Origin of the sequence: Streptomyces tritici, from assembly GCF_048500665.1 — a bacterium.
Taxonomy (GTDB): domain Bacteria; phylum Actinomycetota; class Actinomycetes; order Streptomycetales; family Streptomycetaceae; genus Streptomyces; species Streptomyces tritici.
This window is the reverse complement of record NZ_CP183183.1, coordinates 3,281,939-3,393,189: the sequence shown is the minus strand read 5'-3', so window position 1 is coordinate 3,393,189 and position 111,251 is coordinate 3,281,939. Positions and strand designations below refer to the sequence as shown.

Genomic DNA, 111,251 nt, shown 5'->3' with positions numbered 1-111,251 from the left:
CCGCGGGCGGGTGCGCACCCGTCGACTCGCCTGGGGGTGACCTTGTGGCCACGGCTTTCGCTCCGCGGACGGCCGCGCCGAGCACACCTACCCTGATCGGTTCCGTGCAGCGGGCGTTGAGGCTCCTGGAGGCCGCGGGCTCGCACCAGGACGGAGCACCTGCCAAGCAGCTCGCGCGGGAGGCCGGTCTGGCCCTCCCGACCGCGTACCATCTGCTGCGCACCCTGGCCCACGAGGGCTATCTGCAGCGGGAGAACGGCCTGTTCCGCCTTGGTGAGGCGGCCGCCCGGCTGGGCGGTGGCCCGGCTGTGCAGAATCGTCGCACCAAGATCAAGGACTCCCTGGCCGTCTGGCGGGACGCGATCGGCGTCCCCGTCTACTTCGCGCTCTACCGCGAGGGTGAGATCGAGCTCGTCGCCGTCGCCGACACGCCCGCCGCCCCGGCCGTCGACGAGTGGGCCGACTTCCGCGAGACGGGTCACGCGCACGCCCTCGGGCAGTGCCTGCTCGGTCAACTGGACGAGAAGAGCCGTCAAGACCACCTCGACCGGTATCCGGTGGTCCCCCTCACTCCGTACACGGTGAGTAATCGCGGGGTGCTCCTGGAACGTTTGAGCGGTATGGGCCGAATGGAACCCGTCATCGAACGCCAGGAATATGCGCTCGGCACGGTCTGCGCCGCGATCCCGCTGATTGCAGGCTCTACAGCTGCCGCAATGGCAATTTCCCTTCCCCTCCACGAGGCAGAGCGGTTGCTGCCCGCAGTCGAACAGTTACGGAATGAGATCGGAAGGCTCTTGAGTTCCCTCGCGTTCTCTATCAGTATCTGAAAAATCACTCCTTGTGATCTGCCAGCCCTTCGAGCACGATGGCGTCAAGAGGGCCATGGGGGATCGTTCCTGGCCGTTTCCGCCACAGCTCCACTGCTTTCCACAGCTGTCTTCTCAGAACTGCTTCATCTACTGCGGGGTACACGATGCGCGAGTCGGTGCAGGCCGAGGTCCTGATGAGCTTTCTCGTCTCCGAGGAGCTCTCCTTCCGGATCCCGGTGGAGCTGCGGTACGAGACCAGGGATCCCTACGCGGTGCGGATGACCTTCCATCTCCCCGGCGACGCCCCGGTGACCTGGGCGTTCGGCCGCGAGCTGCTGCTCGACGGGATCAACCGGCCGAGCGGGGACGGCGACGTCCACATCGCGCCCACCGAACCCGAGGACCTCTCGGACGTCTCCATCCGACTCCAGGTGGGAACGGACCGGGCCCTGTTCCGGGCCAGCGCCCCGCCGCTCGTCGCCTTCCTGGACCGTACGGACAAGCTCGTCCCGCTCGGTCAGGAATGCGCCCTCGGCGACTTCGAGGACTCCCTGGAGGCGGCGCTCGGCAAGATCCTCGCCGAGGAGAACGCCGGCTGACGGCGCACTTCGCGCACCGCAGCCCGGCATCCGCTACTTCGCGCGCCGGCGCCGTCCGCCCCGAGCCGGCCGGCGCCCCGCGACCTCGTCGGAAACGGGCTCCGAGGCGGCCGGCCGGTCGGCGGAGACGACCAGGGCCGCCAGCGCGGTCGTGACCGGGACCGAGGCCACCAGTCCGATCGAGCCGACCAGCGTCCGGACGATCTCCTCCGCGACCAGCTCGCTGTTGGCCACGGTCCCCACACTGCTCTGCGCGATCGAGAACAGCAGCAGCAGCGGCAGCGCCGCACCCGCGTACGCGAGGACCAGCGTGTTGACCACGGACGCGATGTGGTCCCGGCCGATCCGGATGCCCGCCCGGTACAGCGCCCGCGGCCCCATCCGCGGATCGGCCTGGTGCAGCTCCCACACGGCCGAGGTCTGCGTCACCGTCACGTCGTCGAGCACACCCAGCGAACCGATGATCACACCGGCGAGCAGGAGGCCGGACATGTCGATGTCCGGGTAAAGCCCGTGGATCAGGCCGGTGTTGTCGTCGGTGTTCCCCGACAGCGCCGCCCAGCCGATGAACAGCGAGCCGAGCAGGCCGATCAGCAGCAGCGAGATCAGCGTGCCGAGGACCGCCACCGAGGTGCGCGCGGAGAGGCCGTGGCACATGTACAGCGCGATCAGCATGATCGCGCTCGACCCGACCACCGCCACCACCAGCGGATTCGACCCCTGCAGGATCGCCGGCAGGATGAAGAAGGTCAGCACCAGGAAGCTCACCGCCAGCGCGATCAGCGCCATCACGCCGCGCATCCGGCCCACGGCGACCACCGCCAGCGCGAAGATCCCGGCGAGCACCGCCAGCGGCACCTTCCGGTTCACGTCCGCCACGGAGTACTGCAGGTCGCGCGGGGCGTCGGGGGCGTACGCGACCACGACGCCCTGGCCCTCGTGGAGTTGTCGGGGCGCGTCCGGCTGCACGATCTCGGTGAAGGTGCGGCCCTTCTCCGGACCGGTGGTGACCTCGACGGTCGCCTTGGTGCACTGCCCCTGCTGCGCCTTGAGCGCCTCCCGGCCCTGCGGGGTCGTGGTGTCGCCGGTGGGCGGCACCTGGGCGGCGTTCACGTCCTTGCAGTCGACCTTCTGGGCCGCGACGACCCTGCCCTGCTCGGTCTGCCGGTCGAAGCCGACGCCGGTGCGCTCGTGCCCCGGCACGCCGCCCGGCCACAGCACCGCGAGACCGACCACCACGGCCGCCGCGAACGGGATCAGGACGGCGGCGATGACCTTGCGCAGATGGCGCGAGACGGGTGCGGCCGGCCCGTGGCTGTGCGAGTGGCCGTGGCCGTGGCCGTGCGGTTCGGGGCTCTGCTGCATCGAAGTCACCGACCGATCATCGCAAGAACGCCGGGGGCCCACTGTTCAGCACGCCAGGGGAAACGCTAGCGTGGTGGCACCTTTGCACACGCGGGAGCTCGGAGCACCGGGCTGAGAGGGCGCTGACGATCGCTGCGCCGACCGCCGAACCTGTTACCGGGTAATGCCGGCGTAGGGAGTAGGTCTCATGACCGTTCAGGATGCACGCACGCCTGCCGCCGACCAGGCCGAGCGGAAGCCGGGCTGGCACAAGGGGTACATCGAGGGCTCGCGCCCCGACCTCCGGGTGCCGGTCCGTCAGGTGCACCTCACCAACGGCAAGGACGTGACGCTGTACGACACGTCCGGGCCGTACACCGACCCCACCGTCGAGACCGATGTCCGGCGCGGCCTGCCGCCGCTCCGCGAGAACTGGATCATCGGCCGCGGCGACACCGAGGAGTACGCGGGCCGTCCCGTCCGTCCCGAGGACGACGGCATCAAGCACACCTCGCCGCGCGGCGGGCTGAAGAACCTCGACGCGGTCTTCCCCGGCCGTCCGCGCCAGCCCCGCCGCGGCCGCGGCGGCCAGGCGGTGACCCAGCTCGCGTACGCCCGCCGGGGTGAGGTCACCCCGGAGATGGAGTACGTCGCGATCCGGGAGAACGTCTCCCCCGAGGTCGTGCGCGAGGAGATCGCGGCCGGGCGCGCGGTGCTGCCGGCCAACGTGAACCACCCGGAGATCGAGCCGATGATCATCGGCAAGCGGTTCCTGGTGAAGGTCAACGCCAACATCGGCAACTCCGCCGTCACCTCCTCCATCGAGGAGGAGGTGGAGAAGATGACCTGGGCCACCAAGTGGGGCGCGGACACGGTGATGGACCTTTCGACCGGCCGCAACATCCACACCACCCGTGAGTGGGTTCTGCGCAACTCCCCCGTGCCGATCGGGACCGTGCCGCTGTACCAGGCCCTGGAGAAGGTCGACGGCAAGGCCGAGGAGCTGAGCTGGGAGATCTACAAGGACACGGTCATCGAGCAGGCCGAGCAGGGCGTCGACTACATGACCGTCCACGCCGGCGTGCTGCTGCGGTACGTGCCGCTGACCGCCCGCCGCAAGACGGGCATCGTCTCCCGCGGCGGCTCGATCATGGCGGCCTGGTGCCTCGCGCACCACAAGGAGAACTTCCTCTACACGCACTTCGAGGAGCTCTCCGAGATCCTCGCGCAGTACGACGTCACGTACTCGCTCGGCGACGGCCTGCGGCCCGGCTCGATCGCGGACGCCAACGACGACGCGCAGTTCGCCGAGCTCAGGACGCTGGGCGAGCTGAACACCATCGCCAAGCGGCACAACGTGCAGACCATGATCGAGGGCCCGGGCCACGTCCCGATGCACAAGATCAAGGAGAACATCGACCTCCAGCAGGAGATCTGCGAGGAGGCGCCGTTCTACACCCTCGGCCCGCTGACGACGGACGTCGCGCCCGCGTACGACCACATCACCTCCGGCATCGGCGCGGCGATGATCGCCTGGTGGGGCACCGCGATGCTCTGCTACGTCACGCCCAAGGAGCACCTGGGCCTGCCGAACCGGGACGACGTGAAGACCGGCGTGATCACGTACAAGATCGCGGCGCACGCGGCGGACCTGGCGAAGGGGCATCCGGGGGCGCAGGAGTGGGACGACGCGCTGTCGGACGCGCGGTTCGAGTTCCGCTGGGAGGACCAGTTCAACCTGGCCATGGACCCGGACACGGCCCGCGAGTTCCACGACGAGACGCTTCCGGCGGAGCCGGCGAAGACGGCGCACTTCTGCTCGATGTGCGGCCCGAAGTTCTGCTCGATGAAGATCTCGCAGGACATCCGCCGCGAGCACGGCGGTGAGCTGAAGTCGGACGAGATCGAGGCGGGCATGGCGGAGAAGTCCGCCGAGTTCGCCGCCTCCGGCAACCGCGTTTATCTGCCGCTGGCGGACTGAGGCCGGGGCGCCTGGGCGCGCTGTTCTGGGAGGGCGAGGGGGCTTCCCAGCACAGCGCGCACGGGTGCCCGACCTGTAAGGGGACGGCCTCGTTCGCTGCCGGGGCTGCCGAGATCGGCGAGAAACGGGTGTTTCGGCGGCTGTGCTCGGCAGACTGATGCCATGACAGCGAGCTCCCTCAGCAAGGGCGCCAACGTGCCCGTGGACTCTCCCGCACTGCGTGTCGAGCTCGTCTGGTCCTCCGGACCGGGCGTGCCGGACGTCGACGCGTCGGCGCTGCTCCTGACGTCGGCCGGGCGGGTGCGCGACGACGGCGACTTCGTCTTCTACAACCAGCCGCGGCACGCGTCCGGAGCCGTGGCGCACCTGGGCAAGCAGAGCGCCGCCGGCGTCACGGGCGACACCCTGACGGTGGACCTCGGCGCGCTGGAGCCCGAGGTCGAGCGCGTCGCCTTGTGCGCCTCGGCCGACGGCGGGACCTTCGGTCAGGTACCCGGGCTCACACTCAGACTGCTCGACGCGGCTTCCGGGAACGAGCTGGCGCACTTCGCCATGACGGCCGGCACCGAGACGGCGTTCATCAGCGGCGAGCTGTACCGGCGGCAGGGGCAGTGGAAGTTCCGGGCGGTGGGCCAGGGGTACGCCGCGGGGCTCGCCGGTCTGGCCACGGAGTTCGGCATCACGGTCGACGAGCCGTCCACCGGCGCCGCGCCGCAGGCACCTCCAGTACCGGCGCCGCCGGCCGCGCCGGCTCCACCCGCCGTACCGGCTGCGCCCGGCGTACCGGCTCCGAGCGCGTCGTCCGGGGGACCGCGGCTCAGCAAGGGCGAGGAACGTCTGCCGGTCGACATGCGCAAACGCCTGTCGCTGCGCAAGGAACAGGTCGCGGTCAGCCTGCGCAAGCACGGGGCGGAGGGCGTCGTCGCCCGCGTCGTGCTCGTCCTGGACGCCTCCGGGTCCATGAGCTTCCTGTACACGCGGGGCGTCGTGGCCGACGTGGTGGAGCGGATGGCCGCGGTCGCCGCGCAGCTCGACGACGACGGGGAGATGCAGGCGTGGACGTTCGCCTCGCAGCCGGCCCGTCTGCCCGACCTCCGGCTCGGGGAACTCCCGGACTGGCTGCGGTTGCACGTCCGCGTCGGGCAGGTGGGTCTCTTCCGCCGCAACAAGAGGCCGAAGGGACTGGAAGACGCGCAGATCGACATGCGGACCGTGGGCATCCAGAACGAGGAGCAGCGGGTCATCGCCGAGGTGCGGGCCTATGTGGCACAGAACCCCGTGCCCGTCCCCACCCTGGTGCTGTTCTTCTCCGACGGCGGCGTCTATCGCAACGCCGAGATCGAGCGGGAGCTGCGCGCGGCGGTGGAGGAGCCCATCTTCTGGCAGTTCGTCGGCCTGGGGCGGTCCGACTACGGCGTGCTGGAGCGGTTCGACACGCTGCCCGGACGTCGCGTCGACAACGTCGGCTTCTTCGCCGTCGACGACATCAGCACGGTCCCCGACCCGGAACTCTACGACCGGCTCCTGTCCGAGTTCCCGAGCTGGATCACCGCCGCCCGCCGGGCGGGGATCCTCTGACGCGGAATCGGGCCGGGATCCTCTGACGCGAAATAGGGCCGACGGGCACCACGGGCGTGTCCTAGAGTTGATCACGTGACTGCCGGGTCGGCCATGGGCCATGCACGAGAGAGGCACCCGGCCTCGGCGTGAGCGCGAGGCGGGCGAGAGGCCCGCCGTTGCTCCGTGTCCTTCCTTCCAGCGCCCCGCACGCGGCGCCTTCCCTCGGATCCACGACACGGAGACACGACCACGCATGTCCTACGAACCTCAGCACAAGCCGGCATCCGAACCGCCGGCCACCACCGTCCAGCTGAACCACACCGTCGTCCACGCCTCTGACCGGCAGCTGTCGGCCGAGTTCCTCGCCGCCGTGCTCGGCCTGGAGGTGGGCGCGCCCTTCGGGCCGTTCCTGCCCGTCGAGCTGGGCAACGGCGTCACTCTCGACTACTACGAGCTGCGCGACGCGCCGATCCAGTCGCAGCACTACGCGTTCCTCGTGCCCGACGAGCAGTTCGACACGATGATCGCCCGCCTGGAGAGGATCGGGGTCACCTACTACGCCGACCCCAGCCACACCGAGCCCGGCCGGATCAACCGCCTCTTCGGCGGCCGCGGCGCCTACTTCGACGACCCGGACGGCCACAACATGGAGATCATGACGCGGCCCTACGCGCGGCCGTAGCAGGCCGCCGCGGCGCCCGCCCGGACCGACGTCCGGGCGGGGCGACCCGCCCGGACCGGCTCAGTCGCGGGAGGGCTCCCGCTCGTCCGTCTCCGGATCGGTGGCGGGGGCGGTGTCCGGGGCGGTGCTGAAGTCGGGGGCCGTGAAGTCGGGGCTGGTGAAGTCCGGGCTGGTGAAGGCCGGCCGGACCTCCGACCGGCCCTCGGCGGGGCTGGTGTAGTCCGGCCCGCTGTACCCCACCTTCGGGATCCGGCGCTGCTGGTGCGGCGGGCCGGACGACGCCGGGCCGACGCTCGGGTCGGCCAGGGCGTCCCGCAGGAACGGCACGATGCCGCGCTCCCGGAGGGCGTGACGCCAGGCCTCCCTGGCCCGTGACACCTCCTCGGGCAGCTCGCCGCCCGGTTCCTGCGCCGTCACCTCGGTGGAGCTGTTGCGCAGCGCCGTCACGAGCAGTCCGATCGCCGCGGACAGCAGTCCGGCCGCGGTGACGGCCGCGAAGAACCAGCCCGCGGTGATCAGTGCCCCGGCGAACTCGTCCGCCGCGTCGACGGCCTTGAGGACCGAGCCGAACAGCAGGAAGATCACCGCCGCGAGTCCGGCGAGGATCGGCGCCAGGACGGTGACGACGGCGGCGAACCCCGCGCCGGGACCGTCCTGCGCCTCGTCGTCGTCGCCGCGCGACAGGACCGCGTCCATGACGCTCGGCCGGGCCGGCGGCGAGCGGAAGTCCTCCCGGACCTTCACGAAGTGCTCGTACTCGGCCGTCGCCGCGGCGGCGATGAGGGCCGTCGCGTTCAACGCCATGGTGCGCAACTGCTCGGCGTTGAGCCGCTTCCCGATCTCGGCCAGATCAGGACGTTCGTGCGCGGTGCGCAGTGCGTCGTCGAGGATCCGCTCGAACTCGGCGCGGTCCTCGGTCAGCAGGTGCGGAGCCACATTCATGTGCATCCCCCGATGCTCCGTAGGCCCGATGTCCCGCGTCAGAACGGGCCGTTGGGCGGAAACGGAGGAGAGCCTGCTACGGATAGGCAGATGGTAGAGCCGGGACGGCACGACGTGACAGGGGTTTCCCCAATCGCCTTCCCGGTCCCGGGGTCAGTCATGCAGCGGCAGGCGCTGCACCAGCAGCTTTCCGGCCATGGTCACGCCGCCGTCCATGGCGATCGCGAGCCCGTCCGCGTACACGTGCGGCCCCTCGACCACCGGACCGGCGCCGTCCTCGCCGTCCCCGTCCTCTCCGCCGACCTGGCCGAGGAGGTACGGGATGGGGCTGTGCCCGTGGACGATGCGGCCGCCGCCGTACGTGGCGAGCAGCTCCCGTACGGCCTGGGGACCGGCCTCGTCGCGGAAGGCGAAGCGCTTGGTGAACTTGCGGAACAGGTCCCAGCACTCGTCCGCGTCGTTGCGGTTGATGATCTCGTGGACGGTCTCGTTGACGTCCTCGATGGTGTCGCCGTACTCGAGGTACGCGGTGGTGTCGGAGTGCAGCAGGAGGTGCCCGTCCTCCTGCACCACGGCGTCGAGCCGGGACATCCACTGCAGGTGGACGTCCTGGAGGCGGTCCATGTCGTGCTTCTGGCCGCCGTTGAGCAGCCAGGCCGCCTGGAAGGTGGCGGTGCCGGCCCCGGAGTTGACGGGGGTGTCGCCGAAGCGCTTGGCGCCGATGAGCAGCAGCTCGTGGTTGCCCATGAGGGCCTTGCAGTAGCCGCCGGCGGCGGCGGCCTCGGCGGACAGCCGCATGACGAGGTCGATGACGCCGATGCCGTCCGGGCCGCGGTCGGTGAAGTCGCCGAGGAACCACAGGCGGGCGTTGCCGGCGGCCCAGTGGCCCTCGGAGTCGATGAGGCCCTGCTCGTGCAGGGAGACGAGGAGCTCGTCGAGGTAGCCGTGGACGTCGCCGACCACGTAGAGCGGGCCGCGGCCGTCGGGCCGGGGCGCGGGAGCGGCGTCGGGCGCGACGCGCACCTGGACGGTGTCGCCCCGGTTGATCACCGGGAGGTCGCGCGCGGTGGGGGTGTAGCCGTCGGGGTGCTCGTCCGCCGGGACCGCGTTGCCGGGGTGCCCGGCGGGGGCCTCGGACGGAGAGCCCGGGGCGACCGGGCCCGGGGGGACCGCCGCCGGGACGGGCGCCTGGGGCGTCCCGTCCGCGGGGATGTCCGTCGCGTACGGGTTTCCGGGGACCGGCGGCGCGGAATGGCCCTGCACCGGCACCTGCGCATACGGAGGCACACGAAAATCGCGCAACGTGGCCGTCCGCACCACGGGTTCCTGACCGGCCCCCTGAGTCATCGACCCCTCCACCACCGTCGCGACCGCCCTGCACATCGCGGACCGGCCTGGTCGGGGTGGTCCGCGATGTCGTGCGCCCATCATAGGAATGAGGCTCCCTCTGTGTGACGCACCAGGGGTGGTGAATCCGGGTCCACCCCCGGTTCACCGGTTGTTTCGCCCCAATTGGGAAGGTCTAGTCCTGCGCGGGCGACCGGGGCGGGCTGACCGTCGTCCGGGGCGAGCGCCGCTGCGACGACGTCCGGACGATCAACTCCGTCGGTATCACCTGCTCGACCGGTCCGTCCGTGTCGATCCCTTCGATGGCGTCGATGAGGAGTTGGACGACGGCGGTGCCGATGCGGCGGGGTTTGAGGGAGAGGGTGGTGATGGGGGGTTCGGTGGTGGCGTAGACGGTGGATTCGCTGCAGCAGACGAGGAGGAGGTCGTCGGGGACGCGGAGTCCGTAGCGTCTGGCGGCGGCGAGGAGGTCGGTGCCGTTGGGGTCGAAGAGTCCGTAGACGGCGTCGGGTCGGTCGGGTCGGGCGAGGAGGCGGTCGGCGGCGACGGCTCCGGCGCAGGGGTCGTGTGCGGGGTAGGCCTCGTAGACGGGGTCCTGTCCGACGCGGTTGCACCAGTGGAGGTAGGCCTGGGTGGAGAGTCGGGTGTAGGTGTCGGTGGTGGTGCCGGTGAGGAGGCCGATGCGGCGGGCGCCGGCGGCGGCGAGGTGGTCGAGGAGGTCGAGGACGGCGGCTTCGTGGTCGTTGTCGACCCAGGCGGTGACGGGGAGGGTGCCGGCGGGGCGTCCGTCGGAGACGACGGGGAGGCCTTGGCGGACGAGTTCGGTGACGACGGGGTCGTGGTCGGAGGGGTCGATGACGACGGTGCCGTCGAGGGCGACGTTGGACCAGACGTCGTGTCGGCTGGTGGCGGGGAGGATGACCAGGGCGTATCCGCGGGCGAGTGCGGCGGAGGTGGCGGCTCTGGCCATTTCGGCGAAGTAGGCGAATTCGGTGAAGGTGAAAGGTTCATCCCCGTAGGTGGTGACGGTCAGGCCGATGAGGCCGGACTTTCCGGTACGGAGGGTGCGGGCCGCTGCTGATGGGCGGTAGCCCAGTCGGTCGGCGACTTCGCGGACGTGGCGGCGGGTGGCGTCCGGGAGCCGGCCCTTGCCGTTGAGCGCGTCGGAGACAGTCGTGATGGAGACCCCGGCGGCGGCGGCCACGTCCCGGATGCCTGCCCGGCCCTGCCGGCTTCCCCGGGTCTGTGCCCGGCTCACCTGGTGCTTCCCTGCTGCTGTCATGGCGAGCCGATAGTAGGGCGAGGCGAGCGGGTAGAGCCGGTCGCATATGCAAGCGTTGACAGGCACGTTTCTGCATGGTCGAGAACCGGTAACACCCAAGAAAAGCAAGGGTGTTTGGGGTTTCGCCATGGGAGCTGCGGCTGTCACCCTGTATGTGCCTGGTAAGGGGCGCAGGTCTCGAAGAGGTCTCAACTCACCTCTACGGGGGATGCGCGCCACGGCGCTCGCCACCGGCGCTCGCCATGGTTTCGCGCGCTCCCCCCAGGTTTCCGGAGTCCCTGCCCGGCACCCGGGCGCCGGCCCCGCCGGTCCGAGGTTCCCCTCGGTCGCCCCTCCTCAGCGGAGGCGAATCCTCATAAGGTGAGGAGTATTGGCGGTACGGACGGTCGAGGAGGACCACAGTGAGCGAGACCAGCCCCAGCGGAACGAACGCGGGCGGGCCCCGGCTGCGCGCCGAGCTGGAGACCATCCCCACCTACAAGCCGGGCAAGCCGGCCGCCGCGGGTGGCCCGGTGGCCTTCAAGCTGTCCTCCAACGAGAACCCGTACCCGCCGCTGCCGGGCGTCATGGAGAGCGCCGTGGCCGCGGCCGCGAACTTCAACCGTTACCCCGACATGGCCTGCACGGGCCTGATGAACGAGCTCGCGGACCGCTTCGGCGTCCCGGTGTCGCACCTCGCCACGGGCACCGGCTCGGTCGGCGTGGCCCAGCAGCTGCTGCAGGCCACCTCCGGCCCCGGCGACGAGGTGATCTACGCCTGGCGGTCCTTCGAGGCGTACCCGATCATCACGCAGATCAGCGGCGCGACCTCGGTGCAGGTCCCGCTGACCGACGGCGATGTGCACGACCTCGACGCCATGGCCGAGGCGATCACCGACCGGACGCGGCTGATCTTCGTCTGCAACCCCAACAACCCCACCGGCACCGCGGTGCGCCGGGCGGAGCTGGAGCGCTTCCTGGACCGGGTGCCCTCCGACGTCCTGGTCGTGCTCGACGAGGCGTATCGCGAGTTCGTCCGGGACGCCGACATCCCGGACGGTGTCGAGCTCTACCGCGACCGGCCGAACGTGGCCGTGCTGCGCACCTTCTCGAAGGCGTACGGCCTGGCCGGCCTGCGGGTGGGCTTCGCGATCGCCCACGAGCCGGTGGCGGCCGCGCTGCGCAAGACGGCGGTGCCGTTCGGCGTGAGCCAGCTGGCGCAGGACGCGGCGGTGGCCTCGCTGCGGGCCGAGGACGAGCTGCTCGGCCGGGTGGGCTCGCTGGTGGCGGAGCGTGAGCGGGTCCACGCGGGGCTGGTGGCCCAGGGCTGGACCGTGCCGGACACCCAGGCGAACTTCGTCTGGCTGCGGCTCGGCGAGCGGACCGTGGACTTCGCGGCGGAGTGCGAGCGGCACGGCGTGGTCGTGCGGCCGTTCGCGGGCGAGGGCGTGCGCGTCACCATCGGCGAGTGCGAGGCGAACGACGTCTTCCTCAAGGTGGCGGAGGGTTTCCGCAAGGAGAGCTGAATTCCGTCGGGAGGGCTGAGTCCCGCGAGAGGCGCAGTTCCGCCATGAGGGCTGGCCTGCGAGGGAACCCGCTGCTCAGCGTGTGACGAGTTCCACGCGGATCGGGTCGCCGTCCCGGACGGAGGCCAGGATCCGCGGGTCGCCGTCGAGGGCGCCGAGCAGGTTGCAGGGACTGGCGAGCCGGCATTCCTCGCCGCGGGATATCGGCGTCGGGCCGTAGGGGAGGGCGAGTGCGTCGCCCTCCGTCCAGAAGGCCACCGTGCCCGGCTCGACGACCTGCCGTGCCTCGGTCTCGAGCGCGGCGGAGACCGGAGTGTCGAAGTAGACCTCCTCGCCCCAGGTGCGGGCGGTGGAGACCAGAGGGAGAGCCCCCACGAGCGCTGTGCTCGTGGGGGTTTCGTCGATGGTGGCCGTGGTGTGACCGGCGGGCCAGGAGATGCGGATCTGAAGGGTCATGCCCTCGATTCAACAATATGTTGAAGGCCCCGGGAAGGGGTGACCTTCGAGTAGGGGACCCCCGGTCTGACGTACGGATTTCGCATGAGCCATAATTGCTTGTGAATGTGAACGCGTTCACAAGCGTGTCCTGCTTCCCCCCATTTGGGAGGAACCCGCCAGGCAGACTGCCCGCTGTGACCACGTCGAGTAAGGAGCAGACGTGAACCTAGCTTTGGCGCCCGAGACATTGGCGCGTTGGCAGTTCGGCATCACGACCGTCTACCACTTCCTGTTCGTTCCCCTGACGATCTCGCTGGCCGCCCTGACGGCCGGCATCCAGACCGCCTGGGTCCGCACGGGCAAGGAGAAGTACCTCAGGGCGACCAAGTTCTGGGGCAAGCTCTTCCTGATCAACATCGCCATGGGCGTCGTCACCGGCATCGTGCAGGAGTTCCAGTTCGGCATGAACTGGTCCGACTACTCGCGCTTCGTCGGCGATGTCTTCGGCGCGCCGCTCGCCTTCGAGGCGCTGATCGCGTTCTTCTTCGAGTCCACCTTCATCGGGCTCTGGATCTTCGGCTGGGACAAGCTGCCGAAGAAGATCCACCTCGCCTGCATGTGGATGGTCTCGCTCGGCACGATCCTCTCCGCGTACTTCATCCTCGCGGCGAACTCCTGGATGCAGCACCCCGTCGGGTACCGCATCAACGAGGAGCGCGGCCGGGCCGAGCTCACCGACTTCTGGCTGGTGCTCACCCAGAACACCGCGCTCACCCAGTTCTTCCACACCATGACCGCGGCGTTCCTCGTCGGCGGGGCCTTCATGGTCGGCATCTCCGCCTTCCACCTGGCCCGCCGGAAGCACGTGCCGGTGATGCGGTCCTCGCTGCGCATCGGCCTGATCACGCTGATCATCGCCGGCATGGGCACGGCCGTCAGCGGTGACCTGCTCGGCAAGGTCATGTTCAAGCAGCAGCCGATGAAGATGGCCGCCGCCGAGGCGCTCTGGGACGGCGAGGCGCCGGCTCCGTTCTCGATCTTCGCCTACGGCGATGTCGACAAGGGCCACAACAAGGTCGCCATAGAGATCCCGGGCCTGCTGTCCTTCCTGGCCAACGACGACTTCGAGTCGTTCGTCCCCGGCATCAACGACGTCAACAAGGCCGAGCAGGAGAAGTTCGGGCCCGGCGACTACCGGCCCAACATCCCGGTCGCCTACTGGGGCTTCCGCTGGATGATCGGCTTCGGCATGGCCTCGCTCGGCATCGGCATGCTCGGTCTCTGGCTGACCCGCAAGAGGTTCCTGCTGCCGCCGCACCTGCGGACCGGCGAGGACGAGGTGCCGCACCTCGTGCTCTTCCGGAACAAGGCGCTCAGCCCGCGGTTCACGAAGTGGTACTGGCTCGTGGCGCTGTGGACCATGCTCTTCCCGCTGATCGCCAACTCCTGGGGCTGGATCTTCACCGAGATGGGCCGCCAGCCGTGGGTCGTCTACGGCGTGCTGCGCACCCGTGACGCGGTCTCCCCCGGGGTCTCCCAGGCCGAGGTGCTCACCTCGATGACCGTCTTCACCCTGCTCTACGCGATCCTCGCGGTGATCGAGGTCCGGCTGATGGTGAAGTACGTCAAGGCCGGTCCCCCGGAGCTCACGGAGGACGACCTCAACCCGCCCACCACCATCGGCGGCCACGACAAGCGCGACCCCGACCGGCCCATGGCCTTCTCGTACTGAGGCAGAGGAGAACGAGTCATGGAACTCCACGACGTCTGGTTCATCCTGATCGCCGTCCTCTGGACCGGCTACTTCTTCCTGGAGGGCTTCGACTTCGGGATCGGTGTCCTCACCAAGCTGCTCGCCCGCGACCGTCCCGAGAAGCGGGTCCTGATCAACACCATCGGACCCGTCTGGGACGGCAACGAGGTGTGGCTGCTGACGGCCGGCGGAGCGACCTTCGCCGCGTTCCCCGAGTGGTACGCGACGCTGTTCTCCGGCTTCTACCTGCCGCTGCTGCTGATCCTGGTCTGCCTGATCGTGCGCGGCGTCGCCTTCGAGTACCGCGCCAAGCGGCCCGAGCAGAACTGGCAGCGCAACTGGGAGGAGGCCATCTTCTGGACCTCGCTGCTCCCGGCCTTCCTGTGGGGCGTCGCCTTCGGCAACATCGTGCGCGGCGTGAAGCTCGACGCCCAGCACGAGTACGTCGGCGGCCTCGGGGACCTGCTCAACCCGTACGCCCTGCTCGGCGGCCTGGTCACCCTCGCCCTCTTCACCTTCCACGGCGCGGTGTTCGCCGCGCTCAAGACGGTCGGGGAGATAAGGCAGCGGGCGCGCTCCCTGGCGCTGAAGCTCGGCGTGGCGACGGCGGCGGTCGCGGTGGTCTTCCTGGGGTGGACCCAGCTCGACAAGGGCGGCCTCGGGAGCCTGGCCGCGATGCTGGTGGCGGTGATCGCGCTGGTCGGTGCGATCGGGGCGATCAAGGCCGGGCGTGAGGGATGGTCGTTCGCGCTCTCGGGTGTCACCATCGCCGCGGCGGTTGCGATGCTGTTCCTGACGCTCTTCCCGAACGTCATGCCGTCCACGCTCGACCCGGACTGGAGCCTGACGGTCACCAACGCGTCGTCGAGCCCGTACACGCTGAAGATCATGACGTGGTGTGCGGCGATCGCGACGCCGCTGGTGCTCGCCTACCAGTCCTGGACGTACTGGGTCTTCCGCAAGCGGATCGGGACCCAGCACATCGCCCACTGAGGGCACCTGTACACCGCCACCAGGTGCACCTGCGCATCGCCCACCAGGTGCACCTGCACATCGCCCACTAGCTCCACTAGCGAGGGATGTTTCACGTGAAACCGATCGACCCGCGTCTGCTCCGCTACGCCCGGGCCACCCGCTTCTTCCTGGCGGCCGTGGTGGCGCTCGGCCTGGTCGGGGCGGCGCTGGTCGTCGCCCAGGCGATGCTGATCGCCGAGGTCGTGGTGGGGGCTTTCGAGCAGGGCCTGTCGGTTTCCTCCCTCCGGACGCCGCTGCTGCTGCTCGCGGGCGTGGCTGTGGGCCGGTCGCTGGTCTCCTGGCTGACCGAACTCGCCGCCCACCGCGCCAGCGCGGCGGTCAAGTCCGAGCTGCGCGGGCGGCTGCTCGACCGGGCGGCGGCGCTCGGGCCGGGCTGGCTCAGCGGTCAGAAGGCCGGCTCGCTGGTGGCCCTGGCGACCCGCGGGGTGGACGCCCTGGACGACTACTTCGCGCGCTATCTCCCGCAGCTCGGCCTCGCCGTCGTGGTGCCGGTGGCGGTGCTCGCGCGGATCGTCACCGAGGACTGGGTGTCGGCGGCGATCATCGTCGTCACCCTGCCGCTGATCCCGGTCTTCATGGTGCTCATCGGCTGGGCGACGCAGGCTCGGATGGACCGGCAGTGGAAGCTGCTCTCCCGGCTCTCCGGGCACTTCCTCGACGTGGTCGCGGGACTGCCGACGCTCAAGGTCTTCGGCCGGGCTAAGGCCCAGGCCGAGTCGATCCGCGCGATCACCTCCGAGTACCGGCAGGCCACCGTGCGGACGCTGCGGATCGCCTTCCTCTCCTCCTTCGCGCTCGAACTGCTCTCCACGCTCTCCGTGGCCCTGGTCGCCGTCACCATCGGCATGCGCCTCGTCCACGGCGGCCTCGACCTGTACACCGGGCTCGTCATCCTCGTGCTCGCGCCCGAGGCGTACCTGCCGATCCGCCAGGTCGGCGCGCAGTACCACGCGGCGGCGGAGGGACTCGCGGCCGCGGAGGAGATCTTCGCGGTCCTGGAGACGCCGGTTCGGACGGGCGGCGGGGTGGCGGTTCCCGCCACCGGTACGGCCGTTGCCGCCTCCGGTGGGGGTGTTCCGCGGATCGAGCTGACGAACGTCACCGTGCGGCACGAGGGACGGACGGAGCCCTCGCTCGACGCGGCCTCGCTGGTTCTGGAGCCCGGCGAGACGGTGGCGCTGGTCGGGCCGAGCGGGGCCGGCAAGTCCACCCTGCTCGACGTGCTCCTGGGCTTCACGACCCCGGAGCCGGACGGCGGTTCGGTACGGGTCGGGGGCGCCGAACTCGGATCGCTGGACCTGGAGGCCTGGCGCGAGCGGATCGCCTGGGTGCCACAGCGGCCGTACTTCTTCGCAGGGACGATCGCCGAGAACGTCCGGCTCGCGCGGCCGGACGCCGACGACGCGGCGGTCGCGCAGGCCCTGGGGGAGGCGGGCGCCGGGGAGTTCGTGGCCGGGCTCCCGGCCGGCGCCGAGACGGTCCTCGGCGAGGACGGCGCGGGGCTCTCGGCGGGCCAGCGGCAGCGGCTCGCCCTGGCGCGGGCCTTCCTCGCGGACCGCCCGCTGCTGCTCCTCGACGAGCCGACGGCGGCATTGGACGGCGCGACCGAGGCGTCCGTGGTCGACTCGGTCCGCCGCCTGGCGGAGGGCCGTACGGTGCTGCTGGTCGTTCACCGCCCGGCGCTGCTGGCGGTCGCGGACCGCGTGGTCGAGCTGCGGGGTGCGCAGGCCGCCCCGGCGGACGCCCCCGCCGCTGTCCGGCCCGGGAATCAGGCGGGGGTGGAGACGGCCTGGACCGGCGTCCTGCCGTCCGGCGACGGGGCCCCGGCCGAGCCGGGCGAGGACGCTCCCGCCGGCTCGCGGCCCGCGGGCGCCCCGCACGACGGTGCCGCCGCGCAGGTGCCGTCGGCCGCCGGAGCCGTACCGGCCCTGGACGCGGGCCGCACGACCGGCGGCACCGACGTGCCGCCGCAGGGCGGGCCGCGAACCTCCCCGCTCGCCCGTGTACGGCGCATGGGTGGGGAACTGCGCGGCCGGCTCGGTCTCGCCCTGCTGCTCGGGACGCTGGCGCTCGGCTCCGCCGTGGGCCTCATGGCGGTGTCGGGCTGGCTCATCTCGCGCGCCTCCGAACAGCCGCCCGTGCTGTACCTGATGGTCGCCGTCACCGCGACGCGCGCGTTCGGCATCGGCCGGGCCGTCTTCCGGTACGCCGAGCGGCTCGTCTCGCACGACGCCGTCCTGCGGATGCTCGCCGAACTCCGCGTCTCCGTCTACCGCCGGCTGGAGCGCATCGCCCCCGCCGGACTGCGCCGCACCCGGCGCGGCGACCTGCTGTCCCGGCTCGTCCAGGACGTCGACGCGCTCCAGGACTACTGGCTCCGCTGGCTGCTCCCGGCCGGTGCCGCGCTGCTGGTCGGCGCGGGCTCCGTCGGGTTCACCGCCTGGCTGCTGCCCGAGGCCGGCGCGGTGCTCGCGGTGGGCCTGCTGGCCGCCGGTCTGGCCGTGCCGTTCCTCGGCGGGGTGCTCGCCCGGCGCGCCGAGGACCGGCTCGCGCCCGCGCGCGGTGCGCTCGCGACCGCCGTCGCCGACCTGCTGCGCGGCTGCGCCGAGCTGACCGTCGCCGGGGCGCTGCGCGACCGGCTCGACCGGGCCGCCCGCGCGGACCGCTCCCTCACCTCGATCGCCTCCCGGCAGGCCGCGGTCACGGCGCTGAGCGCCGGCCTCACCGCGCTGGCGTGCGGGCTGACCGTGGCGGCCGCGGCCGTCGTCGGCGTCCAGGGCGTCCGGGACGGGCGGCTCGACGGCGTCGCGCTCGCGGCCCTCGTCCTCACGCCGCTCGCCGCGTTCGAGGCGGTGAACGGGCTGCCGCTGGCCGTCCAGTACCGGCAGCGGGTCAAGCGGAGCGCCGAGCGCGTGCAGGAGGTCCTCGACGCACCGGTGCCGGTCCACGAGCCGACGACCCCGGCCGCCGCGCCGGACAGCCCCTTCCCGCTGGTCCTCCAGGGGCTCAGCGCCCGGTACGCCGGTCAGGAGCGGGACGCCCTCGACGACTTCGCGCTCACCCTGGAGGCCGGCCGCCGGGTCGCGGTCGTGGGCCCCTCGGGCTCCGGCAAGACCACGCTCGCGCAGGTGCTGCTGCGCTTCCTGGACGCACGCGCCGGCACGTACCGGCTCGGCGGCACCGCCGCGGACGCGCTCGACGGGGACGACGTCCGCCGTCTCGTCGGCCTCTGCGCCCAGGACGCGCACACCTTCGACAGCACCCTCAGGGAGAACCTGCGGCTCGCCCGTCCCGGCGCCGGCGACGACGAACTGCGCGCCGCGCTCGACCGGGCCCGGCTGCTCGACTGGGTCGACGGACTGCCCGAGGGCCTGGACACGCTCGTCGGGGAGCACGGCGCCCGGCTCTCCGGCGGTCAGCGGCAGCGGCTGGCGCTCGCCCGCGCCCTGCTCGCCGACTTCCCCGTCCTCGTGCTCGACGAGCCCGCCGAGCACCTGGACCTGGCCACGGCGGACGCGCTCACCGACGACCTGCTCCAGGTCACCGAGGGCCGGACGACCGTCCTCATCACCCACCGGCTGCGCGGCCTGGACGCCGTGGACGAGGTGGTGGTCCTGGACGAGGGCCGGACCGTGCAGCGCGGGCCGTACGCGGAGCTGGCCGCCGCCGAGGGGCCGCTGCGGACGATGCTGGAGCGCGAGCGGGCGACCGAACTGCTCCTGAGGCGCGGCTGACGGCCCACCCCCGACATGCCTGACAGCCGTCCCCGGCACGGCTCACAGCCCACCCGCGGCGTGGCTGACGGCCCACCCCCGGCACACCGAGACTCTGGCTTTCCCTGGCAAAACGGACTAACTACGCTCGGGGTCATGACCGTGCCCGACGCCCCGGACCCGCTCGACGCCGCCACCCAGGCCACCCGCAGCCTCCAGGGCCTGTCCACCGAACTGACGGCGCGCGTCCCGCAGCTCCTGGAGGCCATGCGGTCCGTCGGGACCGGCCTGGAGCTGCACTCCACCCTGGACCGCATCTGCGCGACCGCCGCCGAACTCACCGACGCCCGCTACGCGGCGATCGGCGTCGTCGACGAGGAGGGCGAGGGCCTCTCCGACTTCGTCACCCACGGCGTCACCGAGGAGACCGCCGACCGGATCGGCCGACGGCCCGACGGGCAGGCCGGACTGCTCGGCGCGCTGATCCGGGACCCGCAGACCATCCGCCTCGCCGATCCGGCCGCCGACCCGCGCTCCGCGGGCCTCCCGCCGGGCCACCCGCCGATGCGGGGCTTCCTCGGCGTCCCCATCCGCGTCCAGGGCGAGGTCTTCGGCACCCTCTACCTCGCCGAGAAGAAGGGCGGCGGAGAGTTCACCGACGACGACGTGGACATCGTCCGGGTGCTCGCCACCGAGGCGGGCATCGCCATCGGCAACGCCCGCCTCTACGAGGCCGCCCGGCAGCGGGAGCGCTGGATCGACGGCTCCGTCGCCGTCACCACGGCCCTGCTCTCCGGCGGCGACGCGGACGACGCGCTCACCGTCGTCGCCGAGCAGGCCCGGCGGCTCGCCGACGCGGCTGCCGGCATCGTGCTGCTGCCCGCCGAGGAGGGCGGCCTGGAGATCGTCGCCGTCGCTGCCGACCGGCCCGGCCTCGCCCTCGGCATCGTGATCCCGCCGGAGAGCCCGGTCGTGCAGCGGCTGCTCGCGGGCGAGGCGGTGTTCGTCGGCGACGCCGCCGCCGACGCGCGCATGCTGAGCCGGGTCGCCGTCGCGTACGGGCCCAGCATGCTGCTGCCGCTGCAGAGCGGCGGGCGGGTGCTCGGCGCGCTCGCCACGCCCCGGGCGCGCGGCGCCCGCCCCTTCACCGAGGCGGAGCGCACCCTCGCCACCCAGTTCGCCTCGCAGGCCGCCCTCGCGCTGATGATGGCCGAGGCGCAGCGCGACCGGGAGCGGCTCGCCGTCTACGAGGACCGCGACCGCATCGCCCGCGACCTCCACGACCTCGTCATCCAGCGGCTGTTCGCCACGGGGATGATGCTGGAGAGCGCTCAGCGCACGTCGGCCGTGCCGGCCGTGCGCCAGGGCGTCGGCAAGGCGGTCGACGCACTCGACGTCACCATCCAGGAGATCCGCACCGCGATCTTCGCGCTCCAGCAGGGGCCCGCCGAGGCCCCGGCCGGGCTGCGCACCCGGGTGCTGCGGGAGATCAACATGGCCGCGGTGCCGCTGGGCTTCAAGCCCGCCCACCGCTTCCTCGGCCCGGTCGACACGACGGTCGGCGAGCTCACCGGCAAGAACCTCGTGGCGGCGCTGCGCGAGGCGCTCTCCAACGCCTTCCGGCACGCGGAGGCGACCCGGATCGAGGTCGTCGTGGACGCGACCGCCGCCCTGGAGGACGGGACGCCCGGCGTCCGGCTGTCCGTCGCGGACGACGGGGTCGGCATCCCCGAGGGCGGCCGGCGCAGCGGGCTGCGGAACCTGGCCCGGCGAGCGGAGTCGCTCGGCGGCGCGAGCTGGTGCGGGCCGGGTCTCGGCGAGGACGGCGGCGGTACGACGGTGGTGTGGCAGGCCCCGCTGTAGCGGAGGGCGCCGTGCGGGTGCGGCGGGCCGATCGTCGGATGTTCGTAGGCCGTCCGGCCGTACGACCCCCGTGTGCTGCCGGGAATCGGGCCGGCGCGGGGTGACGATCCGACCATGCGCAACTCATACGACCGCCGGCCCCGCGCGGTGCCGCTGCTGGTCGCGCTGCTCGCGCTGTGCCTGCTCGGGGCGCGCCCGGCGGTCGCCTCCGACGGGCCGAGCATCGGTCCGGAGGTCGCCCGTCTGTACCAGGAGGCCTCGCGGGCGGTCGCCTCGTACGAGCGGGGCCGGCGGGCCGCCGAGGCCCAGCGCGTGAAGGCGGCGGCCCTGGAGCGGCGGCTGACCGGGCACCGGCGCGAACTCGCCGCGCTGCACGAGCGCGTGGGCGGCGTCGCCCGGGCGCAGTACCGCGAGGGCGGCTCGCTCACCCACACCGCCCGGCTGCTGCTCGCGCGCGACCCCGACCAGCTGATGCGCGGTCAGCAGCTCGCCGCGCAGGCCGAGGCGGCGGTGAGCCGGCTGCTCGACAGCTCCCGCCGGGCGGAGGCGCGGCTCGCCGTCGCGGAGGGCGCGGCCAACAGCGCCCGGCACGAGCTCGACCTGCGCGTCGCCCGGCTCGACCGCATCAAGCAGGGCATCGCGACCCGGCTGGAGGAGGCGCAGTGGCGGCTCCAGGCGGAGGCGAACCGCAGCGCCGCCGCGGGCAGCTGCCGGGGCGCGGTGCGGATCGAGCAGCCCGGCGGCCCGCCGCCCGGCGCCCGGTGGGTCGCGCCGGTCGCGGCGTACGCGCTCTCCGCGGGCTTCGACAGCGCGGGCGAACGCTGGGCCCGCCGGCACACCGGCCAGGACTTCGCCGTGCCCATCGGCACGCCCGTGCGGGCGGTGGGCGCCGGGCGGGTGGTGCGGGTGTCCTGCGGCGGGGGCTTCGGGATCGAGGTGGTCGTCGGCCACGACGACGGCTGGTACTCGCAGTACGCGCACCTGGCCTCGGCGGCCGTGGAGGCGGGCGAGAGGGTCCGGCCCGGGCAGTGGATCGGGCAGGCCGGCACGACCGGCAACTCCACCGGCCCCCACCTGCACTTCGAGACGCGGCTGACGCCCCACCTGGGCTCGGGCGTCGACCCGGCGCGCTGGCTCGCCGAACGCGGGGTGCGGCTCCGGGCGGTCGTTCCGCCGGGCGAGGAGCCGGAGGCCGCGGGCGGGACCGTGCCGGACGCCACGGGCGGGACTGTGCCGGACGCCGTGCGTGGGCCCCTGCCGGGTGCCCCGGGTCAGGACGGCCGGTTCCCGGCGCCGGCGCCCGCACCGGGCGCCCCGGCTCCTGTCCCGGTGCCGGACGCGCCGCCGGTGCCCGCGCCGGATGCGGTGGTCGGCGGTCCGGGCGCGGTGCCCGGTCCTTGACGCGGCGCCCCGGCCGCTGAGCAGTGCTCCCGCGCGGTCAGCGGCCGGCCAGGATCTCCTCGATGACGACGGCGACGCCGTCCTCGTTGTTCGCGACCGTCCGGCCGGAGGCGGCGGCGACGACCTCGGGGTGCGCGTTGCCCATGGCGTACGAGCGGCCCGCCCAGGTCAGCATCTCGATGTCGTTGGGCATGTCGCCGAAGGCGACGACCTCCTCGGCCGTGATGCCGCGCTCGGCGCAGCAGTGGGCGAGCGTGGACGCCTTGGAGACGCCCAGCCCGCTGACCTCCAGCAGGGCGGTCGGGCTGGACCGGGTGAACGACGCCTGGTCCCCGGCCGCCTCGCGGGCCAGGGCCAGGAAGGCGTCGGGGTCGAGTTCGGGGTGCTGGGCGAGCAGCTTCAGGACGGGGGCCGCCGCGCCCGGGGTCTCCTCGTACAGCAGCTTCTCGGCGGTGGCGACCGTGGCGCCGGGGTCGAGGAAGAACGGCGGGTACAGCGGCTCGTAGTGGATGCCGGTGGTCAGCTCGACCGCGAACGTCGTGCCGGGCGCGGCCGCCCGCAGCCGGTGGACGACCTCGAGGGCGGTGGGCCGCTCCAGGGGACGCACCTCCAGAAACGTTCCTCCAGAGTGGAGGTCGACCACGGCGGCGCCGTTCGCGCAGATGGCGAGGCCATGACCGTGGACGTGGTCGGCGACCACGTCCATCCAGCGGGCCGGGCGTCCGGTGACGAAGAAGACCTCGACCCCGGCGGCCTCCGCGGCGGCCAGTGCGGCGACGGTCCGGGGGGAGACCGACTTGTCGTCGCGCAGCAGCGTGCCGTCGAGGTCGGTGGCGATCAGTCTCGGGGTCGGCGCCGCGTCGCGCCCGGGAAGGGAGGAGGTCACGGGTCCATTCTCACGTACCGGATGCACGTGCGTGCGGATGCCCGCACATCTGAGAGGTGCACACGGCCGGGAGGCGGAGGGACGCGGGGCGCAGGGGGGCGCACACGTCCCAGGGGACTCACCGGTCCCGAGCGCCGACGCCCCGGTGCCGCGTGTCGGTGCCGCCGCGTACTGTCGGGGGTATGCGTCTGAGCACCGTGATCCTCCCGACCCGCCGCTGGCACGAGGGCGGCCGCGACCAGTGGCTGCGCGCCGAGCAGCTCGGTTTCCACGCCGCGTACACCTACGACCACCTGTCCTGGCGCACCTTCCGGGACGGTCCGTGGTTCGGGGCCGTACCGACGCTGACGGCCGCCGCCGGCGTCACCGACCGGATCCGCCTGGGCACGATGGTGACCTCGCCCAACTTCCGGCATCCGGTCACCCTCGCCAAGGAGCTGATCACGCTCGACGACGTGTCCGGCGGCCGGATCACCCTGGGCATAGGCGCGGGCGGAGTCGGCTTCGACGCGACGGCGCTGGGCCAGGTGCCGTGGTCGCCGCGGGAGCGGGCGGACCGGTTCGCCGAGTTCGTGGCGCTGCTCGACCGGCTGCTCAGCGAAGACGTCGTCTCGGACCGGGGCGAGTTCTACGCGGCGGACGAGGTGCGCAACATCCCGGGCTGCGTGCAGCGGCCGCGGCTGCCGTTCGCGGTGGCGGCGACCGGACCGCGCGGACTGCGGCTCGCGGCGCGGCACGGCCAGGCGTGGGTGACGACGGGCGACCCGAAGCTCTACGAGGAGGGCACGCCGGAGCAGTCGTACGAGGCGATACGCGGCCAGGTCGCGAAGCTCGGCGCCGCGTGCGCCGAGACCGGCCGGGACGTGACCACGATGGAGAAGATCCTGCTCACGGGCTTCACCCCGGACCGTCCGCTGGAGTCCTTCGACGCCTTCGTGGACTTCGCCGGGCGCCACTTCGAGCTGGGCTTCGACGAGCTCGTGATCCACATGCCCATCGCGGACTCGGTGTTCGAGGCCGACGAGTCGGTCTACGAGAAGATCGCCACGGAGGGTCTGGCCCAGCTGGGCTTCAGCGGACCCGCGAACTGAGCCACGGGGTGAGGGTGCCGGCGAGCACCAGCTCCTTGTACGTCTCGTCGCCGGGCAGCGGTACGACGAGCCACCAGCCCGCGGGCCAGAACCGGCCCTTCACATGGGCGAGGCCGTCGTAGACGGAGCGCAGGAAGGCGGGGACGGAATCGCGCGGCACGTCCGCGAACTCCACCCCGTCCACGGTGATCCGGGCGTCGTCCTCGGGGTAGAGCTGGACGCTCACCGCGGGGGAGCCGCCCAGTTCGACAAAGGCTTCGTGTGGCAGCGAGCCGTCCGGGTCGAGGACGGTGAAGGCGCCGGCCGCGGTGCGGCGGGAGGTCCGGTCCGCTCCGATGTCGTCGGTCACCGTCAGCTCGCGGTTCTCGGACCGGGCGATCTCGCGGATCGCGGTGACGGCCGACTCGGTCGTGGGCAGATGCGGGTGTGCCATGCCGTCGATCATGCCCGAGCGGCGCGGCGACCGTAGGGTCGTCGGCGGCTCAGCCGGGGAAGCGGAGGTACTCCGGCGGGACGGCGTCGGTGAGCCAGACGCCGTTGGCGCTGAGGCGGAAGACATGGCCGGCGCGGTGCATCGCACCGGCGTCGACGCTGAGCACCACCGGTCGGCCGCGGCGGGCGCCGACGCGGGTCGCGGTCTCCCGGTCGGCGGACAGGTGCACGTGGTGGCGGGCCATGGGGCGCAGGCCCTCGGCGCGGATCGCGTCCAGGAAGCGGGCGACGGTGCCGTGGTAGAGGTACGCGGGCGGCTCCGCCGCCGGCAGGTCCAGGTCGACCTCCACGGTGTGGCCCTGGCTGGCCCGGATGCGGGTCCCCTCGATCGCGAAGCGCTTCTTGTCGTTGGTCGCGACGACGTGGTCCAGTTCGGCGCGGGTGATCCGGAAGCCGTGCTCGGCGGCCGCGCTCAGCAGCGCGTCGATCTCCGTCCAGCCCTGTGCGTCGAGGACGAGCCCGATCCGTTCCGGCTGGTGCCGCAGATGCTTCGACAGGTACTTCGACACCTTGACGGTGCGACGTTCGTCCATGGGTCTTTCGTTCATCGGCTCAGGATGCCCGAGGTCCGACACGTCCCACCATCGAATTCGGGCGGGCAGGTTTGATCCACAACCAACTTGAGTTATCCACAAGGAAATTGACGATCCTGTGGACAACTAGCCTGGGAATCAAGCCCCTTTGAGCAAGTCATGGCTGATTTGCATGACTTGTCGTGAGGGCGTCCAATGTTCGTGCCTGCACCTCCCTTTCGGTCGCCGCAGCGACGAACGCCGCGACGTTCTCCCGGCCAACGAGCTTCTCCACGGCCCGGATCGTCTCCGGCGGCAGCGCCACCTCGCGCGGCTCGTCGTCCCTCTGCGGCAGCTCGTGCGACGTCAGGTGATACTGCAGGTGTCGGTGGGCGAACGTCCGCATGGCGCGCGCCAGTTCCGCGTCCACCGTCTGCTGCGCCAGCGGCCGCAGCCGTCGCACCATCGATGCCGCGGCGGCCGCGTCCGCGTCGGTCGGTGGCCGGTGCTCCAGGTAGCGCGCGAAGACGTGCTCGGTCGTGAACTCCAGAAAACGGGACGCTATGTGCTCCACCTGTCCGCGAAGTTCCCGCAGGTGACCGGTGATTGCGGACAGCGGGACGCCCGCCGCATACAACTCGGCCGCCACCGCGAGCTCTTGGGGGCTGGGCACGAGGAACTCGTCGGCCCGGTCCTGGATCGGTACGAGCACGCCGAGCTCTATCGCGTCGCGGATCGCGTCCTCGTCCGGCTGCCCGCCGAAGCGGGCGTCCAGCTCGGCGCGCGAGATCCGGTCCGCCTCCTCGTCCGTCCACGGGCCGTCGACCTCGGCGACCAGGCCCAGCACCCCGCCGAGCCCGCGCCCGGTGTCCCAGGCCTCCAGGAGCTCCTTGATCGAGGCCAGGGTGTAGCCGCGGTCCAGCAGGTCCGCGATCTGGCGCAGCCGGGCCAGGTGCGCGTCCCCGTACACGTTGGACCGGCCCCGGCGCTCCGGCCGCGGCAGCAGACCGCGGTCCTGGTAGGCGCGGATGGTCCGGACCGTGGCGCCGCTGTGGTGCGCCAGGTCCTCGATCCGGTACTCGGCCGACCGGTACTCGGTCCCCCGCTGCTCCGCCACCGGACCGGACCCCGTACCCGTACCCGTACCTGCGCCCGTGCCCGTAGCCGTGCCCGGCCCCGACTGCGCCCGCTCAGCCACCACTCGCTCCTCCAGCTCTTCTGCCGAAGGATGCCACGGCCGGTCCCGGGAGCCGGGCCCGGCCGTCGCCCTCCGCAGACCCCGCCGCTACGCCGGCGGCTGCCATCGGGCCAGCGCCCGCAGGGCCCGCGGCGTGAACCGGGACATGAAACGCAGCCCGTGCGCCTCCGGCGTGACCGGCACGACCGCCTCGTTGCGCAGCACCGCGCGCAGGATCGCGTCCGCCACCTTCTCCGGCGGATAGTTGCGCAGCCCGTACAGCCGCGAGGCGTGCTTCTGGAGGCGCGCCTGCTCCTCGTCGCCGGCCCCGGCGAACCGGGCCGTCGCCGTGATGCCGGTGTTGACGATGCCCGGGCATATCGCCGTGACGCCGATGCCCTGCCCGGCCAGCTCCGCGCGCAGGCACTCGCTCAGCATCAGCACCGCCGCCTTCGACGTGCTGTACGCGGGCAGCGCCCGGGACGGCTGGAACGCCGCCGCCGACGCGGTGTTGACGATGTGGCCGCCCTGTCCGCGCGCGGCCATCTGCGCCCCGAACACCTTGCAGCCGTGGATGACACCCCACAGATTGACGTCGAGGACCTTCTTCCAGTCCTCGGTTGTGGTGTCGAAGAACGAACCGCTCAGCCCGATCCCCGCGTTGTTGACCAAAACGTCCACCACGCCGTACTCGTCGGCGACGCGGGCGGCGAGCTTCTCCATCGCCTGCTCGTCGGAGACGTCGACGGTCTCGCCCCAGGCCTCCGGAGCGCCGATCAGCCGCGCCATGTCCGCCGTCCGGACCGCGCCCTCCGCGTCCCGGTCCACCGCGATCACCCGCGCCCCGGCCTCGGCGAAGGCGAACGCCGTCGCCCGGCCTATCCCGCTGGCCGCCCCGGTCACCAGCACCAGCTGGCCGCCGAACCGCTCCGCGTACGCCGGGTCCGCCCCGCTCTTCGCCGCCGGCCGCGGCGCCTTGGCCTGTGGGCTCTCGTGCGTTTCGACGAAGTCGCCGATCCAGGCGGCCAGTTGGTCCGGCCGCGTGCGCGGCACCCAGTGCTTGGCGGGCAGGGTGCGCCGCGTCAGCTCGGGCACCCAGGTCCCCAGGTCGTCGTAGAGCCGCTCCGACAGGAAGGCGTCGCCGAGCGGCGTGATCAGCTGCACCGGGGCGTGCGCGTACGCGTCGGGGCGCGGCCGGAGCAGTCGGGAGCGCACGTTGTCCCGGTACAGCCAGGCGCCGCGCGCCGCGTCCATGGGCAGCGAGGACGTCGGGTAGTCCCCGGCCGGCACCTTCTCCAGCCGCTGGAGGATCTTCGGCCACCGCTTGCCGAGCGGTCCGCGCCAGGCCAGCTCGGGCAGCACCGGCGTGTGCAGCATGTACACGTACCAGGACTTCGCGCCCTGCCCGAGGAGCTGGCCCACACGGCGCGGGGTCGGCCGGGTCATCCGCTGCTTGATCCAGTGGCCGAAGTGGTCCAGGCAGGGGCCGGACATCGAGGTGAAGGAGGCGATCCGGCCCTCGGTGCGGGGGACCGTCACGAACTCCCAGGACTGCACCGAGCCCCAGTCGTGTCCGACCAGGTGCACCGGCCGGTCCGGGCTGACGGCGTCGGCGACCGCGAGGAAGTCGTCCGTCAGCTTCTCCAGCGTGAAGCCGCCGCGCAGCGGTGTCGGCGCCGTCGACCGGCCGTGGCCGCGCACGTCGTACAGCACCACGTGGAACCGGTCGGCGAGCCGGGTCGCGACCTCCGTCCAGACCTCCTTGGAGTCCGGGTAGCCGTGCACGAGCAGGACCGTCGGCCGGCTCTCGTCGCCGAGCTCGGCGACGCACAGCTCGATCCCTCCCGTCCGGACCCAGCGCTCCCGCGCCCCCTGCAGCCCCGTCATCACGCCGCCTTTCCTTCCACGTCGGTCTCGGCCCAGCGCCGCACATGCGGCAGGTCGTCGTCCAGCCAGAACGCGCTCTCCTCCGGGTCCGCGGAGTCCGTGACGACGAGGATCTCCTCGAACTTCGCGCCCGTGCCCCGGAAGCCGAGGTGCGGCTCCACGGCCCACAGGCCCGGCTGCGGCGGATGGTCGGAGAACTTGTACGGCGACCACAGCGGCGACCAGCCGTCCCGGTGGCCGTGGATCGCGTCGCTCACCAGCCCCTTCAGGGACTGCGCGCCGAAACCGAACAGGGTCGGCGCCCAGCGCCGCTCCTTCACCCGGTCGATCTTGTGGGCGATCACGCCGAAGGGATACGCGCGGTGCCGGTTCGCGTAGCCCTGGCGGACCATGAGCCGGTCCACGTCCTCGTAGATCTCCCGCAGCGTGCGGCGCTCGCGCACCTCGCGCAGGATCAGCTCGCGGTGCTCCTTCAGGTCGGCGAGCAGCTTGTCGTGCATCGGGTTCAGACCCAGGCAGCCGGAGTAGCCGATGTCCGCCGTGTAGCCGCGGTACACCGGGGCCATGTCGAGGATGAACGGCATCCCCGCCTCCAGCCGCCGGTCGGTCGGGAAGAACTGCAGCGGGATCTTGAAGTCCACGAAGGCGGTGCGGTCCCCGAACCAGGCGAAGGGCCGGTGGAACCAGTCCTTCACCCCGCGCGCGTACAGCCACTCCCGCTGCATCCGCGCGGCCTCCCGCTCGGTCACGCCCGGCTTCAGCTGCGCCGCCACGGCCTCCGCGCACGCGTAGGAGAGTCGCTGCACCTCCCTGAACCCGCGCAGCTCTTCGGCCAGTTCGCCCCTCGTCGCTGCAGTCATGCCACCCGCCGTCCCGTCCGTCCCGCCGTGTGCGCTACGTGCGCGTAACTTGACACCGATGAATGTGACAATGGCTGGCGTCTGCGTCAAGGGGTGTGCACAAGACCTGTGGACGACACCCCGAACGGCTCGCCGCCCCCGGCGCAGGCGGTGACTTTCGTCGTCGCTCCCCTACGGGCATGTACTCCTGGAGTCGGACACGGATCGAGCCGTTGGGCTGACGACCGCTGTGGCGCACACCACTACCGTCGAAGCGTGACTGTGATCGCCACCGAAAGCCTCAGCAAGCGGTTCCCCCGGGTGACCGCTCTCGACCGGCTCTCCCTGGACATCGGGCCCGGTGTGACCGGACTGGTGGGTGCCAACGGAGCCGGCAAGTCCACGATGATCAAGATCCTGCTCGGTCTCTCCCCGGCCACGGAGGGCCGCGCCGAGGTCCTCGGCCTGGACGTCGCCACGCACGGCGCCGAGATCCGCGAGCGGGTCGGCTACATGCCTGAGCACGACTGCCTGCCGCCGGACGTGTCGGCGACCGAGCTGGTCGTCCACATGGCCCGGATGTCCGGCCTGCCCGCCGCCGCGGCGCGCGAGCGGACCGCCGACACCCTGCGCCACGTCGGCCTGTACGAGGAGCGCTACCGCCCCATCGGCGGCTACTCGACGGGCATGAAGCAGCGGGTGAAGCTCGCCCAGGCCCTCGTCCACGACCCCAAGCTCGTCCTCCTCGACGAGCCCACCAACGGCCTCGACCCGGTCGGCCGGGACGAGATGCTCGGTCTGATCCGCCGGATCTGGACCGACTTCGGCATCTCCGTGCTCGTCACCTCGCACCTCCTCGGCGAGCTGGAGCGCACCTGCGACCACGTCGTCGTCATCGACGGCGGCCGGCTGCTCCGCTCCAGCTCCACCAGCGACTTCACCCGGACCACGACCACCCTCGCGGTCGAGGTCACCGACTCGGACACCGTCCCGGACGGCACGGCGGCGCTGCGCGCGGCGCTGTCCGCCGCCGGCGTCGTCCTCCACGAGGGGACGGAGGAGGGCCTGCCCGGTGCCGGCCACATCCTCCTCCTGGAGGCCACCGGCGACGAGACGTACGACCTGGTCAGGGACACCGTGGCCGGACTCGGCCTCGGCCTGGTGCGGATGGAGCAGCGCCGCCACCACATCGCCGAGGTGTTCCGCCCCCAGGCATCCGAGCAGCAGGAGGAGGTGCCGGCGCGATGAGCTCCCAGGCCCCCGAGACCACCCGTATCCACAACATCGGCTACCGCACGTACGACGGGCCCCGGCTCGGCCGCGGCTACGCCCGGCGCGCGCTGTTCTCTCAGTCGCTGCGCGGCGCGTACGGGCTGGGTCGCAGCGCCAAGTCCAAGGTGCTGCCGATGATCCTGTTCGGCGTGATGTGCGTCCCGGCGCTGATCATCGTCGCCGTCGCGGTCGTCACCAAGGCCCCCAAGCTGGCGATCGAGTACACGCAGTACGCGCTGTACCTGCAGGTCGTCATCGGCATCTACGTCGCCGCCCAGGCGCCGCAGTCCGTCTCCCGCGACCTCAGGTTTCGCACCGTCCCGCTGTACTTCTCCCGGCCCATCGAACGGGCCGACTACGTGCTCGCCAAGTACGGCGCCATGGCGGCGGCACTGTTCCTGCTCACCGCCGTGCCGCTGGTGATCCTCTACGTCGGCGCACTGCTGGCGAAACTCGACTTCGCCGACCAGACGGCGCTGTTCGGACAGGGGCTGGTCTCCGTGGCTCTGCTCTCGCTGCTCTTCGGCGGCATCGGCCTGGTCATGGCGGCGCTCACCCCGCGCCGGGGCTTCGGCGTGGCTGCCGTGATCGCGGTGCTGACGATCTCGTACGGCGCGGTCACCACGCTCCAGGGCATCGCCTACGCCACCGACAACCTCGACCCGATCGCCTGGATGGGCCTGTTCTCGCCGATGACCCTCATCAGCGGTCTGCAGACGGCCTTCCTCGGCGCTCCGCCCGCCTTCCCCGGCGAGGTGGCCGTCGGCGCCGGCACCGGCGTGGCCTATCTGTTCGTCGTCCTCGCGCTGATCCTTGGCTCGTACGCCGTGCTGATGCGCCGCTACCGAAAGGTCGGGCTGTGACAACGCTCAACATCGACCACGCTTCCAGGTGGTTCGGCAACGTCGTCGCCGTGAACGACGTCACCATGTCGATCGGCCCCGGCGTGACCGGCCTGCTCGGCCCCAACGGCGCGGGCAAGTCCACCCTGATCAACATGATGGGCGGCTTCCTCGACCCCTCCACCGGCAGCGTCACCCTCGACGGCCGGCCCATCTGGCGCAACGAGTCCGTCTACAAGGAGATCGGCGTCGTCCCCGAGCGCGAGGCGATGTACGACTTCCTCACCGGCCGGGAGTTCGTCGTCGCCAACGCCGAGCTGCACGGCCTGGGCAAGGCGGCGGCGCAGAAGGCGCTGGCCACGGTCGAGATGGAGTACGCCCAGGACCGGAAGATCGCCACGTACAGCAAGGGCATGCGGCAGCGCGTCAAGATGGCCTCGGCCCTGGTGCACGAGCCGTCGGTGCTGCTCCTGGACGAGCCCTTCAACGGCATGGACCCGCGCCAGCGCATGCAGCTCATGGAGCTGCTGCGGCGGATGGGCGCGGAGGGCCGTACGGTCCTGTTCTCCTCGCACATCCTGGAGGAGGTCGAGCAGCTCGCCTCGCACATCGAGGTGATCGTGGCCGGCCGGCACGCCGCCTCCGGCGACTTCCGCCGGATCCGCCGCCTGATGACGGACCGCCCGCACCGCTACCTCGTCCGCTCCTCCGACGACCGGGCGCTGGCCGCCGCGCTGATCGCCGACCCGTCCACCGCGGGCATCGAGGTGGACCTGGCGGAGGGCGCGCTGCGCATCCAGGCCGTGGACTTCGGCCGCTTCACCGCGCTGCTGCCCCAGGTCGCCCGCGCCCACGGGATCCGGCTGCTGACGGTCTCGCCGTCGGACGAGTCCCTCGAATCCGTCTTCTCATACCTTGTCGCGGCCTGAAAGGAGCTCTGAACCCCGCATGTACGACCCCACCGTCGCCCGGCTCACGTACCGGGCCCTCCTCGGCCGCCGGCGCGCGCTCGTCCTGTTCGCGCTGCCCCTGCTGCTCATCGTGATCGCCGTGGCCGTCCGCTTCTTCACCGGCGCGGACGACCAGGTCGCCGCCAACGTCCTCGGCGGCTTCGCGCTCGCCACCATGGTGCCGCTCATCGGCGTCATCGCCGGCACCGGCGCGATCGGCCCGGAGATCGACGACGGCTCCATCGTGTACCTGCTGTCCAAGCCGGTGAAGCGGCCGACGATCATCCTCACCAAGCTGATCGTCGCCATCGCCGTGACCATGGCCTTCTCCGCCATCCCCACGTTCGTCGCGGGCATGATCCTCAACGGCAACGGTCAGCAGGTGGCCGTGGCGTACACCGTGGCCGCGCTGGTCGCCTCCATCGCCTACAGCGCCATGTTCCTGCTGCTCGGCACGATCAGCCGGCACGCGGTGGTCATCGGTCTGGTGTACGCCCTGATCTGGGAGGCCCTGTTCGGCTCGCTGATCTCCGGGGCCCGCACGCTGAGCGTCCAGCAGTGGGCGCTGGCCCTGGCCGAGAAGGTCAGCGGCGAGGGCCTGATCAGCTCCGACGTGGGCCTGCCGGTCGCGACGGCCCTGCTCGCCGGGGTGACCGTCGTCGCCACCTGGTACGCGGGCCAGAAGCTGCGCACACTCACCCTCGCTGGGGAGGAGTAGCCGCACACGACGCGGGGCCGGCCGGTCGGCGCGGTGGTGAGTCGCACGCGACGCCCGCCGCCCGATCGCCCCGCGGGGCTCGGGATTACTGTGGGCTGGTACGTGGACACGCACACACCAATTCGGGAGTCAGCCATGTCAGACCGCTTCGACGTCGTCGTACTCGGAGCAGGCCCCGGCGGCTACGTCGCCGCCATCCGCGCCGCACAGCTCGGCAAGCGGGTCGCGGTCGTGGAGGAGAAGTACTGGGGCGGTGTCTGCCTGAACGTCGGCTGCATCCCCACCAAGGCGCTGCTGCGCAACGCCGAGCTCGCCCACATCTTCCACCACGAGGCCAAGACCTTCGGCATCAAGGTCGACGGCACGGTCTCCTTCGACTACGGCGAGGCGTTCCGCCGCAGCCGCACGGTCGCGGACGGCCGGGTCAAGGGCGTCCACTACCTGATGAAGAAGAACGGCATCACGGAGTTCGACGGCCGCGGCACCTTCGTCGACGCGAACACCCTGCAGGTCGCCCTCTCCGACGGCACCACGCAGACGATCGCGTTCGACAACTGCATCATCGCCACCGGCGCCACCCCGAAGCTGCTGCCGGGCACCGCACGCAGCGAGCGCGTGGTCACGTACGAGGAGCAGATCCTCGCCGAGGACGTGCCGCAGTCCATCGTCATCGCGGGCGCCGGCGCCATCGGCATCGAGTTCGCCTACGTGCTGCACAACTACGGCGTGAAGGTCACCATCGTCGAGTTCCTGGACCGGATCGCCCCGCTGGAGGACGAGGAGGTCTCCAAGGAGCTGGCGAAGCAGTACCGCAAGCTCGGCATCGACGTCCTCACCTCGACCCGCGTCGACGCCATCGACGAGTCCGGCCCGCAGGTCCGCGTCACCGTCACCGGCAAGGACGGCGCGCAGAAGGTGCTGGAGGCCGACAAGGTCCTGCAGGCCATCGGCTTCGCGCCGAACGTCGCGGGCTACGGGCTGGAGAACACGGGCGTCGCGCTCACCGAGCGCGGCGCGATCGAGGTCGACGGCCGCTGCCGCACCAACGTTCCGCACATCTACGCCATCGGCGACGTGACCGCGAAGCTGATGCTCGCGCACACCGCCGAGTCCATGGGCGTCGTCGCCGCCGAGACCATCGGCGACGCCGAGACGATGGAGCTCGACTACCCGATGATCCCGCGCGCCACCTACTGCCAGCCGCAGATCGCCAGCTTCGGCTGGACCGAGGCGCAGGCCCGGGAGAAGGGGTACGACGTCAAGGTCGCCAAGTTCCCGTTCACCGCGAACGGCAAGGCGCACGGCCTGGGCGACGCCACCGGCTTCGTGAAGATCATCGCCGACGCCAAGTACGGCGAGATCATCGGCGCCCACCTGATCGGCCCGGACGTCACCGAGCTGCTGCCCGAGCTGACGTTGGCTCAGCAGTGGGACCTGACGGTCAACGAGGTCGCCCGCAACGTGCACGCGCACCCGACGCTGGGCGAGGCCGTGAAGGAAGCGATCCACGGCCTGGCCGGCCACATGATCAACTTCTGACGCGTCCCACAGCGGCCGTTCAGGAGCGGTAAGGGGCGGTGGACCATGTCCACCGCCCCTTACGCATGCCTGTGCGGTAATTCGTTGGCACCCGGAGTGCCCGCAGGAGCACACTCGACGCAGGCCGGCGCTTTCGGAACGCCGCCGGGGCGGTCGCTTCGAGCGCACGGTTCACGCTGTGCGGACCGCCCTCCCGGAGGATTGGCCGAGTGGTAAGGCAGCGGCTTGCTAAGCCGTCGTCGGGGTCACCCCCGCGCGCGTTCGATCCGCGCATCCTCCGCGCAGCGCGACTCGGCTAGAGCAGCGGCTCCAGGTACGCCGCGATGCCGTCGTCCTCGTTCGAGGACGTGACGTCGTCCGCGACGGCCTTCAAGGCGTCGTGGGCGTTGGCCATCGCCACGCCGCGCGCCGCCCAGCCGAACATGGGGATGTCGTTGGGCATGTCGCCGAAGGCGATCGTCTCCGCCGCCTTCACGCCGAGCCGGCGCGCCGCCAGCGACAGGCCCGTCGCCTTGCTCAGCCCCAGCGGCAGGATCTCCACTATCCCCGGGCCCGCCATGACGACGTCCACCAGTCCGCCGACGGTCCGGCGGGCGGCCGCGGCCAGCTCGTCGTCGGAGAGCGTGGCGTGCTGCACGTACATCTTGTTCAGCGGGGCCGCCCACAGGTCCGCCGGGTCCTCCAGCGCGACCACCGGCAGCGGTCCCTCCTGCACCCGGTAGTCGGCGCTGACCAGCACCTCGCCGTCGAGCCCGTCGCGGCTCGCGGCCAGCGCCAGCGGGCCGACCTCGGCCTCCAGCTTCGACAGCGCGAGCCCGGCGAGCTGCCGGTCGAGCGTCAGCGAGGTCAGCAGCCGGTGCTCGCCCGCGTGGTACACCTGCGCGCCCTGACCGCAGACCGCCAGGCCCTCGTAGCCGAGGTCGTCCAGGATGTGCCGCGTCCAGGGCACGTTCCGCCCGGTCACCACGATGTGGGCCGCTCCGGCCGCCGTGGCGGCGGCCAGGGCGGCACGCGTACGGTCCGAGACGGTCTCGTCGGCGCGCAGCAGCGTGCCGTCGAGGTCCGTCGCGATCAGGCGGTACGGGAAGGCGCCGGTGCTCACTTGGAGATCGGCTCCAGGACCTCACGGCCGCCGAGGTACGGCCGCAGGACCTCCGGGACGCGCACGGAACCGTCGGCGAGCTGGTGGTTCTCCAGGATCGCCACGATCGTCCGCGGCACGGCGCACAGGGTGCCGTTCAGCGTCGCCAGCGGCTGCACCTTCTTGCCGTCGCGCACACGGACCGACAGGCGGCGGGCCTGGAAGCCGTCGCAGTTCGAGGCGGAGGTCAGCTCGCGGTACTTGCCCTGGGTCGGGATCCACGCCTCGCAGTCGAACTTGCGCGAGGCGGAGGCGCCGAGGTCGCCGGTGGCCACGTCGATGACCTGGAACGGCAGCTCCAGGCTGGTGAGCCACTGCTTCTCCCAGTCCAGGAGCCGCTTGTGCTCGGCCTCGGCCTCCTCCGGCGCGACGTACGAGAACATCTCGACCTTGTCGAACTGGTGGACGCGGAAGATGCCGCGGGTGTCCTTGCCGTACGTGCCCGCCTCGCGGCGGAAGCAGGGCGAGAAGCCCGCGTAGCGCAGCGGCAGCTTGTCCGCGTCGATGATCTCGTCCATGTGGTACGCCGCGAGCGGGACCTCGGACGTGCCGACGAGGTAGTAGTCGTCCTTCTCCAGGTGGTACACGTTCTCCGCGGCCTGGCCGAGGAAGCCGGTGCCCTCCATCGCGCGGGGGCGGACCAGCGCGGGGGTGAGCATCGGGATGAAGCCGGCCTCGGTGGCCTGCGCGATCGCCGCGTTGACGAGCGCCAGCTCCAGCAGGGCGCCGACGCCGGTCAGGTAGTAGAAGCGGGAGCCGGAGACCTTCGCGCCGCGCTCCACGTCGATGGCGCCGAGCGCCTCGCCGAGCTCCAGGTGGTCCTTGGGCTCGAAGCCCTCGGCGGCGAAGTCGCGGACGGTGCCGTGGGTCTCGAGGACGACGAAGTCCTCCTCGCCGCCGACCGGGACGTCCGGGTGGACGAGGTTGCCCAGCTGCAGCAGCAGCCGGCGGGTCTCCTCGTCGGCGTCGTTCTGCTCGGCCTCTGCGGCCTTGACGTCGGTCTTGAGCTGCTCGGCCTTCTGCAGGAGCTCGGCGCGCTCCTCCGGGGTGGCCTTGGGGATCAGCTTGCCGAGCGCCTTCTGCTCGGAACGGAGCTCGTCGAAGCGGACGCCGGACGACCTGCGCCGCTCGTCGGCGGAGAGCAGGGCGTCGACGAGGCCGACGTCCTCTCCACGGGCGCGCTGGGAGGCGCGAACACGGTCGGGGTCCTCACGGAGCAGGCGAAGGTCAATCACCCCACCAGGCTACCGGTGCGCGATCGGCCGACCCCACCCGATATGGCTTTGCGTGTCGCTTTGCCCTAATTGCAACTATTGGGAAACTTTCCGTATTCACCGATGCGGCTCGGGCCGGGCGGTGATCAATTCAGTTCTCCACAGGAAGCGGTGGCCCCGGTTCCTTATCCACAGGCTGTGCGGAACTTCTGTGGATCGCGGCGAGGATCTTGAGATTCCGCGCCCGAACCCGGTAATTCGTAGATCAAACCTCATTCCGACACTCCTTCGAGTGGGAATTGCTCGCCCTAAAGAGTTGATCGGTGGAATCAGGCTGACACGGGTGGAGTGCCGCGCTGTGGGTGGGTGTGGAGTGACTGGGGCGATTTGTCGACGATGGCGGCTTCCCGTATCGACTTGTCCCCAGGTCGAGAAGCGCACCTGTGGATAACTTTGTGTCCGGTGGAAAAATATGCAGGTAGGACTAGTGGTCCGGACCTGTGGACGAACGGAGGCGCCACCGCGCCCGGCGGGGCACGATCAAGGCAGGTCGGCGCAGCGAGCGTCAGGCCCGCCCGTCCTGGGCCCGAGCCAACCAGTCGGAGGCAGCCATGAAGTCCTCGTCGGACGTCCCGGTCCGCAGCGGCCGCACATCCCCCACCGACACCCCCGCGCGGGGATACGAGCCGAGGAAGCGCACCTTCGGGCAGATCCGCTTCAGACCCATGAGCGCCTCGCCGACGCGCCGGTCCGCGATATGCCCTTCGGCGTCCACCGCGAAGCAGTAGTTGCCGATGCCCGCGCCCGTCGGGCGGGACTGGATCAGCATCAGGTTCACGCCCCGCACCGCGAACTCCTGAAGGAGTTCGAGCAGCGCGCCCGGGTGGTCGTCGCCCAGCCAGAGCACCACCGAGGTCTTGTCCGCACCCGTCGGAGCCGCCGGCCGGGCGGGCCGGCCCACCAGGACGAACCGGGTCTCGGCGTTCTCCGCGTCGTGGATCTCGGTGACCAGGGCCTCCAGGCCGTACGTCGCCGCCGCGAACTCCCCCGCGAAGGCGGCGTCGAACCGGCCCTCCTGGACCAGCCGCGCCCCGTCCGCGTTGGACGCCGCCGACTCCCACACGGCGTCCGGCAGGTTCGCCCGCAGCCACTTGCGGACCTGCGGCTGCGCCACCGGGTGCCCGGTCACGGTCTTGACCTCGGAGAGCTTGGTCCCCGGGCGGACGAGCAGGGCGAAGGCGATCGGCAGCACGACCTCGCGGTAGATCATCAGCGGCCGGCCGGAGGCCAGCTCGTCGAGGGTCGCGGTCACCCCGCCCTCCACCGAGTTCTCGATCGGTACGAGAGCGGCGGCGGCCTCCCCGTTGCGCACGGCGTCCAGCGCGGCGGGCACGGAGACCATCGGGACCAGCTCCCGGGTCGCCGCCTCGGGCAGCGTCCGCAGCGCGGCCTCCGTGAAGGTGCCTTCGGGACCGAGATACGTGTACCGGGTGGCTGACATACCGGTCACCCTAGTGGGCCCGAGGCCGCGACGGCGGCACGGGCGCTACGCCTCCAGAAGCCGCTGGCCCACGTACTCGCCCCGGTCCGGGCCGCCGGGGACCGCGAACAGACCACTCGACTCGTGACGGATGAAAGGAGACAGCGCGTCCCCCCGGTCGAGCTTGCGCTGGACCGGGACGAAACCCCGCAGCGGATCGGCCTGCCAGCAGATGAAGAGGAGCCCCGCGTCGGGCGTGCCGTCCGCGGCTATCCCGTCGTGGAAGGAGAACGGACGCCGCAGCATCGCCGCCCCGCCGTTCTGTTCGGGGGCGGAGATCCGGGCGTGGGCGTTGTCGGGGATGACCAGCTTGCCGTCGGGACCGAACTTGTCCAGATCCAGCGGGGTCGTCTCGGTGCCGCCGGTGAGCGGGGCGCCGTCCGCCTTGCGGCGGCCGATGACCTGCTCCTGCTTCTTCACAGGAAGCTGCTCCCAGTCGTCGAGCAGCATCCGGATCCGGCGGACGACCGCGTACGAGCCGCCGGCCATCCAGGGCTGGGCGCCGCCGGCGGGCACGAAGATCCGCCGGTCGAAGTCGGGCTGCTCGGGCCTGGGGTTGTTGGTGCCGTCGACCTGGCCCATGAGATTGCGCGCCGTCATGGGCCGGCCGGTGGCGCCGGGGGAGCGGTTGAAGCCGTTCATCTGCCAGCGGACCCGGGCGGCCGAGCCGGCGTCCTTCTGGAGCGCGCGCAGGGCGTGGAAGGCGACGAGGGCGTCGTTCGCGCCGATCTGCACCCACAGATCGCCCTCGGAGCGCTTGGCGTCCAGGGCGTCGGACGAGAAGGAGGGGAGCGGGTCGAGTTCCACCGGCCGGCGGGCGGTCAGGCCCGTGCGGTCGAAGAAGGTGCGGCCGAAGCCGAAGGTGACGGTCAGGGAGGAGGGCCCGGCGTCGAGAGCCACACCGGTGTCGGCGGCGGGGGCGCGGCCCGCCATCAGCTCGGCGGCGGTCGCGGACCAGCGGCGCAGCAGGGCCGCGGCCTCCTTGCGGCCCGCGCCGGGAGCGAGGTCGAAGGCGATCAGATGACCGCGGGACTGGAGAGGAGTGGTGATGCCCGCCTGATGTTTCCCGTGAAACGCGATCTCGGTCGAGCCGACCGTGGAGAGCGCGGGTGAGGAGCCGGAGTCCTGGCCGGCGACGGCCGCGTACACGCCGGTGCCGCCGGCCGCGCCGAGGGCGAGACCGGCCGCCCCGGCGGCGCCGGCGGTGCCGAGGAGCCGGCGGCGGGAGAGCTCGGGCTTGTCGCTGGGGGCCTGGGAGTTGGGGGCCTCGGACACGGGGCCGGGTTGTGCAGTCACGGGTCAGCCGATCTTCACGGTCTTGTCGATGGTCGTCTGGTCGATGTCGGAGGTGCGGACCGTCACCTGCATCAGCCACTCGCCGGGCATCGGGAGCTGGACGCCGTTCGCGCTCCAGTGCCCGGTCTGGATCCGGTCGGGGGTGACGGGCAGGGGGCCGATCTCCTTGTCCGTCAGGGTGAAGGCGACCTTGATCTCGGGGACGTCGAGCGGCCGTCCGTTGGGGCGGTCGACATAGAGATGGAGGGCGTTGGCCCCGGAGCGGCCGGGGTCGAGGGTGAGACGGACGGTGCCCTTGCCCTCGGGGCCGCCGGTGTCGAACGGCAGCCGGACGTCGAGCGGCCGGTCGGGCACGGCGGTGGAGCCCGAGGCGGCCTGGCTGCGGCCGGCCTCCTGCTCGGTGCGGGCGGGCTCGGTCGAGGTGAGCACGGTGGTGACGGCCAGGAGCACGACGGCGACGCCGGCTTCGGCGAGGACGGAGCGGCGCAGCCCGCTGCGCACGGGGTCGGCGTCCCGGAGCCGCTTCTTGGTGGCGGTGGCCACGGCCGCCCGCTGCCGGGCGAGCTGCGCGGCGCGCTCGGGATCGACGGCGGCGGGGGCGTCGGGGGCGTTGGGGGCGCCGACGGCGTCGGGGGTGGGGTCAGGGTCGGAGTCGGCGGGATCGGACTCGGACTCGGCGTCGGTGGGCTCGGCCACGGCGTCGGCTGCCGGGTCCTCGGAGTGCTCGGAGAACTCGTCGCGCTCAGGCTTCTCCGTCGGCTCCAGGTCCCCTGTCTCCCCCTCGTTCGGGGGTGTGAGGCGGGTGGTCCAGGTGCGGGAGAGCCAGGCGACGGCGACGAGGACGGCGACCAGGCCGGTCTTGAGCAGCAGGAGCCGGCCGTAGGAGGTGTCGGTGAGGCCGGACCAGGAGCCGACCTGGCGCCAGGACTGGTAGAGCCCGGTGGCGGCGAGGACGACGACGGAGCCGAACGCGACGCGGGAGAAGCGCTGGACGGAGGTGGGCTCGATGTCGGGCGAGCGGTAGAGGGCGACGAGCAGGGTGGTGAGTCCGCCGAGCCAGGCGGCGACGGCGAGGAGGTGCAGGATGTCGACGGGCATGGCGATGCCCGGCTGGAGACCGGTGGAGGCGTGTTCGGAGAGGGCCCAGGTGCCCGCGATGCCGGCGGCGACGACGGTGCCGCCGAGGGCCAGTCCGAAGGTGAGGTCCTTGCGCTCCTTCTCGTCGGTGCGCTTGGTGTACGCGCCGAACAGCACGGCGACGAAGAGGGCGGCCGCGCCCAGCAGCATGAGCCGGGAGACGAGGGCGGCGCCGGTCTTGGTCTCCAGGACGGCCTTGAGACCGCCGAGGTCGAAGGCGTCGGCGAGTGCGCCGGAGCCGGTGTACGGGTGGCGCAGCAGCAGCATCGCCAGCGTGGCCGCGGTCAGAGTCAGCCAGCCGCGGACCACGAGCCGTTGGACGGGCCGGACGCTCGCGCCGCGCGGCCAGCAGGCCAGGACGAAGGCCGCGCCGCCGGCGAGGACGACGAAGCCGGCGTACGCGAGGTAGCGGGCGACGCCGTAGAGGACGCCGACGGGGCCGCCGCCGGCCTCGCGTTCGGGAAGGGAGACGGATGTCCGGGAAGGGGCGCCGATGGAGAAGGTGAACGCGCCGGAGATGGGGTGGCTGTCGGCGGAGACGGTCTGCCAGGCGACGGTGTACGTGCCGTCGGGCAGGCCGGAACGCAGTCCGACGCCGTACCGGACGAGGGCGCCGCTGCACAGGTCGCGGATCTCGCCGGTGTCGATCCGCTTGCCGGAGGGGTCGAGGACGCGGATGGCGTCGTCGCCCATGGCGACCTGTTCGGAGAAGGTGAGGTTGACCTCCTTGGGGGCGGTGGCGACCACCGCCCCGTCCTGGGGGTCGCTGCCGGTCAGCGCGGCGTGCGCGTTCGCCGGCGCGGCGCCGGCGAGCAGCGCGCCGAGGAGGGCGGCGGCGACGAGGAGCAGCCGGGCGAGGACGGCTCCTAGGCGCGGGGCGGTGGTCGTCATGGTGTGAACCCCTCAGTCAAGCTCAGTGCTTCTGCGGGTTGTGGTTGGGCGCCTCGACGGGAAGCTCGACGGTGATCGGCTCGGACTTCTCGAAGTGGAGCTGGATGCTCACCTTGTCGCCCTGCTTCGGCTTCTGCTTGATTTTCATGAACATGATGTGGCTGCCGCCCCGTTCGAGACGCAGCTCTCCGTTGGCAGGGATGTCGAAGGACTCCACCTGCCGCATCTTCTGGTTCTTCGTCTCGTGGATCTGGACGTCGTCGGAGAGCGGGCTCGTGACGGAGGTGAGCTTGTCGGCGGCCCCGCCGGTGTTCTTGACGGTCAGGAAGCCGCCGGCCATGTCCATCACCGGCTGCGGCATGAAGGCGCCGCTGACCTCGAGCTTCGGCTCGCCCGAGGACTTCGCCTCCCCGCCGGACGAGGAGCAGCCGCTCAGGGCGAGCGCGGCGACGAGGGCGACGGCGGACAGGGCGGTGGTGCGGCGGGTCACGGGTTCTCCCCCTTGATGAGCTTCGGCAGGTCGGCGGCGTACTGGTCGGCCGTGGTGTCCTCGCCGTACAGGACGTAGCCCTGGTCGGTCTTCGGCGAGAAGGCGATGACCTGCGCTCCGTGCATGGAGACGACGGAGCCGTCCTTCTCCTTCTTCGGCGGGTCGATGCCGATGCCCAGCTGCCGGGCGCCGGCCTGGATCGTGGCGAAGTCGCCGGTGAGACCGGTGAAGGAGGGGTCGCCGGCGGCGGGCAGCCACTTGGCGAGCTCGGCGGAGGTGTCCCGCTCGGGGTCGGTGGTGACGAAGACGACCTGGAGCTTGTCCTGGTCGGCCTGGGGGAGTTTCTTCTTGGCGATGGCGATGTTGCTCATCGTCAGGGGGCAGACGTCCGGGCAGTGGGTGTAGCCGAAGTAGATGAGCGTCGGCTTGCCCTTGGTCATGGCCTTCAGGTCGTACGGCTTGCCCTTGGTGTCGGTGAGGACGAGGTCGGGCTTGGCGAACGGCCGGTCGAGGACGGTGGCCGCCTTGGCGCTGTCGGCGGTGCCGGAGACCTCGGCGACGCTGCTCTGGGCGTGGTGCTCGTCCCCGCCGCCGCAGGCGGTGAGGGTGAGCGCGGCCGCGGCGGTGAGGGCGGCGGCGGCCAGGGCGGTGCCGCGGCGGCGGGCAGGCCGGGCCGTGGCGCGGTGGTGCTGGTTCATGTGACGGGTTCTCTTTCGGATGGCTCGGCGGAGGTCCGGTCGTCAGGCGGCCGGGCGGCGGCGGGACAGCACGCCGAACGCGACGCCGGCGGCGCCGACGAGGATGCCGACGACGCCGAGCACACGGGCGGTGTTGTCCGTGGAGTCGGCGGTCTCGGCGTGGGCGGCGGCGCCCGCCTTCTCGGCGGTCTCGCCGTGGCCGGCGGCCTTGCCGTCGCTCGCGGCGGCGCCGCCGTGGTGGTCCGCCGTGGCGGCGCTCAGCTTCAGGACCGGCGCGGGGTTCTGCGGCTCGGCGGCGCCCTCCTTGGGCTCCTCGATCCAGCGCACGACCTCGTTGTTGTCGTAGGTCTGCAGGGCCTTGATCACGAGCCGGTCGGTGTTCTCGGGCAGCCGGCCGAGCGAGAGCGGGAACTGCTGGAACTGGCCGGGGCCGATCTTGGAGTCGTCGGCGGTCCAGGTGACCTTGGACACGGCCTCGGTGATCTTCTTGCCGTGCAGGTCCAGCGGCTTGGCGAGCTTGGTCCGGGTGACCTCGGCCTTCCAGCCGGGGACCGGCTGCGGCATCACGGAGGCCAGCGGGTGCTCGGCGGGGAAGTTGACCTCGACCTTCACCGTGGACGCGTTGTCCCGCTCGTTCGGGACCTTGACGTTGACGGTGGCGTAGCCGCCCTTGGCGGCCTCGCCCTGCGGCTGTACGCCGATGTGCGCGAAGGCCGTGCCGGAGAGCAGCACGGAGGAGGTGAGGACGAGACCGCCGGCGACGGCGGCGCGGGAGAGGTACGAGGAAGCCTTCATGGCGTGACACTCCACGGTTCGACAGGGGGAACGGAGGCCCGCCGCGCGCACGCGGGCGGCGCGCGGACAGGGGGCAGGCGCGGCCCCCCTCTGTCGGGTGGACCGCGTCAGGCCGCGAGGACGCACACGCCGGCGGGCGGGCCGCGCCGGATCACGGTGTGCTGGAGTGCCTCGGCCGTGGTCGGCGGCGAGGAGTCGTCGGCGGTGCGCGAGGGGCGTCGCGGCCCGGAGGCCGGCAGCCCGGGCAGGCCGGCGAGGAGGGACCGTACGAGGGTCAGCGCGCCCCGCAGCCGGCGGACGAGCGCGGCCTCGGCGAGCCCGGTCGCGCCCTCGGCGGAGAGCCGGGCCAGCCGCCCGAGCGCGAGGTCGCCGTGGCGCAGCAGCCAGCCGGTGGCCAGCGCGGCCAGCAGGTGGCCGAGCAGCATGGGCAGCGACGGCACGAGTTCGGCACTCGCGAGGCCGCCGGGGAAACCACCCGAGAGAACACCGGAGCCGGAGAAGGAGCCCGTGCCCGGGGTGCCGAGTCCGGTGTGGAGATGGCTCGTTCCGGCCGCCTCGGCCGCCACGCGCGCCGGGTCGAGTCCGGCCGCCGTGACGATGCGGGCGGCGTCGGCGGGGGTGAGGGCCGCGCCCGCGCCCGCTCCGCAGACGAGCCGGGCGGCCATGCGGATCAGCGCCGCGTCGGCCTCCGGCCCGGCCACCAGCCGCTGCTGCAGCAGCTGCCCGATCCCGAACAGGGCGTGCAGCCCGAGCTGTCCGGCCGCCAGCGCGCCGGCGACCGCGGGCAGCGACCGCTCCCGGCCGGCGAACGGCAGGATCAGCGCGAAGACGCCGAGGAAGCCGGCGGCCACGGTCCACAGCGCGATGCCCGCGCACGCGGCGAGCACATGGCCCAGCGCGGACAGCACGACGCAGACCGCGGTGAACACCGCGGCCCTCATGAGCCGCGGGGCGGCTCCGGCGTGTGCGGCCGGCGTGGAGGCAGACATGGCGGGGCTCATCATCCCACCCCCCTCTCCCGGTTCACGCGGCAGGTCCGGAAGATCACGCTTTGCGGCCCCACCCTCCCGGCCGACGCCCCGGGAACGCCTCGCGAACACCCCGGCATACACCGGTGTCCGGGCGCGTCGGTATCCGCCGTATGAGCGCTCTCACGTTCCCCCCGGGCTTACGAAGCGTGGCGAGGGGCAATACGTAGGGGTACGTCGAGCCGCGGCTGGAGGGTGGAGCATGAGCATCTGGTGGTCTCTCCATCTCCGGCGCGAGGCTGCCAGCGTGCCGCTGGCCAGGAGGCTCCTGCTCGGCACGATGGAGACGGCGGGCGTCGACCCCGACATCTCCTACGAACTGTCGGTCGCGCTCACCGAGGCCTGCGCCAACGCCGTGGAGCACGGCGGCGCCGAGGGGCGCGGCCGGGCGTCGGAGGCGTACCGGGTCACCGCGTACCTCGACGGCGAGACCTGCCGCATCGAAGTGGCCGACTCCGGCCCGGGGTTCTCCGAGGACGCGCCCGCGCCCGCGCCGGCCGACGCCGAGCACGGTAGGGGGCTCCGGCTGATCGAGGAGCTGGCCGACCACGTCCACTTCGGCCGTACGGGCCGGGGCGGGGCGCTCGTCAGCTTCGACAAGATCGTCAAATGGCGCCCGGACGCCCCCCTCGCCCTCACCTGACCCCGGCCGACGACCAAGCCCTCGCCGACGACCAAGCCCTCGCCGACGACCAAGCCTCGCCGACGACGAAGCCCCCGCCGAGAAGATCGGCAGGGGCTCCGGCGGGACAGTAACGGCAGATCAGCCCTTCAGCCGGGCCATCCACGCCTCGACCTCGTCCGCCTGACGCGGCAGCGAGGCGGACAGGTTCCGGTTGCAGTCCTCCGTCACGAGGATGTCGTCCTCGATCCGCACGCCGATGCCTCGGTACTCCTCCGGCACCGTCAGGTCGTCGGCCTGGAAGTACAGGCCCGGCTCGACGGTCAGGCACATGCCCGGCTCCAGCGTCGCGTCGACGTACGCCTCGACGCGCGCCGCGGCGCAGTCGTGGACGTCCATGCCGAGCATGTGGCCAGTGCCGTGCAGGGTCCAGCGGCGCTGCAGACCGAGCTCCAGGACGCGGTCGACCGGACCCTCGACGAGGCCCCACTCGACGAGCTTCTCGGCGAGCACGCGCTGTGCGGCGTCGTGGAAGTCGCGGTAGGCGGCGCCCGGCTTCACCGCGGCGATGCCGGCCTCCTGCGCCTCGTAGACGGCGTCGTAGATCTTGCGCTGGATCTCCGAGTACCGGCCGTTGATCGGCAGGGTGCGGGTGACGTCGGCGGTGTAGAGCTCGGTGGTCTCCACGCCGGCGTCGAGCAGCAGCAGGTCGCCGGAGCGGACCGCGCCGTCGTTGCGGACCCAGTGCAGGGTGCAGGCGTGCGGGCCGGCGGCGCAGATGGAGCCGTAGCCGACGTCGTTGCCCTCGACGCGGGCGCGCAGGAAGAACGTGCCCTCGATGTAGCGCTCGCTGGTCGCCTCGGCCCGGTCGAGGACCTTGACGACGTCCTCGAAGCCGCGGGCGGTGGAGTCGCAGGCCTTCTGCAGCTCGGCGATCTCGAACTCGTCCTTGATCAGCCGGGCCTCGGAGAGGTAGACCCGCAGTTCCTCGTCGCGCTCGGCGGTGACCTTGTCGGTCAGGGCCGCCTCGATGCCGGCGTCGTGGCCGCGCACGTTGCGGACCGGGCCGGTGGCCTCCTTGAGGGCCTCCGGCAGCTCGCGGACGTCCTTCGCCGGGATCCCGAGGAGCTGCTCGGCCTCGGCGAGGGAGTGGCGGCGGCCGACCCACAGCTCGCCCATCCCGTCGAGCCAGAACTCGCCGTTCTCGCGGTTCGAGCGGGGCAGCAGGTAGATCGTCGCCTCGTGGCCGTCGGCCGTGGGCTCCAGGACGAGGACGCCGTCGTGCGTCTGGTCGCCGGTGAGGTAGGCGTACTCGGTCGAGGCGCGGAAGCTGTACTCGGTGTCGTTCGACCGGGTCTTCAGGTTGCCCGCGGGGATCACCAGGCGCTCGCCCGGGAAGCGCGCGGAGAGCGCGGCGCGGCGGGCGGCGGTGTGCGCGGCCTGCGGGATCGGCTCCAGGCCGTGCAGCTCCGTGTCGGCCCAGCCGGACTTCATGTTCTCGGCCAGCTCGTCGGACACGCCCTGGTACAGACCGTTCTTGCGCTGCTTGATCGGCTCTTCGGCCTCGTCCGGGGTCTCCGGGGTGAGCTCATCGGCCACGGGGTCCGCCTCCTTTGGTACGACACTGGACCATCCCCATCGTACGGTCGTACGGAAGGGGGCCCAGGGCCGTTGGACCTGTTACCGACCGGTCACCGACCGGTCACCCGTCCCGTCCGGCCGGAAGGCGCCCCCGGAGCGGCCGCGGCACTCACTCGAAGCGGGCCGCGAGCAGCACCACGTCCTCGCCGTCGGCCCCCCGGTCCAGCTCCTCCGGAAGCATCGTCCGCAGCACGTGGTCGGCGACGGCGCCGGGGTCCGCGCGGTCGGCCTTCGGCACGCTCGCCGCGGCGGCGTGCAGCCGCGCGAACGCCCGGTCCATGGGGTCGCCGGTCCGGCGGAGCAGCCCGTCGGTGTACAGCAGCACCGTTTCTCCAGGCTCGGGAGTGAACTCGACGCTCGGCGCCTCCCAGCAGGAGAGCATCCCGAGCGGCGCGGACAGCGAGGTCTCCAGGTACTCGGTGCGGTGCTCCCCGACGACCAGCGGCGGGGTGTGCCCGGCCCCGGCCAGGACGAGCCGGCGCAGCCCCGGCTCGGCGTACGCGAACAGCGCGGTCGCCGTGCGGGCCGGTTCGGTGAGCCGGAGCAGCAGCTCCAGGTCGGACAGGACGGCGACCGGGTCCTCGCCCTCCATGACCGCGTACGCCCGAAGGGAGGCGCGCAGCCGGCCCATGGCGGCCAGGGCGCTGGGGCCGCCGCCGGAGACCGAGCCGACGGCCAGGCCGAGCGCGCCCTCGGGCAGCGGCAGCGCGTCGTACCAGTCGCCGCCGCCGCGCGGGTCCGTGCGGCGCCGGGCGGCCAGCTGGACGCCGGGGACGCGGGGGAGCCGGCTGGGCAGCAGTTCCTCGGCGACGGTGGCGAGCTCGGTGCGGGCCCGGCGCAGTGCGACGAGGCGGGCGAGGTGGGAGGAGGCGTAGGTGACGTAGTGGCCGATGAGGCGGCGCTGGCGTTCGCCGGGTTCGGCGGGCTCGTCGTACAGCCAGACGACCGCGCCGAGCCGTTCGGAACCCCTCTCACCGCCCTCCTGGCTCTCTTCGGCGAGCGGCAGGGCGTAGCTGGCGGCGTAGCCGAGCCGGGCGGCGACCTCGCGCTGGCGCGGGTCGAGCCCCGCCTCGGCGAGCAGATCGGGGTGGGCGCCGGGGTCCGGCAGTCCGTCGAGGATGCGCCCGTACGAGGTGGCGCTGCGGGGCACGGTCTCGATGGTGCCGAGGTCGGCGTGGGCGAGGCCGAGGCCGACGGTGGTGACGGGGCCGAGTCCGTCGGCGGGTTCGAGGACGGCCATGCCCCGGCGGGCGCCGACCAGGGCGGAGCCGGCGCGCAGCAGCTCGGCGAGGGCGTCGTCGAGCGTGGCGGTCCTGGCCAGGCGTTCGATGAGTTCGTGGAGGGTGCTGAGGTCGGAGACCCAGCCGGCCAGCCGGTCCTGGATCAGGGCGCCGGGCGGGGCGGGGGCCACGAGCTCGGGGTGAGCGCCCGCAGTGTGCGCCGGACTGGGGACGGTGGAGTCGATTCCGGCCACTTTCGGCGGGCGGGGGGCTGTCATGGTCGTCGGCTTTCCGACGGGTGTGTTTCGTGCCTGAGCATCGCAAACCCCCATGTCAATCTGCGCCGCCAGCAATGCATCCACATGTACACGCACCCGAGGAGGGATGTCCAGCATTGTCCCTGCGGGACTTGTGGTGTCCGTGAGTCGGACCGAGGTGTTGAACTGGGGGCGAACTTGGCCGAAAATTACCCCCGGTGCGCACCTTTTGCGGTCGACTGACGTCGTTTGAAAGAGCGTTGAGTCGATGCCGTGTCGGGTACGTACACGGTGATGGCCCTTACCGCCGCAGGCGACAGCGGGCGCAGAGCATGCGCCGCCTCGCCACGCGTCAGATGAACGACGAGCCCGACTCGGCCCCGGTTTCCAGGGGCGGCGAAGCGCTGATACGCACAGTGAACAGATCCACACGTGGTGTGATGTGGACCTCGGCGTTCAACGGAAAGGAACGAGCGCTCATGCGCGAGATCCTCGGAAGGCGACGCAGGCTCCGGTTCCGGCGCACGGAAAGGACCGGGCAGCTTCGGACAGCGCTGACCTGCGCTGTCGCATGGCAATGGCCGGTGGTTCCCGGAGTGGGACTCGCGGCGGCCGGCAGCCGCGGTGACCGCGGGCGCGGCTGCGCCTGCCCCGACCCCGAGTGCGTCGTCCCCGGCGCGCACCCCCTCGACCCCGGGCTGCTGGCGGCCACCACCGACGAGCGCATGGTGCGCTGGTGGTGGACCGAGCGCCCCGACGCCCCGGTGGTCCTCGCCACCGGCGGCCGCGCGCCCTGCGCGGTGAGCCTGCCGGCGGTCGCCGGCGCGCGGGCGCTGCGCGTGCTCGACGGCTGGGGCATGCGGCTCGGGCCCGTGGTGGCCACGCCGACGCGGCTGGCGCTGCTGGTCGCGCCGTACGGGATGGAGCAGCTGGGCGAGCTGCTGTACGCGAAGGACTCGGTGCCGAGCTCGCTGCGGTTCCACGGCGAGGGCGGGTACCTCGTGCTGCCGCCCTCGGTGGGCGGGGCCGGGCAGGTGCGCTGGGAGCGCGCGCCGCTGGAGGGCTCGGCGCGGCCGTGGCTGCCGGACGTGGAGGCGGTCGTGGACGCCCTCGTCGAGGCGAGCGCGAGCGCCCCGGGCGGCGGGAGCCGGCTGGCGTACTGAGCCGGCCGGGGCGGCGGCGTACGGAACCGGGAGTCGCCGGGGGCCTCGCGTCACCCGTACGGGTGTGAGCGGGGCCCAGTTGTACGGGAATCGGGCGCACGGAGGCCCGGGGGCGCGCCGGGCGTCGCTATCGTCGGGGCGGCAGCGTCGCGACGGCACAGGTGGGGCCATGAATCTGCGGGTGATCGGGCTCGGAGCCGCGGTCGTGTGCGCGGTGCTCGTACCGCTGGCCGCGTTCGCCGGCGAGGGCGGGAGCGAGCGCGGCGGACTGCTGTCCGTGGTGGGCGCACCGGCCCCGGAGCCCCCGAGCCCCGCCGCGGCCCCTCCGGCGGGATCCTCCGCGGCGCCGTCCCGGGCCCCCGCCCCGCCGCCGCCCCGCACCTCGTCCTGCGGACCCGAACTCACCTCCCCCGACGGCATCGAGGCGCAGACCTGCGTCCTGCGGCAGGGCACGCAGACCTGGGCGCGTACGTACTACCGCAACGCCTCGGGCCAGGAGCTGTCCGCGGTGCTCACTTTGATGGCCCCCGGAGGGCGCACCGTGCAGATGCATTGCGCGGTTTCCGCGGCGGACGAGCCGGGCGCCTGTGAAACTCCGCGGGAACGCACGAGAGAACCGGTTTCGGAGTACAGCGCGGTGGCGGAGTTCGCCGGTGCGGGCGAGGGGGACTCGACTCCTCTGTTGTTGCGGTCGGGAAGCAACGCGCCCGCCGCGCAAGGGAGTTGATCGTCCGGCGGCGGATGCGGCCGGCCCGGACAAAGAGAAGGCCCGATCGCTGGCGACGGGGGATGCACCAGCGACCGGGCTTCTAGAACCGTAACAAGAGATCTGCCGTTCGCAAATTCGATCTCGTGAATTCAGTCAGGTATTCGCCGGGGCGGGGCGGCGTGTTGTGGCGGAGGTCACCGACTGGTCGGTCTGTCAGCCGCCCCGCCCCGCACCCGGGCGCCCCGGGGTTCAGCTCAGGGTGACCTGACGGTTCGTGAGACCGCCGCGGGCGCGCCGCTGCTCGGGGGTGAGCGGGGCGTCCTCGGCGAGCGCCGCGGCCAGCCGCTCGGCGAACTCGGCCGCCGGCTTCTCGCAGTCGTCCGCGCGCATCTCGCTGGGCAGGTCCCACACCGGCACCATGAGGCCGTGGGCCCGGAAGGAGCCGACGAGGCGCGTGCCCTCGCCCAGCGAGGAGATCCCGGCCGCGTGCAGCCTGGCCAGCGCGTCGAGCAGCTTCTCCTCCGGGTGCGGCATGACCCAGCGCAGGTGGTTCTTCTCCGGGGTCTCGCACCAGTACGCGGCGTCCACGCCGGTCAGCCGGACCGTCGGGATCGCGGCGGCGTTGGCGCGCTCCAGGGAGGCGGTGACCTCGGGGGAGGCGTTGTCGCCGGACTCGGGGACCCAGAACTCGAAGCCCTCGTGCACCTCCGGCGCAAAATCGACGTCCGCGTCGAGCAGTTCCTGCAGGCGCGGGCCCTCGGCCGGCACGCGGCGGGCGGGCACCGGGCTGCCGGGCTCGGTCTCCAGGGCGCGCTGGAGGGTGTCGGCCAGGTCGCGCGCGAGGTCGCCCGAGGAGGACTCGTTCTGCAGCGCGAGGAGGATCGAGCCGTCGTCGCGGCGCAGCGCCGGCCAGGCCATCGGCAGCACGGTCGCCAGCGTCACCGAGGGCACGCCCTCCGGCAGTCCGCCCTTCAGCGCGAGCGGCGCGGTGGCGGCGGGCACCAGCTCGCGCAGGGCGACCCAGTCGCACTCGCCGTTCAGGCCCTCGAAGGGGCGCTGGACGTGCTGGGTGACGGCGTGCGCGGCGGCCCGCCCGTGACACGCCTTGTAGCGGCGACCCGAACCGCACGGGCAGGGCTCGCGGGCCCCGACGACCGGGATCTCTCCGTCGGTCTGCTGCGGCGTGACGGCCTTCGTCTGGGGGCGCTTCTTGGCCATGGTGTGGCTTTCTCCCGATAGCGGCGGTGCGTTCTCCGCCGCGAGCCTAGCCGCCCGGGGCCCGCGCGGGGGCGCGTCGGGGGACGGCGGTGCCGTCCGGGTGCCGCGCGCGTGTCGCCCGTACGCCTGTGCCGGGCGGGGGGCGTCCGCATCCTGTGCCGGGCGGGGGTGGCGCGTCGCAGGACGTCCGGACCCGCGACGGCAGCCGTACGCCCGGCCCGTACACCCTCGTCCCGCGCCTGCCCTCGTACGGCCGCCGGTGGCGTCAGTCCAGGTCCTCGTACGCGTCGAGGAGTTCGTACCCCGGGCCGGCGACGCTCGTCGCGAAGTCCTCGCGGCGGTGCCCGGCGGCGACCAGGACCCAGACCGTGACCTCGCCGGTCGCGCTGTCCCGTACGCCCCAGTCCTGGGCCAGGGCGCTGATGATGTTCAGCCCGCGGCCGCCGCGTGCGGTGACCGAGGGCGTGGCCGGAACCGGGCGGGTCGGACCACCGCCGTCCGTGACCTCGACCGTCAGCCCGCCCGCCGCGTCCAGCCGCCAGGCCGCGCGCACGTCGCCGTCCCCGACCTCCGCGTGCCCCAGCGGTCTGCCGTGCCGGCAGGCGTTGCTGAGCAGCTCGGAAAGGATCAGTACCGCGTCGTCGACGACCGATTCGGCCACTCCGCTGCGGTGCAACTGCTCCCGCATCCGGTGCCGCGCTTCCCCCACGCCCGCAGGGCCATGGGGTACGGCCATGCTCGACGACGTGGGCACCTCCTGTGCCACCACCAACGCCACCCCCGAGACCTCCTTCACCCCACGCCACGGTGTCAATGCCCCTGCGGCCTGTACCGGAAACCGGTGAGTAAGGCTCCGATGACGCACTTGTGACGCACGATCACGGTCCGAACGCGCCGGTGCACTCCCTGTAAAGGATGTGACGGGAGGGGCGGACGGGATGAAATCGCTTTCCTGGGGCGGGTTATCGCTCCCCTGGGACGGCGTTCAGCCGCGGCCGAGGTGGGACAGCACCTGCTTGGGCCGGTTCGTGATGATCGCCTCGACGCCGAGTCGCGCGCAGAGTTCGACGTCCTCGGGGTCGTCGACCGTCCACACGTGCACCTGGTGCCCGGCCTGCTGGAGCCGGAGCACGACGGTGGGGTGGTTGCGCACGATGCGGATGGAGGGGCCCGCGATGCGGGTGGTGCCGGGCAGCCGGCCGTCCCTGAGGCGCGGGGTGAGGAACTGGGTGAGGTGGACGGTGGGGAGGGTCGGCGCGGCGCGCTCGATGCGCTGCAGGGAGCGGGCGGAGAAGCTCATGACCCGGACGGGCGAGTCGTCCGGCTCCGGCTCGGCCAGTCCGAACCGGCGCAGGAGTTCCAGCAGGCGCGCCTCCACCTGGCCGGCGTACCGGGTGGGGTGCTTGGTCTCGATGGCCAGGTCGATGCGGCGGCCGGCGTCGGCGACGAGTTCGAGCAGCCGCTCCAGGGTGAGGACGGAGGTGTACTCGCGGTCTCCCCAGTCCGGGCCCTCGTTCGCCTCCTCGCGGCCCTTCCACGTGCCGAAGTCGAGTGCGGCGAGATCGGCGAGCTCCAGCGCGGAGACGGCGCCGCGGCCGTTGGAGGTGCGGTCGACGCGGCGGTCGTGAACGCAGACGAGGTGGCCGTCCGCGGTGAGCCGGACGTCGCATTCGAGCGCGTCGGCACCGTCCTCGATGGCCTTCACGTAGGCCGCGAGGGTGTGTTCGGGGGCGTCCTCGGAGGCGCCGCGGTGGGCGACGACCTGGATCGTGTGCTGCCGTGCGTGGGTCACCGCGACATGGTGACATCCACGGGGCGGCAGACCCATGGGTGCGTGGGGCGATGATCGCCGAATGTCCGTTATGTCCGTAATAAAGGATCCTGGGTGAACCCACAGGTCCCGCTTACAGTGGCCTGACGGCCGGTGGGAAAAGCTGACCCGTGGACAGACGACGACCTGCGCAGTGATTGAGGAGAGAGCTGTGAGCACCGAGAACGAGGGCGCCAGGACACCGGCGGAGTCGAGCGCCCCGTCCGCACCTCCTGCACCTCCCGCCCCACCGACGCCGGACGTCGCCGACCCGTCGGCGGCGGCTCCGTCGAGCGAGCCCGGGCACTCCCCCCGGTCCGAGCCCGCCACCGCGCCGCTGCCGACGGTCCCGCCCGCGCCGACGCAGGCCCCGGCCGCCGCGGAGGCACCGGCCTCCGCCCCCGCGCCGGCCCCGGCCTCCGCGCACCAGCAGGCGGGATGGCCGCCGCCTCCGCCGGCCGTCCCCGCGTACGGGGCGGGCGGCGGCGGTGGGCCGGTCTGGGGCGCGCCCGTTCCGGCGGCGCCCGGGCCGCAGTCCCCGCGCCGGCGCACCGGCGGCCTGGTGGCCGCGGTGCTCGCGGCGGCGCTCGTGGCGGGCGGCGTCGGAGGCGGCATCGGGTACTGGGCGGCCGAGCGCAACGACGACACGGTGAGTTCGACGACGGTCTCCTCGGGGAACTCCCCGGCCGACTTCAAGCGCGCGCCGGGCACGGTCGCGGCGGTGGCGGGCAAGGCGCTGCCGAGCGTCGTCACGATCCAGGCGAAGACCGGCGGCGCGGACGGCGAGGGCGGCACGGGCACGGGCTTCGTGTACGACAAGGAAGGCCACATCCTCACCAACAACCACGTGGTGGCGTCCGCGGCGGAGGGCGGCGGCACGCTGTCGGCGACCTTCTCGGACGGCAAGACGTACGACGCCGAGGTCGTCGGCCGGGCGCAGGGCTACGACGTGGCGGTGCTGAAGCTGAAGAAGGCCCCGGAGGGCCTGGAGCCGCTGCCACTGGGCAACTCCGACAAGGTCGCCGTCGGCGACTCGACGATCGCGATCGGCGCGCCGTTCGGCCTGTCGAACACGGTCACCACGGGCATCATCAGCGCCAAGAACCGCCCGGTGGCCTCGGGCGACGGCTCCGGCGGCGGCAACTCGTACATGAGCGCGCTGCAGACGGACGCGTCGATCAACCCGGGCAACTCGGGTGGCCCGCTGCTCGACGCGAGCGGCGCGGTGATCGGCATCAACTCCGCGATCCAGTCGGCGGGCAACGGGATGGGCCAGTCGCAGGCGGGCTCGATCGGGCTCGGCTTCGCGATCCCGATCAACCAGGCGAAGAACGTCGCGGAGCAGCTGATCAAGACCGGCCAGCCGGTGTACCCGGTGATCGGCGCGACGGTGAACATGACCGACAAGGGCGAGGGCGCGGCCATCGCCGAGGAGGGCGCGGGCGGCACCCCGGCGGTGACCCCGAACGGGCCCGCGGCGAAGGCGGGTCTGAAGCCGGGCGACGTGATCACCGAGTTCGGCGGCAAGCAGATCGACAGCGGCCCGACGCTGATCTCCGAGATCTGGACCCACCGCCCCGGCGACCGCGTCGAGCTCACCTACGAACGCGACGGCAAGCCGACCGAGGTCACCGTCACCCTCGGCAAGCGCACGGGCGACAACTGACGGACGGGTGTGACCCCGTGAGAAGGGCTGCCGAGCAGATCGGCAGCCCTTTCCCCTCAGCGTGATGCGCGCGCACGGCGGTCGACGCGGCCGTCACTCCCGCCACATGACTCAGTGCCAGCTCGCACCGTGGGTGCTGGCGCCGTCCTTCCCAGGCTGTGGTCGACCTGTGGCCGGGCCGACGCGCCGCCCACGCCCAGCCGGTAGGCTGTACCCGCTCCGCGGCAGGTGAGGCGGGGCGCGGGTGGGTTGCCCGAGCGGCCTAAGGGAACGGTCTTGAAAACCGTCGTGGCGCAAGCCACCGTGGGTTCAAATCCCACACCCACCGCACCAGGTCAGAGGGCGGGTCTCCGGTTGGAGGCCCGCCCTCTGCTTGTGTCGGTGGGTGATCGACGTCGTCTTCGGTACCTGAGGTGCCGGGCCGGAGGCCTGGGGCGCCCCCGTCTCGGCGAGGGCGTCAGGCAGGCGTGGTGAGGCGGGCGGCTGAGGCTACTGTGGCGCGGGCTTCTTCCGGGGTGAGGCCGGTGCGGACGGCGGCGGTGACCAGGGGCTCGGCCAGGGCGTCGCCGAGGCCGTTCTCGTAGGCGCGGCAGGCGGCCCAGAAGAGGCGGGTGTTGCGCTGGCCCTCGTGCGCCGCCAGGACGAAGTGGATCAGGCCCGCGCCGCCCGCCGGGTGGCCGCCCGGGGCCGGGCGGGTGTGGCGCGGCGGGGCGATCAGGGCCAGCAGGGCGTTCGGGCAGCGGGCCGGGGGCAGCCGGCCGGTGCCCTCGGCGAGGCGGTACGCGCCGTGGGCGGTGACCGAACCGGGGCCCACGAGGTAGCCGCCCGTGCCGCGGATGTCGATGCCCGGCGCCAGCCGGCTCGCCGAGTTCGGGACCACCACGTCCGCCGGGCCCGACAGCCACAGGTGCCGGCCGCCGCTGGGCGTGAGGACGGTGACCGTCGGCGGCAGCGTGAACAGGTGGCGCAGCGCGAGCTCGCGCAGGGCGGCCCCGGCGTCCGTCTCGCCCTTGGTGTCCAGGTCGACGCCGATCAGGTGGTACGGCGGGCGGCCGCAGGCGATGCCGTAGCCCGTCGCCCAGGGCGCCGCCGCGAACAGGGCCCGGACGCGGGCCGGGTCCGTGGTGGCGTCGTGGACGCCGTGGCCGGGCCGGCCGCACTCGCCGCGGCAGCGGGGCGTGCCCGGGACGTCGTCGTGGTGCGGCGAGCGCAGCGCGGGGAGCTTCGTGGGGGACAGCGGGATCACGGGGAGCCCGTGCTCCGCAGCGGAGAGGGCGTGGGCGAGGGCCAGGGTGGCGGTCTGCCGGGACGAGATGGCCATGGGCCTAGTTTCGTACATGCGTTCGAAGATCGGTAGTCCGTCGTCTGGGTGGGCGGGGGATTCGTCCGGGATTGGCGAAACCTTTCCTCTCTTGTGACGGCTTGGCGCCGAGCCTGTTTGAATCGCCCCTTTCCCTGTGACCTGGGGCTTCTCTGCATCAAGGACGTTTATCGACTTGTCCTCACGCTTGAGGGGGAATCGACCGGCCTGGGGCGGTTCGCCGGGGATCCGCTGGGCAACTCTGGACTCGCGACGTCGTGAACAGCGACCGAGGTGGTCGGCCAACTGCCTTGGAACCAGCCGTACTTCTGCCGAGTGCAGGCAGACAGCCCTGCACCGCTCCTGGAGGAAATGAACATGGCAAGCATCCGTACCGCCCGCGTCATCGCCGCCGTCGCCGCCCTCCCCCTCGCCGTCGCGGTCTTCGGTGGCGTGGCCCAGGCCGACAACGGCGGCTTCGCGGACGACGGATCGAACACCAGCGTGGCCTCGATCGTCGGCAGCGGCGGGGGCGGCGACAACTTCGGCAACTCGACCACTAGCCAGCAGGTCGCCAACGGCTCCGGCGCCTCCAACCAGAGCAGCATCGCCAGCGTGAACGGCTCCGCGTTCACCGCCATCGACCAGGACAACACCTCCGTGACCTTCTTCCCACTCTGGTGGTGACCGGGCCGCGGGTGACCGGCCCGCGGCCGACCGGTCCGCGTGCGACGGGGTCCGGCCCGGCCCGACGGGGGTGTGACGACGGGGGCGTGACGGCGAGGGCGTGATGACGGTGGGGGCATGACGACCCGGCATGACGAGGGGTGAACGGCGGCCCGCGCGACGGTACTTCGGTGCCGGAGCGCGGGCCGTCGCCGTTGTCCGCCGAGCCGGCGGGCGGTTCCGCGTCCGTACCGGCTCCCCCGCCCCCCGCCCTTGACATGGCCCCGGATCTGACGGACAGTCAGAAACCCTGATCGGAGAGCGCACCCCGGGAGGCCCTCGCCGTGCACCTCGCCCCCACCGAACCGCAGCTCCGGCTGCGCGCCGAGCTCCGCGCGTACTTCGCCGCGCTCATGCCCGACGGCCCCCCGGACCCCCGCGACCCCGGCGCCCCCGCCGCCCAGCGCCGGCTGCTGCGCCGCATCGGCGCCGACGGGCTGCTCGGGCTCGGCTGGCCGGAGGAGTACGGCGGCCGGGGCCGCGGGCCCGACGAGCAGTTCGTCTTCTTCGACGAGGCCCACCGCGCCGGCGCCCCCGTCTCCATGGTCACGCTCAACACCGTCGGCCCGACCCTCATGAAGTACGGCAGCGACGAGCAGAAGGCGTACTTCCTTCCCCGCATCCTGCGCGGCGAGCTCGTCTTCGCCATCGGCTACAGCGAGCCCGAGGCCGGCACCGACCTCGCCTCCCTCCGGACCAAGGCCGTGCGCCACGGCGACCATTGGGTGATCGACGGGCAGAAGATCTTCACCTCCAACGCCCAGAACGCCGACTGGATCTGGCTCGCCTGCCGCACCGACCCCGACGCCGCCCCGCACCGCGGCATCTCCCTCCTGCTCGTCCCCACCGACTCCCCCGGCTTCTCCTGGACCCCGATCGAGACCGTCGGCGGGCAGATCACCACCGCCACGTACTACGACTCCGTCCGCGTCCCCGCCGGCAACCTCGTCGGCCCGGAGCACGGAGGCTGGACGCTCATCACCGACCAGCTCAATCACGAGCGCGTCGCCCTCGCCGCCCTCGGCATGCAGGCCGAGGACCACTACGCCGCCGCCCTCGCCGCCGCCCGCACCCCCGATCCGGTCACCGGCCGCCGTCGCATCGACCAGCCCTGGGCACGGGCCCGGGCCGCCGAGGCGTACGCGCGGCTCGCCGCCACCCGGCTGCTCAACTGGCGGCTCGTCGGCGAGGTGGGCGCGGGCCGGCTGCTGCCGGGCGACGCGAGCGGGGTGAAGTTCGCCGGGACCGAGTCCGCGGTGGAGGTGTACCGGATCTGCCAGGAGCTCGCCGGTGACGCCGGGCTCGTCCGCGGCGGCTCCCCCGGCGTGTTCGGGGACGGCGGACTGGAGCGGATGAACCGCGCCGCCCAGATCAACACCTTCGGCGGCGGCGTCAGCGAGGTCCAGCGGGAGCTCGTCGCCACCATGCGGCTCGGGCTGCGGACACGGGGGCGGCGATGAGCCACGGGGACGCGACCGCTGATCCGCTGCACGAGCGGCTCAGGACTTTCGAGGGCTCGACGACTTTCGAGGGCTCGACCGCCGATCCGCTGTACGAGCGGCTCAGGACCTTCGAGGGCCGGCCCTCCACCACCTCCGGCCGCGGCAAGGACCCCGTCAACGAGCCCATGATCCGCCACTGGTGCGAGGCCATGGGCGACACGAACCCCGCCTACACCGGCCCCGGCGCCGTCGCCCCGCCCACCATGCTCCAGGCGTGGACGATGGGCGGCCTGTCCGGGCACACCGACCGCTCCGCCGCGTACGACGAGCTGAGCGCGCTGCTCGACGGCGCCGGGTACACCGCCGTCGTCGCCACCGACTGCGAGCAGGAGTACCTGCGGCCGCTGCGCCCCGGCGACGTGATCACCTTCGAGTCCGTGATCGAGTCGGTCTCGCCGCGCAAGACCACCAGGCTCGGCACCGGGCACTTCGTCACGACCCGCATGGACGTCCGCGCCGGCGGCGAACTCGCCGGAAGGCACCGCTTCCGCATCCTCAAGTACGCCCCCGCCGGGAAGAAGCCCGAGCCGCCAACGGATCCGGATCCCCAGCGGCCCCGCCGTCCCCGCCCCGTCGTCAACCGCGACAACGCCGGCTTCTGGGAGGGCGTCGCCGCGCACCGGCTGCTGATCCAGCGCTGCACCGGCTGCGCGACCCTCCGCTTCCCCTGGCTCCCCGGCTGCAACGCCTGCGCCGGCCAGGAGTGGGACACCGTCGACGCGAGCGGCGAGGGCACCGTGTACTCGTACGTCGTCATGCACCACCCGCCCTTCCCCGCCTTCACGGAGTCCGATCACGCCGCTGACGCGGCGGGGCCGTACGCGGTCGGGCTGATCGAGCTGGCGGAGGGCGTCCGGATCGTCAGCAACGTCGTCGGGGTGCCGTACGACAAGGTGCGCGTCGGGATGCCCGTACGGCTGGAATTCCGCAGGTACGACGAGGAGTTGGTGCTCCCGGTGTTCCGGGCGCTGCCGGGGAGCGAGGGCTGACCGTGGACTTCACGCCCACCGAGGAGCAGGAGGCGGCCCGCGGGCTGGCCGCGCGGATCTTCGCCGACCTCGCCGCGCCCGAGCGGCTCGCCGCCGCCGGCACCGGCACGGACGCCGAGCTGTGGAAGGCGCTGTGCGCGGCGGGCCTGCCCGCGGCCGTCGAGGAGCTGGGCCTGCTGGGCCTGGTGCTGATGCTGGAGGAGCAGGGGCGCACCACCGCGCAGACGCCGTTCGCGGCGAGCGCCGTGTACGGGATCCTCGCCGTCGCCCGGCACGGCACCGACGAGCAGCGCGCTCGACTGCTGCCCGCCCTGCGCGACGGCTCCGCGATCGCGACCGGGGCCTTCCCCGTCCCCGTGCGGCTCACCGGCGGGCGGCTCACCGGGGAGGTCGCCTGGGCGCCGTGGCTCCGGGACGCCACGCACGTCCTCGTCCCGGACGAGGAGCGGAACCTCTGGCTGATCCGCACCGCCGACGCGGTCGTCGAACCGGTCGAGCTCACCGCGCCCTGGTCGGCCGGCCGGCTGCTCCTCGACAGCGCCCCCGGCGAACGGCTCGGCCGCGGCCCCGAGGCGTACGAGGACGTGCTCGCCGTCGCCCGCATCGCCTTCGCCGGCCTCCAGGCGGGCGTCTGCGCCGGCTCCCTGGCCCGCGCGGTCGACCACGTCAACCGGCGCGAGCAGTTCGGGCGGCCGCTGGCCACCCGGCAGGCCGTCCAACTCCGCGCGGCGGACGCGTACATGGACAGGGAGGCGATCCGGGTCACCGCGTACGAGGCGGCCTGGCGGCTCGACGCCGGGCTGCCGTGCGCCGGGCAGGCGCTGACGGCCGCGTGGTGGGCGTCGGAGGCCGGCCGGCGCGTCGTCCACGCCGGCCAGCACCTGCACGGCGGCGCGGGCGCGGACCTCGACCACCCCGTCCACCGCCACTTCCTGTGGGGCCGCCAGCTCGACGCGTACCTGGGGCGCGGCGCCGAACTGCTGCAGGAGCTGGGCGACCTGCTGGCGGACGGGCCGGACACGATCGGAGAGCCCTCATGAAGCCCGGTGACGCACTGCCGCCCCTGGTCCTGCCGATCACCCGCACCCTGATCGTCGCCGGAGCGATCGCGTCGCGCGACTACCAGGACGTGCACCACGACGCCGAACTGGCCCGCGAGAAGGGGTCCCCGGACATCTTCATGAACATCCTGACCACGAACGGCCTGGTCGGCCGGTACGTCACCGACTGCCTCGGGCCCCGGGCGGTGCTGCGCAAGGTCGCGATCCGGCTCGGCGCGCCCAACCACCCCGGCGACACCATGACGCTGACCGGGACGGTCACCGCCGTCGACGGGGACACCGCGGAGGTGCGGATCGTCGGCGCCAACCGGCTCGGGAACCACGTCACCGGCACGGTCACCGTCACCGTGGAGGTCCCGCGATGAGCGTCCGGCGCGGGGACCTGCTCGGCGGGCGGGCGGCGATCGCGGGCATCGGAGCCACCGAGTTCTCCAAGGACTCCGGCCGCAGCGAGCTGAAGCTCGCCGTGGAGGCCGTGCACGCGGCCCTGGACGACGCCGGTCTGACGCCCGCCGACGTCGACGGGCTCGTCACCTTCACCATGGACACCAGCCCGGAGATCACCGTCGCGCAGGCGGCGGGCATCGGCGAGCTGTCGTTCTTCTCCCGCGTCCACTACGGCGGCGGCGCCGCCTGCGCCACCGTCCAGCAGGCCGCCCTCGCCGTGGCGACCGGGATCGCCGAGGTCGTCGTCTGCTACCGCGCCTTCAACGAGCGCTCCGGCCGCCGCTTCGGCTCCGGGGTGCAGCGGCGCGAGCCGTCCGCCGAGGGCGCGGCGCTGGGCTGGCAGCTGCCGTTCGGGCTGCTCACGCCCGCGTCCTGGGTCGCCATGATCGCCCAGCGGTATCTGCACACGTACGGGCTGACACCGGAGGCGTTCGGCCATGTCGCGGTCACCGACCGGCGGTACGCGGCGACCAACCCGGCCGCGTACTTCCACGGCCGGCCGATCACCCTCGCCGACCACGCGGCCTCCCGCTGGATCGCCGAACCGCTGCGGCTGCTCGACTGCTGCCAGGAGACGGACGGGGGGCAGGCGCTGGTCGTCACGTCCGTCGAGCGGGCCCGGGACCTGCGGCGGCCGCCCGCCGTGATCGTCGCCGCGGCGCAGGGGGCCGGGCGCGGCCAGGAGGCGATGACCAGCTTCTACCGCGACGGGCTGACCGGGCTGCCGGAGAGCGGCGTGGTGGCCCGGCAGCTGTGGCGGACCTCGGGACTCGGGCCCGGCGACGTCGACGTCGCGATCCTGTACGACCACTTCACGCCGTTCGTGCTGATGCAGCTGGAGGAGTTCGGCTTCTGCGGGCCGGGCGAGGCGGCGGACTTCGTCGCGGCGGACGCGCTGCCGCTGAACACCCACGGCGGGCAGCTGGGCGAGGCGTACCTGCACGGCATGAACGGCATCGCGGAGGCGGTCCGGCAGGTCCGGGGCACGTCCGTGAACCAGGTGCCGGGCGCGGCCCGCACCCTGGTCACGGCGGGCACGGGCGTCCCCACCTCGGGGCTCCTCCTGGGGGCGGACGGGGGGTGAGGACGCGGCTCCCCGGCGGACGGGTCGGGCCGTCGGCCCCGGCCGGCTGTACGAAGCGGCCGGCGCCCCTCGCCGTACGCGACGCCCCCGCCCCCGCCGTCGACCCCGACGACCCTGACCCGGCCCTCCACCTTCAGGAGGTCCGGCTGTCCCCACCCCTACAACCTGAGGCGGATCCGGGTTCGGGACCTGGGGCCGATCCCCGTGGACGGCCCCGCTCCTAGCGTGGAGACATGACTCCGCGACCCGGTCCCGTCTGCACCGGGGCCTCCAAGCCCGCCACCGCGCCCTCGGCCTACGCGTCGTTCTCGTCGTACGTACGGGCCCGCGGGCCCGTGCTGCTGCGCACCGCCCGCTCGCTCACCGCGAACCCGAGCGACGCCGAGGACCTGCTGCAGACCGCGCTCGCCAAGACGTTCGTCGCCTGGGAGCGCATCGAGGACCACCGCGCCCTGGACGGCTACGTCCGCCGCGCCCTCGTGAACACCCGCACCTCGCAGTGGCGCAAGCGCAAGGTCGACGAGTTCGCCTGCGAGGACCTGCCGGAGCCGCACGGGCTGCCGCTGCCGGACCCGGCCGAGCAGCAGGTCCTGCACGACGCGATGTGGCGCGCGGTGATGCGGCTCCCCGACCGGCAGCGGGCGATGGTCGTCCTGCGGTACTACGAGGATCTGAGCGAGGCGCAGACCGCCGAGGTGCTCGGCGTCTCCGTCGGCACGGTCAAGAGCGCCGTCTCGCGGGCGCTGGGCAAGCTCCGCGAGGACCCGGAGCTGGCCCCGGTCCGCTGACGCGCGACGGCGGGCCGGGCACGGCGACCGGCACTCCGAGCTGCGCCGACGCCGGGCCCGTCCGTCCCGACCGGGCCAGCGATCACTGGCACTTTCTTATTTTCCGTACTCCCGGGTAGTGACATACCGCGCGGTATGTGCGCAGAATCTGCACACCGTTTCGAGCCACGTAGCGCCCACCGGGAGGACGCCGTGCTGAGCACCATGCAGGACGTACCGCTGACCGTGACCCGCATCCTGCAGCACGGGATGACGATCCACGGGAAGTCGACGATCACCACCTGGACCGGGGACCCCGAACCGCAGCGCCGCACCTTCGCCGAGGCGGGCGCCCGCGCCGTCCAGCTGGCGAACGCGCTGCGCGACGAGCTCGGGGTGCGGGACGGCGACCGGGTGGCGACCCTGATGTGGAACAACGCCGAGCACGTGGAGGCGTACTTCGCCATCCCGTCGATGGGCGCGGTCCTGCACACCCTCAACCTCCGCCTCCCCGTCGAGCAGCTGGTCTGGATCGTCAACCACGCCGCCGACCGGGTCGTCCTCGTCAACGGCTCCCTGCTGCCGCTGCTCGCCCCGCTCCTCCCGCACCTGCCGACCGTCGAGCACGTCGTCGTCTCCGGCCCCGGCGACCGCTCCGTCCTCGACGGCGCGGCGGCCCGCGTCCACGACTACGAGGAACTGATCGCCGGCCGGCCGACCACGTACGACTGGCCGGAACTCGACGAACGCAGCGCCGCCGCCATGTGCTACACCTCCGGCACCACCGGCGACCCGAAGGGCGTCGTCTACTCCCACCGCTCGATCTACCTGCACTCGATGCAGGTGAACATGACCGAGTCGATGGGGCTGACCGACCGCGACACCACCCTCGTCGTCGTCCCCCAGTTCCACGTCAACGCCTGGGGCCTGCCGCACGCCACGTTCATGACCGGCATCAACATGCTCATGCCGGACCGCTTCCTGCAGCCCGCCCCGCTCGCCGAGATGATCGAGCGGGAGAAGCCCTGTCACGCCGCCGCCGTGCCGACCATCTGGCAGGGCCTGCTCGCCGAGGTCACCGCCCACCCGCGCGACCTCTCCAGCATGAAGCAGGTCACGATCGGCGGCGCCGCCTGCCCGCCGGCCCTCATGGAGGCGTACGACAAGCTCGGCGTCCGGCTCTGCCACGCCTGGGGCATGACGGAGACCTCCCCGCTCGGCACCATGTCCCACCCGCCGGCCGGCCTCACCGAGGAGCAGGAGTGGCCGTACCGGATCACGCAGGGCCGCTTCCCGGCCGGCGTCGAGGGCCGGCTGATCGGCCCCGGCGGCGACGTCCTGCCGTGGGACGGCGTCTCGGCGGGCGAGCTGGAGGTGCGCGGCAACTGGATCGCGGGCGCGTACTACGGCGGCTCGGACGGCGAACCGCTGCGGCCCGAGGACAAGTTCAGCCCGGACGGCTGGCTGCGCACCGGTGACGTCGGCGTGATCAGCCCGGACGGCTACCTCACGCTCACCGACCGGGCGAAGGACGTCATCAAGTCCGGCGGCGAGTGGATCTCCAGCGTCGAGCTGGAGAACGCGCTGATGGCCCACCCGGAGGTCGCCGAGGCGGCGGTCGTCGCGGTGCCGGACGACAAGTGGGGCGAGCGGCCGCTGGCGACCGTCGTCCTCAAGGACGGCGCGACGGCGGACTACGAGACGCTGCGCGCGTTCCTCGGCGAGAGCATCGCCAAGTGGCAGCTGCCGGAGCGCTGGGCGCTGGTGCCGGCGGTGCCGAAGACGAGCGTCGGCAAGTTCGACAAGAAGGTGATCCGCAAGCAGTACGCGGAGGGGGAGCTGGAGGTCACGACGCTGTAAGGCGCGGGCAGAGGAAGGGGGTTCACCGTCGGGACGGTGAACCCCCTTCTGTGTGCGGAGCGTTGCCCTCGCTCAGTTGGTGCGTGGAGCGTTGCCCTCGCTCAGTTGGTGCCGATCTTCGCCAGCAGGTCGACGATCCGCGCCTGGACCTCGGCGCTGGTGGAGCGCTCGGCGAGGAAGAGCACGGTCTCGCCCGAGGACAGCTTCGGCAGCTCCTCCTCGTCGAGCCCGGCGGACGTGTAGACGACCAGTGGCGTGCGGTTCAACTGGCCGTTGGCGCGCAGCCAGTCGATGATCCCGGCCCGGCGGCGGCGCACCTGCATCAGGTCCATCACCACGAGGTTGGGCCGGGTCTGGGTGGCCAGCGCGACCGCGTCGGTGTCCGCGGCGGCCCGCGCCACCTGCATCCCGCGCCGTTCGAGGGTCGCGGTCAGCGCGTGCGCGATGTCGTCGTGCTCCTCGATGAGCAGCACGCGGGACGGGTGCTGCTCGCTGTCGCGCGGGGCGAGCGCCTTGAGCAGGACGGCCGGGTCGGCACCGTACGCGGCCTCCCGCGTCGCCTGACCGAGCCCGGCCGCGAGCAGCACCGGGACCTCGGCGGCCACGGCCGCCTGCCGCAGCGACTGGAGCGCGGTACGGGTGATCGGCCCGGTCAGCGGGTCGACGAACAGCGCGGCCGGGAAGGCGGCGATCTGCGCGTCGACCTCCTCGCGGGAGTGCACGATCACCGGCCGGTAGCCGCGGTCGCTGAGGGCCTGCTGGGTGGCGACGTCGGGCGCGGGCCAGACGAGCAGCCGGCGCGGGTTGTCGAGCGGCTCCGGCGGCAGCTCGTCGTCGACGGGCTGCGGGGCGGGCCGGTTGGCGACCTCGACCGCGCCGCCGGGGCCGTCCAGCGGCTCCGGGCCCTCGTCGGCGTCCTCGTCGGGCGCCCCTATGGCGTACGCGCGGCCCTCCGCGGGCGGGGCCAGCCGGGACGGCGGCGGGGGCGTCGCGACGGAGGGCGCGGCGGTTGAGGCGGCCGGGGCCGGGGCCGTGGTGGTTGCGGGGGTGCCGTTGGCGGTCGGGCGGGGGGTGGCCGACGCGGCGGCCGGGGCCGGCTGCTCGGCGGCGGACGACGGCAGCGGACGGTCGTCCGCGGGCGGGGTCGCCAGCTTGCGGCGGCGGCCGGAGCCGAGCTGCTGCTGCGTGGCGAACTGCTGGGCGAACGGCACGCCCTGGCCGAGGGTGCGCACGCTGAACGCCCGCCCCTGCGTCGTCTCGCCGGCCGGCGGGGCCGGCGACTCCGCGGGGAGCGGCTGCGCCGCGGGGCGCGGGGTGGCCGGCGGCATGGGCAGCGCGGGCGGCAGCGGTACGGAGCCGGTGCCGCCGTCCTGCGTGGCGGCGCGGCGACGGCCGGTGGGCAGCGGGTGCGGCTGCGGCGGCGTGTGGTCCTCGTCGGGCTCGCCGTGCGCGGCGTCGTGCCGGTCCGCGTCGGCGGGCGGCAGGGCGAACGGCGATCGCGCCGGCTCGTCCTCGGCGACGGCCCCGCCGAGCGCCCGCCGACGGCGACCGGTGGGACGGGGGCCGTCGGTGCCGTGGGGCGGGGTGGCGTCGGGGGCGGAGGCGGCAGGGGTGACGGGGGTGGCCGGGGCCTCCTCGGGCAGCGGACCGACCGGCATCCCGGCCCCGGCAGCGGGGGCGGCCGGGGCGGGCATCGGCCCGACGGGGGGAATGGTGGTGGAGCCGGTGGGAACACCTGCGGCGGGCATGGCGGTGGGAACGGACGCGGCGGGCGCGGCCGGACCTGCGGGTACCTCGGAGGCGGGCACAGGAGCCCCCGCCCGCGGGTCGGGGTGGGGCCCCATCGGCGCAAGGCCCGGAGCCGTCCCGGCGGGATTCGGCGTCGCGGCGGCGGGCATCCCGGCGGCGGGGGTCGGCCCACCGGCAGCAGGCATCGCGCCGGGGGTCACCCCACCGGCAACGGGCATCCCAGCCGGGTTCGGCATCCCCGCAGCAGGCGTCGCACCAGGGGCAGGCGCACCGGCAACAGGCAACGCGCCAGGAACCGCCCCACCGGCAACAGGCATTCCGGCCGGGTTCGGCATCCCACCGGCTGGGGGCATCGCGGCGGGAGCCGGCCCACCGGCAACAGGCATCCCGACAGGGTTCGGCGCCCCGGGAGTCGGCGTCGCCGCACCGGCCCCAGGCACCGCCCCAGGCACCGCGCCAGGAACCGCCCCACCGGCACCGGGCAGCCCGGCAGCAGCAGCCGGAACCCCCGCCTCGGGCAGTGGCATTCCGGCAGCGGGCACGGGTCCACTCACACCCGGCACCGGCGTGGGCACGCCCGCGCCTGGCACGGGTCCACTCACACCCGGCGTGGGCACGCCCGCACCCGGCAAGGGACCACTCCCACCCGGCACCGGCGAAACCCCCGTCGCGGACGCCGCATTGGCGGCCTCGGGTGCCCCGGGGGCCGCAGCCGGAGGCAGCACGGCCGGACCGGCCACGGCCTCCTGACCGTTCATCGGGGCGGGCGTCGGAGCGGACGCGGCGGCGGGCGTCGGAGCGGACGCGGCGGCGGGCGTCGGCGCGGACGGAGCGGCGGGCGCCGGGGCCGCGGACGGCAGGGCCGGGAGGCCCTGCGGGGCCGCGCGGCGGGCGCGGCGGCCGGAACGGGGCGCGGCGGCGTCCGCCGGGACGCCCTGCGGCGGCACGGTGTCGCCGAGCGCCGGCCGCCCCTGGGCGCCCTCCGCGGCGGTGACCACGGCGCCCTCGGCCGGGGCGGGCCGGCCGCGTCGGCGCCCCGTGGGCTCGACGGCGCCCGCGTTCTGCGCGGGGATCAGCTCGGCGGCCGCGGGCGCCTCCTCCGTACGGCCGCGGCGACGCCCGCTCGGCTCGGCGGCGGCGTCGCCGCCCTCCGGGGCCATCGGGCTCTCCAGGAACGCGTCGGTGGACGACCGGCGGGCCCGCCGCCGGCCGCCGCCCGTCGTGTCCCCGCTCTGCTGCGCGGGCAGCGCCGGGGCGGCGCTCTCCTCGGCGGCCGGTTCGGACCGGGGCGCGGGCGTGACCGTGCCGCGCCCGGCGCCGATCGGCACCTCGAGCACGTACGCGCTCCCGCTCATCCCCGGTACCTCGTGCGTCTGCAGCACACCGCCGTGGGCGGCCACGATCCCGCGCACGACGGGCTGGTGCACGGCGTCGCCGCCGGCGGACGGCCCGCGCACCTCGATCCGCACGACGTCGCCGCGCTGGGCCGCCGCGACCACGATGGTCGAGTCGACGTAGCCGCCGGCGGGGGCCGGGGCGATGGTGGACTTGCCGGTCGCGTCGACGCCGGCCACGTCCGCGACGAGATGCGCGAGCGCGGTCACCAGGCGGGGCGCGTCCACCTCCGCCTCGATCGGCGGGGCGTGCACCGCGAACTGCGCCCGCCCGGGCCCGATCAGCTCGACCGCGCCGTCGATGCCGGCGGTCACGACGCCGTCGAGCATCGCCGGGGCCTTCGCCAGCACGTCGGCGCCGCTGTCGAGCCGCTGGTAGCCGAGCACGTTGTCGACGAGCGTGGTCATACGGCCGTAGCCGGCGGCGAGATGGTGCAGCAGCTGGTTGGCCTCGGGCCAGAGCTGCCCGGCGTCGTCCGCGGCGAGGCCGGAGAGCTCGGCCCGCAGCTCCTCCAGCGGCCCGCGCAGGGACCGGTCGAGCAGCGCGGTGAGCTGCTCGTGCCGGGCGGCCATCTCCGCGTACCGCTTCTCCAGCCCGTCCAGCCGCTCCTGCCGTTCGGCCAGCTCGCGGGCGGCGCGCTCCTCGTGCTCGGCGCGCTCGGCGGCGTACCGCTCCTCCCGCTCCGCGAGTTCCGCGGCGTGCCGCTCGTCGCGCTCGGCCAGTTCGGCGGCGTGCTGCTCGTCCAGCAGTTCCTGCGGGCGCCGGTCGATGAAGGTCATGACCGCGCCGACGAGCTGGTCGCCGTCGCGGACGGGCGCGGTGGTGAGGTCGACGGGGACGCGCGAGCCGTCCTTCGCCCACAGCACCTGGCCGCGGACCCGGTGCTTGCGGCCGGACCGGAGCGTGTCGGCGAGCGGCGACTCGGCGTACGGGAACGGCTCGCCGTCCGGCCGCGAGTGCAGGATCAACGGGTGCAGCTCCTTGCCGCCGAGGTCGCCGGCGCGGAAGCCCAGTATCTGGGCGGCGGCCGGGTTGACGAGGACGACGCGTCCGTCGGTGTCCGTGCCGACGACGCCCTCGGACGCGGCGCGCAGGATCATCTCGGTCTGGCGCTGCGAGCGGGCGAGTTCGGCCTCGGTGTCGACGGTGCCGGTGAGGTCGCGGACGACGAGCATGAGCAGTTCGTCGCCGGTGTAGGAGGAGTACGAGTCGTACGCCTCGCGGCCGTCCTCCAGGCTCGCGCTGGTCACCTCGACGGGGAACTCGCTGCCGTCGGTGCGGCGGGCGATCATGCGGGCCGGCTTGGTCCGGCCGCGGTCGTCGGCGGCGTCGGGGCGGCGCATGGAGCCGGGGATGAGCCGCGAGTCGAAGTCGGGCAGCAGGTCGAGCAGGCCGCGGCCGACGAGGGCGGTGCCGGGGGACTCGAAGAGACCGAGCGCGATGGTGTTGGCGTTGACGACGGTGCCGTTGCAGTTGACCAGCACGAGGCCGTCGGGGAGGGCGTCGAGTATGGCTGCGAGGCGAGCAGCGCCTCGGGATGGCCTGCTGCTCACGACGACGGTTCCTCCCTGACCACTGCCTTGCCTTGGGCGACGGGCGGGCCCCATCTTGCCCCTCGGGCCTCAGCCTGTCACTGCAGGAGTCTAAGGGCTGGGACGCCGGCCGCGGCGGCGGATGCGGGGGAGCACTTCGCAAGGTTGTGTGCGGCCGGGGCGGGCCATGGGCACATGATGTGCACGCTGACCTGCGGGTACGGGGGTGGGGCCGCGGGCGCGGCCCCGCGGGGTCAGCCCTGCAGGCGGGGGAGCACGGGCTCCAGGTTCCGCCAGCGCTCGATCTCGCAGCCGTCCGTACGGCTGAAGCGGGAGTCGACGGGGCGGCCCTGCCAGGTGCCGGTGACATGGGCGACGGCGTCGCCGCCGTGCTGCATGGTGCACATGCGGTCGGAGGCGGGCCGGGCGAAGGGGTCCTGGCCCTCGCGGGCGAGCTCGTCGAGGCGCGCGCAGGCGTCCTGGGCGGCGGGGTGGTCGCCGCCGGCCCCGGTGGCGCCGCACTCCAGCGCGAAGGTGCCGTCGGCGGTCGCGTCGGCGCTGCCGGTGACGGTGACGGTGAGGCGGTCCTCGGCGGCGGACAGCCCGGGCAGCGGCGGCAGCCAGGAGGGCACGGGGACCGCGCCGGCGGCGGGCGCGGCGGAGAGGGCGAGGGCGGCGGTGGCCGTGGTGAGGGCGAGGCGGCGCAGCATGCGGACTCCCGGAGGTGCGGAGGGTGTGCGAGGGGGTGTCCCCGACTGCTCTAACGCTCCGCACGCCCGTTCGTTGCGCAAGCGCAGGGCTTTGCCCTGCGGCCGGGCGGCCTAGTACGGTGGGAACCGATTGGTGACACCCGGCTCGCCTGTGTCATCATCTGCACGCACGACCCGCGCACGCGCGAGTGTGTGAAGGAGGCGTCGCCTAGTCCGGTCTATGGCGCCGCACTGCTAATGCGGTTTGGGCCTTAAAGCCCATCGAGGGTTCAAATCCCTCCGCCTCCGCCCCAGGAAGCCCCGGCCCCACGGCCGGGGCTTCCGCCGTTCCCGGGCCCCCGCGACAGCCCGCCCGGAGACGTTTTCGCAGGTCACAAGGGGTGCGCCTAACGGATTTCACATGGCGGCGGCAGTCATGTAATGTTCTTCCTGTCGCCGCGAGCGGGCCGAAAGGCCGGGGAGCGGAGACAACAACAGAACAAGCACTCGTAGCTTAACGGATAGAGCATCTGACTACGGATCAGAAGGTTGCAGGTTCGAATCCTGCCGAGTGCACAGAGACGAGAGGCCCGGACGAGAGTCCGGGCCTCTCGCGTTGCGTTGCGCGTGAAGACGGCTCCTGCCGTCGGGTCACTGCGGGAGGAGGGAGCCGCCGTCCGCGGGCTGCTCTTCCCGGATGCGCTCGCGGGCCTGGTTGCGCTGGACGGCCTTGTACACCTCGTAGCCCGCGATGCCGACCAGTCCTGCGGCGAGAAGCCCGCCTACTACGAACACCATGTCGTGGCTCCCCTCGTCGTTCCTGCTTCCAGCGTCTCCCCGCCGCCATGCCGCCGCACCCGCTGACGCGTCACCCGCTCGGATCGCACGCGTCGCGGACCGGGGGTGCGCTTCTTACGGTCGGGCGGGGGACTGAATCACCTCAGGCGGACCTTGGAGGCATGGTGGCCAAGAACAGCAAGCACGAGTTCACGTTCGTGCTGACCGACGTCGAACTCACCGACGAGCAACAGGAAAGGGTCAGCCGTGCCGTCGCACAGGCCGGCGCGCTGGCGCTGGGCGAGCTGCTGCCGAAGGACTCCCTGACGGTTCCGGTGCGGGCGAACGTGTGGTGGCACGGCATTCCCCGGCCGGACCTGATGACCGAACTCCAGAGGATGGGGGCCGAGCGGGCGCAGCAGTGACGACCGCGGGCGCCGCCGACGGGCAGGGCCGGCGTCGGGCCTGCCCGAGCGGCCCGTGCCACGAGGGCGGTTCGATCATCGGCGTGATGACGGAGCAGGGCCGGCTGGCGTACCTGCCGATGCCCGTCGTGGTGGACGCCGCGTACGCCTCGCGCCTGCAGGAGGTGGGGCTGCCGGAGCGGCGGTACCGCTTCAGCCAGCCCTGCGTCGAGGGCGCCTGCTCGCAGTGGACCGGCGAGGGCTGCGCCGTCATCGATCACGTACTGGACGATCCCCCCGACGACGCGCGCGCACCGGACGCGCGCGAGACGCGTCCGGGCACCCTGCCGACCTGCGCCATCCGCCGGGACTGCCGGTGGTTCGCGCAGCGCGGCGCCGCCGCGTGCGGGGCCTGCCCGACGATCGTGGCGGACATCGGCGGGACGGCCACCTACCGCCGACCGGGATGAAAAGGAGCCCTCCGGCGCCCGCTGCCTGGCAGACTGCGGGGTGTGGAGGGGGCTGATCGTCGGGGGTTGACGCCGCGTTCTGTGTCGCCGTTGCGTGGTGACGAGGCGATCGGCGGTGTTCCCGGCGCCACCGTGGTCGACTTCTGGCGGTTCGCCATGCCGGATCTGCGGATGAACAACACGAGGGGTCTGTTCGCCGAGTTTCTGGTGCACCGGGCGGTCGGCTCGCACGAGCCTCGGGTGGAGTGGGCGAGCCACGACGTCGAGACCGACGACGGGCTGCGCATCGAGGTCAAGGCCGGGGCGTATCTGCAGGCGTGGGATCAGCGAGCGCCGTCGCTCATCCGGTTCGGCGGGCTCCGGGCTCGCACCTGGACTCCTGAGGGCGGGTACTCCGAGGAGAAGTCGTACAACGCCGACGTCTACGTGTTCGCGGTCCAGACCGCGCGTGAACACGCCGTCTACGAGCCGCTCGACACCGACCAGTGGGAGTTCTACGTGCTGCCCCGCGCCGTGGTGGCCGCCTGGGACGCGGACAGCGTCGGGCTCGGTGCGGTTCGGGCGGCGGCCGGCGCGGCGGTTCCGTTCGGCGCGCTCGCGGGCTGTATTCGGGCGGCCGCTCCGTCGGCCGGTGAGGGGAGGAGGGGCGTGTGACGGTGACGGTGTGGGTCGATGACTGGCAGATGCAGTGTTGTGGGGAGAGCTTCGGGCCGGGGGATGTCGTCTCGTGGGAGTTGATCGAGGCCGACCCGGAGGACTACGCCGATCTTGTGGGGGACGAGGTGGCGGCGGGGATCGGCTTTCGGGAGGAGCATCACGGGCAGGGGGCCGGGGATGCGCCCGTCGCCCTGGAGGTGGTGGGGGTCGACGAGGTGCACTGTCGGTACGAGGTGTCCTCGCGCGGGGGCGGTGTGTCCGAGCCCGTTCCTGGAACGACCGAGTTCGTTCCCGTCGAGCGGGCCGACGGGTGGGCGAAGACGCGGGCGGGGGTGCGCTTCGCGGGGTATCTGGTGACCGCGCGGCCCGTCGGGGAGGGCCCCGGGCGGTAATGGCCCGGCGCGGGCTCCCGCGCGGTGGTTGGATCGCGGGATGGCAGAGATCAAGCAGCCCTGGGGGCTGAGCGTTCTGGGGGCGGGGCATGTGTCGGCGGAGCCGACGGTGGCCATGGTGCGGCTGGCGGTCGATCTGCTGGCCCCGACGCCCAAGGAGGCGTTCGAACGGGCCGGGGCGGCGGTGGCCCGCCTGCGCGGGGTGCTGCGGGAGCACGGGGTGCCGGACTCGGAGGTGTCCGGGTCGCGGCTCGCGCTGAAATCGGACTTCAACGGGTACGGGGCCGAGCGCACGTTCCGCGGGTACCGGTGCGAGGCGCTGTACACCGTGCAGACCCGCGCGCTCGACCGGCTCGAACTCCTCGTCGAGGAGGCCGTGCAGGCGGGCGCGAACCGGGTCGACGAGGTGCACTTCGACGTGCTCGACAAGCCCAGGCTCCGCGACGAGGCGCGGCGCCGGGCCGTCGCCGCCGCGCGGCGCAAGGCCGAGGTGTACGCGGAGGCGTGCGGGGTGCCGCTCGGGCCCGTGGTGCACATCCAGGACGTGGATCCCGAGTCGCTCGGCGTGCGGAGCCACGGGAGCCGCGTCGGCGGGGACGCCGAGCTCGAAGGAGTCTTCGCGCCCGGGAGCGTGCGGGTCGAGGCCGCCGTGCTCCTCGGTTTCGGTTTGGCGCACTGAGGTTGGACCATCGGGGGTGTGAGCTCCTCGCCTCCCCGGTCCGCCACCGGTTCCGCCGCGCCCGTCTGGCGTTGTGACGGGCTGCGGTGGGACGCGGGCGGGCCCGTGCTGCGGTGGGCCGGCGGCAGGGCGTCGCGGCTGGTGTACGGGCAGGGCGTCGGGGTGCGGGCCGTGGGGCGGCGCGCGTGCGTGGGGGCGCGGGGGAACCCGTGCCCCGTGCGGGCCGGGGTCGCCGGGACCTCCACCGGAGGGCGGTGTGCCGAGTGCGCACGCCTCGACCGGGCCCACTCCGTGGCGGCGGACTCGTTCGCCGACGATCCGCGGGTCTACCGGGTGTACCTCGCCTGGTTCGGGCCCGGCCTCGTCAAGGTGGGGATCACCGCCGAGGAGCGGGGCGACGCCCGGCTCCTGGAGCAGGGCGCGGTGGCGTTCTGCTGGCTCGGGCGCGGGGCGCTCATGGCGGCCCGACGGACCGAGGAGGTGCTGCGGCACGCGCTCGACGTGCCGGACCGGATCCCGTACGCGCGCAAGCGTGCCGTACGGCACGCGCTGCCGGACGCCGAGGAGCGGGCCGGGCAGGTCGGGGCGCTGTACCGGGCCGCCGTGGCCGTACCGGAGTGGGGCGAGACCCTGGAGCCGCTGGAGTTCGCCGCGTACGACCACGGGGACGCCTTCCGGCTCGACGGGCTGCCCGCGCCCGCCGGCGCGGTCGCCGCGTTCACGGACGGGGGCGGACTCGTCGGGTCGCTGCGCGCCGCCGCCGGGCCCGATCTGCATCTGGTGACGGCGGACGGGCGGTGCGTCGTGCTCGACACGCGGTTGATGCGGGGGTGGGGGTTGGTGGGGGTCGATGCCGGGGCGCCTGGAGGGCCCGGCGGTTCCGAGGGACCGGTCTCCGTGCCGCTGGTGGCGTGCGGGGCCGCCGGGCAGCAGGGCGGGTTGTTCTGAGCCGGCCCCCCTCCGGCAACGGTTTGGGTAAAGCCTTGGATCCCTTTCCCCCGGCTCCCTGGACACCCCCTCCCCCCGCCGCCGATCGTGATCCGCATGAGCCAGTCACCCACACTCGTCTCGGGGCTCGAACCGCCCTACTACACCGCTGTCTTCACCTCCGTCCGGCCCGATCACCCCGAGGGCTACGGCGAGACGCTCGAACGGATGCACGCGCGGGTGCAGGACGTGCCCGGGTTCCTCGGGTACGAGTCCGCGCGGACGCCCGGCGGGATCGGGATCACCGTCGCGTACTTCCGGGACCTGGAGTCCCTGCACGCCTGGCGGGACGACGCCGAGCACCGGGCCGCCAAGCAGTACGGGCGGGAGCACTGGTACGAGCGGTACAGCGTGCACATCGGGCGGGTGGAGGACAGTTACCACCATGAGCGGTGATCCCGTCGCCTTCGCCCGCGCGCTGGGGCTGCCCGGGCTCGTCGACGTGCACACGCACTTCATGCCGCAGAACGTGCTCGACAAGGTCTGGGCGTACTTCGACTCCGTCGGGCCGCTGACCGGCGTCGCGTGGCCCATCGCCTACCGCGAGGAGGAGGACCGCCGGGTCGAGATCCTGCGCGGGTTCGGCGTCCTGGCGTTCACGGCGATGCTCTACCCGCACAAGCCCGGCATGGCCCGCTGGCTGAACGAGTGGGCCGCGGGGTTCGCCGGGCGGACGGCGGACTGTCTGCACACCGCCACCTTCCATCCCGAGGACGACGCCCCGGCGTACGTCCGCCGGGCGCTCGACCAGGGGGCCCGGGTGTTCAAGGTGCATCTGCAGGTGGGGGACTTCGATCCCAACGAGCCGGTCCTCCGAGGCGTCTGGGGGATGCTCGCCGAGGCCGGTGTGCCCGTCGTCGTGCACTGCGGGTCCGGGCCGGCGCCCGGGCGGTTCACCGGGCCGGAGCCCATGCGGCGGCTGCTCGCCGCGCACCCCCGGCTGCGGGTGGTCGTCGCGCACCTGGGGATGCCGGAGTACGGGGACTTCCTCGGGCTCGCCGAGCGGTACGACGGGGTGCACCTCGACACGACCATGGCGTTCACGGACTTCGCCGAGCGGCTCGCGCCCTTCCCGGCGGGCGAGCGCAAGCGGCTGCTCGGGCTCGGGGACCGGGTCCTGCTCGGTTCCGACTTCCCGAACATCCCCTACCCGTACGGGGATCAGCTCGACGCCCTGGCCCGTCTCGACCTGGGGGACGACTGGCTGCGCGGCGTGTGCCACGCCAACGCGGCCCGGCTGTTCGGGCTTCCGCTTCCGGCCGTTTCTCAGGTAATTCACAGATAGCGCCAAGGACGCTCTCAGCACCCCCGCCGAGCGTGGTCGCATGACCACCACGACGCCCCGGGGGCGAACCGACATGCTCAGACCGGACGGCACCGCCGTACGCGTGCTCGTCGTCGACGACGAGGCGTCGCTCACCGAACTGCTCTCCATGGCCCTGCGGTACGAGGGCTGGGAGGTGCACAGCGTCGGCGACGGCGCCTCGGCGCTGCGGACCGCCCGGGAGTTCCGGCCGGACGCCGTGCTCCTCGACGTGATGCTGCCGGACATGGACGGGCTCGCCGTCCTCGGGCTGCTGCGCCGCGAACTGCCCGACGTGCCGGTGCTGTTCCTCACCGCGAAGGACGCCGTCGAGGACCGGATCGCGGGGCTCACCGCGGGCGGCGACGACTACGTGACCAAGCCGTTCGGCCTGGAGGAGGTCGTGGCCCGGCTGCGCGCCCTGATCCGCCGTTCCGGCGCGGCCGTCGCCGCCCGTGACGACTCCGTGCTCGTCGTCGGCGACCTGCGGCTCGACGAGGACAGCCACGACGTGTCCCGCGGCGGCGAGCCGATCCACCTCACCGCGACCGAGTTCGAGCTGCTGCGGTACCTGATGCGCAATCCGCGCCGGGTGCTGAGCAAGGCGCAGATCCTCGACCGCGTCTGGTCCTACGACTTCGGCGGGCAGGCCAACGTCGTCGAGCTGTACATCTCCTACCTGCGGCGGAAGATCGACGCCGGGCGGGCGCCGATGATCCACACGCGGCGCGGCGCCGGGTACCTCATCAAGCCCGCGGAGTAGCCCGTGCCGAGCGCCTCCGCCCGGCCGCGGCGCCCGTCATGCGTTTCCTGTACGGGCCCGGAGGCCGCGTCGTCCCCCGGGCACGGCACCCGGCCCCGTGACCACCCCCGGCGACCCCGGCGGCCGGCGCCCCGCCCCCGGCCCGAAACCCGGCACCCGGCGGCCCCGGCGGCGCGCCGAGAAATCGCTATACAGCGTACGAGACTCTCTTGTACGGTGTACGACACCACGTCTCGTACACCGTACAAGGGGGACCCGATGACGGCGACGACCGCCGCCGACCAACCGGCCGCCACCACCGGCGGCCACCCGCAGCGCTGGCTGATCCTCGGCGTGATCTGTCTCGCCCAGCTCACCGTGCTGCTCGACAACACCGTCCTGAGCGTCGCGATCCCTTCGCTCACCAGCGAACTGCACGCCTCCACCAGCGACATCCAGTGGATGATCAACGCGTACTCGCTGGTCCAGTCGGGTCTGCTGCTCACCGCCGGCAACGCCGCCGACCGCTACGGGCGCAAGAAGCTGCTCGCCGCCGGTCTCGCGCTCTTCGGCCTCGGCTCGCTCGCCGCCGGCCTCGCCGAGTCCACCGCCCAGCTGATCGCGGCCCGCGCGGGCATGGGCATCGGCGGTGCGCTCCTGATGACCACGACGCTCGCCGTCGTGATGCAGATCTTCGACGACTCCGAGCGGGTCAAGGCCATCGCGCTGTGGGCCACGGTCGGCTCCCTCGGCTTCGCCGCGGGCCCCCTGATCGGCGGAGCGATCCTCGACCACTTCTGGTGGGGAATGATCTTCCTCGTCAACATCCCGGTCGCCGTGATCGGCCTGGTCGCGGTGCTCAAGCTGGTCCCCGAGTCCAAGAACCCGCAGGGCGAGCGGCCCGACCTGCTCGGCGCGCTGCTCTCCACCGTCGGCATGACCGCCGCCGTCTACGCGATCATCACCGGCCCCGAGCACGGCTGGACCTCGACCGAGGTGCTGCTGCCGGCCGCGATCGGCGTCGCCGTCCTCACCGGGTTCGCCCTGTGGGAGCTGCGCATCCCGTACCCGATGCTCGACATGCACTTCTTCCGCAACCAGAAGTTCGTCGGCGCCGTGGCCGGCGCGATCCTGGTCATGTTCGGCATGGGCGGCTCGCTCTTCCTGCTCACCCAGCACCTGCAGTTCGTCCTCGGCTACGAACCGCTGGAGGCCGGACTGCGCATGGCGCCGCTCGCGCTGACCGTGGTCGCGCTCAACCTCACCGGCGTCGGCCCGCGGATCGTGATGAAGCTCGGCACCCCGCTCACCGTCACCGTCGGCATGACGCTGGTCGCGGCCGGTCTCGGCTCGATCGCCCTGATCGGCGGCGGCGCCGACGGCACGTACTGGGGGATGCTCCTCGGCCTGGTCCTCATGGGCATCGGCCTCGCCGTCTCCAACCCGGCCATGGCCAACGCCATCATGAGCGCCATCCCGCCGGAGAAGGCCGGCGTCGGCGCGGGCGTCAACGGCACCCTCGCCGAGTTCGGCAACGGCCTCGGCGTCGCCGTCCTCGGCGCGGTCCTCAACGCCCGGTTCGCCGCGCTGGTCACCGTCACCGCCACCTCGCTCCCGGCGGCCCTGGCCGCGGCCGGTTCGGACGCCGAACGGGCGCAGATCTCCGACGCCTTCGCCTCCGGACTGCAGACCAGCCAGCTGGTCGGCGCGATCGCGGTGTTCGCGGGCGGTCTGCTGGCGGCGGCGCTGCTGAAGCGGGCCGAGCGCACGGAGCGGAAGACGGCGGGGGACGAGCAGCCGGCCGTGGCCTCCTAGCATGGTCACGGACGACTGACAGACGGAGGAACGCGATGGTCAAGGCAGCCGATCGGGCCAAGAACCCGGCGCGTTCCAGCGTCTGGCTGGAGAAGCGGGCCGCCCGCAGCGGGGGCGGCCCGGCCGGCCTCGACCGGGACCGGATCGTGGCCGCCTCGGTCCGGATGCTCGACGAGGAGGGCCTGGCCAAGCTGTCCATGCGCCGGCTGGCCACCGAACTGGGCGTCACGGCGATGTCCTTGTACTGGTACGTGGACACCAAGGACGACATCATCGAGTACGCCATCGACACGGTGTACGGGGAGGTCGACCTGACCGCGGTCGACGCCGCGGGCGGCTGGCGCGAACGCATCCGGGCGCTGGCACTCGGGTACCGGCGGATGCTGGTCCGCCACCCGTGGATGTCGGCCGTCGCCGGCCAGTACCTCAACATCGGCCCGAACGCCATCGCCGTCGGCACCAAGATCCAGGAGGCGATCCGGGAGACCGGCCTGCCGATCACCCGGCAGCCGAGCGCGATGTCGGCGGTGTTCCAGTTCGTGTACGGCTACGGGACGATCGAGGGCCAGTTCAGCCGGGTCGCCCAGCAGGCCGGGATGTCGCAGGACGACTACTACACGGACTCCATCAAGGCGTTCCGCGAGGACGAGCAGTTCATGGACGCCCTGGAGGGCATGACCGACATCCTCGACGAGCGCCAGTCGCACGGCAGCGTCGACCAGATCTGGGACCGGGACTTCGACTACGCGCTGGACGTGCTGATCGCGGGCATCGAGGTCATGGTCGAGCGCAGCCGGGACGAGGACCAATGACGGAGCGGTGGGCCGTCCCCTGCCCACCGCTCCGTGACCCGGCCGCGCCTCCGCTCGGGGCGCGGCCGGGAGTCCGCTACTTCCCGCCGTTGCTCTTCAGCGCGACCTCCTTGATGAACAGCGTCACCAGGAAGGCGATCAGCGCGAACGGCGCCGAGTAGAGGAAGACGTCCGCGACGCCGTGCCCGTACGCGTCCTCCATGACCGTACGGATCGGGGCCGGCAGCTTGTCCATGTCGGGGATGCCGCCGCCCGTGCCGCCCTGGCCCAGGGCCGCCGCGGCCTTCGGGCCCAGCTCGGCGAGGCCGTCCTTCACGTAGTCGGTGACCCGGTGGGCCATGACCGCGCCGAGCGCCGAGACGCCGATCGCGCCGCCGAGGGAGCGGAAGAAGGTGACGACGGAGGAGGCGACGCCGAGGTCGGAGGGGTCGACCTGGTTCTGGGTGCAGAGCACGAGGTTCTGCATCATCATGCCGAGCCCGAGGCCCAGCACCGCCATGAACAGGGCGATGTGCCAGTACTCCGTGTCGTACCGGACGGTGCCGAGCAGGCCGAGGCCCGCGGTGGCGAGCGCGCCGCCGGCGATCAGCCAGGCCTTCCAGCGGCCGGTGCGGGTGATGATCATGCCCGAGGCGGTGGACGAGACGAACAGGCCCGCGATCATCGGGATGGTGAGCACGCCGGACATCGTCGGCGACTCGCCCCGCGCCAGCTGGAAGTACTGGCTGAAGAACACCGTGCCGGCGAACATCGCCACGCCCACGAAGAGAGAGGCCAGCGAGGCCAGGGTGATCGTGCGGTTGCGGAACAGCCGCAGCGGGATGATCGGCTCGCCCGCCCGCGCCTCGACCAGCAGGAAGACCGCGCCGAGGACCACGGAGCCGCCGACCATCACGGCCGTCTGCCACGACAGCCAGTCGTACTTGTCCCCGGCGAAGGTGACCCAGATCAGCAGCAGCGAGACGGCGGCGCTGATGAAGAACGCACCGGCCCAGTCGACCTTGACGTCGCGCTTCACGACCGGGAGCTTCAGGGTCTTCTGCAGCACGACCAGCGCGAGCAGCGCGAAGGGCACGCCGACGTAGAAGCACCAGCGCCAGCCGAGCCATTCGGTGTCGGTGATGACGCCGCCGAGCAGCGGGCCGCCGACGGTGGCGACGGCGAAGACCGCGCCGAGGTAGCCGCTGTACCGGCCGCGCTCGCGCGGGGCGATCATCGCGGCCAGGATGACCTGGGAGAGCGCGGTCAGACCGCCGACGCCGATGCCCTGGACGACGCGGCAGGCGATCAGCATGCCGGTGCTCTGGGAGAGGCCGGCCACGATCGAGCCGGCCACGTATATGAGCAGCGACAGCTGGACGAGCAGCTTCTTGGAGAAGAGGTCGGCCAGCTTTCCCCACAGGGGCGTGGTCGCCGTCATCGACAGCAGGGACGCTGTGACGACCCAGGTGTACGCGGACTGGCCGCCGCCGAGGTCGGTGATGATCTCGGGCAGCGCGTTGGAGACGATCGTCGACGACAGGATCGCGACGAACATGCCGAGCAGCAGCCCGGACAGCGCCTCCATGATCTGCCGGTGGGACATGGGCGCCCCGCCGGTGGGGTGTCCGCCCGCCCGGGTCGCGGGTGCGGGGGTGGTCGTGGCCATGAACTTCCTTCGTCGTCGGGCCTGGTGGGCCGTCGTCAGGCGTGGTGGGCGCGGCAGTCCCCGAAGGCGTCGCGGAAACGGGTGAGCAGGGAGGTGAGCAGCTCGATGTCGTCGTCGGACCAGTCCGCCAGCTTCTCCGCGAGCATCGCGGTCAGCCGGCGGTCCAGCTCGGTGAGCTTGTCGCCGCCCGCGGGGGTGAGGCGGAGGATGCGCGAGCGCCGGTCGTCCGGGTCGGGCAGGCGCTCGACCCAGCCGCGCTCCACGGCATGGGCGACGTGCCGGCTGCTGACCGACATGTCGACGCCCATCAGCTCGGAGATCCGCCCGATGCGCAGATCGCCGTGGCGGTGGACCAGGGCGAGCACCCCGGCGGTGCCGGGCGGGCAGTCGGCCGGCAGCGAGCGCGCCATGCCCCGCTTGACCGCGCCGATGGCGCTGACCTGACGGGTGAGGTTCTCGTACCGGTTCTTCGCGGGCTGGTCCACGGCTACCCCAGACATCTTGTTGCTTAGGGCAACCATAGAGATGGATGGTTGCTCCAGGCAAACTAAATCGGTCAAACGGTGCTAAAGAATCGGCAAAGGGGGAGGGGGTGTGGGGGACCGGTGCCGGGGGTTGGGGCGGCAACCCCCGGTTCGCTAGGGTCACTTTCCATGGCACACAACCCCCACGCACCGCAGGGTCAGGGCCCCGAGGGCAGCTACGACCCGGCCGGCAGCACCCAGATGTTCCGCGCGTTCGTCGACGAGGCCCCGCAGCGCCAGGCCCAGGCCGCGCCGGCCTCCGGCCCCCGGGTCGGTCTGATCGTCGGCGTCGTCGCGGCCCTCGTGATCGTCGGCGCGGTGGCCTGGCTCGCCCTCGGCTGACCGGCGCCGCTCACTTCCAGGCCGCGGTGACCCTCTGCGTCTCGATGCGCATGCCGAGGGGAACGCGCCAGGACTCCACGCACACCGTGTAGGTGTGCTTCTTCGCCGCGCCCGCGGCGATCGGCGCGGGCAGCGGCTGGGCGGACTCGACGGTCGCCCAGTCGATCCCCAGCGCGCCGATGACGTGCGTCTCGAAGGCGACCGTGCCCGAGGCGACGGCGGTGCCTCCGGTGTTGCGGAAGGTGAGGGTCACCTCCTGGCACCAGCGGCGGTCGCCCTCGGCGAGCACCGGCACCGAGAGCGTCAGCCGGGCCGGGGACGGCGCCGGGGCGGGCGTCGCCGTGCCGGACGGACGGGGCGCGGGCGGAGTGCTCGACGGGCCGCCCGGTCCTCCGGGCGTCCCGGGGGCCGGCAGCGGCGGAGCCGTCGCGCCGGGGGTCGTGGGCCCCGCGCCTCCGGCGCCCGGCAGCGTCACGGTCGCGGAGCCCGTCGGCGTACCGCCGCCCGTACCCGTGCCCGTTTCTGTACGCGCGCCCGTGTCCGGACCGGCGGGAGCGCCGTCCGGCCTCGGGGACGAGGTGCTCGACGTCGTCCCGCTCGCCGAGGGGCCGTCCAGCGGGACCAGGCGCACCGAGCCCGAGGGGGCGACCGCGCCGCCCGGCGAGCCGCCGCCGCGCGCGCCCACCGCCGCGTAGCCCTCGCCGTCGTTCCCGCCGCCGCACGCGGTCAGCGCCCCGCCGAGGCAGAGCGCCGCCGTGAGTGTTCCCAGCCGCCTCCGTCGCATCGCGCCAGTGTGGCTGACGGTTCGTCAACAAGGAAGCGGAAAAACGAACTTCCCGTGCCGGAGGAGGCCCTTGTGGTACGGGTGCGGGACTCAGTCCGCGATCAGGCCCTCGCGCAGCTGCGCCAGCGTCCGCGTGAGCAGCCGCGACACGTGCATCTGCGAGATGCCCACCTCCTCGCCGATCTGCGACTGCGTCATGTTGGCGAAGAAGCGGAGCATGATGATCTGCCGTTCCCGGGGCGGGAGTTTGGCCAGCAGCGGCTTCAGCGACTCGCGGTACTCCACGCCCTCGAGCGCCGTGTCCTCGTAGCCGAGCCGGTCCGCCAGCGAGCCCTCGCCGCCGTCGTCCTCGGGCGACGGGGAGTCGAGCGAGGAGGCGGTGTACGCGTTGCCCACGGCGAGGCCGTCGACGACGTCCTCCTCCGACACCCCGAGCACGGCGGCGAGTTCGGGCACCGTCGGGGAGCGGTCCAGCTTCTGCGACAGCTCGTCGCTGGCCTTCGTCAGCGCGAGGCGCAGCTCCTGCAGCCGGCGCGGCACCCGCACCGACCACGAGGTGTCGCGGAAGAACCGCTTGATCTCGCCGACGACCGTCGGCATCGCGAACGTCGGGAATTCCACGCCGCGTTCGCAGTCGAAACGGTCGATGGCCTTGATCAGACCGATGGTGCCGACCTGGACGATGTCCTCCATCGGCTCGTTGCGGGAGCGGAAGCGGGCCGCCGCGTACCGCACGAGCGGCAGGTTGAGCTCGATGAGGGTGTCGCGGACGTAGGTGCGCTCCGGGCTGTCGGCGGCCACGCCGTCGGCGTCGAGGGCGCGCAGCCTGAGGAACAGGGAGCGGGACAGCGTGCGGGTGTCGATGGCTTCCGAAGGTACGGGAAGAGGCTCGGTGGGCTCGCTCTTCGTGAGCGTGAGCACCTTCGAGCTGCCCTGTTCTGCGGACATGCCACCCCCTTGAGGTCGCGGGACGGTCGCGGCGGCCGCGACCATCGGAGGAACGCAGCCTCCACCTGAATACCGGAGGCGGGGCTGCGCCAAACGCGGTTCCAGCAGAATGTCACATGTCGGCAACACGCTGTAGTGACTTGTCGACACATCAGGGGTGAGTATCCGCAGGAAACAAGGGGTGTACGGCATTTGGTGAGCGTCAGAACTGCGCCGAACCGGTCTACCCGTTCCGGTTACGCCTCGATCCGATTTGCGGATCTCAGCCGGGCGAAGCTGCGGGCGAGGAGCCTTGACACGTGCATCTGCGAGACCCCGAGCTCCTGGCTGATCTGAGACTGGGTCAGATTGCTGTAGTAACGGAGCATCAGGATGCGCTGCTCGCGCTCGGGCAGCTGCACGAGCAGGTGCCGGACGAGGTCGCGGTGCTCGACGCCGGCCAGTGCCGGGTCCTCGTAGCCGAGCCGGTCCAGCAGCCCGGGCAGCCCGTCGCCCTCCTGGGCCGCCTCCAGGGAGGTGGCGTGGTACGAGCGGCCGGCCTCGATGCAGGCCAGCACCTCGTCCTCGCCGATCTTCAGCCGTTCGGCGATCTCGGCGGTGGTGGGGGAGCGGCCGTGCGCGGTCGTGAGGTCCTCGGTGGCGCCGTTGACCTGGACCCACAGCTCGTGGAGGCGGCGGGGGACGTGGACGGTGCGCACGTTGTCGCGGAAGTACCGCTTGATCTCGCCGACGACGGTCGGCATGGCGAAGGTCGGGAACTGCACGCCCCGATCCGGGTCGAACCGGTCGATGGCGTTGATCAGGCCGATGGTGCCGACCTGGACCACGTCCTCCATCGGCTCGTTGCGGGAGCGGAAGCGGGCCGCCGCGTAGCGCACCAGGGGCAGGTTGGCCTCGATCAGGGCGCCGCGGACGCGGTCGTGCTCGGGGGTGCCGGGCTCCAGGTTCTTCAGCTGGCCGAAGAGCACCTGGGTGAGCGCCCGGGTGTCGGCCCCACGGCTGCTGCGCTCGCGCGGGCGGGCGGGCGCCTCGGACTCCTGCTCGTTCGCGGGCTCGTTCTGGGGCGGCACCTGAGGCGCAGTACTGGCCGGCACGTTCACGCCACCCCTCTGGCTGGTCTTGCTGGTCAACTACGGTCAACTCATCCGTCAAAAGCGGTCATAGCATCACAAGACATGTCCACTGTGTGCAAGCACCGTATAACTACGTGTTGAGGGCAAGTTGGGCGGTCAGGGATGCACGAAGGCCCCCCGCCGCGACGGCGAGGGGCCTTGATCCGCGATCGAACTCGGGATCAGAACTCGTAGTCGGCGATCACCCACGTGGCGAACTCACGCCACTGGGCGGCGGCCGCCTGGTGGTCGGGGTGCTCGATGTACCGCTTCAGCGCGTCGGTGTCCTCGACCGCCGAATTGATGGCGAAGTCGTAGGCGATGGGCCGGTCGGTGATGTTCCAGGCGCACTCCCAGAACGTCAGCTCCGGAATGACGTCGCCGAGCGCCTTGAACGCGGCGGCGCCGGCCTGCACGCGCGGCTCGTCGCGCTCCACCCCGTCGTTGAGCTTGAACAGGACCAGATGGCGGATCACGGCAGGACTCCTCGTCGGTGCTCTAGTTGACGAGCTCGGTCATGAACTCGCCGACGCCCTGTGCGGCGGACGATATGCCCTCGAACCCTACCCCGACGAGCTCCGCGGCCCGCTTGGGAGAAACGATGATCGTGTACAGCACAAAGACGGTCACGATCCACAGTGCGACCTTCTTCGCCTCCACCATCTGCCCTGCCCTCCCCTGGTCGCGGTCGCGTGAGTCTAACCGAGCCCTTCCCCGCTCCTTAAGGGTCGAGGGCCCCGCGGCCGGACACGACGAAGGGCCCGGTGCGTGTGCACCGGACCCTTCGTACAGAAGCGGTAGCGGAGGGATTTGAACCCTCGGTGACTTGCGCCACACTCGCTTTCGAGGCGAGCTCCTTCGGCCGCTCGGACACGCTACCGAGAGAGAGCTTAGCCCACAGGTGCCCCTGCGATGAAATCCGTATCCCCGCGCAGGTCAGCGGGTCCGGAAGAAGGCCGTCAGCTGCGCCGAGCACTCCTCGGCCAGCACGCCCGCGATCACCTCGGGGCGGTGGTTGAGCCGGCGGTCGCGGACGAGGTCCCACAGCGAACCGGCCGCGCCCGCCTTCTCGTCCACCGCGCCGTAGACGACCCGGTCGACCCGGGCCTGCACCAGCGCCCCCGCGCACATGACGCACGGTTCGAGGGTGACGACGAGCGTGCAGCCGGTCAGCCGCCACTCCCCGCGCAGCGCCGCCGCCCGGCGCAGCGCCAGGACCTCCGCGTGCGCGGTCGGGTCGTGGACCGCCTCCCGCTCGTTGTGCCCGGCCGCGAGGACCGCGCCGTCCGGACCGAGCAGGACCGCGCCGACCGGCACGTCGCCGCCGCGGGCCGCCGCGTCGGCCTCCGCCAGGGCGAGCCGCATCGCGGGCCGCCACGGATCCCGCACGGGGTCGGGGGCGCCGGGGCCGGACGGGGGAACAGGCTCCCGCACGGGGTCGGGAAAGGAATCGGGACCGGCGGCGGCCGGTCCCGGTCCGGGTGGTACGGAGGGCATCACTAGCGAACGGTCTCCAGCACTTCCGCGGCTCCGAGGACGTCCGCGATCTCGCTGAGCGCCTCGCCCGGCTCCAGCGCGCGCAGTTCGCGCTCCGCCAGACCCAGGTCGTCGAGGATCAGCCGGTCGCCGACCGGGCCGGAGGGCACCGTGTCGGCGGCCGCGCCGCCGTCGTCCTCGGCCTCGTCGCCGTCCTCCGGCTCCCCGTCCTCGGTGCCGTCGAGGTCGAGCGCGTCCAGGTCGTCCGCGTCGTCCTCGTCGTCCGTGCCGAGGATCTCCTTGGTCAGCATCTCCCCGTACGAGGAGCGGGCGGCGGCGGCACCGTCGGAGACGTAGATCCGGGGGTCGTCCTCACCCTCCACGCGGACGATGCCGAACCACGCGTCCTCCTGCTCGATGTAGACGACCACCGTGTCCTCGTCGACCGACGCCTCGCGGGCGAGCTCGGCCAGGTCGGACAGGGTCTCCACGTCGTCGAGTTCCGTGTCGCTCGCTTCCCACCCGTCTTCGGTGCGCGCGAGCAGTGCGGCGAAGTACACCTGACTCTCCCACTGATCAGAGGTGTGTCGATCCGGCGGTGCCTCCGTTGCCCCGCCCAATCGGCATCGTGGCAGAAAGAGCGGCTTCAGGAGAGGTCTTCGGCTCTTGCGTCGTGCATCAGTCTGACCTCCGGACGGCCGCCGCAAACCACCCGCACCTCACCAGCGGAACGTGCGCATGCGCATCGCCTGGCGCATCCGGGCGGCCCTGGCCCGGCGCGGCTGCACCCGCTCGCGCAGCGCCCTGGCCTCGTTCAGCTCGCGCAGGAACTGGGCGCGTCGCCGCCTGCGCTCGGCGTCGGTCTCGCGCGGTTCGTCGTCCTGTTGCGGTTCCGGCATGGCCCACCACCCCACGGGTGACTCCGTCTACGCCCCCACCTTCCCTCCGCGGCGTGGGTGCACGCCAGTGCGGGCTACTGTTGAGTCATGCGTCTCCACGTCGTCGATCACCCGCTGGTCGCCCACAAGCTCACCACGCTGCGCGACAAGCGCACCGACTCCCCGACCTTCCGCCGGCTGGCCGACGAGCTGGTCACCCTGCTCGCCTACGAGGCCACCAGGGACGTGCGCACCGAGCAGGTGGACATCGAGACCCCCGTCACGCCGACGACCGGCGTGAAGCTGTCGCACCCGCGGCCGCTCGTGGTCCCGATCCTGCGGGCCGGCCTCGGCATGCTCGACGGCATGGTGCGCCTCCTGCCGACCGCCGAGGTGGGCTTCCTCGGCATGATCCGCAACGAGGAGACGCTGGAGGCGTCGACGTACGCGACGCGGATGCCGGAGGACCTCTCCGGCCGCCAGGTGTACGTCCTGGACCCGATGCTGGCCACCGGCGGCACGCTGGTCGCCGCCATCCAGGAGCTGATCCGGCGCGGCGCGGACGACGTGACCGCGGTCGTGCTGCTCGCCGCCCCGGAGGGCGTCGAGGTGATGGAGCGCGAGCTGGCGGGCACGCCGGTGACGGTCGTGACGGCCTCCGTCGACGAGCGGCTCAACGAGCACGGCTACATCGTGCCGGGCCTCGGCGACGCGGGCGACCGCATGTACGGGTCGGCCGAGTAGCCGTACCGACGCGTCGGCCGACTCCCTCACGGGAGCCGGCCGGACCGTTCAGGCCGGGGAGCCGGTCCGAACGTTCAGCACTTCTTCGCGGGCGCGGGCCTGGGAGCGTTCAGCGCGACCAGGGCCGCGTCCGCCGTCGTCTTCGCGTCCAGGGTCTTGAAGGCCGTCCCGATGATCAGGTCCACGTCGGCCGTGGTCCGGGTGTCGGTCTTCGTCGCGGCGCCCTTCAGCTGCGTGCCCAGGACCGGGAACGCGCCCTTGGCCGCGGTCGGCGCGCCCAGCAGGATCGCGGCGCCCGGGACCTTCTTGTCGTACGCGGCCGGGGCGTTGCCCACCTTGCCGATGGTGAAGCCGCGCTTCTTGAGCTCGTCGGCGGTCGCCTTGGCGAGTCCGCCGCGCGGGGTCGCGTTGTAGACGTTCACCGTGACCTGCGCGGGCTTGGGGAGCACGGGCGCGGGCGGCGTACTGGCCTTGGGCGCGGGTTTGCAGTCGGCGCCGCGGGCGGCGGCGTTCGCGGTGCCGTCGCCTCCGGAGAAGACGTCGATCAGCTGCATCGTTCCCCACCCGGCCGCGCCCAGCACGACCACGGCGGCGAGCGAGGCGAGGGCGATCCGGCGCCGGCGGCGGGGGCGGCGCATGCGGGGGTGGACGTCCCCCGTGATGCGGTACTTTCCGCCCATACCGGGGGGAGTGAGCATGCTCATGGGCGCAGCGTAATGCGGTGCGCCGGAGTTGCCTACTTGATGATCATGTGATCGCGTCCGGACGGGCGGCAGGTGGCTCCGAACGGGTCGGCTCGGCGGAGCGGGTCAGTCCAGTTCGAGCACGCGGGCGTGCAGCACCTGGCGCTGCTGGAGCGCGGCGCGGACGGCGCGGTGCAGTCCGTCCTCCAGGTAGAGGTCGCCCTGCCACTTCACGACGTGCGCGAAGAGGTCGCCGTAGAAGGTGGAGTCCTCGGCGAGCAGGGTCTCCAGGTCCAGCTGGCCCTTGGTCGTCACGAGCTGATCGAGGCGGACCGGGCGCGGCGCGACGTCCGCCCACTGGCGGGTGCTTTCCCGGCCGTGGTCGGGATACGGCCTCCCGTTTCCGATGCGCTTGAAGATCACACGGAAAGCCTACCGGGCGAGCGGTCCCCGGCGCAGCCACGAGGGCCCGGTGCGATGCTGGGGCGGAACAGTCGAAACGCCGCAAACCCGGAATTGGGGTCTCGTCATGAGCGTGAGCGACCAGCCGCCGACCGCCGCCGACCGGGGGCCGGACGCCCTGCCGGACGGGCCGGCCGCCGAGATCGCCGCCGGTTACGCCTTCCGGGGAGACGCACTCGATCTGGGGGCCCTGCTGTGGGACGGCGTCTGTCACCCGGGCGGGCAGGTCCGGATCCCGCTCGGGATGCTCAACCGGCACGGACTGGTCGCGGGCGCGACCGGCAGCGGCAAGACCAAGACCCTCCAGCTGATCGCCGAGCAGCTCTCCGCGCACGGCGTCCCGGTGTTCCTGGCGGACGTGAAGGGCGACCTGTCCGGGCTGTCCGCCCCCGGCCAGGACGGCGCGAAGGTGCGGGAGCGGGCCGCGCAGGTCGGCCAGGACTGGACGGCCACCGGCTTCCCGTGCGCGTTCCACGGCCTCGGCGGCCTGGGCGCCGGCATCCCCGTACGGGCCACGGTGACGAGCTTCGGCCCGGTGCTGCTGGCGAAGGTGCTGGACCTCAACCCGACGCAGGAGCAGTCGCTCGGCCTGATCTTCCACTACGCGGACCGGAAGGGTCTGGAGCTGGTGGACCTCAAGGACCTGCGGGCCGTGGTGGCCTTCCTCGTCTCGGACGAGGGCAGGCCCGAGCTGAAGGGCATCGGCGGGCTGTCGTCCGCGACGGCGGGGGTGATCCTGCGCGCGCTCACGGCCTTCGAGCAGCAGGGCGCGAGCGGGTTCTTCGGGGAGCCGGAGTTCGACACGGCGGAGCTGCTGCGCACGGCGCAGGACGGGCGCGGGGTGGTGTCGGTGATGGAGCTGCCGGCGGTGCAGGACAGGCCGCGGCTGTTCTCGACCTTCCTGATGTGGCTGCTCGCGGACCTGTTCCACGACCTGCCGGAGGTCGGCGACCTGGACCGGCCGAAGCTGGTGTTCTTCTTCGACGAGGCCCATCTGCTGTTCGCCGGCGCGTCGAAGGCGTTCCTGGAGTCGATCACGCAGACGGTGCGGCTGATCCGCTCGAAGGGCGTCGGGGTGTTCTTCGTGACCCAGACCCCGAAGGACGTACCGGCCGACGTGCTCGCCCAGTTGGGCAACCGGGTCCAGCACGCGCTGCGGGCGTTCACCCCGGACGACGCGAAGGCGCTGAAGGCGACGGTGCGGACGTTCCCGCACTCGGCGTACGACCTGGAGGAGGTCCTGACCGGGCTCGGCACCGGCGAGGCCGTGGTGACGGTGCTGGGCGAGAGCGGCGCGCCGACGCCGGTGGCGGTGACCCGGCTGCGGGCGCCGGAGTCGCTGATGGGCCCGGTCGGTTCGGCGGCGCTGGACGAGGCGGTGCGCGCTTCGGAGGGGTACGGGCGGTACGCGCGGGCGGTGGACCGGGAGTCGGCGTACGAGCGGCTGGCGGCGCGGCCGGCGGCCGGGACGGCGGCGGAGGCCGAGGCGGGGTCCGAGGAGGCGCGGCCCACGGAGGCGCGGCCGTCGGAGAAGGACGAGGAGTCCCTGGTCCGGCAGGTCGTCGGCAGCGGCGCCTTCAAGTCGCTGGCCCGCTCGATCGGTACCCAGCTGGGCCGCGAGATCACCCGTTCGCTGTTCGGCACGGCGCGCAGAAGAAGGTAGGACCCGGCCCCTGGAGGGAGCCGGGTCCTGCCGGAGGTTCCGGTGGTGCCTACTCGGTGACCTCGTGGTCGTGGCCGTCGTGCAGGCCGCCGCCGCTGCCGGCGTCGCCGTCCGTCGGGACGGAGACGACCGGGCGCTTCAGGGAGCTGATGTCGTGGGCGTAGGTGCCCACGGCGTTGGCGATGACGTCGATGTTGGCGTCGAAGGCCGTCATGTTGATGTTGCTGATGTCGTCGCCCGCGGCGTGGTAGTTCACGTCGTACGCGACACCCGCCTCGCCGCCGAACTTCTCCGCCTGCTTGGCGGTCTTGATGCCCTCGGCGCCGGTGAAGGTGCCGCCGGACGGGATGCCGATCTCGATGAACGGGCCGTAGTCGGAGCGGCCGGTGAAGTCGGTGCCCTCGTGCGGCAGTCCGCGCTTGTCCATGAAGTCGGTGATGTCGCGCTCGAGCTGGGCCGAGCCCTCGGGGCCGGCGCCCGCGCCGACGCCGTCGGAGTTGTCGCCGTCGTAGACGAACAGGCCGTAGTTCGGCGAGGCGATCATGTCGAAGTTGAGGTAGAGCTTGACTTCCTTCTTGTCCAGCTCGCTCATGTTCGCGACGTAGTGCTCGGAGCCGAGCAGGCCGTTCTCCTCGGCGGACCACCAGGCGAAGCGGACCTTGTTGGCCGGCTTCTTCTCCGCCTTGGCCAGCTTCAGCGCGGCGTCGAGGATGCCGGCGGAGCCGGAGCCGTTGTCGTTGATGCCGGGGCCGGCGGTCACGGAGTCGAGGTGGGCGCCGAACATCACGGTGTTGGCCGCGTTGCCGGTCTTCGTCTCCGCGAGGACGTTGTTGGTGGAGCGCTTCTCCTGGAGCTGGCGGATCTCGAAGGAGAGCGAGACCGGGCCCTTGGCCAGGTCGGCGGCGAGCTTCTCGCCCTCGGCCTGGGAGACGCCGCCGGTGGGCACCTTGCCCGCGGCCGGGTCGCCGAGGGTGCCGGAGAGGGCGCCGTCGGTGTTGTTGTAGATGATCGCGCCCACCGCGCCCGCGGCGGCGGCGTTCTCCTGCTTGGCGGCGAAGGTGCAGCCGCCGCGCTTGATCAGGGCGATCTTGCCGGTGAAGGTGCCGGAGGCGAAGTCGCCCGGCTCGCAGCCGTTGGTGCCGTCCGCGTCGACCGGGGCGGCGGCCAGCTCGGCCTTGATGCCGCCGACCGGGGTCGACTTGGTGTACGTCATCGCCTTGATCTCGATGTCCCGCGGGGCGGGGGAGACCACGGAGAGCTTCTCGGCCAGCGTCTCGGTGTACTGGAAGTCGAACTTCTGGTACCAGACGTTGTAGCCGGCCTTCTTGAGCTGGTTGTACACGTACGCGGCGGAGGCGTCGTGACCGAGCGAGCCCGCGGCGCGGTGCCCGCCGGCCGAGTCGGCTATCGCCTGGAACTGCTCGAGGTGCTTGTGGGCGTCCGTGGCGGACGCCTCGCGGACCAGCTTCTTCGCCAGCTTCACGGCGTCCTTCGACGCCTGCTTCCCGGGGTCCGGGGCGGCGGAGGCGGGGGAGGCGGCCAGCAGGAGCGGGGTCGCGAGTGCGGCTGCGGCCAGGGTGGCCGCGGCTCTGCGATGGGATGCGTTCACAGAGGTCCTTCCCGATGAACGAGGTTGAAGGGAAGTTAGCGATCTCCGGGGCATTCTGTGAACATCTCGGCGCCAATTCATTCGGCATTTAGCAGAATTGCCAAACGGAATTGTCAATTCCCCGAAGCTTTTGCGGCTTTTGCCGCTCGCTTCGCCTCCTGCTTGTACTCCCGCACCTTGGCCAGGGACTCCGGACCGGTGATGTCCGCGGCCGAGCGGTAGGAGTTCGCCTCCCCGTACGCCCCCGCCGCCTCCCGCCAGCCGGCCGGCCGCACCCCGTACCGCTTGCCCAGCAGCGCGAGGAAGATCTGTGCCTTCTGCGTGCCGAAACCGGGCAGCGCCTTCAGCCGGCCGAGCAGCTCCGCGCCGGTCTGCGCGTCCGCCCAGACGGCCGACGCGTCCCCGTCGTACTCGTCCACGAGGAACTGGCACAGCTGCTGGATCCGTTTGGCCATGGAGCCCGGGTACCGGTGCACGGCGGGCTTCTCGGACAGCAGCGCGGCGAACGCCTCCGGGTCGTACGCGGCGATCTGCGCGGCGTCCAGATCGTCCGTACCGAGCCGCTGGGTGATCGTGTACGGGCCGGCGAACGCCCACTCCATGGGCACCTGCTGGTCGAGCAGCATGCCCACCAGCGCCGCGAGCGAGGACCGCCCGAGGAGCGCGTCGGCCTCGGGCTGCTGGGCGAGATGGATCTCAGTACTCATGCTTCGATGATCCCGCCGCCCGTCCCCGGACGCGAAGCGGGCGCGGGGCCCGGACGGCCGTCGTGGGACGCGAAACGGGCGAGCGCGGCGGTGACCAGCGCGCGGGTCTCGTCGCCCCCGAGGTGTCCCGCGGACTCGACGAGGTGCAGTTCGGCGTCCGGCCAGGCGCGGGCCAGCTCCCAGGCGGTGTGGGGAGGGCTCCCCATGTCCATCCGGCCGTGGATCAGCACCCCCGGGATGCCGGCGAGGCGGTGCGCCTCGCGCAGCAGCACCCCCTCCTGAAGCCACGCCCCGTGCGCGAAGTAGTGCGCGCAGATGCGGACGAAGCCGAGGCGGGCGGCGTCGACCCGGTCGGAGTACGGGGTGCCCTGCCCCTCCCCGGACAGGACGGCGTCCTCCCAGGCGCACCAGTCGGCGGCGGCCCGCTCCCGGACGGCGGGGTCCGGGTCGTCCATCCGGGCCGCGTAGGCGGTGACGAGCTCGGCGGCGGTGGCGTCGTCCGCCGCGCCCACGGCGGCGCGGAAGCGGGCGTGCGCCTCGGGGAAGAACCGCCCCACGCCCTCGTACAGCCAGGCGATCTCCGAGCGCCGGGTGGTCGTCACGGCGGGAATCACGATCGCGGAGACCCGGGACGGGTGCGCCTGGGCGTAGGCCAGGATCAGGGTGGAGCCCCAGGAGCCGCCGTACAGCAGCCACCGCTCGACGCCGAGGTGCTCGCGCAGCCGTTCCATGTCGGCGATCAGGTGCGCGGTGGTGTTCGCCGTCAGGTCGGTGGAGGGGTCGCTCGCGTGCGGGAGGGAGCGCCCGCAGCCGCGCTGGTCGAACGTCACGACGCGGTAGCAGGTCGGGTCGAACGCGCGCGGGGCCGTCGGGGACGAGCCGGACCCCGGCCCGCCGTGCACGACGAGCGCGGGTCTGCCGTCCGGGTTCCCCCAGGCGGACCAGTGGATCCGGTTGCCGTCCCCGACGTCGAGCAGGCCGTGGTCGTACGGTGAGGTCTCCGCGCTCATCCGGCCGACGCTACCGGTTGCCGGTCAGGCGGGTCAGCGGGTTTTCGCACCACGACAGGAGCGACGGCCAGGGGCCGTAGCCGGAGTCCGGGGTGAGGTGGCCGCCGCCGGGGACCCGGTCGACGTCCATGCCCAGGGGCGTGCCGTAGTGGACGTCCGCGCCCTCGGGGCAGTACGGGTCGCCGTCGCCGTACACCAGCCGGGTGGGCGCCTTGAGGCGGACGTCCCCCAGGTCGAGGCCCGCGGCGAAGGCGGCGATCTCCGGGATGCCGGCGGTCACCGGGGGCGAGGGCGGGGCCACGAGGAGCACCCGGTCGGCGTTCGGGCGGCGCTCGCCGGCCCGGAGCCAGAGGAGAACGGACAGGCTGTGCGCCAGCACCACGAACTCGCCGCGCTCGGGGCGGGCGGCGTGGTCCGGGCGGCGGCCGAGTTCCTCCAGGGCCGTCAGCCAGTCGCCGAGGACCGGCGCGTCGGGCTCGGGCAGCTGCGGGTACCGCACCTCGTGCCCGCGGGCGCGCAGCTCACCGGCGAGCCAGTGCTGCCAGTGGCCCTCGGGGCGGTGGTTCTGGAAGCCGTGCAGGATCAGGAAGGTCTTCGGCGCGCCGCTCGTCGTCATGGCGCGATCTTGGGGCAGGGCCGGGGACGCGGTCCAGATGGTGTCTGAGGGGTGGACGGGGCCCATCGGCCTCGGGTCCCGCGGGTCCCGGGCCAGGTCCCGCGGGTCACGCGCGTGGCCGTCTACACGCCGAGCTTCAGCAGCTCCGTCATGCCGGCCTTCAGGTCCTGCGCCGTGAGGCCGCGCTCCGCCGACAGGTGGTGCATCAGGCTCGGCGAGAACGGCGCGAGCAGCAGGTGCGCGAGCAGCGCGCCGTTCGCCTCGGGCCGGACCCGGGCGAGCAGCATCGTCAGATGCGCGTGCATCGCCAGGTACGCCCCCGAGGTGTACCGGGCGCTCGGCGCGGCCGCCTGCGCCGCGAGCAGGATCTCCCGCTGTTCGATGACCCGGTCGACCAGCGCGTCGAGGAACGCGTGCAGCCGCTCCTCCGGCGGTGCGCCCGGCCCCAGCGGCGGCGGGCCGGCCATGTACGCCTCCTGGAACTGCCGCTCGCGCTCGTCGAGCAGCGCCCACAGCAGGGACGACACGTCGCCGAACCGCCGGTACACCGTGCCGACGCCGATACAGCTCGCGTGGGCGACGGCGTTCATGGTCACGGCCTCGGGGCCCTGCTCGGCGACGATGCGGGCGGCCGCGTCGAGGATCTTGCGGCGGTTGCGGGCGGCGTCCGCCCGCTCGGCGGCGGGGCGGTCCGCGGCGGGCAGCAGCGGGATCGCCTGGGGTTCGTTCGTGCTCATGCCGCGCCGCCTTTCGCCGGGTCCTTCCCTGGAATCCCCCTCGCCCTGTCCGTCTTCCGAGCATATCGGAGCGCTATCCGGTTCCCTCGGGGGACGCCCTTGCGAACTGGAACACTATCCGCTTAAGCTCGGGACCGGAAGAAGCGGAAACCGATCCGTTTGAGTTCGCTCAAGTCCGCGGAAGCGGTCTGTGGGCGGTCTGTGGAGGGCCTGAACATGTCCGTCAAGGTTGCAGTCGTCTACTACTCGGCCACGGGGAACGTCCACCAGCTGGCCCAGGCCGTCGCCGAGGGCGCCGAGAAGTCCGGCGCCGAGGTCCGTCTCCGGCGCGTCCCCGAGCTGGCTCCCGACGCGGCCATCGACGGGAACCCCGCCTGGCGCGCCCACGTGGACGCCACCAGCGACTCGATCGAGGTCGCCACGCTGGAGGACCTGGAGTGGGCCGACGCCTACGCGCTCGGCTCCCCGACCCGGTACGGCAACATCGCCGCGCAGCTGAAGCAGTACATCGACACCACCGGCGGCCTGTGGCAGCGCGGCGTCTTCGCGGACAAGCCGGCGACCGCCTTCACCAGCGCCCACAACGTGCACGGCGGCAACGAGTCCACGCTGCTCGCGCTCTACAACACCTTCCACCACTGGGGCTCGGTCATCGTCTCCCCCGGCTTCACCGACCCGTCGGTGTACGCGGCCGGCGGCAACCCGTACGGCACCGCGCACCCGGGCGCCAACGGCGCGCCCGAGGAGAACGTGCTGCAGGCCGCCCGCTACCAGGGCGAGCGCCTGACGAAGATCGCGAAGCGGCTGCAGGGCATCGCGACCGACTGACGGCCGCCTCGCGCTGCTCGAACGCTCGGCTTCAGGGCCGGGACTCCGTACGACGGGGTCCCGGCCCTTGTCGTGCCGTCAGCGGCGGTTCGCGGGCTGCTGCCGGGTCTCGTACCGGCGGAGGAACATCTCCACGCCGTCGACGACGAGCCGGTCGCCGAGGTCCTCGTCCAGCTCCGTGCCGTACTGCTCGAAGACCAGCTGCGGGAAGACCAGCAGCGAGTACAGCTGGAGCACCGCGACCTCCAGGTCGGGGATCTCCAGCCGGCCCCGGTCGGCGAGCGCGCGCAGCGCGTCGGCGACGGCCGGGTGGTGGCCGGCGGGTCCGTGTCCCTGCCAGGCGCGGCCGAGCTCCGGGAAGCGGTGCAGCTCGGCGGCGACCAGCGTGCGCAGGGCGCGGACCTCGTCGTTCGTCCGGACGGCGCGGACCCAGGCGCGTCCGGCGGCGGTGAACGCGGTGCGCAGGTCGTCCGCGTCGGCGAGCCCGGCGAGGTCGGCCGCCGCGTCCGCGCCCTCGGCCAGCGGCTCGTCGAGCGCGCCCGAGACCACGGCCGTGAACAGCGCTTCCTTGCTCCCGAAGTGGTTGTAGACGGTCACCTTCGAGACGCCGGCCGCCGCGGCGATCGCGTCCATGCCGACGCCGAAGCCCTCGCGGAGGAAGAGCGTACGGGCGGCCCGCACGATGTCCTGCCGCTTGCGGGCGGCGCGGGGGCCGGTGGGGGCCGGTTTGGCGGGGGCGGGGCCGGCGGGCGGCTGGTCGGCGGGGGCGGGGCCGGCGGGCGGCTGGTCGGCGCGGCTCATGGCACCGGATCCTACCGAGCCAACTGAACTCTTGAGTACAACTGAACTGAACAGTACAGTTCAGGTATGAGTACGGAACCGGCGCACGCCCACGCGCCCCACCCCGGCGACCACGCCCACGACGCCCACCACGCCCACGACGCTTCCGGGCACGGTCACGCGGACGCCGCCCCATCACCCCCCGACCCCCGCCGCTGGACCGGCCTCGCGCTGATCTGCACGGCGCAGTTCATGCTGATCCTGGACGTGACGGTGGTGAACGTCGCGCTGCCGAGCATCGCCGCCGACCTGGGCCTCGCTCGCTCCGCGCTGACCTGGGTGGTCACCGCGTACACCCTCTGCTTCGGCGGCCTGATGCTGCTCGGCGGCCGGCTCGCGGACGGCCTCGGCGCCCGCCGCACCCTGCTCGCCGGCCTCGCCCTCTTCACCGCCGCGTCCCTGGCCTGCGGCCTCGCCCCCGACGCGGCGACGCTGCTGGCCGGCCGGATCGCGCAGGGCGTCGGCGCCGCGCTGCTCTCGCCGGCGGCGCTCTCGCTGGTCACGACCACGTTCCACGGCGCCGAACGCGCCAAGGCGCTCGGCGTCTGGGCCGCCCTCGGCGGCAGCGGCTCCGCGGCCGGCGTGCTGCTGGGCGGCGCGCTCACGGCGGGGCCCGGCTGGGCGTGGGTCTTCTACGTGAACGTGCCCGTCGGCCTCGCCCTGCTGGCCGCGCTCCCCGCCGTCGTGCCGGCCCGCGCCGCGCGGCCGCCGCGGGGCCTGGACGTGCCCGGCGCGCTCCTGGTCACCGCGGCGACCGGCGCGCTGGTGTACGGCCTGGTCCGGGCCGGCGACACGGGCTGGACCTCCGCGCCGGCCCTGCTGCCGCTGCTCGGCTCGCTCGTCCTGTACGGACTCTTCGCCGCCGTCGAACGGGCGAGCCGCGCCCCGCTGATGGACCTGCGGATGTTCGCCCGGAGGCCGGTGGTCGCGGGCGCGGTGCTGATGCTGGTCGCGACGGCTCTGCTGATCTCGTTCTTCTTCCTCGGCTCCGTGCAGCTCCAGCACCTGTACGGCTTCGACGCACTGCGCACCGGCCTGGTGTTCCTGCCGGTCGCCGTCACCACGGCCGCCGGCGCGCACCTGGGCGCCCGCCTCGTGGGCCGCGTGGGCAGCAGGGCCTGTGCGGCCGGCGGCCTCGCGATCGCCGCGCTCGGCTGCGCCCCGCTCCCGTTCCTGACGGCGGCCTCCGACCCGTGGACCACGATCCTGCCGGCCCTCTCCGTCGCCGCGTCCGGCCTCGGCGCGGTGTTCGTCACCGCCACGACCACGGCCCTCGGCATGATCGACCCCCACGAGGCGGGCCTCGCCTCGGGCATCGTCAACACCTTCCACGAGGTGGGCGGTTCGATCGGCGTCGCCGTCGTCTCCACCCTCGCCGCCACGAGCCTCACGGCCACGGGCACCCTCTCCGGCTACCGCACCGCCTTCACCGCCCTGGCCGCGACCGCCGCCGCCACCGCCCTCCTCTCCCTCACCCTCGTCCCCCGAGGCAAACCCCACACCACGGGCGTCCCCCACGCCCACTGAGCACGACCTCAGGTCTGGGGGCCGACCTCGTCGAGCTGGCGGACGACGACCGGGTAGTCCTTGGTGCCGGGCGGGACCGGGCATTCGGTGATGCGGGCGGCGATCTCGGTGACGCGGTCCAGGGAGTCGCACTCGAGGATCCAGTAGCCGGCCAGCAGCTCCCGGTCGTGGTCGTACGGATCGTCCTGGACGACCGGGGCGCCGCCGTACGGGTCGCGCGTGACGAAGCGGGTGCGGGCCGGCTCGGTGAGGCCCTGGCCGTCCAGCATCTCGCCGTTCGCGGTCAGTTCGCCGTTGAGCTTGTCCATGAACGTGATCATCTTGCGGACGTCGTCCTCGGTCCACGCCGGTGCGCCGGGGGAGCCCTCGCCCCGCATCGCCTCGTAGTCCGCCTGCGAGCCCAGCACCATCACCATGTACTTCACGACAACGCTCCCTGGAACGGTTCGGTTTCCTGCTCCTTCCAGGGGACGCCGTACCCGGGGGTAGTGCGCGGCGGCGGGCCCGCCAGGGGGCGCGCCCGGGGCCGATTCCACCCGGGAGGACCAGGCTCTTCAGGGCACCGCCCGGTTCTCAGGGCACCGCCCGCCGGATCGCCTCCGCCACCGGGCGGCCCTCTTCCAGCGGCCCGCGCGGGGCCAGGCACGGCTGCGCCAGGAAGCGCGGGGTGCGGCCGCGGTGGCGTTGCGCGGAGTGGACCAGGAACGGGTGGCACAGGTACACGTCGCCCGCCCGCCCCGTCGCCGCCACGACCGGCCGCCGGCCGTCGTCCCGCCGGTCCCACGCCCGCCGCAGCGACACCGTGCTCATCCCCTCCGGGCCCTGGGGCGCCAGCAGGGCCGCCACGTCGCGGTGCGAGCCGGGGCGCAGCAGGGTCGGCGCGTCGTCCGGACCGACGTCCGAGAACAGGAAGAACATCAGCAGCGCCCGGCCGCGCGAGCGCACGTCGACCCACGGCCAGACCGAGCCCGGCGGCCGGAAGCCGCCCTCGACGTGCCAGCCGGTGTCCCCGGGGTCGTCCGCGTGCGGGAAGCGCAGCGGAAACGTGCCGAGCCCCTGCCGCGGGACCCAGCGCCCCGGCCCGACCAGCCGGTCGAAGGCCGCGTGCAGCGCGGGCGTGCCGGCGGCTCGCCGGAACGGCGCGTCGGTGCGGGAGGGGAGGCGTATCAGCGGGCGCGTCCAAGTGCGCGGGTCGTCCGGCGCGCAGCCCGCGTCCGCCCAGAGCAGGGCACGGCACTCCCGCGCCAACTCCCTTGGGAAGGCCGCTTCCAGGCGTACGAAGCCGTGCTCGACGAAGGACTCGACGAAGGACTCGGCGAGGGGCTCGGCCAGCCCCGGCTCCCTTCCCACCCTGCTTCCCCCGTTCGTGCCCCCCGTCGCCCCTGCACCGCCCCCGTCGCCCCTACGCCGCCCCCGCCGTCAGCAGCGCGTCCGCCACCGCCGTCCGCGCGTACAGAACCGAGCGGCCCGCCCGGTGGGCGGTGACCAGGCCGGCGTCCCGCAGGGCGGTGAGGTGCTGGGAGACCCCGGCGGCCGACAGGCCGGAGTGGCGGGCGAGTTGGGTGGTGGAGGCCGGGGTGTCCAGCTCCGTCAGGAGCAGGGTCCGCGACTTGCCGAGCACCGCCGCCACCGCGTCCACCGCCCCCGTGGCCCGCGGCTCCCACAGCGTCCCGATCCCCCGTGCCGGGTAGGCCAGTTGGGGCGGCTCGGGCGGTACGGAGCGGGTGTGCACCCGGGGCCAGGTGAAGGCGGACGGCACCAGCAGCAGCCCGGCCCCCGTCTCGTCCCGGCTCAGCGAGCAGTGCCGGCGCACCAGCCGCAGGCCGCCCGAGTCCCAACGCACCGTCTCGTGCAGCTCGTTGAGCACATGCGCCGACCCGTGCTCGGCGACCTGCCGGGCGCGGTGGAAGATGTCCGCCTCCAGGAGGTCGCGCAGCCGCGCCCAGTACGGGGCCAGCGCCAGCTCCCAGTACGCGCGGATCTCCGCGACGATTTTCTCCAGGCCCGCCTCCGGGGCCTCGCGCAGCACCCGCAGCCGGGGCGCGAGCCGCCCGTCCGGCCGCGCGGCGGCCAGCAGGTCGAGGTCGTGGCCGAGCTGCGCGGGCGTGGTGCTCCGCGCGATCGCGTCGAGTTCGGTGTCGAGGGTCGGGAAGGGCGAGCCGGGCGTGGGGTTGAGGAAGTCCGCGATGAACCCCTCCGCCGGGATGAGCGCCGCCAGCCACCCGCGGTCGAGCCCGGCCTCGACGAGCCGGGGCCGTACCTGCGCGGCCCAGCGCCGGTGCGGCCCGGGGTCGGCCTCGGAGCGCAGCGTGCGGTAGCTGGTGACGACCTCCCACATGGGGGAGACCGCGAAGCGGGTCTGCGCCAGATCGGCGGCGGAGAAACTGAGTTCGGATTCCATGCCGGGCCTTCCTTGTCCGCCTGCCGTCCCGTCCATCCCCAATGGATTCGGTCACAGCTTAATCATTGGAGCACGCCGGGCATCGGGGAGCACGCTGCACGGCATGGTCACCTCCTTCCGCGGACTGCCGCGCACCGTCTGGACCGTCTTCGCCGGCACGGTCGTCAACCGCCTCGGCTTCATGGTCACGCCGTTCCTGGTGTTCTTCCTCGCCGAGCGGGGCGTCACCGGCTCCGACGTCGGCTACGTGCTCGGCGCGCTCGGCGCCGGCAACCTCGTCGGCCCGGCCGCGGGCGGCCTGCTCGCCGACCGCATCGGCCGCCGCCCGACCATGCTGGCCGGGCTGGTCGGCTCGTCGGCCGCGGTCGGCGCGCTGTACGTCGCCCCGGGCGTGTGGACGATGGCCGCCGCGGCGCTGCTCCTGAGCGCCACCGGCATGATGGTCTCGCCCGCCGCGTACGCCCTGATGGCGGACGCGGTGGAGCCGGCGCGGCGCCGGCACGCGTACGCCCTGTTCGGCTGGGGCATCAACATCGGCACCGCGGTCGCGGGCGTCCTCGGCGGGTTCCTCGCGGCGCACGGGTACTGGCTGCTCTTCGCCGTCGACGCCGCGTCGATGCTCCTGTACGCGGTGATCGTGGCCGGCCGCCTGGAGGAGACGCGCCCCGAGGCGAAGGAGGAGGCGGCGACCGCCGCCGGGTCCGGTGTCGGGTACGGCGTGGTTCTCCGCGACCGGCTGCTCCTGCTCCTCCTCCCGCTGCTCGGCGTCCAGCTCTTCGTCTACTCGCTGACCGAGGTCGCGCTGCCGCTCGCCGTCCACGACAGCGGTCTGTCCCCGGCCGTGTACGGCACGATGGCCGCGATCAACGCGATCCTGATCGTCGCCCTCCAGCCGTTCGTCACCGCCCGCCTCGCCCGGCTGCCGCAGCTGAGGGTCCAGGCTGCGGGCGGGGTGCTGATCGCGGCGGGCGTGGCGCTGACCGGCCTCGCGGACAGCATCGCCGGGTACGCGTTCTCGGTGGTCGTCTGGTCGCTGGGCGAGGTCGTCGTCTCCGGCATCGGCGCCGCGATCGTGGCGGACCTCGCCCCGGCGGACGCGCGGGGCCGGTACCAGGGGGCGTTCAGCTGGACCTGGGGCGTGGCGCGCTTCGCCGCGCTGACGCTGGGCGTGACCGTGTACACCTCGCTGGGCCCGGCGGTCCTGTGGTGGTCCGCCCTCGCCGGGGGCGTGCTGACGGCGGCCGGTCTGCTGGCGCTGCGGGCCCGGGTGGAGCGGCGCACGACGGCGGAGCCGACGACGTACACGAAGCCCTCCCGCGAAACCGTCGCGGCGTGAGGCGGGGCCCCGTGGGCCTCACCCCTCCGCCCGGCCTCACCCCTCCGCCCCCTCCACCCTCCGCGCCCGCTCCGTCAGATGGCGCCGCTCCGGTGCGCTGGTCGTGCGCCGGGCGGCCTCGCGGTACGCCTCCGCCGCCGGCCCGGTCTCCCCGCGCAGCTCCAGCAGGTGGGCGCGGGTGGCGAGCAGCCGGTGGTGCCGGGCCATCCGCTTGTCGCCCTCCAGCGTGGCCAGCAGTTCGAGCCCGGCGGCCGGCCCGTGGACCATCGCGACGGCGACGGCACGGTTGAGGGTGACCATCGGGTTCGGCCCGAAGCGCTCCAGGAGTTCGTACAGGGCGAGGATCTGCGGCCAGTCCGTGGCGTCCGCGTCCGCCGCCTCGTCGTGGACGGCGGCGATGGCGGCCTGCACCTGGTACGGGCCGACCTGCCCGCGCGGCAGCGTCCGGCTGATCAGCTCGACCCCCTCGGCGATCAGCGCGGCGTCCCAGCGCCCCCGGTCCTGTTCCGCGAGCGGCACGAGCTCGCCGTGCGGCCCGGTGCGGGCGGGGCGGCGGGCGTCGGTGAGCAGCATGAGGGCGAGCAGCCCGGCGGTCTCGGCGTCGTCGGGGACGAGGCGGTGCAGCAGCCGGGCGAGCCGGATCGCCTCGGCGGACAGTTCGGGCGCGGTGAGGTCGGCGCCGCCGGACGCCGTGTACCCCTCGTTGAACACCAGATACAGCACATGCCGCACCTCGCCGAGCCGTTCGGCCCGCTCCGCGCCGGCCTCGGGCAGGGCGAACGAGGCGTTCCTGATCGTCTGCTTGGCGCGGCTGATGCGCTGCGCCATCGTCGCCTCGGGGACCAGGAACGCCGCCGCGATCTGCGCGGTCGTCAGACCGCCGACGGCGCGCAGGGTGAGCGCGATCCGGCTGGACGGCGACAGGTCGGGGTGACAGCAGAGGAACAGCAGGGCCAGCGAGTCGTCCCGGTCGGACTCGGGCCGCTCGTCGGCGGGGCGGGCGAGCAGCGCCGACTGCGGGGTGGCGAGGGCGAGCCCGTCCTCGCGCCGGCGCCGCGCGGCGTCGCTGCGCACCTGGTCGACGAGCCGGCGGGCGGCGACGGTGACCAGCCAGGCGCGCGGGTTGTCGGGGACGCCGGCCTTCGGCCACTGCAGGGCGGCGGCGAGCAGGGCCTCCTGCACCGCGTCCTCGGCCTCGTCGAAGCTCGCGTACCGGCGGACGAGCACGCCGAGGACCTGCGGCGCCAGCTCGCGCAGCAGGTCCTCGACGCGGGGCGGCACGGTGCTCACACGTCCGCCGCGGCCTCGTGCAGCACCGGCCACAGCTCGACCGGCTCGACGTCGGCGAACGGCATGTCCGCGGCGATCTCCTGCGCCCGCTCCAGGCTGTCGCAGTCGAGCAGGTAGAAGCTGGCCAGGTACTCCTTGGTCTCCAGGTACGGCCCGTCGGTCACGGCCGGGGCGCCGTCGCCGGTGCGCCGGACCAGCTGCGCGTTGGCCGCGTCGGCGAGCCCGTACGCGCCGAGCAGCTCGCCGCTCTCCCGGTACTTGCGGTTGAAGGCGTCCTGCCGGGCGATCGCCTCGGGCCAGGCGTCGGCGGGGAAGGCGTCCCACTTGGCCTGGTTGCCGTAGATCATCGCGACGTACTTCATCTCGGGTGTCCTCCCCTTCGGGCGCACCGGCGGTGCGCGCTCTCACCCCGAGGTCGGAGCCGCGCGGACGTCCTCGACATGGAAGCCGGAACTTTTCCGCACGGCTTTTCGCCCGCCCCGTCGATCATGACCGATTCTGATCGCCAGAGCGGCCCGAGCACCACTCTTCCGGGCGAGGAGACAACGTTTCACCTGCGTCGGAGCGCGTTCCGCCGAGGGCGCCCGGGCAGCCTGGCCGCGTGCGACGGTCGGCCCTGGCGGTACTCCTCCTCATGTCCCTGACGGCGTGCGCGGTGTCCCTGACGGCGTGCGCGCCGGGGGCACCCCCACTCCCCTCACCCCCACCCGTCACCGGCGATCCTTCGTCCCGGGCGGCGGAGCGGCAGCTTCTGACCCGCGCGGAGCAGACGCTGATCGCCCGCTGCCTGGCCGCGCGGGGCTTCCGCTACGTAGTGCGGCTCCCGCCGGACCCGCCGCGCCGCTTCCCGTACGTCGTGGACGACGTCGCCTGGGCGCGGGCGCACGGCTTCGGCCGCGACCAGGAGCGCCGGATCGCGGCGGCGAAGGCGGCCGACCCGAACGAGCGCTGGTTCCGCCGCCTGTCCCCCGCGCGGCAGCGGGCCGCGCTGGCGGCCCTCAACGGCCCGCGCCCGGTGGGCCTGCGGGCCCGGATGCCGGGCGGCGGGATGGTGGCGGCCAGCGACGAGGGCTGTACGGCGTGGGCGCAGCGGCGGCTGTACGGCGACCTGCCGGCGTGGTTCGAGGCCCGGCTGACGGCGGCGAACCTGACGCCGCTGTACGTGCCGCGGGTCCGCGCGCACCCGGCGTACCGGAAGGCGGTACGGGCCTGGGCGGCGTGCATGGCGCGGCGCGGCCACCCGCACGCGAGCCCGGACGCCCTGCGCGCGGCGCTCCCGGGCGTCCGCACCCCGGCCGGCGAACGGGCCCTGGCGGTGGCCGAGGCGGAGTGCGCGGCGGCCTCCGGCCTGGCGGCCACGGCGCGGGCACTGGACGCGCGGTACGGCGCGGAGGCCCGCCGCGCCCACGCCGGCCCGCTCGCCACGAAGGCGCGCCTCGAACGCGCCGCACTGCCGAGGGCCCGCGAGGTCCTCACCGGACGCCCGTGAGCACAAGGCTCCGGGGCGACAGAAAGGAACCCCCCACGATGCGCATCACCCCGAAGAAGGCCCTGGCGGCGGCCGCGCTGTCCCTGCTGGCCACCCTGACGACCACCCCGCCGTCCCAGGCGACCGCCCCCGCCCGGGCCCTCGCGGACGGCTACGTCCACGTCTGGGAGCACACCGGCGCGGGCGGCGCGACCTGCCGCTGGAGCGGCGACGACAGCGACTACCGCTTCAACACCGGCTGCGGCGACATGAACGACAAGGTCTCCTCGGCCCGCAACAGCGGCTACTCGGGCGCCTACGAGGACGTCCTCTTCTACGAGAACATCGACCGCCGCGGCTCCTTCGTCTGCCTCCCCAACGGCGCCTACTGGGAGTCCATGCCCGCCGGCTGGAACGACCGAGCCTCCTCCCACTCCTGGGGCAGCGCCTGTTGAGGGGACGGCCGTTGAGCCGGTGCGGCGAGCGGGGCGCTCCGTCGGGGTGATCGTCGGTGTGGCTGCGTGAACGGGGGCGGTGCGGTGGGGAGGGTGGCGCGCATGCGTCTTTCCTCTTCCCTGCCGCGCCGTGTCCTGCTCCCGTTCGTGGCCGCGGTCGCGCTGCTGAGCACCGGCGGGACGTCGGTGGCCGCGGTGGCGGACTGCGGTTCCGTCATCACGGCCCCGCTCGCCGACCCGGTCCCCGCCGACGACCCGTGCCCCAGCTCCGATCCGGTGGTGTGCCGGATCCGGGTGATGCCGATGGACGAGAAGGTCGAGGCCCAGCGCACGCGGATGCGGTACCACGACCTCCTGGAGGACATGCACCGCACCGAGGCCGCGATGCGCGAGGCCGGCGCGACGGACGAGGAGATCGCCCGGGAGCTGGTCGACATGCGCAACCAGGCCAAGGCGATCACCCGCGCCGGGATGACCCCGGAGGAGGTCCGCATCCTCGAGGCCCGCAACATGGCCAAGTACGGCAACCCCCTCGGCCCCACGGCGGACCAGCTCCACGCCAAGTACGGGACCTGGCAGCAGGTCATCGACGCGAGCATGCGCACCAGCTACGCCGTCGACCGCGAACTGAGCCTCGAGTACCGCCCCTGCCCGGTGTGACGGTCAGAAGGCACCGCGCCACCAGTGGGCGGGCGGGTCGCCGTACGGGTGGGCGTCGGGGCGGCGGACGATGCGCGCGTCGAGGGCGTGCACGAGGGCGCGCAGTTCGCGGGCGCTCTTCTTCGGCAGGGCGCAGAGGGCGAGCTCCAGCAGGTCCCGCTCGTCCGCCGGCTCGGGGCAGCACTCCCGGACACCGCACCGGTCCCACCGCATGACACGCATCACAGGCCGCACCGGCGCACCCGGGAACGCCGAAGGGCCCCACCGCGAACGGTGGGGCCCTTCGACAAAGTGCCCGGTGAGGCACTGGCGGAGGATACGAGATTCGAACTCGTGAGGGGTTGCCCCCAACACGCTTTCCAAGCGTGCGCCCTAGGCCTCTAGGCGAATCCTCCGCCGGGAACATTACATGACCGAGGGGGGTGCTCGCGAACTCGATGTTTCGGGGGTTCGCCGAGGTGGGTGGGGGTGGTGGGGGAGGGGGTCGGATCGGGTACTCTGGGCGGAGCCCCTCACGTGGCGCTATCTGACTGAACTCCCCCAGGGCCGGAAGGCAGCAAGGGTAGGTCGGCTCTGGCGGGTGCGTGGGGGGCGCTTGCGTTCTCCGGCACGGGTTGTCGGTGTGCGCCTATAACCTCGTATACGTGTCGTCTCTCGCGCTGTACCGCCGCTACCGCCCCGAGTCCTTCGCCGAGGTCATCGGGCAGGAGCATGTCACCGACCCGTTGCAGCAGGCCCTGCGGAACAACCGGGTCAATCACGCGTACCTGTTCAGCGGGCCCCGCGGCTGCGGCAAGACGACCAGTGCCCGGATCCTCGCCCGGTGCCTGAACTGCGAGCAGGGGCCGACGCCCACTCCGTGCGGCGAGTGCCAGTCCTGTCGGGACCTCGCGCGGAACGGGCCGGGGTCCATCGACGTCATCGAGATCGACGCCGCCTCCCACGGTGGCGTGGACGACGCCCGTGACCTGCGGGAGAAGGCCTTCTTCGGGCCCGCCTCCAGCCGGTACAAGATCTACATCATCGACGAGGCGCACATGGTCACCTCGGCGGGCTTCAACGCCCTGCTGAAGGTGGTCGAGGAGCCGCCGGAGCACCTCAAGTTCATCTTCGCCACGACCGAGCCCGAGAAGGTCATCGGGACCATCCGGTCGCGGACGCATCACTATCCCTTCCGGCTCGTGCCGCCCGGGACGCTGCGGGAGTACCTCGCCGAGGTCTGCGGACGCGAGGGTATCCCCGTCGAGGACGGCGTGCTGCCGCTCGTCGTACGGGCCGGCGCCGGCTCCGTGCGTGACTCGATGTCCGTCATGGACCAGCTGCTCGCCGGCGCCGCCGCGGACGGTGTGACGTATGCCATGGCCACGTCCCTGCTCGGGTACACCGACGGGTCGCTGCTCGACTCCGTCGTCGACGCCTTCGCGGCGGGGGACGGGGCCGCGGCCTTCGAGGTCGTCGACCGTGTCGTCGAGGGCGGGAACGATCCGCGGCGGTTCGTCGCCGATCTCCTCGAGCGGCTGCGCGATCTGGTGATCCTCGCCGCCGTGCCCGACGCCGCCGAGAAGGGCCTGATCGACGCGCCCGCCGACGTGGTCGAGCGGATGCAGGCGCAGGCGTCGGTGTTCGGGGCCGCCGAGCTGAGCCGCGCCGCCGACCTGGTCAACGCCGGGCTCACCGAGATGCGCGGCGCCACCTCGCCGCGCCTGCAGCTGGAGCTGATCTGCGCGCGGGTGCTGCTGCCCGCCGCGTTCGACGACGAGCGGGCGCTGCTGGCCCGGCTCGACCGGCTGGAGCGCGGCGTCGCGGCCGCGCCCGCCCCCGTACCCGTCGTCACGCCCGCCCCGCCCGCCCCCGCGACGGGGTACGTGCCGGGGCCCGACGCGCATACGCCGATGGCCCCGCCGCCGCAGGCCCCGCCCGCCCCCCAGGCCCCCCAGCCGCCCGCCCCGCAGCCGCAGGCCGCTCAGCCCCAGCCGCCCGCCCCCCAGGCCCCGCCCGCTCCCGCGCCGGCCGCCCGCCCCGGCGCGTGGCCCGGCGCCGCCGCGCCCGGCAGCGGTGCCGCGCCCGGCGCCTGGCCCGGGGCCGCCGCCCCCGGCAGCGGCGCATCCGCGCCCGCGCCCACCCCGGCCACGCAGCAACCGCCCCAGCAGCCCCAGGCCCAGTCCCCCACCGCCACCGCCCCCGCCCAGCCCTCCGGCGACATGGCGCAGGGTGCCGCGCAGGTGCGGAACATGTGGCCGTCGATCCTCGACGCCGTCAAGAACCGCCGCCGTTTCACGTGGATCCTGCTCTCGCAGAACGCGCAGGTCGCCGGCTTCGACGGCACCACCCTCCAGCTCGGCTTCCTCAACGCCGGCGCCCGCGACAACTTCGCGAGCAGCGGCAGCGAGGACGTCCTGCGCCAGGCCCTCGCCGACCAGTTCGGCGTGCACTGGAAGATCGAGGCGATCGTCGACCCGTCGGGCGGCTCCGCCCCGCCCCCGGCCGCCACGGGCTTCGGCGGCGGCCGCCCCGCCCCGCCGCCCCCGGCCCCCGTCGCCCCGAGCCACCAGCAGGCCCCGCCGGTCCGGGCCCCGCAGCCGCCCCCGGCCGCGCCGCAGGCCCAGGCGCCCGCGCCGGCGCGGACGCAGGCCCCCGCGCCCGTGCAGGCGCCGCCGCCGGTCGCGCCCGAGGACGACACCCCCGAGGAGGACGACCCGGACCTCGTCGAGTCGGCGCTCTCCGGGCACGAACTGATCGTGCGGGAGCTCGGCGCCACCGTTGTGGAGGAATACACCAACGAATAGGGCCGTCTCGCTCGGTGGCCCGCACAAGGGGCACTCCGCCCCGCGGGCTACCCTGGCTGGCGTGAAGGTCCTCGTCATCGGCGGCGGCGCCCGCGAACACGCCCTGTGCCGCTCCCTCTCCCTCGATCCCGACGTCACCGCTCTGCACTGCGCGCCCGGCAACGCCGGAATCGCGGAGGTCGCCGAGGTGCACCCCGTCGACCAGCTGGACGGCGACGCCGTCGCCGCGCTGGCCAGGCAGCTCGACGCCGGCCTGGTCGTCGTCGGCCCGGAGGCCCCGCTCGTCGCGGGCGTCGCCGACGCCGTGCGCGCGGCCGGCATCCCCTGCTTCGGCCCCTCGAAGGAGGCGGCGCAGCTGGAGGGCTCCAAGGCCTTCGCCAAGGACGTGATGGCCGGCGCGAACGTCCCGACGGCCCGCTCGTACGTGTGCACCACGGCCGAGGAGGTCGACGAGGCGCTGGACGCGTTCGGCGCCCCGTACGTCGTGAAGGACGACGGTCTGGCGGCCGGCAAGGGCGTCGTCGTGACCGACGACCTGGCCCAGGCCCGCGCGCACGCGCTCGCCTGCGACCGGGTGGTCATCGAGGAGTACCTGGACGGCCCCGAGGTCTCCCTCTTCGCGATCACCGACGGCACGACCGTGCTGCCGCTGCAGCCCGCGCAGGACTTCAAGCGCGCGCTGGACGGCGACGAGGGCCCCAACACCGGGGGCATGGGTGCGTACTCGCCGCTGCCCTGGGCCGACCCGAAGCTGGTCGACGAGGTCATGGAGTCCGTGCTCCAGCCGACCGTCGACGAACTGCGCCGCCGCGGCACGCCGTTCGCCGGCCTGCTGTACGCGGGGCTGGCGATCACCAGCCGCGGTGTGCGGGTGATCGAGTTCAACGCGCGCTTCGGCGACCCGGAGACCCAGGTCGTGCTGGCCCGGCTGAAGACCCCGCTCGCGGGCGTCCTGCTGCGCGCCGCCGAGGGCACGCTGGCGGACCAGCCCCCGCTGAGCTGGAGCGACGACGCGGCGGTCACCGTCGTCGTCGCCTCGCACAACTACCCCGGGACGCCGCGCACCGGCGACCCGATCGCGGGCCTGGCCGAGGTCGCGGAGCAGGACGCGCCGCACGCGTACGTGCTGCACGCGGGCACGAAGCGGGACGGCGACCGGGTGCTGAGCGCCGGCGGCCGCGTCCTGTCGGTCACCGCTACCGGTTCGGACCTGGCGCAGGCCCGTGAGCGGGCGTACGCGGCGGTCGGCCGTATCCGGCTTGACGGTGCGCAGCACCGGACGGACATCGCCCGCAAGGCCGCCGGGGAGTGACCCCCGGGGGCGGGAGGGAAGTGTCCTTCCCTTCCGCCCCACCGTCATCACCTTTGCCCAAAGCCATTCCATCGAGTGACGGCTGAGCCATCCGGATGACGCATGCGTGCACCCTTACTAGGGTGCCGCGAAGGCGGTCCGGCACTTGGCCCACCGACATTGCGATGTCGGTGGCGGGTGCCACAGTGGGGGAGTGAGCTACACCGCCACAGGCAGTCCCGACGAGGGCACGAGGGGGGTGAGGTAGGGCCATGTCCGGTACCGGTTCCGGTTCCGCCGCTGCGGAGGAGCGGGGCGCGCGCGCCGCGCGTCTGCGGGCCCTCGCCGTCCTCCGCGTCCGCTCGTGGGCCACGGCCCTGGCGCTGCTGCCCGCGGCCGCCGCGGTCGTCCTGCTCGCCGCCGGCCCCGCCGGCCATCTGACCGGCGCCGGCTGGGACGCGGTCCGCTGGACGGTGACCGCCGTCGCGGTCCTCGTCCTCCTCGCGGCCGGCGTCGTCGCGCTGGTGATCGCGCGGGCCCGGCCCGCCGTCACGCCGACGGTCGAGCTCGCCGAGCCCGCCGCCCCCGATCTGTACCGGATGGTGCAGGACCTGGCCGACCGGCTCGGCGTCCCCGCGCCCTCCGCGATAGCCCTGACGCCGGACTGCGACAGCTGGCTGGAGGACCGTACGCATCCGGCGCACGGCCCCCGGCCGAACGCGCTGCGCCGGGCGCCCGACGCCCCGGTGCTGGTCATCGGCTCGCCGTTCCTCTGGTGGATGCGGGTCGGCGAGCTGCGCGCGGTGCTCGCGCCGGTCGTCGCCGGTACGGGTCCGTCCGCGCAGCCCGACATAGCCGCGGCCCGGCGTTTCGTGCAGGGCCTGGACGCGGCGGTGGCCGCGCCCCGCCGCCCCGGGCTCGACCCGGTCCGCCGCCTCGGGGCCCGCGGGGTCGGCGCGGTCGCCCGGGTGCTGCTGCGCAGCTGCCGCGGACATGCCGCCGAGATGGAGCGGGGCGTCGCCGCCGCCTCGTCCGAGCGCGCCCAGGCCGTCGACTACGGGGTGCGGATCGTCGCCCAGGAGCAGGTCGGGCTCGCGTACGCGGGCTGGGACCGGCTGCTGACCCGGGTCGCGCTGCCGGCATGGCGGATGGGCCGCTGGCCCTCGCGGCTGGACGCGGGCGTGGTCTCGGCGCTGACCGAGCTGTCCCGCCGCGACCGGCTGGCGGAGGGCTTCACGTCCCGGCTCGGCGAGCGCCCGGCCTGCGACCTCCTGGAGGAGCCCGGCACC

The 111,251-nt window shown here is 73.0% G+C and carries 106 protein-coding genes, 6 tRNA genes, 1 other RNA gene, 1 pseudogene and 1 riboswitch (1 of these 115 cut by a window edge); of the genes and pseudogenes, 58 read left to right on the top strand and 56 right to left on the bottom strand.

What is annotated here, in order from left to right; all coding sequences use genetic code 11:
- Positions 1-92 precede the first annotated feature (92 nt).
- Positions 93-830 (top strand): IclR family transcriptional regulator, encoded by a 738-nt coding sequence (locus ACNJ93_RS15645; RefSeq protein WP_418961421.1) that lies wholly within the window; start codon positions 93-95, stop codon positions 828-830.
- Between the two features lie 146 nt (positions 831-976).
- Positions 977-1,411, top strand: coding sequence for an SsgA family sporulation/cell division regulator (locus ACNJ93_RS15640; RefSeq protein ID WP_418958019.1), 435 nt, complete (start codon positions 977-979; stop codon positions 1,409-1,411).
- A gap of 33 nt (positions 1,412-1,444) precedes the next feature.
- On the opposite strand, the gene ACNJ93_RS15635 is transcribed toward ACNJ93_RS15640, so the two are convergent.
- Positions 1,445-2,776 carry a YibE/F family protein gene (locus ACNJ93_RS15635; protein ID WP_418961420.1) on the bottom strand — a complete coding sequence of 444 codons (1,332 nt, stop codon included), beginning with the start codon at positions 2,774-2,776 and terminating at the stop codon, positions 1,445-1,447.
- An 80-nt stretch (positions 2,777-2,856) separates the two neighbouring features.
- Positions 2,857-2,971: riboswitch (TPP riboswitch) on the top strand.
- Between ACNJ93_RS15635 and thiC the strand changes: the two genes are divergently transcribed.
- From thiC to ACNJ93_RS15620, 3 genes are all read left to right on the top strand, one after another.
- A complete protein-coding gene (gene thiC, locus ACNJ93_RS15630) occupies positions 2,964-4,736 on the top strand; it encodes a phosphomethylpyrimidine synthase ThiC (protein WP_418958018.1) in 1,773 nt (590 codons plus the stop codon). It overlaps the preceding riboswitch by 8 nt.
- A 162-nt stretch (positions 4,737-4,898) precedes the next feature.
- Positions 4,899-6,314 carry a VWA domain-containing protein gene (locus ACNJ93_RS15625; RefSeq protein WP_418958017.1) on the top strand — a complete coding sequence of 472 codons (1,416 nt, stop codon included), beginning with the start codon at positions 4,899-4,901 and terminating at the stop codon, positions 6,312-6,314.
- A 235-nt stretch (positions 6,315-6,549) separates the two neighbouring features.
- Complete coding sequence (locus ACNJ93_RS15620; protein WP_418958016.1) at positions 6,550-6,978, top strand: VOC family protein; 429 nt, start codon at positions 6,550-6,552, stop codon at positions 6,976-6,978.
- 60 nt (positions 6,979-7,038) lie between these two features.
- Here ACNJ93_RS15620 and ACNJ93_RS15615 read toward each other — a convergent pair whose 3' ends face one another.
- The 3 genes from ACNJ93_RS15615 to ACNJ93_RS15605 form a co-directional block, all read right to left on the bottom strand.
- A complete protein-coding gene (locus tag ACNJ93_RS15615) occupies positions 7,039-7,926 on the bottom strand; it encodes a hypothetical protein (protein WP_418958015.1) in 888 nt (295 codons plus the stop codon).
- A 147-nt stretch (positions 7,927-8,073) separates the two neighbouring features.
- Entirely contained in the window at positions 8,074-9,282 is a 1,209-nt protein-coding gene (locus tag ACNJ93_RS15610) for a metallophosphoesterase (RefSeq protein ID WP_418961419.1), read from the bottom strand.
- Positions 9,283-9,442: 160 nt separating this feature from the next.
- Positions 9,443-10,549: a LacI family DNA-binding transcriptional regulator gene (locus ACNJ93_RS15605; protein ID WP_418958014.1), complete on the bottom strand. Its 1,107-nt coding sequence runs from the start codon at positions 10,547-10,549 to the stop codon at positions 9,443-9,445.
- A 401-nt stretch (positions 10,550-10,950) separates the two neighbouring features.
- Between ACNJ93_RS15605 and hisC the strand changes: the two genes are divergently transcribed.
- Entirely contained in the window at positions 10,951-12,054 is a 1,104-nt protein-coding gene (gene hisC, locus ACNJ93_RS15600) for a histidinol-phosphate transaminase (protein WP_418958013.1), read from the top strand.
- Positions 12,055-12,129: 75 nt separating this feature from the next.
- Here hisC and ACNJ93_RS15595 read toward each other — a convergent pair whose 3' ends face one another.
- A complete protein-coding gene (locus ACNJ93_RS15595; protein WP_418958012.1) occupies positions 12,130-12,510 on the bottom strand; it encodes a cyclophilin-like fold protein in 381 nt (126 codons plus the stop codon).
- A 202-nt stretch (positions 12,511-12,712) separates the two neighbouring features.
- Between ACNJ93_RS15595 and ACNJ93_RS15590 the strand changes: the two genes are divergently transcribed.
- From ACNJ93_RS15590 to ACNJ93_RS15565, 6 genes and pseudogenes are all read left to right on the top strand, one after another.
- A complete protein-coding gene (locus tag ACNJ93_RS15590; protein WP_418958011.1) occupies positions 12,713-14,224 on the top strand; it encodes a cytochrome ubiquinol oxidase subunit I in 1,512 nt (503 codons plus the stop codon).
- 18 nt (positions 14,225-14,242) lie between these two features.
- Positions 14,243-15,238 (top strand): cytochrome d ubiquinol oxidase subunit II, encoded by a 996-nt coding sequence (gene cydB, locus ACNJ93_RS15585; RefSeq protein WP_418958010.1) that lies wholly within the window; start codon positions 14,243-14,245, stop codon positions 15,236-15,238.
- An 86-nt stretch (positions 15,239-15,324) separates the two neighbouring features.
- A pseudogene (gene cydD / locus ACNJ93_RS15580) lies at positions 15,325-16,935 on the top strand (thiol reductant ABC exporter subunit CydD); the annotation flags it as partial.
- 357 nt (positions 16,936-17,292) lie between these two features.
- On the top strand, positions 17,293-19,014 hold the full coding sequence (gene cydC, locus ACNJ93_RS15575) for a thiol reductant ABC exporter subunit CydC (protein WP_418961418.1): 1,722 nt from the start codon (positions 17,293-17,295) through the stop codon (positions 19,012-19,014).
- 135 nt (positions 19,015-19,149) lie between these two features.
- Positions 19,150-20,856: a GAF domain-containing sensor histidine kinase gene (locus tag ACNJ93_RS15570; RefSeq protein ID WP_418958009.1), complete on the top strand. Its 1,707-nt coding sequence runs from the start codon at positions 19,150-19,152 to the stop codon at positions 20,854-20,856.
- A 114-nt stretch (positions 20,857-20,970) separates the two neighbouring features.
- Complete coding sequence (locus tag ACNJ93_RS15565; RefSeq protein ID WP_418958008.1) at positions 20,971-22,257, top strand: peptidoglycan DD-metalloendopeptidase family protein; 1,287 nt, start codon at positions 20,971-20,973, stop codon at positions 22,255-22,257.
- A gap of 37 nt (positions 22,258-22,294) precedes the next feature.
- On the opposite strand, the gene ACNJ93_RS15560 is transcribed toward ACNJ93_RS15565, so the two are convergent.
- Positions 22,295-23,143, bottom strand: coding sequence for a Cof-type HAD-IIB family hydrolase (locus tag ACNJ93_RS15560; RefSeq protein ID WP_418958007.1), 849 nt, complete (start codon positions 23,141-23,143; stop codon positions 22,295-22,297).
- A gap of 182 nt (positions 23,144-23,325) precedes the next feature.
- Here ACNJ93_RS15560 and ACNJ93_RS15555 point away from each other — a divergent pair, with 182 nt between their 5' ends.
- A complete protein-coding gene (locus ACNJ93_RS15555; protein WP_418958006.1) occupies positions 23,326-24,234 on the top strand; it encodes an LLM class flavin-dependent oxidoreductase in 909 nt (302 codons plus the stop codon).
- Here the strand turns inward: ACNJ93_RS15555 and ACNJ93_RS15550 are convergent.
- The 5 genes from ACNJ93_RS15550 to ACNJ93_RS15530 all read right to left on the bottom strand — a co-directional run bounded on the left by ACNJ93_RS15550 (position 24,215) and on the right by ACNJ93_RS15530 (position 29,162).
- The gene (locus tag ACNJ93_RS15550) at positions 24,215-24,667 is read right to left on the bottom strand and encodes a hypothetical protein (protein ID WP_418958005.1); all 453 of its coding nucleotides are present in this window, start codon (positions 24,665-24,667) and stop codon (positions 24,215-24,217) included. The two genes, ACNJ93_RS15555 and ACNJ93_RS15550, sit on opposite strands and share 20 nt — an antisense overlap.
- Before the next feature lie 49 nt (positions 24,668-24,716).
- On the bottom strand, positions 24,717-25,259 hold the full coding sequence (locus ACNJ93_RS15545; RefSeq protein WP_418961417.1) for an RNA 2'-phosphotransferase: 543 nt from the start codon (positions 25,257-25,259) through the stop codon (positions 24,717-24,719).
- A gap of 157 nt (positions 25,260-25,416) precedes the next feature.
- Entirely contained in the window at positions 25,417-26,355 is a 939-nt protein-coding gene (locus ACNJ93_RS15540) for a MerR family transcriptional regulator (protein WP_418958004.1), read from the bottom strand.
- A 168-nt stretch (positions 26,356-26,523) separates the two neighbouring features.
- A complete protein-coding gene (locus ACNJ93_RS15535) occupies positions 26,524-28,302 on the bottom strand; it encodes an SDR family oxidoreductase (RefSeq protein ID WP_418958003.1) in 1,779 nt (592 codons plus the stop codon).
- Positions 28,302-29,162, bottom strand: coding sequence for a M24 family metallopeptidase (locus ACNJ93_RS15530; RefSeq protein ID WP_418958002.1), 861 nt, complete (start codon positions 29,160-29,162; stop codon positions 28,302-28,304). The genes ACNJ93_RS15535 and ACNJ93_RS15530 overlap by 1 nt, the downstream gene beginning before the upstream one ends.
- Positions 29,163-29,423: 261 nt before the next feature.
- Here ACNJ93_RS15530 and ACNJ93_RS15525 point away from each other — a divergent pair, with 261 nt between their 5' ends.
- The 6 genes from ACNJ93_RS15525 (at position 29,424) to ACNJ93_RS15500 (ending at position 34,742) form a co-directional block, all read left to right on the top strand.
- On the top strand, positions 29,424-30,389 hold the full coding sequence (locus ACNJ93_RS15525; protein WP_418961416.1) for an ABC transporter ATP-binding protein: 966 nt from the start codon (positions 29,424-29,426) through the stop codon (positions 30,387-30,389).
- On the top strand, positions 30,386-31,276 hold the full coding sequence (locus tag ACNJ93_RS15520) for an ABC transporter permease (RefSeq protein ID WP_418958001.1): 891 nt from the start codon (positions 30,386-30,388) through the stop codon (positions 31,274-31,276). Before ACNJ93_RS15525 ends, ACNJ93_RS15520 begins: the two co-directional genes overlap by 4 nt.
- Positions 31,273-32,184, top strand: a complete 912-nt coding sequence (locus tag ACNJ93_RS15515; RefSeq protein ID WP_418958000.1) for an ABC transporter ATP-binding protein — start codon at positions 31,273-31,275, stop codon at positions 32,182-32,184. Before ACNJ93_RS15520 ends, ACNJ93_RS15515 begins: the two co-directional genes overlap by 4 nt.
- Before the next feature lie 19 nt (positions 32,185-32,203).
- Positions 32,204-32,923 (top strand): ABC transporter permease, encoded by a 720-nt coding sequence (locus ACNJ93_RS15510; RefSeq protein WP_418957999.1) that lies wholly within the window; start codon positions 32,204-32,206, stop codon positions 32,921-32,923.
- 135 nt (positions 32,924-33,058) lie between these two features.
- Entirely contained in the window at positions 33,059-34,462 is a 1,404-nt protein-coding gene (lpdA, locus tag ACNJ93_RS15505; protein ID WP_418957998.1) for a dihydrolipoyl dehydrogenase, read from the top strand.
- Between the two features lie 195 nt (positions 34,463-34,657).
- A tRNA-Ser gene (locus ACNJ93_RS15500) sits at positions 34,658-34,742 on the top strand.
- A 15-nt stretch (positions 34,743-34,757) separates the two neighbouring features.
- Here the strand turns inward: ACNJ93_RS15500 and ACNJ93_RS15495 are convergent.
- From ACNJ93_RS15495 to ACNJ93_RS15455, 9 genes are all read right to left on the bottom strand, one after another.
- On the bottom strand, positions 34,758-35,564 hold the full coding sequence (locus tag ACNJ93_RS15495) for an HAD family hydrolase (RefSeq protein WP_418957997.1): 807 nt from the start codon (positions 35,562-35,564) through the stop codon (positions 34,758-34,760).
- Complete coding sequence (serS, locus tag ACNJ93_RS15490) at positions 35,561-36,838, bottom strand: serine--tRNA ligase (RefSeq protein ID WP_418957996.1); 1,278 nt, start codon at positions 36,836-36,838, stop codon at positions 35,561-35,563. Before serS ends, ACNJ93_RS15495 begins: the two co-directional genes overlap by 4 nt.
- Positions 36,839-37,382: 544 nt before the next feature.
- Positions 37,383-38,318, bottom strand: coding sequence for a prephenate dehydratase (gene pheA, locus ACNJ93_RS15485; RefSeq protein WP_418957995.1), 936 nt, complete (start codon positions 38,316-38,318; stop codon positions 37,383-37,385).
- Positions 38,319-38,363: 45 nt separating this feature from the next.
- Positions 38,364-39,632 (bottom strand): iron uptake transporter deferrochelatase/peroxidase subunit, encoded by a 1,269-nt coding sequence (gene efeB / locus ACNJ93_RS15480; RefSeq protein ID WP_418961415.1) that lies wholly within the window; start codon positions 39,630-39,632, stop codon positions 38,364-38,366.
- A gap of 24 nt (positions 39,633-39,656) precedes the next feature.
- Complete coding sequence (locus ACNJ93_RS15475; protein WP_418957994.1) at positions 39,657-41,681, bottom strand: copper resistance CopC/CopD family protein; 2,025 nt, start codon at positions 41,679-41,681, stop codon at positions 39,657-39,659.
- Between the two features lie 22 nt (positions 41,682-41,703).
- A complete protein-coding gene (locus ACNJ93_RS15470; protein ID WP_418957993.1) occupies positions 41,704-42,171 on the bottom strand; it encodes a copper chaperone PCu(A)C in 468 nt (155 codons plus the stop codon).
- The gene (locus ACNJ93_RS15465) at positions 42,168-42,869 is read right to left on the bottom strand and encodes an SCO family protein (protein WP_418957992.1); all 702 of its coding nucleotides are present in this window, start codon (positions 42,867-42,869) and stop codon (positions 42,168-42,170) included. The genes ACNJ93_RS15470 and ACNJ93_RS15465 overlap by 4 nt, the downstream gene beginning before the upstream one ends.
- 42 nt (positions 42,870-42,911) lie before the next feature.
- A complete protein-coding gene (locus tag ACNJ93_RS15460) occupies positions 42,912-43,664 on the bottom strand; it encodes a YcnI family protein (protein WP_418957991.1) in 753 nt (250 codons plus the stop codon).
- Positions 43,665-43,771: 107 nt separating this feature from the next.
- On the bottom strand, positions 43,772-44,653 hold the full coding sequence (locus ACNJ93_RS15455; protein ID WP_418957990.1) for a hypothetical protein: 882 nt from the start codon (positions 44,651-44,653) through the stop codon (positions 43,772-43,774).
- A 241-nt stretch (positions 44,654-44,894) separates the two neighbouring features.
- Between ACNJ93_RS15455 and ACNJ93_RS15450 the strand changes: the two genes are divergently transcribed.
- A complete protein-coding gene (locus ACNJ93_RS15450) occupies positions 44,895-45,335 on the top strand; it encodes an ATP-binding protein (protein WP_418957989.1) in 441 nt (146 codons plus the stop codon).
- A 120-nt stretch (positions 45,336-45,455) separates the two neighbouring features.
- Here the strand turns inward: ACNJ93_RS15450 and ACNJ93_RS15445 are convergent, their stop codons facing one another.
- The 3 genes from ACNJ93_RS15445 to ACNJ93_RS15435 all read right to left on the bottom strand — a co-directional run bounded on the left by ACNJ93_RS15445 (position 45,456) and on the right by ACNJ93_RS15435 (position 48,913).
- Positions 45,456-46,913, bottom strand: coding sequence for an aminopeptidase P family protein (locus tag ACNJ93_RS15445; RefSeq protein ID WP_418957988.1), 1,458 nt, complete (start codon positions 46,911-46,913; stop codon positions 45,456-45,458).
- A 151-nt stretch (positions 46,914-47,064) separates the two neighbouring features.
- Positions 47,065-48,570, bottom strand: coding sequence for a PP2C family protein-serine/threonine phosphatase (locus ACNJ93_RS15440; RefSeq protein ID WP_418957987.1), 1,506 nt, complete (start codon positions 48,568-48,570; stop codon positions 47,065-47,067).
- Positions 48,571-48,784: 214 nt separating this feature from the next.
- Complete coding sequence (locus tag ACNJ93_RS15435; RefSeq protein WP_418957986.1) at positions 48,785-48,913, bottom strand: hypothetical protein; 129 nt, start codon at positions 48,911-48,913, stop codon at positions 48,785-48,787.
- Between ACNJ93_RS15435 and ACNJ93_RS15430 the strand changes: the two genes are divergently transcribed.
- Together ACNJ93_RS15430 and ACNJ93_RS15425 are read left to right on the top strand one after the other, a co-directional pair.
- Entirely contained in the window at positions 48,912-49,595 is a 684-nt protein-coding gene (locus ACNJ93_RS15430) for a bifunctional DNA primase/polymerase (protein ID WP_418957985.1), read from the top strand. The genes ACNJ93_RS15435 and ACNJ93_RS15430 overlap by 2 nt on opposite strands.
- A 169-nt stretch (positions 49,596-49,764) precedes the next feature.
- A complete protein-coding gene (locus tag ACNJ93_RS15425; protein ID WP_418957984.1) occupies positions 49,765-50,322 on the top strand; it encodes a hypothetical protein in 558 nt (185 codons plus the stop codon).
- 231 nt (positions 50,323-50,553) lie between these two features.
- Here ACNJ93_RS15425 and ACNJ93_RS15420 read toward each other — a convergent pair whose 3' ends face one another.
- The 3 genes from ACNJ93_RS15420 to ACNJ93_RS15410 form a co-directional block, all read right to left on the bottom strand.
- On the bottom strand, positions 50,554-51,522 hold the full coding sequence (locus tag ACNJ93_RS15420) for a DUF5926 family protein (RefSeq protein WP_418957983.1): 969 nt from the start codon (positions 51,520-51,522) through the stop codon (positions 50,554-50,556).
- A gap of 265 nt (positions 51,523-51,787) precedes the next feature.
- Positions 51,788-52,387 carry an ATP-binding protein gene (locus ACNJ93_RS15415; protein WP_418957982.1) on the bottom strand — a complete coding sequence of 200 codons (600 nt, stop codon included), beginning with the start codon at positions 52,385-52,387 and terminating at the stop codon, positions 51,788-51,790.
- Between the two features lie 120 nt (positions 52,388-52,507).
- A complete protein-coding gene (locus ACNJ93_RS15410) occupies positions 52,508-53,314 on the bottom strand; it encodes a glycerophosphodiester phosphodiesterase (RefSeq protein WP_418957981.1) in 807 nt (268 codons plus the stop codon).
- Between the two features lie 190 nt (positions 53,315-53,504).
- Between ACNJ93_RS15410 and ACNJ93_RS15405 the strand changes: the two genes are divergently transcribed.
- Both ACNJ93_RS15405 and ACNJ93_RS15400 read left to right on the top strand, forming a co-directional pair.
- Positions 53,505-54,998, top strand: coding sequence for a S1C family serine protease (locus ACNJ93_RS15405; protein ID WP_418957980.1), 1,494 nt, complete (start codon positions 53,505-53,507; stop codon positions 54,996-54,998).
- Positions 54,999-55,241: 243 nt separating this feature from the next.
- A tRNA-Ser gene (locus ACNJ93_RS15400) sits at positions 55,242-55,326 on the top strand.
- A gap of 129 nt (positions 55,327-55,455) precedes the next feature.
- Here ACNJ93_RS15400 and ACNJ93_RS15395 read toward each other — a convergent pair.
- A complete protein-coding gene (locus tag ACNJ93_RS15395) occupies positions 55,456-56,319 on the bottom strand; it encodes a bifunctional DNA primase/polymerase (RefSeq protein ID WP_418957979.1) in 864 nt (287 codons plus the stop codon).
- 357 nt (positions 56,320-56,676) lie between these two features.
- Between ACNJ93_RS15395 and ACNJ93_RS15390 the strand changes: the two genes are divergently transcribed.
- The 8 genes from ACNJ93_RS15390 to ACNJ93_RS15355 all read left to right on the top strand — a co-directional run bounded on the left by ACNJ93_RS15390 (position 56,677) and on the right by ACNJ93_RS15355 (position 64,734).
- The gene (locus tag ACNJ93_RS15390) at positions 56,677-56,985 is read left to right on the top strand and encodes a hypothetical protein (protein ID WP_418957978.1); all 309 of its coding nucleotides are present in this window, start codon (positions 56,677-56,679) and stop codon (positions 56,983-56,985) included.
- Between the two features lie 323 nt (positions 56,986-57,308).
- A complete protein-coding gene (locus ACNJ93_RS15385; protein WP_418957977.1) occupies positions 57,309-58,484 on the top strand; it encodes an acyl-CoA dehydrogenase family protein in 1,176 nt (391 codons plus the stop codon).
- Positions 58,481-59,515, top strand: a complete 1,035-nt coding sequence (locus tag ACNJ93_RS15380; protein ID WP_418957976.1) for a bifunctional MaoC family dehydratase N-terminal/OB-fold nucleic acid binding domain-containing protein — start codon at positions 58,481-58,483, stop codon at positions 59,513-59,515. Before ACNJ93_RS15385 ends, ACNJ93_RS15380 begins: the two co-directional genes overlap by 4 nt.
- Before the next feature lie 2 nt (positions 59,516-59,517).
- A complete protein-coding gene (locus ACNJ93_RS15375) occupies positions 59,518-60,555 on the top strand; it encodes an acyl-CoA dehydrogenase family protein (RefSeq protein WP_418957975.1) in 1,038 nt (345 codons plus the stop codon).
- Complete coding sequence (locus tag ACNJ93_RS15370; protein WP_418957974.1) at positions 60,552-60,941, top strand: MaoC family dehydratase; 390 nt, start codon at positions 60,552-60,554, stop codon at positions 60,939-60,941. Before ACNJ93_RS15375 ends, ACNJ93_RS15370 begins: the two co-directional genes overlap by 4 nt.
- Positions 60,938-62,107, top strand: a complete 1,170-nt coding sequence (locus ACNJ93_RS15365) for a lipid-transfer protein (protein WP_418957973.1) — start codon at positions 60,938-60,940, stop codon at positions 62,105-62,107. The genes ACNJ93_RS15370 and ACNJ93_RS15365 overlap by 4 nt, the downstream gene beginning before the upstream one ends.
- A gap of 233 nt (positions 62,108-62,340) precedes the next feature.
- Positions 62,341-62,895, top strand: coding sequence for a SigE family RNA polymerase sigma factor (locus ACNJ93_RS15360; protein WP_418957972.1), 555 nt, complete (start codon positions 62,341-62,343; stop codon positions 62,893-62,895).
- A gap of 192 nt (positions 62,896-63,087) precedes the next feature.
- Positions 63,088-64,734 carry a long-chain fatty acid--CoA ligase gene (locus ACNJ93_RS15355; protein WP_418957971.1) on the top strand — a complete coding sequence of 549 codons (1,647 nt, stop codon included), beginning with the start codon at positions 63,088-63,090 and terminating at the stop codon, positions 64,732-64,734.
- Between the two features lie 101 nt (positions 64,735-64,835).
- Here the strand turns inward: ACNJ93_RS15355 and ACNJ93_RS15350 are convergent, their stop codons facing one another.
- Positions 64,836-69,431: a PAS domain-containing protein gene (locus tag ACNJ93_RS15350; protein ID WP_418957970.1), complete on the bottom strand. Its 4,596-nt coding sequence runs from the start codon at positions 69,429-69,431 to the stop codon at positions 64,836-64,838.
- Positions 69,432-69,664: 233 nt separating this feature from the next.
- Positions 69,665-70,120, bottom strand: coding sequence for an SSI family serine proteinase inhibitor (locus tag ACNJ93_RS15345; protein WP_418957969.1), 456 nt, complete (start codon positions 70,118-70,120; stop codon positions 69,665-69,667).
- Positions 70,121-70,317: 197 nt separating this feature from the next.
- On the opposite strand from ACNJ93_RS15345, the gene ACNJ93_RS15340 reads away from it, so the two are divergent.
- Positions 70,318-70,408: transfer RNA gene (locus ACNJ93_RS15340), tRNA-Ser, on the top strand.
- A gap of 194 nt (positions 70,409-70,602) precedes the next feature.
- Positions 70,603-70,675: transfer RNA gene (locus tag ACNJ93_RS15335), tRNA-Arg, on the top strand.
- A 75-nt stretch (positions 70,676-70,750) separates the two neighbouring features.
- Here ACNJ93_RS15335 and ACNJ93_RS15330 read toward each other — a convergent pair.
- The gene (locus ACNJ93_RS15330) at positions 70,751-70,897 is read right to left on the bottom strand and encodes a hypothetical protein (protein ID WP_418957968.1); all 147 of its coding nucleotides are present in this window, start codon (positions 70,895-70,897) and stop codon (positions 70,751-70,753) included.
- 161 nt (positions 70,898-71,058) lie between these two features.
- On the opposite strand from ACNJ93_RS15330, the gene ACNJ93_RS15325 reads away from it, so the two are divergent.
- From ACNJ93_RS15325 to ACNJ93_RS15275, 11 genes are all read left to right on the top strand, one after another.
- Positions 71,059-71,301 (top strand): hypothetical protein, encoded by a 243-nt coding sequence (locus ACNJ93_RS15325; protein WP_418957967.1) that lies wholly within the window; start codon positions 71,059-71,061, stop codon positions 71,299-71,301.
- An 86-nt stretch (positions 71,302-71,387) separates the two neighbouring features.
- On the top strand, positions 71,388-71,750 hold the full coding sequence (locus ACNJ93_RS15320; RefSeq protein WP_418957966.1) for a hypothetical protein: 363 nt from the start codon (positions 71,388-71,390) through the stop codon (positions 71,748-71,750).
- A 66-nt stretch (positions 71,751-71,816) separates the two neighbouring features.
- Complete coding sequence (locus tag ACNJ93_RS15315; protein ID WP_418957965.1) at positions 71,817-72,404, top strand: hypothetical protein; 588 nt, start codon at positions 71,817-71,819, stop codon at positions 72,402-72,404.
- Positions 72,401-72,799, top strand: a complete 399-nt coding sequence (locus tag ACNJ93_RS15310; RefSeq protein WP_418957964.1) for a DUF6578 domain-containing protein — start codon at positions 72,401-72,403, stop codon at positions 72,797-72,799. The genes ACNJ93_RS15315 and ACNJ93_RS15310 overlap by 4 nt, the downstream gene beginning before the upstream one ends.
- A gap of 40 nt (positions 72,800-72,839) precedes the next feature.
- A complete protein-coding gene (locus ACNJ93_RS15305; RefSeq protein WP_418957963.1) occupies positions 72,840-73,478 on the top strand; it encodes an SIMPL domain-containing protein in 639 nt (212 codons plus the stop codon).
- Between the two features lie 18 nt (positions 73,479-73,496).
- Positions 73,497-74,426 carry a DUF2797 domain-containing protein gene (locus ACNJ93_RS15300; RefSeq protein WP_418957962.1) on the top strand — a complete coding sequence of 310 codons (930 nt, stop codon included), beginning with the start codon at positions 73,497-73,499 and terminating at the stop codon, positions 74,424-74,426.
- Positions 74,427-74,522: 96 nt separating this feature from the next.
- Positions 74,523-74,861, top strand: coding sequence for an antibiotic biosynthesis monooxygenase family protein (locus tag ACNJ93_RS15295; RefSeq protein WP_418957961.1), 339 nt, complete (start codon positions 74,523-74,525; stop codon positions 74,859-74,861).
- A complete protein-coding gene (locus ACNJ93_RS15290) occupies positions 74,851-75,750 on the top strand; it encodes an amidohydrolase family protein (RefSeq protein WP_418957960.1) in 900 nt (299 codons plus the stop codon). The genes ACNJ93_RS15295 and ACNJ93_RS15290 overlap by 11 nt, the downstream gene beginning before the upstream one ends.
- A gap of 40 nt (positions 75,751-75,790) precedes the next feature.
- A complete protein-coding gene (locus ACNJ93_RS15285; RefSeq protein ID WP_418957959.1) occupies positions 75,791-76,531 on the top strand; it encodes a response regulator transcription factor in 741 nt (246 codons plus the stop codon).
- A gap of 258 nt (positions 76,532-76,789) precedes the next feature.
- Positions 76,790-78,325 carry an MFS transporter gene (locus ACNJ93_RS15280; RefSeq protein ID WP_418957958.1) on the top strand — a complete coding sequence of 512 codons (1,536 nt, stop codon included), beginning with the start codon at positions 76,790-76,792 and terminating at the stop codon, positions 78,323-78,325.
- A gap of 35 nt (positions 78,326-78,360) precedes the next feature.
- The gene (locus ACNJ93_RS15275; RefSeq protein WP_418957957.1) at positions 78,361-79,137 is read left to right on the top strand and encodes a TetR/AcrR family transcriptional regulator; all 777 of its coding nucleotides are present in this window, start codon (positions 78,361-78,363) and stop codon (positions 79,135-79,137) included.
- 76 nt (positions 79,138-79,213) lie between these two features.
- On the opposite strand, the gene ACNJ93_RS15270 is transcribed toward ACNJ93_RS15275, so the two are convergent.
- Positions 79,214-80,785, bottom strand: coding sequence for an MDR family MFS transporter (locus tag ACNJ93_RS15270; protein ID WP_418957956.1), 1,572 nt, complete (start codon positions 80,783-80,785; stop codon positions 79,214-79,216).
- Positions 80,786-80,820: 35 nt separating this feature from the next.
- Positions 80,821-81,270 (bottom strand): MarR family winged helix-turn-helix transcriptional regulator, encoded by a 450-nt coding sequence (locus tag ACNJ93_RS15265; protein ID WP_418957955.1) that lies wholly within the window; start codon positions 81,268-81,270, stop codon positions 80,821-80,823.
- Between the two features lie 168 nt (positions 81,271-81,438).
- Here ACNJ93_RS15265 and ACNJ93_RS15260 point away from each other — a divergent pair, with 168 nt between their 5' ends.
- Positions 81,439-81,651, top strand: a complete 213-nt coding sequence (locus ACNJ93_RS15260) for a hypothetical protein (RefSeq protein WP_418957954.1) — start codon at positions 81,439-81,441, stop codon at positions 81,649-81,651.
- Between the two features lie 10 nt (positions 81,652-81,661).
- Here ACNJ93_RS15260 and ACNJ93_RS15255 read toward each other — a convergent pair whose 3' ends face one another.
- From ACNJ93_RS15255 to ACNJ93_RS15215, 9 genes are all read right to left on the bottom strand, one after another.
- Positions 81,662-82,435 (bottom strand): hypothetical protein, encoded by a 774-nt coding sequence (locus tag ACNJ93_RS15255; protein WP_418957953.1) that lies wholly within the window; start codon positions 82,433-82,435, stop codon positions 81,662-81,664.
- A gap of 90 nt (positions 82,436-82,525) precedes the next feature.
- On the bottom strand, positions 82,526-83,383 hold the full coding sequence (locus tag ACNJ93_RS15250; RefSeq protein ID WP_418957952.1) for an RNA polymerase sigma factor SigF: 858 nt from the start codon (positions 83,381-83,383) through the stop codon (positions 82,526-82,528).
- Positions 83,384-83,619: 236 nt separating this feature from the next.
- Positions 83,620-84,477 (bottom strand): RNA polymerase sigma factor SigF, encoded by an 858-nt coding sequence (locus ACNJ93_RS15245; RefSeq protein ID WP_418957951.1) that lies wholly within the window; start codon positions 84,475-84,477, stop codon positions 83,620-83,622.
- Positions 84,478-84,677: 200 nt separating this feature from the next.
- A complete protein-coding gene (locus tag ACNJ93_RS15240) occupies positions 84,678-84,971 on the bottom strand; it encodes a Dabb family protein (RefSeq protein WP_418957950.1) in 294 nt (97 codons plus the stop codon).
- Positions 84,972-84,993: 22 nt separating this feature from the next.
- The gene (locus ACNJ93_RS15235) at positions 84,994-85,158 is read right to left on the bottom strand and encodes a hypothetical protein (RefSeq protein ID WP_418957949.1); all 165 of its coding nucleotides are present in this window, start codon (positions 85,156-85,158) and stop codon (positions 84,994-84,996) included.
- Between the two features lie 132 nt (positions 85,159-85,290).
- A tRNA-Ser gene (locus ACNJ93_RS15230) sits at positions 85,291-85,375 on the bottom strand.
- A gap of 56 nt (positions 85,376-85,431) precedes the next feature.
- Entirely contained in the window at positions 85,432-85,992 is a 561-nt protein-coding gene (gene tadA, locus ACNJ93_RS15225; protein WP_418957948.1) for a tRNA adenosine(34) deaminase TadA, read from the bottom strand.
- Between the two features lie 2 nt (positions 85,993-85,994).
- The gene (locus tag ACNJ93_RS15220; RefSeq protein ID WP_418957947.1) at positions 85,995-86,531 is read right to left on the bottom strand and encodes a hypothetical protein; all 537 of its coding nucleotides are present in this window, start codon (positions 86,529-86,531) and stop codon (positions 85,995-85,997) included.
- Positions 86,532-86,690: 159 nt separating this feature from the next.
- Positions 86,691-86,870, bottom strand: coding sequence for a hypothetical protein (locus ACNJ93_RS15215; RefSeq protein ID WP_418957946.1), 180 nt, complete (start codon positions 86,868-86,870; stop codon positions 86,691-86,693).
- A gap of 87 nt (positions 86,871-86,957) precedes the next feature.
- Between ACNJ93_RS15215 and upp the strand changes: the two genes are divergently transcribed.
- Positions 86,958-87,593, top strand: coding sequence for a uracil phosphoribosyltransferase (upp, locus tag ACNJ93_RS15210; protein WP_418957945.1), 636 nt, complete (start codon positions 86,958-86,960; stop codon positions 87,591-87,593).
- A 74-nt stretch (positions 87,594-87,667) separates the two neighbouring features.
- Here upp and ACNJ93_RS15205 read toward each other — a convergent pair whose 3' ends face one another.
- A complete protein-coding gene (locus ACNJ93_RS15205; protein ID WP_418957944.1) occupies positions 87,668-88,297 on the bottom strand; it encodes a LytR C-terminal domain-containing protein in 630 nt (209 codons plus the stop codon).
- 105 nt (positions 88,298-88,402) lie between these two features.
- The gene (locus ACNJ93_RS15200; RefSeq protein WP_003999914.1) at positions 88,403-88,699 is read right to left on the bottom strand and encodes a type II toxin-antitoxin system VapB family antitoxin; all 297 of its coding nucleotides are present in this window, start codon (positions 88,697-88,699) and stop codon (positions 88,403-88,405) included.
- 106 nt (positions 88,700-88,805) lie between these two features.
- Between ACNJ93_RS15200 and ACNJ93_RS15195 the strand changes: the two genes are divergently transcribed.
- Complete coding sequence (locus tag ACNJ93_RS15195; RefSeq protein WP_418957943.1) at positions 88,806-90,401, top strand: helicase HerA-like domain-containing protein; 1,596 nt, start codon at positions 88,806-88,808, stop codon at positions 90,399-90,401.
- Between the two features lie 49 nt (positions 90,402-90,450).
- Here ACNJ93_RS15195 and ACNJ93_RS15190 read toward each other — a convergent pair whose 3' ends face one another.
- The 5 genes from ACNJ93_RS15190 to ACNJ93_RS15170 all read right to left on the bottom strand — a co-directional run bounded on the left by ACNJ93_RS15190 (position 90,451) and on the right by ACNJ93_RS15170 (position 95,080).
- Positions 90,451-92,010, bottom strand: a complete 1,560-nt coding sequence (locus ACNJ93_RS15190) for a M28 family metallopeptidase (RefSeq protein WP_418957942.1) — start codon at positions 92,008-92,010, stop codon at positions 90,451-90,453.
- A gap of 113 nt (positions 92,011-92,123) precedes the next feature.
- Positions 92,124-92,717, bottom strand: coding sequence for an HhH-GPD-type base excision DNA repair protein (locus tag ACNJ93_RS15185; RefSeq protein WP_418957941.1), 594 nt, complete (start codon positions 92,715-92,717; stop codon positions 92,124-92,126).
- On the bottom strand, positions 92,714-93,727 hold the full coding sequence (pip, locus tag ACNJ93_RS15180; RefSeq protein ID WP_418957940.1) for a prolyl aminopeptidase: 1,014 nt from the start codon (positions 93,725-93,727) through the stop codon (positions 92,714-92,716). The genes ACNJ93_RS15185 and pip overlap by 4 nt, the downstream gene beginning before the upstream one ends.
- A gap of 10 nt (positions 93,728-93,737) precedes the next feature.
- Positions 93,738-94,343 (bottom strand): RBBP9/YdeN family alpha/beta hydrolase, encoded by a 606-nt coding sequence (locus ACNJ93_RS15175; protein WP_418957939.1) that lies wholly within the window; start codon positions 94,341-94,343, stop codon positions 93,738-93,740.
- 122 nt (positions 94,344-94,465) lie between these two features.
- Complete coding sequence (locus ACNJ93_RS15170; RefSeq protein ID WP_418957938.1) at positions 94,466-95,080, bottom strand: TetR/AcrR family transcriptional regulator; 615 nt, start codon at positions 95,078-95,080, stop codon at positions 94,466-94,468.
- Between the two features lie 216 nt (positions 95,081-95,296).
- On the opposite strand from ACNJ93_RS15170, the gene wrbA reads away from it, so the two are divergent.
- On the top strand, positions 95,297-95,908 hold the full coding sequence (wrbA, locus tag ACNJ93_RS15165; protein ID WP_418957937.1) for an NAD(P)H:quinone oxidoreductase: 612 nt from the start codon (positions 95,297-95,299) through the stop codon (positions 95,906-95,908).
- A 78-nt stretch (positions 95,909-95,986) separates the two neighbouring features.
- Here the strand turns inward: wrbA and ACNJ93_RS15160 are convergent, their stop codons facing one another.
- On the bottom strand, positions 95,987-96,709 hold the full coding sequence (locus ACNJ93_RS15160; protein WP_418957936.1) for a TetR/AcrR family transcriptional regulator: 723 nt from the start codon (positions 96,707-96,709) through the stop codon (positions 95,987-95,989).
- A 66-nt stretch (positions 96,710-96,775) separates the two neighbouring features.
- On the opposite strand from ACNJ93_RS15160, the gene ACNJ93_RS15155 reads away from it, so the two are divergent.
- Positions 96,776-98,275, top strand: coding sequence for an MFS transporter (locus tag ACNJ93_RS15155; protein WP_418957935.1), 1,500 nt, complete (start codon positions 96,776-96,778; stop codon positions 98,273-98,275).
- 8 nt (positions 98,276-98,283) lie between these two features.
- Here the strand turns inward: ACNJ93_RS15155 and ACNJ93_RS15150 are convergent, their stop codons facing one another.
- The 3 genes from ACNJ93_RS15150 to ACNJ93_RS15140 form a co-directional block, all read right to left on the bottom strand.
- The gene (locus tag ACNJ93_RS15150) at positions 98,284-98,700 is read right to left on the bottom strand and encodes a YciI family protein (protein ID WP_418957934.1); all 417 of its coding nucleotides are present in this window, start codon (positions 98,698-98,700) and stop codon (positions 98,284-98,286) included.
- 148 nt (positions 98,701-98,848) lie between these two features.
- Complete coding sequence (locus ACNJ93_RS15145; protein ID WP_418957933.1) at positions 98,849-99,625, bottom strand: phytanoyl-CoA dioxygenase family protein; 777 nt, start codon at positions 99,623-99,625, stop codon at positions 98,849-98,851.
- Between the two features lie 52 nt (positions 99,626-99,677).
- A complete protein-coding gene (locus tag ACNJ93_RS15140) occupies positions 99,678-100,676 on the bottom strand; it encodes a DUF5937 family protein (protein ID WP_418957932.1) in 999 nt (332 codons plus the stop codon).
- 103 nt (positions 100,677-100,779) lie between these two features.
- Between ACNJ93_RS15140 and ACNJ93_RS15135 the strand changes: the two genes are divergently transcribed.
- On the top strand, positions 100,780-102,012 hold the full coding sequence (locus tag ACNJ93_RS15135; protein WP_418957931.1) for an MFS transporter: 1,233 nt from the start codon (positions 100,780-100,782) through the stop codon (positions 102,010-102,012).
- Between the two features lie 36 nt (positions 102,013-102,048).
- Here ACNJ93_RS15135 and ACNJ93_RS15130 read toward each other — a convergent pair whose 3' ends face one another.
- Both ACNJ93_RS15130 and ACNJ93_RS15125 read right to left on the bottom strand, forming a co-directional pair.
- On the bottom strand, positions 102,049-103,293 hold the full coding sequence (locus tag ACNJ93_RS15130; protein ID WP_418961414.1) for an RNA polymerase sigma factor: 1,245 nt from the start codon (positions 103,291-103,293) through the stop codon (positions 102,049-102,051).
- A gap of 5 nt (positions 103,294-103,298) precedes the next feature.
- A complete protein-coding gene (locus tag ACNJ93_RS15125; protein WP_418957930.1) occupies positions 103,299-103,664 on the bottom strand; it encodes a YciI family protein in 366 nt (121 codons plus the stop codon).
- 239 nt (positions 103,665-103,903) lie between these two features.
- On the opposite strand from ACNJ93_RS15125, the gene ACNJ93_RS15120 reads away from it, so the two are divergent.
- From ACNJ93_RS15120 to ACNJ93_RS15110, 3 genes are all read left to right on the top strand, one after another.
- A complete protein-coding gene (locus tag ACNJ93_RS15120) occupies positions 103,904-104,791 on the top strand; it encodes a hypothetical protein (protein WP_418957929.1) in 888 nt (295 codons plus the stop codon).
- A 38-nt stretch (positions 104,792-104,829) separates the two neighbouring features.
- Positions 104,830-105,225 carry a peptidase inhibitor family I36 protein gene (locus tag ACNJ93_RS15115; RefSeq protein ID WP_418957928.1) on the top strand — a complete coding sequence of 132 codons (396 nt, stop codon included), beginning with the start codon at positions 104,830-104,832 and terminating at the stop codon, positions 105,223-105,225.
- Positions 105,226-105,327: 102 nt separating this feature from the next.
- Entirely contained in the window at positions 105,328-105,885 is a 558-nt protein-coding gene (locus tag ACNJ93_RS15110; protein WP_418957927.1) for a hypothetical protein, read from the top strand.
- A gap of 3 nt (positions 105,886-105,888) precedes the next feature.
- Here ACNJ93_RS15110 and ACNJ93_RS15105 read toward each other — a convergent pair whose 3' ends face one another.
- Both ACNJ93_RS15105 and ACNJ93_RS15100 read right to left on the bottom strand, forming a co-directional pair.
- Positions 105,889-106,098 (bottom strand): hypothetical protein, encoded by a 210-nt coding sequence (locus ACNJ93_RS15105; RefSeq protein ID WP_418957926.1) that lies wholly within the window; start codon positions 106,096-106,098, stop codon positions 105,889-105,891.
- A 94-nt stretch (positions 106,099-106,192) separates the two neighbouring features.
- Positions 106,193-106,280, bottom strand: a tRNA-Ser gene (locus ACNJ93_RS15100).
- 108 nt (positions 106,281-106,388) lie between these two features.
- Between ACNJ93_RS15100 and ffs the strand changes: the two genes are divergently transcribed.
- From ffs to ACNJ93_RS15080, 4 genes are all read left to right on the top strand, one after another.
- An RNA gene (gene ffs, locus ACNJ93_RS15095) (signal recognition particle sRNA small type) lies at positions 106,389-106,487 on the top strand.
- 42 nt (positions 106,488-106,529) lie between these two features.
- Positions 106,530-108,671 (top strand): DNA polymerase III subunit gamma and tau, encoded by a 2,142-nt coding sequence (locus tag ACNJ93_RS15090; RefSeq protein WP_418957925.1) that lies wholly within the window; start codon positions 106,530-106,532, stop codon positions 108,669-108,671.
- A 61-nt stretch (positions 108,672-108,732) separates the two neighbouring features.
- On the top strand, positions 108,733-109,983 hold the full coding sequence (gene purD / locus ACNJ93_RS15085) for a phosphoribosylamine--glycine ligase (protein ID WP_418957924.1): 1,251 nt from the start codon (positions 108,733-108,735) through the stop codon (positions 109,981-109,983).
- A gap of 251 nt (positions 109,984-110,234) precedes the next feature.
- On the top strand, positions 110,235-111,251 hold the 5' portion of the coding sequence (locus tag ACNJ93_RS15080) for a hypothetical protein (RefSeq protein WP_418957923.1). 681 nt of this gene lie beyond the right edge of the window; the window shows 1,017 of its 1,698 coding nt (coding positions 1-1,017); its start codon is at positions 110,235-110,237; the stop codon falls past the right edge of the window.

Bases quoted from the DNA above. Each gene is read 5' to 3' on its own strand.
- ACNJ93_RS15640 (WP_418958019.1), top strand. From the start codon at position 977: ATGCGCGAGTCGGTGCAGGCCGAGGTCCTGATGAGCTTTCTCGTCTCC.
- ACNJ93_RS15635 (WP_418961420.1), bottom strand. From the start codon at position 2,776: ATGCAGCAGAGCCCCGAACCGCACGGCCACGGCCACGGCCACTCGCAC.
- thiC (WP_418958018.1), top strand. From the start codon at position 2,964: ATGACCGTTCAGGATGCACGCACGCCTGCCGCCGACCAGGCCGAGCGG.
- ACNJ93_RS15625 (WP_418958017.1), top strand. From the start codon at position 4,899: ATGACAGCGAGCTCCCTCAGCAAGGGCGCCAACGTGCCCGTGGACTCT.
- ACNJ93_RS15620 (WP_418958016.1), top strand. From the start codon at position 6,550: ATGTCCTACGAACCTCAGCACAAGCCGGCATCCGAACCGCCGGCCACC.
- ACNJ93_RS15615 (WP_418958015.1), bottom strand. From the start codon at position 7,926: ATGCACATGAATGTGGCTCCGCACCTGCTGACCGAGGACCGCGCCGAG.
- ACNJ93_RS15605 (WP_418958014.1), bottom strand. From the start codon at position 10,549: ATGACAGCAGCAGGGAAGCACCAGGTGAGCCGGGCACAGACCCGGGGA.
- ACNJ93_RS15595 (WP_418958012.1), bottom strand. From the start codon at position 12,510: ATGACCCTTCAGATCCGCATCTCCTGGCCCGCCGGTCACACCACGGCC.
- cydB (WP_418958010.1), top strand. From the start codon at position 14,243: ATGGAACTCCACGACGTCTGGTTCATCCTGATCGCCGTCCTCTGGACC.
- cydC (WP_418961418.1), top strand. From the start codon at position 17,293: ATGGGTGGGGAACTGCGCGGCCGGCTCGGTCTCGCCCTGCTGCTCGGG.
- ACNJ93_RS15570 (WP_418958009.1), top strand. From the start codon at position 19,150: ATGACCGTGCCCGACGCCCCGGACCCGCTCGACGCCGCCACCCAGGCC.
- ACNJ93_RS15565 (WP_418958008.1), top strand. From the start codon at position 20,971: ATGCGCAACTCATACGACCGCCGGCCCCGCGCGGTGCCGCTGCTGGTC.
- ACNJ93_RS15555 (WP_418958006.1), top strand. From the start codon at position 23,326: ATGCGTCTGAGCACCGTGATCCTCCCGACCCGCCGCTGGCACGAGGGC.
- ACNJ93_RS15550 (WP_418958005.1), bottom strand. From the start codon at position 24,667: ATGGCACACCCGCATCTGCCCACGACCGAGTCGGCCGTCACCGCGATC.
- ACNJ93_RS15545 (WP_418961417.1), bottom strand. From the start codon at position 25,259: ATGGACGAACGTCGCACCGTCAAGGTGTCGAAGTACCTGTCGAAGCAT.
- ACNJ93_RS15535 (WP_418958003.1), bottom strand. From the start codon at position 28,302: ATGACGGGGCTGCAGGGGGCGCGGGAGCGCTGGGTCCGGACGGGAGGG.
- ACNJ93_RS15530 (WP_418958002.1), bottom strand. From the start codon at position 29,162: ATGACTGCAGCGACGAGGGGCGAACTGGCCGAAGAGCTGCGCGGGTTC.
- ACNJ93_RS15520 (WP_418958001.1), top strand. From the start codon at position 30,386: ATGAGCTCCCAGGCCCCCGAGACCACCCGTATCCACAACATCGGCTAC.
- ACNJ93_RS15510 (WP_418957999.1), top strand. From the start codon at position 32,204: ATGTACGACCCCACCGTCGCCCGGCTCACGTACCGGGCCCTCCTCGGC.
- lpdA (WP_418957998.1), top strand. From the start codon at position 33,059: ATGTCAGACCGCTTCGACGTCGTCGTACTCGGAGCAGGCCCCGGCGGC.
- pheA (WP_418957995.1), bottom strand. From the start codon at position 38,318: ATGTCAGCCACCCGGTACACGTATCTCGGTCCCGAAGGCACCTTCACG.
- ACNJ93_RS15475 (WP_418957994.1), bottom strand. From the start codon at position 41,681: ATGACGACCACCGCCCCGCGCCTAGGAGCCGTCCTCGCCCGGCTGCTC.
- ACNJ93_RS15465 (WP_418957992.1), bottom strand. From the start codon at position 42,869: ATGAACCAGCACCACCGCGCCACGGCCCGGCCTGCCCGCCGCCGCGGC.
- ACNJ93_RS15460 (WP_418957991.1), bottom strand. From the start codon at position 43,664: ATGAAGGCTTCCTCGTACCTCTCCCGCGCCGCCGTCGCCGGCGGTCTC.
- ACNJ93_RS15455 (WP_418957990.1), bottom strand. From the start codon at position 44,653: ATGTCTGCCTCCACGCCGGCCGCACACGCCGGAGCCGCCCCGCGGCTC.
- ACNJ93_RS15450 (WP_418957989.1), top strand. From the start codon at position 44,895: ATGAGCATCTGGTGGTCTCTCCATCTCCGGCGCGAGGCTGCCAGCGTG.
- ACNJ93_RS15440 (WP_418957987.1), bottom strand. From the start codon at position 48,570: ATGCTGGACATCCCTCCTCGGGTGCGTGTACATGTGGATGCATTGCTG.
- ACNJ93_RS15430 (WP_418957985.1), top strand. From the start codon at position 48,912: ATGCGCGAGATCCTCGGAAGGCGACGCAGGCTCCGGTTCCGGCGCACG.
- ACNJ93_RS15435 (WP_418957986.1), bottom strand. From the start codon at position 48,913: ATGAGCGCTCGTTCCTTTCCGTTGAACGCCGAGGTCCACATCACACCA.
- ACNJ93_RS15425 (WP_418957984.1), top strand. From the start codon at position 49,765: ATGAATCTGCGGGTGATCGGGCTCGGAGCCGCGGTCGTGTGCGCGGTG.
- ACNJ93_RS15420 (WP_418957983.1), bottom strand. From the start codon at position 51,522: ATGGCCAAGAAGCGCCCCCAGACGAAGGCCGTCACGCCGCAGCAGACC.
- ACNJ93_RS15395 (WP_418957979.1), bottom strand. From the start codon at position 56,319: ATGGCCATCTCGTCCCGGCAGACCGCCACCCTGGCCCTCGCCCACGCC.
- ACNJ93_RS15390 (WP_418957978.1), top strand. From the start codon at position 56,677: ATGGCAAGCATCCGTACCGCCCGCGTCATCGCCGCCGTCGCCGCCCTC.
- ACNJ93_RS15380 (WP_418957976.1), top strand. From the start codon at position 58,481: ATGAGCCACGGGGACGCGACCGCTGATCCGCTGCACGAGCGGCTCAGG.
- ACNJ93_RS15370 (WP_418957974.1), top strand. From the start codon at position 60,552: ATGAAGCCCGGTGACGCACTGCCGCCCCTGGTCCTGCCGATCACCCGC.
- ACNJ93_RS15365 (WP_418957973.1), top strand. From the start codon at position 60,938: ATGAGCGTCCGGCGCGGGGACCTGCTCGGCGGGCGGGCGGCGATCGCG.
- ACNJ93_RS15360 (WP_418957972.1), top strand. From the start codon at position 62,341: ATGACTCCGCGACCCGGTCCCGTCTGCACCGGGGCCTCCAAGCCCGCC.
- ACNJ93_RS15345 (WP_418957969.1), bottom strand. From the start codon at position 70,120: ATGCTGCGCCGCCTCGCCCTCACCACGGCCACCGCCGCCCTCGCCCTC.
- ACNJ93_RS15330 (WP_418957968.1), bottom strand. From the start codon at position 70,897: ATGGTGTTCGTAGTAGGCGGGCTTCTCGCCGCAGGACTGGTCGGCATC.
- ACNJ93_RS15325 (WP_418957967.1), top strand. From the start codon at position 71,059: ATGGTGGCCAAGAACAGCAAGCACGAGTTCACGTTCGTGCTGACCGAC.
- ACNJ93_RS15320 (WP_418957966.1), top strand. From the start codon at position 71,388: ATGACGGAGCAGGGCCGGCTGGCGTACCTGCCGATGCCCGTCGTGGTG.
- ACNJ93_RS15305 (WP_418957963.1), top strand. From the start codon at position 72,840: ATGGCAGAGATCAAGCAGCCCTGGGGGCTGAGCGTTCTGGGGGCGGGG.
- ACNJ93_RS15295 (WP_418957961.1), top strand. From the start codon at position 74,523: ATGAGCCAGTCACCCACACTCGTCTCGGGGCTCGAACCGCCCTACTAC.
- ACNJ93_RS15290 (WP_418957960.1), top strand. From the start codon at position 74,851: ATGAGCGGTGATCCCGTCGCCTTCGCCCGCGCGCTGGGGCTGCCCGGG.
- ACNJ93_RS15285 (WP_418957959.1), top strand. From the start codon at position 75,791: ATGACCACCACGACGCCCCGGGGGCGAACCGACATGCTCAGACCGGAC.
- ACNJ93_RS15280 (WP_418957958.1), top strand. From the start codon at position 76,790: ATGACGGCGACGACCGCCGCCGACCAACCGGCCGCCACCACCGGCGGC.
- ACNJ93_RS15275 (WP_418957957.1), top strand. From the start codon at position 78,361: ATGGTCAAGGCAGCCGATCGGGCCAAGAACCCGGCGCGTTCCAGCGTC.
- ACNJ93_RS15270 (WP_418957956.1), bottom strand. From the start codon at position 80,785: ATGGCCACGACCACCCCCGCACCCGCGACCCGGGCGGGCGGACACCCC.
- ACNJ93_RS15260 (WP_418957954.1), top strand. From the start codon at position 81,439: ATGGCACACAACCCCCACGCACCGCAGGGTCAGGGCCCCGAGGGCAGC.
- ACNJ93_RS15255 (WP_418957953.1), bottom strand. From the start codon at position 82,435: ATGCGACGGAGGCGGCTGGGAACACTCACGGCGGCGCTCTGCCTCGGC.
- ACNJ93_RS15250 (WP_418957952.1), bottom strand. From the start codon at position 83,383: ATGTCCGCAGAACAGGGCAGCTCGAAGGTGCTCACGCTCACGAAGAGC.
- ACNJ93_RS15235 (WP_418957949.1), bottom strand. From the start codon at position 85,158: ATGGTGGAGGCGAAGAAGGTCGCACTGTGGATCGTGACCGTCTTTGTG.
- tadA (WP_418957948.1), bottom strand. From the start codon at position 85,992: ATGCCCTCCGTACCACCCGGACCGGGACCGGCCGCCGCCGGTCCCGAT.
- ACNJ93_RS15215 (WP_418957946.1), bottom strand. From the start codon at position 86,870: ATGCCGGAACCGCAACAGGACGACGAACCGCGCGAGACCGACGCCGAG.
- upp (WP_418957945.1), top strand. From the start codon at position 86,958: ATGCGTCTCCACGTCGTCGATCACCCGCTGGTCGCCCACAAGCTCACC.
- ACNJ93_RS15205 (WP_418957944.1), bottom strand. From the start codon at position 88,297: ATGAGCATGCTCACTCCCCCCGGTATGGGCGGAAAGTACCGCATCACG.
- ACNJ93_RS15195 (WP_418957943.1), top strand. From the start codon at position 88,806: ATGAGCGTGAGCGACCAGCCGCCGACCGCCGCCGACCGGGGGCCGGAC.
- ACNJ93_RS15185 (WP_418957941.1), bottom strand. From the start codon at position 92,717: ATGAGTACTGAGATCCATCTCGCCCAGCAGCCCGAGGCCGACGCGCTC.
- pip (WP_418957940.1), bottom strand. From the start codon at position 93,727: ATGAGCGCGGAGACCTCACCGTACGACCACGGCCTGCTCGACGTCGGG.
- ACNJ93_RS15175 (WP_418957939.1), bottom strand. From the start codon at position 94,343: ATGACGACGAGCGGCGCGCCGAAGACCTTCCTGATCCTGCACGGCTTC.
- ACNJ93_RS15170 (WP_418957938.1), bottom strand. From the start codon at position 95,080: ATGAGCACGAACGAACCCCAGGCGATCCCGCTGCTGCCCGCCGCGGAC.
- wrbA (WP_418957937.1), top strand. From the start codon at position 95,297: ATGTCCGTCAAGGTTGCAGTCGTCTACTACTCGGCCACGGGGAACGTC.
- ACNJ93_RS15160 (WP_418957936.1), bottom strand. From the start codon at position 96,709: ATGAGCCGCGCCGACCAGCCGCCCGCCGGCCCCGCCCCCGCCGACCAG.
- ACNJ93_RS15155 (WP_418957935.1), top strand. From the start codon at position 96,776: ATGAGTACGGAACCGGCGCACGCCCACGCGCCCCACCCCGGCGACCAC.
- ACNJ93_RS15140 (WP_418957932.1), bottom strand. From the start codon at position 100,676: ATGGAATCCGAACTCAGTTTCTCCGCCGCCGATCTGGCGCAGACCCGC.
- ACNJ93_RS15135 (WP_418957931.1), top strand. From the start codon at position 100,780: ATGGTCACCTCCTTCCGCGGACTGCCGCGCACCGTCTGGACCGTCTTC.
- ACNJ93_RS15125 (WP_418957930.1), bottom strand. From the start codon at position 103,664: ATGAAGTACGTCGCGATGATCTACGGCAACCAGGCCAAGTGGGACGCC.
- ACNJ93_RS15115 (WP_418957928.1), top strand. From the start codon at position 104,830: ATGCGCATCACCCCGAAGAAGGCCCTGGCGGCGGCCGCGCTGTCCCTG.
- ACNJ93_RS15110 (WP_418957927.1), top strand. From the start codon at position 105,328: ATGCGTCTTTCCTCTTCCCTGCCGCGCCGTGTCCTGCTCCCGTTCGTG.
- ACNJ93_RS15105 (WP_418957926.1), bottom strand. From the start codon at position 106,098: ATGCGGTGGGACCGGTGCGGTGTCCGGGAGTGCTGCCCCGAGCCGGCG.